Genomic DNA, 115,343 nt, shown 5'->3' with positions numbered 1-115,343 from the left:
GGAGATATCAAGTACAGGGATTTAAATAGTGATGGTGTGATTACGGAAGCTGATAAAGTACCGATTGGTTACCCAACAACAGCTCAGCTGATATATGGCTTCGGCATATCACTGGGCTATAAAGGATTTGATATCAATGCGCGTTTCCAGGGCTCCGGACGTTCCACCTTTTTTATAGACCCCTGGTCTACAAGTCCTTTCATGCCCGGTTCAGGAGGTTTAACACAAGTGCTCAGCGAATATGCGAACAGCCATTGGTCGGAAGAAAATCAGGACTTATATGCCGTATATCCCAGGCTGGGAACCAATACAGACGAGATTTCAAACAATTTGCAAAGCAGTACCTGGTGGATGCGACGTGGAGATTTTCTGAGGTTAAAGATGGCTGAAATAGGCTATACGCTACCACAGAAGACAGCGAACCGCTTGCGGCTTAATTCCTGCCGTTTTTTCGTGAACGGGATGAATTTGCTGAATTTCAGTCAGTTTAAAGCCTGGGATGTTGAGCAGGGTGGAAATGCTTTTAATTACCCGCTTCAGCGTGTGTTTAATATAGGTTTAAATATCAACTTTTTATAAGAAAGAGTTATGTGTAGAATAATGAAGAATCTTTTGAATAAACAGCGCTTACTGATGGTGTTTATTTTTTATATAATGAGCGCAGGAATGGTCTCCTGCAAGAAATATCTCGATGTTACGCCCGAAAATGTGGGGACTATCGATTATGCATTCCGAAATAGAAATGAGGCAGAAAACTATTTGTTCGCATGTTACAACACGTTGCAGAATCTGAATACCCAGGTAGACGATCCGGGATTTATAACTTCGGGAGAAGTTTACTACAACAGTTATTCAGAAAATTTGGCAACCACAAATTTTTTAATCATCAGTGGTACACAAAATGTGAATTCGCCTTTGCTTAATTATTGGGAAGGGAACAACGGCGGTATTAAAATGTTTGAAGGAATCCGCCGGTGCAACATTATGCTGGCAAATATTCATAAACCAATTGACCTGACAGCTGTCGAAAAGGAACGCTGGATTGCTGAATTAAATTTTCTTAAAGCATACTATCACTTCTTTTTATTGCGGATGTACGGTCCGATACCGATTATGGACAATTCCGATGATATTAGCGAGTCTGTAGATGTGTTTCGGAAAAAACGGGTCCCGACAGATAGTGTCTTTAATTATATCACGGGTTTGCTGGATAAATCTATTACGGGTTTGCCAGTGCAGATAACCAATATTTCTGAAGAACTGGGACGCATTACCAAAGGGATAGCTTTGGGAGTGAAGGCCGAGGTGTTAACCTTACAGGCAAGCCCTTTGTTTAATGGTAACCCAGATTATGCCACTTACAAGAATAAAGATGGACAATTACTGTTCCCAACAACGTTTGATAATTCAAAATGGCAGAGAGCAGCAACAGCAAACAAAGCAGCTATAGATTTTGCCGAAGGACTGGGACATAAGCTATACACCTATATTGTACCTGCCTCCGTTCCACTGGGCCTTAGTGATTCCTTAAAACAGGTTTTAACCTTACAAAATACCATCACCGAAAAATGGGACCTGAATAAGGAAACCATCTGGGCGTTGAATGGGAATGTGGGATTTCAGGATAACTATATCCCACGCTTGTCGGCGATGCGTGGCGGCAAACACAGCAACATCGGCGTGCCTTTGGCAATCACAGAAATGTTTTATTCCCAGAATGGGGTGCCAATTAACGAAGATCGAACCTGGGCTTATAACGAAAGGTTTGATCTGAAAGTGGCCGATAAGGCAGACCGTTATTATATAAAGGAAGGTTACTCGACGATAAAAGCAAATTTCAACCGTGAAAAAAGATATTATGCGGGAATAGGTTTTGATGGCGGGGCCTGGTATGGAGCAGGTATTTTTAACCCGGAGGCGATGTTGTATGTACAGGCGAGAAAGGGAGGAAACAGTGGGACAATAGAATATATGAGAGCTAATCTCACCGGATACTGGCCCAAAAAATTGGTTCATTACCTGAGTTCAATCAATCCAACAAATGGAAATCTGACGATAAGTCAATACCATATGCCGAGGTTGCGGTTGGCCGACCTTTATTTACTTTATGCAGAGTGCCTTAACGAGGCTAACGGACCTTCCGCAGAAGTCTACGAATACATTGACCGTGTGAGAAAGCGTGCAGGGCTCAAAGGGGTTCAGGAATCCTGGGAACAGTATTCGAAAACTCCCGGTAAGCCGTCTGGGAAAACTGGTTTGCGTGAAATTATTCATCATGAAAGACGGATTGAACTGATGTTCGAAGGGAAATCAGGATGGGATTTGAGACGATGGAAAGAATATGTTACCGAAGTTTCGAAACCTGTACAAGGATGGAACGTGAGGCAAGAGGATGCACAATCTTATTATACCATTCAAACATATATGTTGCCGGCCCTAACCAACAAAGATTATTTCTGGCCGGTATCTGTTGATGAAATTCTAAGAAATGAAAATATGGTCCAGTCCCCGATTTGGAAGTAATTATAGATTAATAAGCAATGAATATTAATATAAACATAACGATGAAAAAGATAGTAATCTTTTTGAGCTACATCGCTCTATTTATTGTCGGCTGCAGGAAGGGAGATGAATATAAGGAGCCTATTTCTACAGATCAGACAAAACCCGCTGCGCCAGGCAATATACGCGTTAAAAATTTTGAAGGGGGAGCATATATTATCTATGATCTGCCGACCACTAAAAATACATTATATGTATTGGCAGACTATGTTATTAACGAGGAAACAGGAATTAAAAGGCAAACAAAAACAAGTTATTACACAGATACGGTCAAAGTAGAAGGTTTTGCTTTGTCTAAGGAGTATAAAGTTAAGCTGACAACGGTTTCCAGGGCAAATGTATTGTCTGACCCCATAGAAGTGACCGTGCATCCTGAGCAGCCTGCATACCTGGCTGTAGCAGAAAACATAACGTTGAACCCTACATTTGGAGGCGTAAATGCACGTTCAAAAAATCCCTCCGGACAGGGAATTACACTGGTATACCTTTATGATGATCCTACTTTTGGTAAATATGTGATCCGGGAGCAGAAGTATGTTGATGCATTGGAGATTAACTATTCGCTCCGTGGTTTTGATACAACACCAAAGAAATTCGGGATGTATGTAACTGATAGATTTGGTAATAAATCTACAGTTAAGTATGCTACCATAGAGCCATGGTACGAAATATTGCTGGACAAGTCGAAATTTTCAGCGTACATACTTCCTTCCGATAACCCTATCTATTTAGGCGCTTTTCCATTAAAAAATATGTGGGATAATATAACCAGCGGAGTTAATTTCTGGCATACTGCAGAAACACTTGAGCCCTATCCGCATATAGGTACTTTTAGTTTGGGACAGGAAGCCCGGCTTAGTCGTTTTATCTTTCATCAGCGAAATAGCTGGGAAGGAGCTTACTGGGCCAATGGAACTGCAGAGAAATTTACGTTATGGGGATCTAATTCAGCCGCTCCGAGAGACCAGGTTTTACCGGTATCAGCACCGGAAGGGACAGTATTGGGCGACTGGGTTAATCTCGGGAATTTTGATTTCCCTTTGCCACCATCCGGAAATCCTATTATAGCACCTACCGCAGGAGATATCCAGTGGTGGACCGATGGGACAGAGTTTCATATGCCTGTAAATACCCCGCTTGTTAAGTTTTTGCGTATTGCCATTAATAAGAGCTGGGGCAACCATCCGGCAACTTATGTTTGTGAATTAACCTTTTATGGCGGTCAAAAATAATAGTCGAATTTTTATCTCATCAATATGAAAGAATTTAATAAATCAATCTATATATATTCCACGATTGCGGCCTTAAGTATTTTATCGGGCTGCGGAAAGCTGGATACAGAGTTCAAGAAGTATACACAGGAAAAAGAACTCATTTATCCGGGGACTCCTGCGGGTATGTCAGCATATTCCGGATATAAGCGGGTCCAATTTAACTGGAACCCAAGTTCCGACCCTACAGTTCATAAGTACGTTGTTTATTGGAATAATAATAACGATTCCACAGCATTTGTAATTCCGGAAGGACAAAGGGAAAGTTTTAAATCAGCTATTGTGAAGAATGTAAATGAAGGAACACATTTCTTTACGATCCATACCTATGATAAACAAAATAATAGATCTGTACCGATATATGTGAGTAATATACGTGTTTATGGAGATTACTATCTGAAAGCATTATCTAACCGTAGCATTAAAACGCTTGGCTATTCACTGGATGCGAGTAAGATCATTATAGATTGGAACGCGGCAATTGATGGCGAGAAAACGATAGAACTAAAATATACCGATGAAGCAGGAGCTACCCAGACCATCATTGTCCCTGGAGGGGCCTTAAAGACCGAGATATCAGGTTATAAAAAGGATACCAAGCTTACTTACAGGTCAATATATCTTCCGGAGCCTTCGGCAATAGATGAGTTTTCGGTAGATTATACTGAAGTAGTGCTCCCTAAGTTTGAGCGCCAACTCGACAAATCAAAATTCAATCAATATGTGCTGCCAACAGACGCAAGGGATGCCTGGGGATGGCTGATGTCTTACCTTTGGAACGACGATTACGGCACACCGGGTTTTGCCACCACCAATGGGATCCCGCAATGGTTTACTTTTGATATGGGAGAATCGGTTTCCATCAGCAAGTTTAAAACCTGGCAGGCTTCCGACAGAATTTACAGGGCAGAGAACGTGAAAAAATTCGAAATATGGGGCAGTAATAACCCTGCTTCCGACGGATCCTGGACGGGGTGGGAGAAACTCGGTGATTGTCAGTCTGTAAAACCTTCGGGTTTGCCCCTTGGTGAAACGACAGCAGGAGATATCAACTATGCAAAGGCTGGTGAAGAATTTAAATTTCCTGGAGGAACACCTAAGGTTAGATACATTCGGATAAAAGTGCTGGAAACCTGGGGCAATGGCTCATTTATCACCATGGGAGAGCTTAGCTTCTGGACAACTGATTAAATGGTTGAATAACATCAATTTTTAAGCATGTAAAAGCGATAATACAAACCAGAGCAAAATAAACTGTTTTGCTCTGGAAATTTACACAAATTTCAAACTAGTAGAGTTAAATCATATTACTACAGTTATCCGTTCATATTACTACAGTTCCCCGAAAAATACTTTCTTTTCCTTTCACCCTTTTTGAACTCCCGTTCGCCTTTATCTGAAAGAACCATAAAGTTTTATGAACAAAATTAATTATTCTTATTTCCTGAAGTATTTTGCTTACACAGCTGTTGTCTGTATAAGTCCGTTACAATCCCTAATGGCTCAATCGCAGCCGTCTGATACCGAGGGAATTCAGAAAGCAACCATACTGAATGTTATCCGGAATTTGGAGCAAAAACATGTGCGGCCAAAAACTATTGATGATAATTTTTCAAGAATCATCTGGAAAAAATATCTGGAAAGTCTTGATCCAAATAAAGATATATTGTTGAAAAGTGATTTTCAGCAGCTGAGCAAATACGAACTTAGTATAGATGATGAATTACACGAAGGTTCTGTCGATTTTTTTTCAGCCGCTTATAAGATTTACCAGAAAAGATTGACTGAGGCTGCGGCAGGTTATAAAATGATATTGTCTGCACCTTTGGACCTGAATAAAAAAGAATCCGTTCAGCTCAATGGAAGTTTACGTGAGTATGCTGTTAGTCAGACTGAACTTAAAGCATTGTGGAAGAAAAAAGCCAAATACCTTGTTTTGCAAAGGATGAAGGATTTGGCTAAAGATAAGACCGCTGGCATGTCTCTGGAAAAACAAGCCAGGGCTAAAGTAGACAAATGGTTGGCTGGTACATTTAAAAATTTAACAGGTCCATCGGCATTAAACGAAAGGTTTAGCCAATATTTGAATACGGTTACACTTGAAGTTGATCCGCATACGAATTATTTTGCGCCGGTTCAAACCAGAAATATAAATAATCAAATGGCAAAGCGTTTTTTTGGTGTTGGTGTGGAACTCCAGGAGAAAGAGGGCGATGTGTTTGTTAAACGGTTAAGGCCAGGAGGGATGGCTATTAAAAGTGGATTGGTGGATGTTGATGATCGTATCCTGAGCATTAGTGATCACAATGGGAAGATGATCGATATTGCCGGAAAAGCTATTGTTGAGGTGGCAGACCTGATTCGTGGTGATAAGGACACTGAAGTGGCATTAGGCTTATTGAAAGCTAATGGTCAGGAAAAAACAGTGTCTTTAAAAAGGGGAGAAATCAAAGACGAGGAAGGAAGAGCAAAGAGTGCAATTCTTGAAAAAGATGGTCAAAAGATTGGTTATCTTTTTTTACCTGAATTTTATGTGGATATGCAGAATCCTCAGGGGATCCGTTCGGCTGAGGATGTCATGCAGGAAATCCTTAAACTTAAAGCTGAAAATGTAAAAGGGATCATTTTCGATCTGAGAAACAATGGCGGCGGATCATTAGATGAAGTGGTTAAAATGACCGGTTATTTTTTAGGCGCAGGCCCCAAGGTTCAGATCAAGGATCCAAATGAACTGAAAATACATACGACCTATTCAGAAGCTTTATACCAGGGGCCACTTGTTGTAATGGTGAATGAACAAAGCGCTTCAGCCTCAGAGATATTTGCAGCTGCAATCCAGGACTATAAACGAGGGATTATTGTTGGGAGCCCGGCTACTTATGGAAAAGGAACAGCACAGGCAACGCTTCCAATGGGTAAAATGGGAGATAAGGTAAAAGGTTTAGCAAATGTGAGCTACGGTTCGCTGCGACTTACACAGCATCATTTCTATAGGGTAAATGGCGCTTCGACACAATTAAGGGGCGTAAATTCGGATGTGGTACTTCCCGGAAAACTTGCCTATCTTAAGATCAGGGAAAAAGACAATATTACTGCGTTGCAATGGGATAGTATTCCCGCGCTGCGTTATACAGAATTGAACAAAGTGGCCGCATGGAATAATACATTGAACTTAGCACGTGAAGTCGTGAAAAAAGATACTTCTTTTAAAATTATTGATGAAAATAGTAAATTGCTTGCTGAATCCCAGCTTAAACCGTTTAATTTGAATAATGCTGACTTTATGAAACAGCAGGAAAGATTGTTGCAGTACGCGCAAAAGATTGACCAGGCTGCCACGTTATCAGCATTGGAAAAAATAAAAGTTAATGCGGTTTCAGGTTATAATCCAGGAACAGATAATGAGTGGTACCAGAAATGGATAGAGGGGCTTTCTACAGATTTATATATTCTCAAAACACTGGATATAATAAATAGAACGATGATCGCAAAATAAAATATAGAGGCTATGGCAGAACTTTCCAGAATAGAAGCTTTGTTTAAAGCACATTATTCCTTCTTATGCGCTGTCGCGTACAGGATTGTCGATGACGAGGAAGTCGCCAAAGATATTGTTCAGAATTTTTTTCTGTATTGCCTGGATAAAATCTCAACTATATCCGTTCATGCCAATTTTAAGAGTTATGCCTTCATGGCAGTAAAAAATGCTTCGCTGAGTCATAAAAAGAGGGCTAGAAAAATTGATTATAATGATGAGCTGTTGCTGCAAACAGCAGCTCATCTAGTTAGTCAGTCTGAATTGGAAGATAAACTGAAATATGAGGCCCGTGATAAGTTACTATGGGATATCATCGCCCAATTACCCGAGAAGCGCAGACACGTGTTTTTATTGAGCAATAAGGAAGGATTAAAATATACAGAGATTGCTGCTCAGTTAGACATTTCTGTCAATACAGTAAAAACGCATATAAAATTATCTTATGAATTTTTGAGGCGTGAATGTCAGTCGCTCATCAGGATAATATTTGTTATAGGTATATGGATCGTGTTTTATTAACTGGATATGGATCAGGAAGAAAAATTAAACTGGGATAAGCTTTTAAAGCATATTGAAAACCAGGAGGACATACAAAATGAAGAGGAACTAAATCAGCAGGAGCTTGAAATGCTGCTGCTGGCAGAAGAAATAAATATGAGCTTACAAGAAATAGACCCAAAACTCAAATTTCCGGTTCAGGAAGGATGGGAAGAGCTGAAGCTGAAATACGAGGAAAAAACAATGCGCTCAAAGCGCTATAAGCTATATCGCATGTTGGCCATAGCAGCAGTATTGCTGTTGATAATCGGACAGGCAGCCTGGTTGTTTCTCCAGCAAAATGAGGTGACAGAAGCGGTTGCAGGTAATCAGATCCAGCTTACCCTGGGTAATGGTAAAACTATAGGGTTGGATGCAAGCCATTCTGAAATTTTAAAATCGGAAGGGGCTGTGTTAAATGGGAGCAACCTGATCTATAAGCCTGAGACTAATACCACTGATCCGGCAAAACAGATCAGCACAAATACTTTAAAGGTACCCTTCGGGAAATATACCCGTCTGGAACTGGGTGATGGCACGGTGGTGTGGTTAAACGGAGGATCGAAGCTCGGTTATCCTACTCCATTTGCCGCTGACAAAAGAGAAGTTACCCTGGAAGGTGAAGCTTATTTTGATGTAAGCCATGATGTTGAAAGACCGTTTGTAGTTCAGCTTAAGGAATTGAACCTGAAAGTACTGGGAACGGCTTTTGGAATCAATACATTGGGAAATGTTGTCCATACTGCACTTGAACGTGGAAAGGTCGTTTTACAGGCAGGTAGCGAGTCCTTATACCTTTTGCCAGGAGAATTGGGGACTTATGATGCCGAGCGGAAATCTTTAAATAAAGCAAAAGCTGACCTGAGGCTATACACGGCCTGGAAAGATCTGGATGTTTATTTTAACAATAACACTTTGCAGGAGATTACCGCTCGCCTGGAACGTGAGTATGACCTGGATTTCAGGTTTGAAAATGAGGCACTCAAAAATCTTCATTTTACAATTGACATGCCCAGGACCGCTGATTTTACTAAGATTCTGAATAATATTAAACTCAGCAGCAATGAGGTTGATTTTGTCGTTGAGGGAAGAAATATAAGGGTGAAAAACCGTTAGTTTTTATTGGTCTGCTCAAAAGGGTGAGGGTAATTGATGATTGCTTTCACCCTTTTTGCGATGTCCCACACCTATACTTTTGAACCAACCATATATTGTAATGGAATTAAAAGTGTTTATCCGGATCAGTTTGTCTGATCTGAACGTTGTTTCATTTTCTTATTTAAACAGGTTGGATATAATTTTATGGCACAGAAAACAGTCATCTGAAAAAAAATGAAATTGTTTTCACCCTTTTTGTAAAGTCGTTCGCCTTTACTTTTAAACCAACCTAAATAATTTAGAAACTAATCTTAAAAATGATGAAAAAATCTATAATGCCTTTTTTAGGCCTTAGCGTATTAACAATAAGTGCTTTTGCGCAGGATAAACTGGAATTAACAGCAAAAATGCCCGACCTGGTTAATGGTGAAGTTGTTTATCTTTGGAACCCTATAGATAAGGGAACGGATTCAACTTACGTTAAGGATAAAAGTTTCTCTTTTTCAAAGCCGATGAGGGGAGGTGGCTCCACATTTATTTTAGCATCTGGTAAGGATGTTGAAAAGACTGGATTAGGAATAGTAATGTACCTGGAAGCTGGAAAAATGAATATACAGGGAAATGGAACCGGATTTAAAGATGCAACGATGACCGGAGATGCTTTTGTTTCCGAATGGGTGGCTTTGGAGAAAGGCATGAAAGAAACTTATGATAATATCAGCAAAATTGATGAGCTGTCACTGGAATATGATGAAGCAAAGAAACTGGGTGATGAAGCTGCGACAAAATCAATTGGTGCCCAAATTTCCTTGTTGAGACAAAAGGTGATTACTACAGGGAAAAACTGGTTGGATAACCACCTCAGCTGGGGCTCTTCTGCCTACCTGGTTAATGCGGTGCTGTCTCAGATGCTGTCGGAAGAGGAGAAGCTGGACTACCTGAATAAATTTACCGGAAATGCAAAAAACCAGATCACTACAGCAATGCTTTCCAGTTTTACCGGTTCTACAGAACAATGGATGGATAAGCAGGCCCCGGGGTTTGTTCAGCCTGATGTAAATGGCAAGACGTTGAGCCTGGAAGATTTCAAAGGTAAATACGTATTGGTTGATTTCTGGGCGAGCTGGTGTACACCCTGCCGTGTGGAAATTCCGGAATTAAAGTCGGTGTATGAAAAGTATAAAGACAAAAATTTCACCATATTGAGTATTTCACTGGATAAAGATAAAGAGAAATGGATGAGTGCATTGACCCATGAGCAAATGACATGGCCGCAACTGTCAGATTTAAAGGGAGATCAGAACAGTGCCGCTAAAGCTTATAAAGTACTGGGCATTCCTGCTAACTTCCTGATCGATCCAAATGGAAAAATTATCGCGGTAGGTATAAGGGATTATATTCCAGGCAATAAAACCCTGGATAAATTTTTAAGTAAACTGATCAAATAACCAACGCTCTCCATAACTAAACCAAACATATGAATCATTTTTATCGGACAATTAGCCTTCTGATTTACGGCCTGTTGTTCATGACCTATCTGCAGCCTGCGGTAGCACAGCAGAAAAAGGAGGACAAGGTAACGATCAATATCCGTAATGGTACGCTCGAGGAGATCATACAGGCAGTAATGAAGCAAACTGCAGTTAAGATTGTATACAACCAGGAACTGGTCCAAAAAAGTCCGAGACAGAGTTTCTCGGCAAAAGCAGAACCACTTAAAGTGCTGATGAAGCGTTTGTTAAAAGGTTCACAGCTTACTTTTGTAGTCCTCGACAATGTGATGGTAATTGGCCCAAAAGAGGAATCGGACGAGGAACCTAAAATAAACAATATCATTAAGGGGATGGTTACCGATGAGAAAGGAAATCCCTTGTTCCTGGTTACTGTAAATGTAACAGGTACCCCAAGTAATACGATTAGTAATGAGGAAGGAAAATTCAGCATTGATTTGCCGGAAGGCAAAAGCCTCACTTTTTCTTCTGTAGGTTTTCAAAAGAAAATAATCAAGCCTGTTCCCGGAGAACCACTTATGGTTAAGCTCACTACCGAATTAAAGGAGATGGAGGAACTTGTGGTTACGGGATACCAACAGATAAACAAACGTTTATCGGCAAGTTCCACAGTTACCCTGCAGGGCAAAGACATCAAGGACCCTGGAGCAACCAATATAGTGAGTATGCTGCAGGGAAAAGTGGCGGGATTATCCGTTGTGAAAAATTCGGGAAGTCCGAACGCCATTCCTTCCATGCGGATGCGTGGAACTTCTACATTGCTTGGTAATGCAAACCCTATTATCGTTGTAGACGGGGTGATCCGGGAAAACCCAAATGAGATCAATCCGGATAACCTGCTAGGAATTGAACCCAGCCCGCGTGATGCGGTTATAATGAAAACTGGCATTCTGGCCAAAGGTAGCCTGACAGGAAATGCCATTACCGGTCTTAACGTTAATGATGTGGAAAGTATTACCTTTTTGAAAGATGCTTCCGCTACAGCCATATATGGTACCAGGGCTGCAAATGGCGTAATTGTAATTACTACCAAAAAGGGAAAAAACGGAGCAATGGCAATTAACTATAACAGTAATTTCGGGACTTCACGTAAACCAAACTATGGCCGGCTGCAATTGATGAATTCGCAGCAGCGGGTAAGATTTTCACGTGAAATGTATGAAGATGGTTATGTTTATAAGACTGTGCCAGTCAAAATGGGATATGAAGGAAGCCTGCTGGACCTGTTCAACCGAAAGATCTCCGAAACTGAGTTCCGCAAAGAGGTTGCAGCACTGGAAAGTATGAATACAGACTGGTTCGATCTATTGTTCAGAAATACTTTTAATGTAGGGCAGCACATCAGCTTTTCAGGAGGAAATGAAAAAACCAATTACTACTCATCTCTATCTTACAACGACAATAAAGGTACGGCCAAACTCGACGATCTGAAAGAAGGGAGTGCAGCTTTAGACCTCAGTACTGAACTGAGCAAAAGATTAAAGTTTGGGCTCAAATTAAATGGGAGCTATAGGGTTTCCAATGGATATTTTGGAATAAACCCGCTTGATTATGCACTTAAAACCAGCAGGGCTATTTCTCCATCGCTAACTTACCCTGTTGTAGAAGATCTTACACCTGAAATACCCGGAGCTTCGATTGACTATAATTTTCTGCACGAAGTGCAACAAACAGCTAGCCAGGTAAAGGATACCAAACTGAATGTAGCTTTAGATTTAAGTTACCAGTTGATGCAGGGCTTAAAGTTAAGTGCACTTGCCGCCGGATCAATTAATACTTTAAATGCTACCCAATCTGCTACAGAGTTCAGTTATTATGTAGGCTCCTTACGTGGGTATAATTATGGTACAGTGGCCCCCGGAGGCCCCGAAGAACAGTTCTCCGCCATTCCCTTCGGAGGAGTGTTATTTCCTTCAACATCTTCGGTATATACCTATAACATCCGGAATATGGCCGAATTTAACCGGAACATTTTTTCTACCGAAGATCAACTGAATGTAATTGCAGGTATGGAAATCAGGTCGGTACATAATGAGGGACTGGATAACTTAATACCGGGTTATTTCAGAGATCGGGGGGAAGGTTTTTATCTTTCCAGGAATAGTTTAGACTTGTTAAGTCCTAAAAGAACAAATACAATAGACAATGCGCTGTCCCTTTTCAGTACAGCGACTTACAGTTATGCTGGAAAATACATTCTGAACGGAAACATGAGAACTGACGCTTCCAATCGTTTTGGTCAGTATGCCAACCAGCGTTTTCTTCCGATCTGGAGTATTGCCGGACGTTGGAATGCCGGTTCCGAAAAATGGCTGCAAGGCAATAAAATCGTTAACGACCTCTACCTGAAAGCATCCTATGGTTTTCAGGGTAATGTGATTAGAACTGTAGGTCCTGATTTGATCCTGATGGCAAATGATGGAACTGCGGCAATGAACGATGTGGCCAAAGAATTTTATCTTAAGATCAAGTCCATGCCCTATCCCGACCTGAAATGGGAAAAGACAAAAAGTGTGAACCTGGAACTGGGGGGATCACTCTTCAATTCTTTCCTGAATTTTAACCTTGGGTATTATCGTAAACAGACTTCTGATGCCATTGTTTCCAGGTTTATCCCGGTTGAATATGGGGTAACAAAGATGCTGGTGAACGGCGGTAACATCATGAACCATGGTTACGAATTGCAACTGGGACTTAACCTGATCAACACTGAAAACCTGAGTTGGACAATGTCAGTTAACGGAGCAAAGAATTTCAATGTGTTGCAAAAAGGAACATTGGAAGCTACCCAAACCAGGGTGATGGATTACGTTAATGGAAATATATTTGTTGAAAACCAGCCGGTAGGCACCATTTATGCTTTTTCTTTTAAAGGCTTGAACCCCGAAAATGGTTTTCCAATGTTTCATGGTACAGATGATGAAGGAGATAAAAGAGACAGACCTTCATTTATTGATTACCTGAAACCGGTTGGTACCAGGAATGCAAAAATTAATGGAGGACTGAATACAAATATCAGCTACAAAGCTTTTTCAGTGGGGGCGTCTTTTGCCTTCCGTCTAGGCTCTGTAAAATTCAGAAACCCGGTTTACGATCCTACAAGTTTAACCATGCCGGGACCGGCAGAAAATTTACCGGTAATTTTAGCAGAACGCTGGCGTAAACCCGGCGATGAGCTTTATACAGATATTCCTGCTTTCCCAAGGGAGCAAAATAGATCTCTGGGAGGATATGTGTATTTGAAAAATTATACCAGTATGAGCCGTTATGAGATGTATACTTATTCTGATGTCAATGTGGTTTCTGGTAGTTTTCTTAGATGCAATACCGTCGATTTATCATATAGGTTCAATGAGGGGCTGCTAAAACGCATCAGATTGAAACAGGCATCCGTTTCCGGAGGCATTTCCAACCTGTTTACAATAGCAGATAAAAAGTTAAGGGGGCAGGACCCCGAAATTGATGGGGTAGGAACTACAGCTTTACCTATTCCCAAAATCTTTACCCTGGGTTTAAACGTCACATTTTAAATAAAGAAAAATGAAAAGAAACATACTCCTGTTGCTCCTTCTTTCAGCAATTTTACCGGTTTCCTCCTGTAAGAAATTTCTTGAGGAACAGTCACAAACCGATATCATTCCAAAATCGGCTTCTTCGTTAAACGAATTGCTGATCGGTGCCGCCTATACCAGCAATGGTGGGGTTGACGCTACTTTACGTCTTATAGACGACAATATTGCTGAGGATAAATTTTTCCTGACCAATGAAATGTTTCCGGCATATACCTGGCAGCCGCAAACTGTGGGTAAATCCGAGAGAGTTGCCGGATCAGTTATCTGGTTAAGTTTATATCCAATGATCCTGGGCTGTAATTCGGTACTGCAATATGCACCCAAGGTAACAGGAACAACTGCGGAAATAGAAAATGTGGAAGGACAGGCTTACCTTTTGCGTGCATATTACTATTTCCAGTTGGTTAATCTTTATGGAAAACCTTATAGTGACCGGCTTTCAAACCCTTCCGCTGATCTGGCTGTGCCGCTAATGCTTTCGGCAGACCTTTCTTTTGAAGGTAAAAGAAGAAATACAGTAGCCGAAGTATATCAGCAGATATTGCAGGACCTGGATAAAGGGATTGTATTGCTGGAACGTAACGGAAAAAACAACAATGTTTTCCGCATTAACCACATTGCCGGTTACCTGCTCGCCTCACGCGTCCATTTGCAGATGGGCAACTGGCAAAAAGCAATTGATGCCGCTAATGAAGTGTTGAACCGTAAATCGGAATTGATGGACCTGCCAAACTGGGGTACTCCCGACCAAAACAATAAACCTATTATTGACCGCGAGAACATAGAAAGTATCTGGATATATGGTCCACCGTATTCGGTGGCATTTCCGAGTAATTCAGAAAATCTGAATTATAGACTGTCTGAGAATCTGCTTTCCGGTTTTGAGAATGGGGATTTGAGAACCAGTGTCTACATTAAAGACCGGAGATCAATTAAACGTCCTGTCCTGGGTATTATCAAAGTGGCACAATCGTTCAGAGTAGCTGAGGCATTGCTGAACAGGGCAGAAGCTTATGCCCAGCTGAACAAACTTGGGCAGGCAGGAAATGGACAACTTGCATTGAACGATCTGAATACCTTAAGAAAAAAGAGGTTCAGGCCGGATGCTTACCATGATCTGGTAGCTACTGATGCCGAGGATCTGCTAAAGAAGTGTTTTGACGAAAAGCGCAGAGAGTTGTTTGATGAGGATTGCCACAGATGGTTCGACCTGCGCCGCACCGGTATGCCTGCAATTAATCATGTTTATTACGAGAACAATGTGCAGACTGCTGTTTACACACTTCAGGAACGGGACCCGGCTTATGTACTTCAAATTCCAAGGGTTGCAATGGAACGGAACCCAAATTTAACCCCTAATCCCGAGCCGGCCCCACGTACAGGGCATTAATCTGATCGATATGAAACCAAGAATATTATTATACCCACTTTTTATTTTACTGCTGTCTGTAGTTATGGGATGCAGTAAAGAGGCCGATATTAAGCCTGATGAACTGAAGCCGACATTCAGCTTACCGCAGGGAAATCATCCTTATGATAAACAGATCCTGGATTTTTACAATACTTATGGTTGTTACATGCTTTATAAATTCAGTGAGCAGGATTTTAACTGGAATGTCACCGGTACTATACCTTATGTAGCAGATCAGGGCGACGAAAATTATATTGGACAATCACTGGAAGCACTGGACAAACACTTATTCAGCTTTTATCCGGCAAACTTCCTGAAAGTTGCACTGCCATATGAAATTATCCTTTCCTCCCGGATCAGGGAGGTTGATCTCTTCCTGGATACATTGGACAATCCCATCAACAGTGTAGCTACCTTCAGACATTTTGCTTTTGGCAGGGCAGGGAGCAGTCTGGAAACCATGACAGCAGATGAACTGAAGGTCATGAAAAGTGATTTGCATAAGGCATTCTGGAGCCAGGCTGTTGGCTTTGATAGAATTCCCATGCCTCCGGCTTTCCTAAAGACTACCAATTATATTGATGTTTATTCCTGGAACAAAGAGCAATATGGTGTTTTCATGGGCGAATACGATGACTCTGCCTCTGCTTATTACGATTTTGTAAGTTTTATTGAAGTGATAGCATCTAAAACTTTGCAAGAGCTTGAGCAGAGTCTGTTTCTACCGCAGAATGACCCCAAAGGAAAGTACAGGCTGAAATACAATATCATTGTGAATTACTACAAACAGGCCTATAGTGTCGATCTGCAGGCCATCGTTAAATAGATCAGTATGAAAAAAGTAGTTTTATGTTTTTTGCTGGCATTACCCTTCACAGGGTTTTGTCAGCAACATAAATATCTGATTAAAGCCAGGTTTGATCATATCTCACCGAAGGCAAAAGCCTATCTGATTTATCAGGTTGATAATATGATGGTAATAGATTCCTGCCGGGTAAAGGGTGGGACATTTACATTTTCAGGTGTGATAAAAGAACCGCTACAGTGTACGCTCGTGCTTGGCCATGGGGGAAAACTCAATGAAGCAGGAGATGTAGATTCACAGTCTGTATATCTGGAGGCCGGGAGTATACAGGTTGAAGGGGAAAATGCCCTGGCTAAAGCCAAAGTATGGGGAACACCGCTAAATCTGGATAACCAGGAAAAGCAGAAGCTGATAAAAAGTATAAAAGGCTTGGGTACAGTTGAGGAACCAATACTCATGTCCGGATTTGTGCGCAGGCACCCTGCATCAAGGGTAAGTTTAGACTGGATGGTAGAAATAGGCGGAAGAGATAACCTGGTTATCGAGAGTTATCCTGAATTATCAGAAGCACTGAAACAAACAAAAGCAGGAAAGGAACTGGGGCATGCTATAAAAACTTCGCTGTCCATCCGCGCGGGCAAACCTGCACCCGATTTTGCGCTGCCCGATCAGAACGGGCGTTTAATACGGCTTTCCGATTTCAGAGGGAAATATGTATTACTTGATTTCTGGGCCAGCTGGTGTAAACCCTGCCGTGCCCTGCAACCTAAATTGAAGGCACTTTATGATGCTTTAAATGCTACAGGAAAATTTGTAATACTTGCAATTTCATTAGATAAGGACAAAGCAGCCTGGCTAAAAGCCATCCAAGAAGATAAGGTACCATGGCTGCAGGTTGCAGATTTAGGTAAGGCCCAAAACCAGGCCGCAGTATTATACGATGTAAATCTGATCCCCGCCAGTTTTTTGATTGGCCCCGATGGGGTGATACTAAACTCAGAGCACAAAGCTGCGTTAATGAGAGATAAAATATTGCCATCAAATGTGAAAAACGATGATGCAGGAGATATTGTGCCTTTGTCGGACCTCAATTATAGTTATACATTGAAGGCCCTGGAAAAAGAAAACCTGAGTGCTGCCGGTTTTAAAGAAGAATTTGAAAAATTAAACAGCATACTGGAAACAGACATAGGCGAACGGGCATTGGCAAATGACATTGGCAAACTGGACATCGAGAAAGACAGTATTGCATTACGTGAAATGTTATCAACCAGGGGTGTGTCGCTTCATAAACAAAAACTAAAAATGAAGCAAGCTTTCATTGCAGCCCATCCGGATTCTTTCATGAGCCTGTTTCAATTGAACCAGCTTGATTGTATGTACTCGGCAGATAGTTACGCTGTGGCTTACGAAGCCTTGTCTGGAAGGTTAAAGAACACCACTTTAGGTTCAGCTATACGAGAAAGAATTGTAAGGATGAAGGTAACGCCTACGGGAACGGAGGCGATTGATTTTATCCGCAAAGATCAATATGGTAAAACGGTAAAGCTGAGCGATTACCGGGGGAAATTGGTTTTGCTGGATTTCTGGGGAAGCTGGTGTGTGCCTTGCCGGCAAACCCACCCTCATTTAAAGGAATTATATGCGAAGTATAAATCCAAAGGTCTGGAAATCGTTGCCGTGGCGAACGAAAAGAACAGGGATCCGGAAAAAGCAAAACAAGCCTGGCTTGCCGCGATAAAAAAGGATGACATCAATTGGGTACATGTACGGAATGATGAAGGTACGGGGGAACCGGATATTGTAAGAGCATACGGAATCAATGGCTATCCCACAAAGTTGCTGCTCGACCAAAACGGAAAAATCCTGATGAGGGTATCAACAGGATTGAGCGATGAGATGGATGTATTGATTAAACAATTGTTAGATAAATAAATGATTAAAAGGGCTTCATAATTAAATTGATGTTATGTTGCCCTTTATATTTAACATTCAATGTCTTTGAAATTCCTGCAACGCTTCCTTTAAATTTTCCTTCAATGCTAACCAGGGTACTGTCCAGCTTCAAGCCGTGTGCGGAAAGGTATGCGAGATCTATCTTGAGATAGGTTGGAACTTTAAATTCTGAATGGGCAGGAACAAAAAATGAAGTGTCGATTTGTGCTTTGCCCAGCTTCAAGGTGTCAAGGTAAATAACAGCTTCGCCACCTTTAAAGGTGAAACCAAAATTGTTGTGGTTGTAACAGGTGGCCTTGGTCCGAATGGTTGGTTTGTTTCCATCCCATTTGAGCACCTCAACATCGAGGTTGCCAGGCATTCTGAATTCAGGAGTCTTAAATGGACTGCAACCTAGTAGTAGCACACAGCTTACCAGTGTCAGCTTAAGTTGATTGAACATGTTTTTTATAATTGATTATAAGATTATAAAGTATAGGCATAGCTAATCGCAAAAAGGGTGAAAAAAAATAAAAATAATTTCATTCACCCTTTTTTGATATCCGGTCGCCTTTTTATTAAACCAATACTTAATAAACCATGAGAAGAATTCTAATATCGTTGTGTATGCTCCCGCTGGTAGCTTTTACCCAGGAGAAATTTACATTGAAAGGCCAGCTTAGGCCTATTCCGGTTCCAGCTAAAGCTTTTCTGTATTATACCATAAATGGTGTCACCAAAATTGATTCTATAAATATACAGGCGGGTAGTTTTAGTTTTAAGGGTACCCTTACAGAAGTAGCCCAGGCATATCTTAAAATTAAACGCTATCCCGGACCAGGTTCTTCAGTTAAGCGGACGCCTTCTGACCTGCTGGATTTTTACCTGGAGCCTGGGACAACCAATCTAAGCTCAAAAAACGACTCTGTAAGTGGGGCAGTGATAAAAGGGTCTGTTGTTAACAATGATGTCGCAAATTGTAAAGCCCTGGCAGAGCAGATCAGGGGGCGAGGTAATGCAATTGTTGCAGCGTATAAATCCGGAACCCCAGAACAACAAAAAGATAGCACATATACCGCCGGCTTTAATGCCAGGCTGAAAATACTGGATGATGAGATCCAGAAGATCCATCCAAATTTCATGCACAATAACCGCGATGCTTATTATAGCCTTATTTTGTATAAAAACCTGGTGAAAATAGAAAAAGATCCTGCTTATGCCGCTAATGAATTTGACCGATTCTCTGCGCGCTTAAAAGCAAGCCCCTTGGGCAGGAGGATACAGGCTGACATTCATTCAGCAAAAATGCTCGCTCTCGGACAACCTGCTCCGGCTTTTACACAAAACGATGTAAATGGCAATCCGGTACAGTTGGCTAATTTTAGGGGTAAATATGTGCTGCTGGATTTCTGGGCCTCCTGGTGTGGGCCATGCAGAAAGGAAAATCCTAACGTGCTGAAAGTATATGAGAAATACAAAAATAAAAACTTTACGGTACTTGGCCTTTCTTTAGACAATGCAGGCCAGCGAGCAGCTTGGTTGCAGGCAATTAAAGAGGATGGTCTCTGTTGGACACAACTGTCAGATCTTAAAGGGGGAGAGAATGAAGTCGCGCAGCTATATCGGGTAAAAACCATCCCAAGCAATTTTCTCGTTGGCCCTGATGGCAGGATCCTGGCAAAGAATCTTCGTGGAGATGACCTGGAACGTGAAATTTCGAAATTACTGGACAATACAAATCCCAGTAAATAACTACTATTATTTATAAAGGAACACCAACTGTATGTGAATGGCTACCTATTCTAAAATACATGCATTATATGCTGAAAGAATGTACTTTCTTGTCGCAGCAGATTGGAGTATTGTACATTCGATCAGTTATAATGTCCATTCCTTAGTAAGTGGTTTATTGGTTATTTCGTTTTCAAAACCAATAAACTTTAGATTATAATGTAATGCGTGAAAAATTTAGAAAAAAAGATGGATTTGATGCTCAACGTGTAATCGTGCTACCCAAGAAAGTGTTAAAAGTGTGTGAAAGCCATGTTTTGTTGGAAAAATTGTATTTAACAGATATTGGTTTTTATCCAAAAGCGAAATTTCACTATCGGGAAAGAAGTAAAGGGATATCACAAAATATATTGATTTATTGTATAGACGGTAAAGGCTGGGTTTCCTTGCATGAAGGGAAAGTGGAAGTCACCAAAGGTCAGTTTCTAATCCTTCCACGTGATGAACCTCATGTTTATGGTGCGGATGAAGAGTCTCCCTGGTCTATTTTCTGGATACATTTTACAGGAACGCTATCCAGTCATTTGGTCCATAATCTAAAAGAAAACAATAATATTCTTTCACAAACGATATTTTATGACGAGAGAAGGATTGAGACATTTAATAACATCTATAAAACACTTGCCGCCGGGTACAGTCTGGATAAGCTGAATTATGCGACAATGCAATTATGGAGCTTTTTGTCAAGCTTTTGTTATCCAAAATTATTTGCAGGTGAGGAAATCAAAGGGGACGAAATTGACAGGGCCATACAGTATATGCAAGGTAATATATGTAAAAGTATTACACTTCGTGAAATGGCTACTGATCTGAATCGGTCCCCCTCTCATTTTTCGGCTCTTTTTAAGAAGAAAACCGGTTATCCGCCACTTGAGTATTTTAACCACATTAAGATGCAAAAGGCCTGCCAGCAGCTGGCATTTACAGATATCCAAATCAAGGAACTGAGTTGGCAACTTGGTTATAAGGACCAGTTCTATTTTTCCAGGGTATTTCACAAATTTATGGGACAGTCGCCTGTCGAATACCGGAAACGAAAGAAATTCTGATCTGTTCTTTTTTAGCTCATATTAAAAGAACACCAACCGTATGTGAACAGCCGTTTACTATTCTAAAATACATGGATTATATGCTGAAACCATGCACTTTCTTATTGTAGCAGATTGGAGTATTGTACATCCGATCAGTCATTATGTCCATTCTTTAGTAAGCGGTTTATTGGTTATTTAGTTTCCAAAACCAATAAACCAATAAACCAATATGCATGCTAAAAAATCAAACTTAAGAATCGTATTCAATTTGCCTCTTGCCAGGTGTTTGTCACTTCGCACAGATGCCTTGTATCATGGGGAACTCAGGCAAAATCTAATGATAGAAAAATAAAATATAGCGCCTGAATAAAGCGAAACAGAACTACGATAAAAGGGGATAAACCAAACTAAAACTAAATAAATTATGAATGAAAATATCTTTTGTTACTTAAGAGTGAAATACCTGTTTTGTGTTATTTTACTGGGTATCAGTATGCAAAATGCTTTTTCACAAGTGAAAAGTCTTGCTGTCAAAGGAAGGGTAAAAGATACCAATGGACTGGGATTGCCAGGTGTTAGTGTGAAGTTGAAAAACACCAATAGTGGGACAACTACTGACCTTGATGGTAATTATACCATCAAATCACCTGGTAGGGGTATTCTTGTTTTCTCTTTTTTAGGTTATGTGAAAAAGGAAGTAGAGATTAATGGACTCGAAAAGATTGATGTTGTGTTGTCTGAAGATAAGAGTGAACTGAATGAAGTCGTGGTCGTGGCCTATGGACAGCAGAAAAAAGAGAGCATGGTCAGTTCCATTACTGCCATTAATCCTAAAGAATTGAAAGGGCCGACAAGTAACCTGACAACAATGTTAGCTGGTAGGTTATCGGGAGTTGTTGCTTATCAGAGAAGCGGAGAGCCGGGGGCGGATAACGCACAGTTTTTTATCCGCGGAATCACCACATTCGGAAGTGGAAAAGTAGATCCATTGATCCTGATTGATGGTATGGAGTCTACTTCAAATGCCCTGGCCAGGTTGCAGCCAGATGATATCTCCGGGTTTTCTGTATTAAAGGATGCCGCGGCATCTTCACTTTATGGGGCAAGGGGTGCTAACGGTGTTGTGCTGGTGACCACCAAGTCTGGTGCCGACGGAAAAACCAAGTTTAACGTCCGTGCTGAGAATTCTCTATCGTCGAATACACAAAATTTCAAACTGGCCGATAATATTACTTACATGAAACTGGCAAACGAAGCGGTATTGACCAGGGACCGGCTTGGAGAATTGCCTTACCAGCAGAACCAGATCGATCGGACTATTGCTGGCGAGAATCCTCTACTTTATCCTAATAACGACTGGATTGGTTTATTAATTAAGGACTATACGCTTAATCAAAGATTTAATATGAATATGAGCGGTGGCGGGAAAAATGCACAATATTATATTTCAGGTACTTATAATCTGGATAACGGCGTATTAAAGTCTGAACATGGTAATAAATTTGACAACAATATTAAACTGAAAAGCTATGAAGTCCGTTCAAATGTAAATGTTAAACTGACTCCTACTACAGAGGGAATTGTACGGACCTCTGGAAGCTTTGATGATTTTCAGGGGCCGATAGGTGGAGGGGGAAATATATTTCAGGGTGCTATAGCAGCAAATCCGGTAAAGTTCCCTGCTGTTTTTTCCGCGTCGGACCTGCCATATGTGGAACATCCCTTATTTGGAAATGCAAAAATTAGTGAAAGAGGCGATGCAGTGTACTTTAATCCCTATGCCGAAATGGTTTCAGGATTCCAGCAATCAAATGCATCCACATTAAACGTACAGCTTGAAATTAAGCAGGATTTCAAATTCCTTACACCTGGCCTAACCGCAAGGGTAATGGCCTATACGCAACGATATTCTTTCTTCGATGTAAGCAGAAGATACAATCCTTTCTATTACCGGGCAAACGCAACCACTGCTGCAGGCGACAAATATAACCTGGAGTTGTTAAATGAGAAAAATGCAACGGAGTATTTAAATTATTCGGAAGGGGGAAAGACTTTAAATACAGTATCTTATCTGGAGGCAGCGGTTAACTATAACCGCACTTTTTCAGAAAAACACAGCGTTGGAGCACTTTTAGTTACCCAAATGCGAAATTATCTTACTGGCAATGCCGGTAATCTCCAGTCCTCACTTCCATTCCGGAACCAGGGCGTATCCGGAAGATTTACTTATGGTTATGATAACCGGTACCTGCTTGAAGCGAATTTTGGGTTGAACGGTTCTGAGCGGTTTGCTAAAAATAACCGTTACGGGTTTTTCCCTTCTATTGGGGTAGCATGGAATGCATCCAATGAAAAGTTTTTTGACCCGTTGAAAAATGTAGTCTCAAGATTAAAATTCAGGGCGACTTATGGATTGGTTGGTAATGACCAGATTGGTAATACCAACGATCGTTTCTTTTACTTATCGAATGTTAATCTGAAGGATGGAGGGCGTGGATCTTCTTTTGGAACAATTTATAGCTATAGCAAAGAAGGAGTGTCGATTTCCAGGTATTCCAATGACTTGATTACCTGGGAAGAAGCTAAAACGGTTAATCTTGGTATGGACTTGAGCCTGTTCAACAGCATGAATATTATTTTAGATGTTTATAAACAACGCCGGAATAATATTTTAATGAACAGGACATATGTTCCTACAACGATGGGACTTTCGGCAGGCATACAGGCAAATGTCGGCGAAGCCCAAGGTCAGGGCGTTGATCTTTCCGTAGATTACAATAAAAATTTTGGGAATATGTGGGTTCAGGCGAGAGGAACATTTACCTACGCAACCAGTAAATTAATTGTCAATGAAGAACCCAATTACCCTTCAAATTTAGCTTACCTATCCAGAGTAGGGAATTCTCTTAGCCAGAATTATGGATTAATTGCTGAAAGGCTATTTGTGGATGATGAAGAAGTGAAAAATTCTCCGGTTCAGAGCTTCGGTGAGGTAATGGGCGGGGACATTAAATACCGGGATATAAACGGAGACGGGATCATCTCTTCTCTGGATTATGTTCCGCTAGGTTTGCCTTCAACTCCAGAAATAATTTATGGATTTGGATTGTCCTTCGGTTATAAAAAGTTCGACATCAGTGGCTTTTTTCAGGGCTCTGCCAGGTCTTCCTTCTGGATTGATCCAGACAAAATCAGTCCATTTGTTTTAAACGGGGCCTATCAGCACGGTCTTTTAAAAGCGGTAGCTGAAGATCACTGGTCTGAAGAAAAAAGAGACCTTTATGCCTTTTGGCCGCGCTTAAGTCCAAATCTAAACAGGAATAACCTCCAGCCTTCCAGCTGGTGGATGCGTAATGGTTCCTTTTTGCGGTTAAAAACTGTTGAATTGGGTTATAATCTTTCGGGCAAGTCACTAAGTAAAATCGGATTAGGGGCAATCAGACTTTATTGTAATGCCAGTAACTTATTCGTTAAAAGTAGTTTCGACCTGTGGGACCCGGAGATGGGAGGCAATGGTCTGAAGTATCCTGTTCAAAAGGTTTTCAATTTCGGACTAAATGTACAATTCTAACTCAAATAAGAAATTCGATATGAAAAGATATACTATTCGTTTAACCTTTTCGGCAGTATTGCTGATGCTAATAATCAACTCCTGTAAGAAGGGATTTCTGGATGTGGTTCCAGACAATGTATCTACTATAGATCATGCTTTTTCCAATCGAAATGAAGCAGAAAAGTTTTTGTTCACTTGTTACGATGGCTTGCCAAGGGAAGGACATCCGGAAATGAACGCGGGTATGAATACTGGTGATGAGCTATGGATTTACTGGCCAATGCCTACCGGCGAGGACTATTCAAGCTTATCTCCTTATAACATTGCCAGAGGTCTTCAGAATAAAGATGAACCGGAACTGAATTACTGGGATGGCTATGATGGAAGGTCTATGTGGCACGGGATCCGGAACTGTAACATATTTCTTGAAAATATTGATAAGGTTAGAGATCTGGAGCCCTATATGAAGGACCGCTGGGTAGCTGAAGCCAAATTTTTGAAAGCCTATTTTCATTGGTATTTATTCAGAATGTACGGACCTATTCCTATTGTAGATAAGAATTTGCCAATTTCTGCTTCACCAGATGAAGTAAAAGTAAGTAGGCAACCTGTAGATTCTGTGGTAAATTATATCGTTAACCTGTTAGATCAGGCAGCAGCTGGAGAGGGAAGTGTCGGATTGCCGGAAAAGATCCTGAATTTAAGTACGGAACTGGGAAGAATTACCAAACCAACGGCGCTGGCCATAAAAGCGAGAGTACTGGTAACAGCTGCCAGTCCTTTGTTTAACGGGAATCCGGATTTTGGTAATTTGAGGAATCCTAATGGAAATACACTGTTCAATCCCACCTATGATCAGAAAAAATGGGAAAGGGCAGCCGAAGCATGTAAAAAAGCAATTCTTGCTGCAAAAAGTGCTGGCGCAGATCTGTACCGTTTTAATTCCTCTACCACTTCAGTGGATGAGGCTACGAAAATAGAAATGGGTATCCGGAATGCTGTATGTGAAAAGTGGAATACGGAATTGATCTGGGGCACAACTACCAAACCAAATGATACCTGGACTCTGCAATTGTACGCGAGCCCACAGTTAGAATCAAGTGTTGCCAATTCCGGCTTAAAGGGACAGCTTGCGCCGACTTTAAAAATGGCCGAGTTGTTTTATACTGAAAATGGCGTGCCCATCACGGAAGATAAAACCTGGGACTATGCGAATAGGTTCCAGCTTAGAACGAGTACTGCAGCTGATGTCGGTATACAAAATGGTTACCAGTCTGTAGGACTACATTTCGATAGAGAGCCCCGTTTTTATGCGGATATGGCATTTGATGGTTCTACATGGTTTATGAAAAATGGAAATTTTAACATTCAAAGTAAATCAGGACAATATTCAGGAAAGAAACAAAGCCGCATATATTCTGTAACAGGCTATTACACCAAGAAACTGGTAAACTGGGAAATGGTGGCAAGTGCAACAAACATAACCGTAGAGCGCTACCCCTGGCCGGTAATGCGATTGGGGGATCTTTATTTGCTTTATGCTGAGGCACTAAATGAAACAGATAACAAACCACTTGCATTGGAGTACATCAACCTGATCAGGGACCGCGCAGGGCTTAAATCTGTTGAAAGCTCATGGACGAACTTTTCAAAAAATCCTGGTAAATACGCAGATAAGAATGGTTTGCGAGATATTATACAGCAGGAACGTTTAATTGAAATGGCCTTTGAGGGCAGTCGTTTCTGGGATTTAAGACGCTGGAAAAAAGCGGGAGAATTATTAAATCAACCTATTTATGGCTGGGATGTGATCCGGTCTAACTATTCGGATTACAACCGAAGGGTGTTGTTGTTCAATCAAAGCTTTAACAGTCCCAGAGATTATTTCTGGCCTATAAAAGACAATAGTATAACCGTAAATCCTAACCTGGTTCAAAATAGCGGCTGGTAGTAATGACCACAGAAAATTTAATACTTAATCATCGAAAAAGAACGAAAATGAAACGATTAATATATGTGTTATGTGCGGGATTGTTATTCGTAGGAACGAGTGAATCCTGCAAGGAAACCGAAACAGGAACAATTGATAAAAACGATCATCAGGCTCCCGGTCAGCTTAGTAATGCACAGGTTGAAAACTTAAACGGGGCCGCAAAAATAACTTACAGTCTGCCAAATGATAAGGATTTATTGTATGTAAGGGCTGAATATACCAGCAAGCAAGGAGTAGTTCGTGAAACAAAAGTTACCAGGTACCTGGATAATGTGACCTTAGAAGGTTTCGGAGACACTGACGTTTACGAAGCAAAACTATATGCAGTGGATAAGAGTGAGAATGAATCTGCCCCCTTAATTGTAAAAGTACACCCAAAAACACCTCCTTTTGAACTTGTTCAGGATCAGCTTGTAGCTAATGCCGCTTTTGGTGGGCTGGACGTAGCCTATCAGAATGAAACAGAATCCGATTTAGCTATCGTGATCTTAACAAATGATAAACTGGGCAATTTCGTGCCAGTCAGGACGCTGAATACGAAGTCTAAAACAGGAAGTTTTGGCGCAAGGGATCTTCCTGCGGTAGAAACCAGGTTCGGACTGTTGGTGAGAGATCGTTGGGGAAATTTATCAGATACCACCTATGTAACCCTAACACCACTTTATGAAACGAGGCTGGACAGGACAAAAATGGTAGAATCGAACATTCACGGTACCGATGCGAAAAATTATCCTGGAAATGAAGTAAAATATCTTTTTGATGGTGATGTGAGTAACACTACTGCTTATCATACGATTGATCCCGTTACCATGCCACAGTGGTTTACTTTCGATATGGGGCAAACCGCAAAGTTGAGCCGTTTGGCCTGGTTCATGAGGCCAGGGTGGTTTTATGCACTTCATAATCCAAGAAAGGTTGAAATATGGGGTTCAAATAATCCAAGTCCGGATGGAAGTTTTACAAATTGGGTATTGTTAGCTACTCATGAACAGATTAAGCCGTCAGGCTTACCGGCCGGACAAAATTCCAATGCGGATAATGAGGCAGCCCTTCTTGGTGAAACCGTTACTTTTCCAATTGATGCACCTGCAGTCAGATATATCCGGTTCAAGACATTAAAAAACTGGTCTGATGGTGTTTATGTGAATTTTACAGAGTTGGCCATGTGGGGAAATCCACAGCAATAATCAGTGTAATTATAAGTAACAGAAGAAATTATGAAAACGATAAAATATTTGGCCTGCTTTTTTCTTGTAGTTACGGGCGCATGTATCAGCTCCTGTACAAAGGAAGATGATTATAAAGAAATTACCAAAGACGGAGAGATTTACTATCCCGGTAAGGCAGATAGTGTTGCTGCCAATGGCGGCAACAGCAGGATTCAGTTGCAGATTCATTTGGGAAATGATCCACTGGTAACTAAGGTTAAAGCTTTTTGGAATAACCATGCAGATTCGGTGGTAGGAAATGTAGTAAAAACAACCGGTAACGATGTTGTGGAGCTGTTGATCGATAACCTTAGTCAGGGTACCTATTCCTTTGATGTGTATACTTACACCAGCGATAACGCTAAATCGATCGTTAAAAAAGCAACCGGGATGGCATATGGTGATAATTACCTGAAGGCGCTGACTAACCGTACGATTAAAGCGATTAGTTATGCTCAGGATGGAAGTAAAGTTTTTATAGATTGGAACGAAGCAGCTGACGGGGAGAAGTCTATAGAATTAAAATACACGGATGAAGCAGGGGCCACGCAAACTATGATTGTTCCCGTTGGAACAATGAAAACTGAAGTAACAGGATATAGAAGCGATACTAAGCTTACCTACCGGTCAATATATCTTCCGGAACCTCATGCAATTGATGAATTCTCTATAGGATACACCGAAGTAGCACTCCCTTTATTTGAGCGGCAGCTCAGCAAATCAAAATTCAGTCAATATGTGCTGCCAACAGACGCAAGGGATGCCTGGGGCTGGCTGATGTCTTACCTTTGGAACGAAGATTACGGCACGCCGGGTTTTGCCACCACCAATGGGATACCGCAATGGTTTACTTTTGATATGGGAGAATCGGTTTCCATCAGCAGGTTTAAAACCTGGCAGGCTTCGGACAGAATTTACAGGGCCGAGAGTGTGAAAAAATTCGAAATATGGGGCAGCAATAATCCTGCTTCCGACGGATCCTGGACGGGTTGGGAGAAACTCGTTGATTGTCAGTCTGTAAAACCTTCAGGGTTGCCTCTTGGCGAAACGACAGCAGGAGATATCGACTATGCAAAGGCTGGAGAAGAATTTAAATTTCCTGCAGGAACACCCAAGGTTAGATACATTCGGATAAAAGTGCTGGAAACCTGGGGCAATGGCTCATTTATCACCATGGGAGAGCTTAGTTTCTGGACAAGTGATCGAATAACCGAATAATATCAATTTTTAAGCACGTACGACGATAATACAATCCAGAGCAAAAGAAACCAATTTTGCTCTGGAAATTTACACGAAATTCAAACTGGTAAAATATAATGAAATCAACTATGATTAAAAATACGATGACAACACTTTGCTTAGCTCTTGCGGTTCAAGCAACGTTTGGACAAAGTAATGTTACAACATCTAAAATGATTAAGATCGACGGAAATGGTACCGGACGACTTTTTGATGGGGTAGGTGCCGTTAGTGCAGGCTCTTCCTCGAGGTTACTGATTGATTACGCAGATAAATCGAGAAGCGATATATTAGATTACCTCTTCAAACCAAACTTTGGCGCTGGCTTTACTTACCTTAAGACCGAAATTGGTGGGGACGGCAATACTACCTGCGGCTCGGAACCAAGTTTTGCGAGAACAAGGGAAGAAATGCAAAAGCCTCATTACAATAGGGGATTCGAGTACTGGTTAATGCGTGAAGCCGCAAATAGAAATGCGAATATCGAACTCGATGCGCTGGAATGGAGCATGCCCGGATGGTTTAAAGGCATCTGGTCGCAAGACAATGCTGACTATCTGGTGAAGTTTATAGAAGGCGCAAAACATTGGGGGCTTAAGATGAAGTACATTTCTGGTTGCTGGAACGAACGTGATTATAACAGGGACTGGATTGTCAACGTTTTAAGACCAACACTTGATCGAAACGGTTTTAAAGATGTTAAAATAAACGCACCGGAAGGTGCAGGTAAAGCCTGGGAAATCAGTGATTTGCTGGTTAAGGATTCTGTATTTAGGAATACGATTTCATCGATCAGTTACCACTATCCTGATTCCTATATGTGGGGATATAGAGGAGAGGAACCAAATCCCAACTCTGTTTTAACAGAATTGCCATTATGGTCGGGTGAAGATTTTTCATTGCCTGGAGCATCATGGAGAAACACGACATATCTGGCAAAGAACATTTTAAAGTGTTATATCAAATGGAAAATTGTGAAAGTGAACATGTGGTGCCCGATAGCTTCCATGCCTGATATTTCCTGCTTTTCAAATGTTGGAATTATGAAGGGGACTACGCCATGGTCAGGGTATTATGAGGTGTGGCCAACCATTTGGGCAGTAGCACATTTTAACCAGTTTGCCAAACCCGGATGGAAATACTTAGACAGTGGCTGCGGTGAATTAAGTGGTGACGGCGCCTATTGTACCTATAAAAATATGGATGGTAGCAATGACTATAGCATTGTGGTGGTAAGTGGTTCCGAAGCTCAAAAATTAACATTCAATATTGCGGATCTTCCTAAGAACAAGCTCCATGTATGGAAGTCGGACAGCAAAAGCCAGTTTCAGCAACAGGAAGATATTGCTGTAGTCAACGGGGAAATTACGTTATCTGTTGATCCGGAGAGTATTTACACGATTACGACTACAACAGGACAGCAAAAGGGTACACACAGTATCCCTAAAGAGAAAGCTTTCCCAACAAAATACAGTGATAATTTTGATAATTACTCTTTAGAACGAGCACCCCTTTCTCCTAAATACTTTTACGACAATTCAGGTGCTTTTGAGCTTGCTCAATCTGAAGGAAATAATAAATACTTAAGACAGTTGCTCGTAAATGACATCACCCATTGGATTCCAGATGAGTGTGCCTATACTTTTGTTGCGCAAAACACAGAATGGGAGCAGGGGGAAATTTCTTCCGATGTTTTTGTTGAAAATGATGCATTTAATGGAGTTGGCTATGCCGGATTAATTTTGAGAGGCGCCTATGATAAAGTCAATCAATCAAATATTCCGTTCGGTTATCGTTTTAATATCTATAAAGACGGTACCTGGAAACTTCAGACAAAGAAAAATACACTTGCCAGTGGAAATGTAGATGCCAGTAAATGGCATAAACTTAAGCTGACTGGAAAAGGAAACAATATTAAAGGCTATATAGATGGACAGCTAGTTGTTGATGTACAGGACGATACCTATTCAATTGGTGCCGCAGGTTATGTTTCAGGCTTTAATTTTGCCGGGTTCGATAACCTCGTGCTAAACTATACACCGGCTTCAGGTCAATTGCTGTCGGCATGGATGCCTGCTACTTCTCCAATTGATCCGGTAGGCCATAGTCTGATCGGTGCATTTGATGGCAATAGCCTTTCCAAATGGAGCCCGAAAGCTGATGGTACAGAACAGAACCTGGTAGTGGATCTTGGTTCGGTAAAGAAAATCAAAAGATGTGAAACCTTTACGGATTTCGTAGATAAAGGCGTACAATACAAAATTGAGTATTCAACTGACAACGTAAAGTGGTCCGTTTTTGCAGACAAAACCAATAATACAAAAATATCAATTCCGTGTTTTGCAGATCAAGGGAATGCGAAAGCCAGGTGGGTGCGGCTCACACTTTTGCCTGCAAAGGATAAGACGATTGCGGCTATTTATGAATTTAAAGTTTACGGAGATTAATCTCAATCATAAGAATAACTAAAGATTCGAAACAACATATATAATGAAGAGACTGTTAACTGGATTTTGTTTTTGCTATTTCACTTTTTCGAGTGTATTTGCCCAGCAAAAGCCCTTAAAATTGTGGTATAATAAACCAGCGGAAATTTGGGAGGCCACATTGCCGCTGGGCAATGGCAGGTTGGGAATGACGCCAGATGGCGGTGTTTTAAAAGAGAGAATTGTGCTCAACGATATCACTTTGTGGTCTGGAAGTCCACAGGATGCTAACAATTATGAGGCCTATAAAAGCCTTCCTGCTATCAGAGAATTAATTTTGCAGGGTAAAAATGATGAAGCTCAGGCACTGGTAAACAGCAATTTTGTTTGTAAAGGAGAGGGGTCGGCAGGCGAGCGGTGGGGAAAATTTCAAACGATGGGCGCATTGGAAATTGATTTTACTTACAAAGGGGGGCAGCCAGGAAAGCAAGAGGATAGTCAATATCGTCGCGAACTGTTATTAGATCAGGCGACTGCAAACTGTACGTTTACCCGTAACGGTGTAAATTATAAAAGAGAGTACTTTACAAGTTTTGATGATGACGTTAATGTGATCAGGCTAACAGCAGATAAACCCGGGCGACTTAATTGCCAGATTTCTATGAACAGACCTGAACGCTATAGTGTTAAAACAGTGGGCAACGAACTGCAGATGTCCGGTCAGCTCAACAATGGTACTGATGGTAAGGGGATGCGCTATTTAGCAAGGGTGCAGGCAAAATTGAAAGATGGAACTATTCGTCCCGAAAATAATAACCTGGTAATTGAAGATGCGACAGAGGTGTTGATTTATATTTCTGCGGGAACTGATTTCAAGGGTTTTGCTTTCGAAGATAAGACAGGTCAATTTTTGGCTTCAGCAATGAAAAAAAGTTATGACCTACAAAAACGCAGGCATATAACGGCATTCGGCAAGCTCTTCAAACGAGTTTACCTCGATCTTGGCGAAGGCCCGGCAGCAGATTTGCCAACAGATCATCGGATAGCCAATTTTTACGGCAATTTTGATAAGGACCCGTCACTAGCTTCCTTGTTTTTTCAATATGGAAGATACTTGAGTATCAGTAGTACAAGGGTGGGATTGTTGCCACCAAACTTGCAGGGACTGTGGGCCCAGGAAATCAATACGCCATGGAATGGCGATTACCATCTGGATGTAAACGTGCAGATGAATCATTGGCCCCTTGAAGTGGTCAATCTTTCTGAACTGAACCTGCCACTTGCGGAGTTGGTAAAAAGCCTCGTTGAACCGGGAAAGAAAACTGCCAAAGCATATTATAATGCGGAGGGTTGGATTGCACATGTGATTACCAATGTATGGGGATTTACAGAGCCCGGTGAGAACGCTTCGTGGGGGGCATCAAATGCAGGATCAGGGTGGCTATGCAGCAATTTATGGGATCATTATGCTTTTACGAATGACCTGGGTTATCTCAAAAGTATTTATCCGGTATTGAAAGGCTCGGCAGAATTTTATAAAAGCGTATTGGTTAAAGATCCCAAAACAGGATGGATGGTGACTTCACCATCGGTTTCTCCGGAGAATTCTTTTTATATGGCTAATGGCAAGATTGCAAGTATCTGCATGGGGCCGACCATTGATAACCAAATTGTAAGGGAACTTTTTAGTAATGTGATTGCGGCATCAAAACAATTGAAAGTTGATGCAGTATTTAGAAAGGAACTGGAGAGCATGCTGAAGTTGGTGCCTCCGGCTGGAGTGATCAGTAAAGATGGGCGCATACAGGAATGGCTGGAAGATTATAGGGAGACCGAGCCGACCCACCGTCACATATCTCATTTGTATGGCGTTTATCCAGCTCCTTTAATTACGCCTTTATCGACACCGGAACTTGCTGAAGCAGCAAAAAAAACACTTAATATACGTGGTGATAAAAGCACAAGCTGGTCTATTGCTTACAAGATGCTGTTTTGGGCAAGACTACATGATGGCAACAGGGCATTCAAGTTAATCAGGGAAATGTTAAAGCCAGTCGCTGACCCGAATAATATGGGCGGTGGAGGAGGGGTTTATCCGAATTTATTTTCAGCACATCCACCATTTCAAATTGATGGTAATTTTGGTGCCACAGCGGGTATCGCGGAAATGCTCTTGCAAAGCCACGATGGCTGCGTTGATTTATTACCAGCTTTGCCTGATGCCTGGAAAAATGGTGAAGTGAGGGGACTCAAAGCGAGAGGTAATTATACCGTGGATATGAAGTGGAAAGATGGTAAAATTATCAAATATTCCATACGTTCTGCTAAGCCGGAAAAAATTAAGATAAGGCTTAACGGTGCGTACAGCTCATATACCACGCTTAAAAATCCATCGAAAAGCTAATTTTTGTTTCATGCTTCTCCATGGCCCGTTGACCCAGACTTTTTGTTCAAACAAAATAACAAGCGATAAACGTTTGTTCATTGAAATTAAATTATAAAAAATGTTATTAAAAAAGTGCTTTTCCAAATTAGGTTATTATCTATCACTTGTTTGCATTGGCGGTATTATTAGCTCTTCCCTGGCCTGTTTTGCTCAAAAGCAACCTGCTAAATTCTCACCAGTAGCATATGTAAATCCTTATATGGGGAATATTAGTCACCTGCTTGTTCCTACTTACCCTACGGTACATCTTCCCAATAGTTTGCTGCGGGTTTATCCGGAACGATCCGATTTCACGTCGGATAAGATTCACGGGTTGCCCATCGTCGTAACAAGCCATCGGGGTAGCTCTGCATTTAATCTTAGCCCAGTGCAGGGAGACCTCAAAATTGAGGCCCCGGTTGTGGATTATACTTATGATCGCGAAAAGGTTACGCCATTTTCTTATCGTGTTTATCTGGACGAAAATGATATATCGGTTGACTTCGGTGTATCACATCAATCTGCAATCTATGGTTTTAAGTTTAACGGCACTGCGTCGAAGTCACTCTTATTCAATTCAAGAAACGGACAGTTGCAATGGAATGGAAATGGACTGTCGGGAAGTCAGGAAATTGGCAATAATACCAAAGTATACATTTATGCCGAACCCAATGTGAAGCCCATCGCTATTCAAGGCTTTAAAGGTGGGAAGTTATCTTCTGTTAATAGCGTGAAAGGCGAAGATGCTTGTTTGCTATTGAGTTTCAACAAAAATCAGTCGGATATAAAAGTCAGGTACGGAATTTCATTTATTAGCGAAGAGCAGGCCAGGGCTAATCTTAGACGTGAAATAAAGAATTTTGATGTAGAAAGTGTGATCGGCCGGGGTAAAGAAATCTGGAATGATGCTTTAGGGAAAATCAAAGTTGAAGGCGGTACAGAAAATGAAAAACATATATTCTATACCTCACTTTACAGGACATTTGAACGGCCTGTTAATATTTCGGAAGATGGAAGGTACTTTAGTGCATTCGATGGTAATATTCATGATGATAATGGAAAGCCTTTTTTTACAGATGATTGGATTTGGGATTCCTATCGTGCACACCATCCGCTGAACGCTCTCATTGATCCGAAAAAGGAGTCGTACATATTGAATTCCTTTGTTAGCATGGCAGAACAAATGAAGGAGTACTGGCTTCCTACTTTTCCGGAGATAACCGGGGATAGCAGAAGAATGAATTCAAATCATGGGGTAGCTTCTATTCTGGATGCCTATGAAAAAGGAATACGTGGTTTTGACTTGGAAAAGGCATACAAAGCTGCGAAAGGCGCTTTAACGGAAAAAACATTAGCGCCGTGGTCTGCTAAACACGGGGGAAAATTGGAGGAGTTTTTTAATGAAAATGGTTATATTCCTGCATTACATCCAGGAGAAAAAGAAACCATTCCTGAAGTCCATTCCTTTGAAAAAAGGCAACCCGTGGCTGTAACCTTAGGAACCTCCTATGATCTGTGGTGTCTGTCGAAGATTGCAGGGATACTTGGTTACCATAAAGACTATGAGCTTTTTTCAAAACAAGCGTTAAATTACCGTAACCTGTTTAATGAAAAAACTAAATTTTTCCATCCTAAAGACGCCTCGGGTAAATTTATAGAACCCTTTGATTATATTTTTTCCGGCGGATTAGGGGCAAGGGAATACTATGGTGAGAATAATGCATGGATTTATCGTTGGGATGTTCAACATAATATTAAAGATTTGATACAACTGATGGGCGGTAGTAAACAATTTGTTGGTTATTTAGACGAGATGTTTAATGCCTCTCTGGGAACAGCAAAATTCGCATTCTATTCCCAGCTTCCAGATCATACAGGAAATGTCGGACAGTATTCAATGGCAAATGAGCCTTCTTTACATATCCCATATTTATACAATTTTGCCGGGCAACCCTGGAAAACTCAAAAAAGGGTTAGAAGCTTAATCGGTCAATGGTTTAGAAATGATCTTATGGGAATCCCTGGTGACGAAGATGGTGGAGGTCTTTCTTCATTTGTTGTATTATCTCAACTGGGATTCTATCCGGTTACTCCCGGGAATCCAACTTATACAATTGGAACACCTTTTTTTGAAAAAGCTGTAATCAAACTTAACGGTGGACAGGAATTTATTATAGTGGCAAAAGGAGCATCGGAAACCAATAAGTATATTCAATCAGCAAAAATTAATGGCATAGCACTTACTCAACCATGGTTCGACCATAAACAGATTGTTAATGGTGGGAAACTGGAGCTTGAAATGGGGGCAAAGGCGAATAAAAATTGGGGGATTAATCCATAAAGGTTAGACTAACAGCCGCTTTTTTTATCAAAAGCGGCTGTGTTTGGTCATGACTAAATGAGCCTTTAGAGGATATCAGGTCAAATACACACCAGCTCACCAAGGTAAGTGCTATTTCCCTGCAGCTTCCCGTCATTTGAAGCAAAGCTCATATAGCAATGAACAGTATCGCCGGCAAAATTAGGGGGGATGTTAAGCACATAACCTTGCGCATAACGATCGGTTGCTTCAGACATAGAGATAAAGTCTCCTTTACCCGGATTGTAAACCATCACCGTAGCCATATCCGTATACTGGCAATATTTGGATTGTCGTTGCGGAAGCCAGTTAAATTCGATCTGATTGGGTAAAGCCATTATACCCGGACTCTCTGGTTCCAGAATATAGCCCCTGCTGTACATCAGTTTAGGATAATTCAGTTTCAGTCCTGTTTCATCGCTCACAAAAGCATGATCGTAATTATAGGAACAAGCTACATTTACAGGATCTTTTCCTTTCGAATATTTCTTAAAACCCGGTTTAATCAGATGGTCAATATGGCTTAAAAAATTACTAAGCATACCCAGCTTGTCCTGCACTTCCAATTGCGCGGTTGTAGCGGGTTTATTCTTTTTTTTGCGGGGAATTGCAGAAATTACGTTGATATTTCTGTGCATCCGGCCAACGGCAGTTCCGGTTTTGTTGAGCATGGGACCAAGGATCCCTGATTTTAAAATCCCCATATTACAAAGTAGTTAATTCATCGTTCGTTACCACAGGCTTATTAAAAGCCCCCGTATATACGCTGTCAGATACCCGTTTCCTGTCGGCAGAGATAAAGGAGAAATAGGTTTCCATATATGTACCTTTTAAGCTGGGTGGTATTTCCAGATCCGCCATTCCGGAAATTCTGGTGTTTCCGAATATTTCATATTCAGTCCGATTTTCATCAGGAAAATAAGCGAGTAGCATCACCTGATCGGCCGCATCAGGCCAGGCCATCTTTGGATCAGTTTTCCAGGTAAATTGTAATCCCATCGGGGTTTCGCTAACTGCCAGATTTTCTGCTGGTTTTAAATCTCCTTTGCTTAACAAGATCTGCCCGAAGTTGAATTCCAGATTCGGAAAATCCCCTTTAAGTAGACTTTTTTTGTTATGCTTTACTGCCTGATTGTATGCATTGTCTTCAGCAGCTCTGGCTTCAATGCTGAAACCGGTGTCTATAAAATCCCTTACGTCACAAAAAAACGAACTACATGCTTTGGTCAGCAATTGGTTTCGGAGTTGTTTTTCTGAACGAGGTTTTGTGCTTACACCAACTTGTCTGGATACATTTTTCGTGCCCAGCATGTAATAAACAGTATTGCCTACTCGCCCTATAAATGGGCCGTGCAGGCCGTTTGATAAAATTCCCATTAATTAATATTTGGTTAGATAATTAGCTTCATTGCTAATCTATTATCTAAAATAAAGTTTAAGTATTTTAAAATCAATGGTTTGCATTTATGATGACTTTGGTGTGACTAAAGGATAAATAAAGAATAAAGAGACTTTTTCTTTACCCTTGCTTTACCCTTTCTTTAGGGTTCTTTTACCTTAGGGGTAAAGAAAGGGTAAAGCAAGGGTAAAGGAGGGGTAAAGGAAGGGTAAAGCAACCCTTTATTTATTCTTAATTTATTACTTAGTTATTACTTAACTATTACGAAGGAAATCCGATCTACCAAGGTTAGTTTACAGATGAGATAAAATCCTATTTAAAGAAATTAATAGTTATTTATTTTATATTTAAGGAAACATGTTTAAATAATGAATAAGATATATTACTGTCTGGTAGGTTTGGTTAGGTAATATTGGGTTCATACAAAAATAAACACCCGACAAGCTCTTTGGAGTTGTGATAAGACAAGAAAAAGTAAGTTTCAGCCCTTAAACCAATAACATTATTTCTATATTCTATAAAATATTTTTTTAATATTTTTAATTTATTTAGATTTGTATTAACCATTCCCTAGAGGCCTCTGAATATGCACACTTCTAGGGACTTTTTTTTATATGGATTTTTCTAAACCGGCACTCACCGCCGAGCAACATTTGGATCTTGTTATTAATAGAGGATTAAATGTTCAAGACAAAATAAAGGCACTACATTATATTTCGAATATCGGCTACTATAGGCTGTCAGGATACATGTTCCTCTTCAAGTTGCCGATGGATCACATAAATTTAAAAAGGATGTTCCCTTTGAACTCATTATCGACTACTATAATTTCGATCGGAAACTTCGTTTCTTAATCCTTGATTTTATCGAACGAATTGAAGTTGGTTTGAGGGCAATTTTGTGTGACATATATGCATTAAAGTATGGTGCACATTGGTATCTGGATGCAAATCTATTCAAGAATACTGCAGTTCATTCAGATTTTGTAGCCAGAGTAAAATCTTTTTGTGATGAATGTGAATTCCAATTCATTAAGAGTTACAGAATGAAGTATGACACTCCACCGGAACCGCCATGCTGGATGATTATGGAAACGCTAACATTCGGACAACTGAGTGTGCTTTTTGAGAATCTTAAAGGTGGAGTGCAAAAAAGCAATGTCGCTGGTCATTTTAAGGCTGCATCACCAGTACTGGAGTCATGGCTCCAAAGTATCAACTCTCTTCGGAATTTCTGTGTCCATCATTCCAGAATCTGGAACAGGAAATTTGCAATTAAGCCTATTATTCCTGTGAAAGAAGGATGGCGATTTTTGGATAAAATTGAAGATAATACCAATTGGAGGCTTTATGGTATACTAAGCTGCATGATTAAGATGATGGAAAATGTCAATCCTTCCTCGGATTTCAAGCCGAAGTCGAAAGAGCTTTTTAAGGATTACAATCACATTAATATTAATTATGTGGGGTTTCAAGATGATTGGGAAAAGGAACCCATTTGGAGGTAAACTATTTCATTATACCCGATTCACTTTTGATCATGCTGACTACACATAGAAAGAGTGGCCTGCTGTAGGCTTTGTAAGGGCATTAAAAACATGTACTTTACATTCGTACGATACTTTTGAACCGGTAAAGGATTATAATAAGATTAGTTTACAGATGAGATAAAATCCTATTTAAAGAAATTAATAGTTATTTATTTTATATTTAAGGAAATATGTTTAAATAATGAATAAGATATATTACTGTCTGGTAGGTTTTGTTTGTTTGAGTTGCTGGACTGCAGATGCTCAGCTAAAATCTGATCGTAAAAATAATACGTTGTATACAGCCGGCCACGCCAGCGCTTTTATCGGGGGATTGTATGATGCATTTGCCCCTTACAACAAATTAATGAAACATGGTGATTTTGGCTTGGGTGCCCCTGATAAGCTAGATGGAGAGTTGCTCATTCTCCATGGGAAAATATACCAGACACAATCCAATGGTAAAACTTTCGAGATACCTGATACTGGTAGCACACCGTTTTCGGTAGTTAATTTTTTTCATGCAGACAAGGTTCTAAAAACTTCTGTTCCTATGGATAAGATGCAGTTTTATGCTTATTTGGATAGTGTAATGCCTAACCAAAATGGCATTTATGCCATTCGCATTAAAGGCATATTTAATAGTATAAAAACCAGGGCCTTTCCTCCGGTTACGAATAAACCATACGCTCCTTTAGCGCAGCTGTTATCACTACAACAGTTTTTTAACTTTAGTAATGTTAGTGGAGATTTAGTTGGATATCGGATTCCCGCCTACATGGAAGGAGCCAATATTACCGGGTATCATTTTCACTTTTTATCAGCTGATAAAAAAGGGGGAGGTCATATTATCGATCTCCTGACAGGAAATGTTACTGTTGAAATTGATGAGTTGGATAGCTTTACAGTGGACGTTCCTCAAACCAAAGAATTCAATAGTTTTGATTTTAAAAAAGACCGTCGTGAAGAAGTTCGACAGGTTGAAAACGGAAAGTCTAATTGATGGTTTTTTGAGCATGATGGATTCCCATTATAATGTGAACTTCTTTGTCCAATGACTAAATACCAGGTTCACTCCGATATTCTTTATCTGTAACTGCTTCTAACCATATCGTTTCGCCTTTTTCCCTTCCGGTTATCGCTACCTGAACGAATTTGGTATCTGTACTGGCACCATGCCAGTGGGGGATATCTGCCGGACATTTTATGGCATCACCTTTACGAAATATTTTTTTGGGTTGTCCTTTTTCCTGGTAGTAACCAACTCCATCAATAGCCAATAATATTTGACCTGCCGGATGCGTATGCCATTTGCTTCTGGCACCGGGTTCAAAGGTTACACTACCTACAGAATTCTGGTTTACACTGTCGGCCTGGATTAAGTTTTCCAACCATACATTTCCGGTAAAGTTATTATTCGTTATTTGTTTACCTATTGCAAAAACTGTTGGCTCTTGTGTTTCCGAAGGAGATGTATGTGCCGATTTATTTTGCTGCTTGCAGGAAAATGAAACCACAGTGATAATAGATAGTATGGCTATTTTTTTTATGTTCATCATTTCTGGTTTTTAAAGGTTTGTTTGATAAAAATTAACCAATTTATTTACAGCTTGTGATACATACCCGGGTTTCCAATAAGTCTGTATGTGAGTGGCTCCATCAATCAGAAAAAGTTCCTTGCTTTTTGCATTGATAACTTTAGGGAATGCTTCATCGGTCATATATTTTGTATCAGCTTTGCTTCCAGCAATCATCAACAAGGGTTGATTGATTAGGTCCATATTAGTGGTGGCATCCCAGGTCATTAAATCCAACAAGCTGCTCATGGTGTACAAAAAAGTTGAATTAGGATGTGCATGGGTTCTATAGTAGTACTCGAATCCTTCGCGATATAGATCCGTTGATGTTTTAGCGATTTCAGCATCTGTAATGTTCGCCACACCCGCATAGATCATCTTACCACCTGCGGCTTCCTGAGCGCGGGCATCCGAAGCTTGTTTTAAACGTTCCTGGATAGTATTTAATTGGGAATTCTGAAAACCATTGCGCCTTACTTCACCTGAATTGAACATACTTAAGGTTGCTACAGCTTTAAAACGTTTATCGGATTGGGCTGTTTTTAAGGTGTAGCCACCTCCACCACAAATACCTAAAACCCCTAAACGGTTTGCGTCAACCCCTGCGTACTGGGTAATAAAGTCGGCCATACCACGAATATCTTCAATGCGGTTTGCAGGTTTGTCGGTATGGCGTGGCGTTCCGCCACTTGCCCCTTGATACGCTGCATCGGCAGCAATAGTGATGTATCCTGCTTCTGCCAAACGTTGTGCGTACAACCCAGCTGTCTGCTCTTTGATACCACCGTTAGGGTGTGCTACTGCTATTGCCGGATATTTCTTCGAAGCATCATAATTTGCCGGTGTGTAAACATTCGCAGCAATATCAATCCCGTTCAGTTTATATTTCACAGGATGGATGTTTACTTTTCCTTTTTCATTTTTGGTAATGGCTCCTTCATATACAAGGGTATAGGGATTTTGTTGTTTTCCTTTTGGGGTAGATTGTGCATTCACTACATCTGTAGCTGCTATTGACATAGCTAATGCGATTATTGATGTCAGCTTTTTCATTTTTCTTTTATATTTTACTACTTGCTTTTTAGCAAATCGTCCAAAACTTTTTGTGTTGCTTTCGCTTCCTTTTTACCAATAGTTGATCCAATAGTGCCAATAAATTGTTGTAATTGGCCTGGAGATAGACCAACATTTAGGCAGATGTTCAAATGTGAACGCAGCATCGGTTCCACACCACCGATACCTGCAAGTACAGATACCGTTGCAAGTTCTCTTTCAATGTAGGTTAATACATCACGTTCAAAAATATCGGCGAAAAGATGTTCTTTAAGAAAGACCTCTATTTCAGGGGCAAATGCTGCATATCCTGTTTTCGATCCTGTTTCCGCTACACCGGTTAATTTTTCCAATATCGCCTTGCCTCTTTCATATTTACTACGTTGATCATTGATAGGGGAGGTTTCAGCACCTTTTTCATCATTAATGCCTTTAGCTTTGCGTTCATCCAATACAGTCATAAGTGTCTGTAATCCCCGAATGCTACGCGGAAATCCGGCGTAGGCATAAACATGGACAAGGGTTTCTTTAATCTGATTGACAGTCAGTCCAGCTTCAAGACCTACATTTAATTCTGTTTTGAGTTTTCCCAGATCACCTTTGCCAGTAAGTGCCGCAATACGAACAATAGCTTGTTGTTTTGCGGTTAAATTTTGATCGGTCGAGGTCGTATCGATCAGCGTTTGCCAGGCGTATAAATTAAAACTGGACGCAATTAAAAGTGCGCTGAAAATCAATTGTTTCATTACGTTGATCATTTATAGATTTTAAATTATATGCCAGAATACCAGTGGAAGTTTAAGCTTATGGTGCTAATAATTTCGTAAAGGACATAGACGCCAGTTTCCAGTTTTTATCTTCTTTTTTATATACTTCGGTCACCATAAAAGGATTGGTTACTTCTTTGCCGCCAACAACAGCTAATAGGGTAATCCTGTTAAGCAGAACAGCCGTATTTCCAATAACATTTACAGAAACATCATGGATATCGGCTTTCTTGTACCAGATGCCACCACTTTTGATCACATCGATTTCGCGTTGCTTACCCCATGATCCCCCCATATGAACAAACACAGACTTTTCATGAAATAGTTCGCCAAGTTCATCTGTGTTTTTATCAGCCATCCATGTCCATTTTTGTTTAGAAAGATCAATAATTTCCTTTTCAACATTTGTGGAACTTTCGGCTGGGGCTTTAATGTTCAGGTATTCCGCTTCGGTTACCGGATGCAACCAGGTTGTTTTACTTTTTGGAGATACCGCTACATAGGTTACACCAGTTTGAGGCGTTGAACCGTGCCAGTGCTCCACATCAGGTAAACATTTTACAACATCTCCTTTGTGTACAACCTGTACCGGTTTCCCTTTTTCCTGATAATATCCGACACCATCGGTGATCAGCAGGATCTGGCCACCGGAGTGGGTATGCCAGTTGAGTTTGGCATTGGGCGCAAATACTGCAAGAGATATTTGAGAATTAATAGTCTCGTCAGGTTTGTTTAACTCACTGAGCCATACATCCCCGGTATGATTTATGTTTTTTGCTTTTTCTCCTAATGGAAAAATGCTGTGATCTTGTGCGCTTACCTGAGTTGTAAAAACACCAAGTAATAAAATTATCCGATAGATTGCTGTTTTCATTTTACTTGATTTATTAATTAGAACCAGTTTTTAATCATTTTATTTGTTTCTTTTTGGAAGAACATAACGCTAAAATCGGGAATCCAATTCGTGTTTTTTTCAACTGATGAGTTAAAGCGAAAATCAGGAGCGTGAAAACGAAACCGTGATCCTATATTTTTTCTTAATCTGTGGTTCTACGTTCTGAACCTCAAGTGGAAGTTTCGGCAAAACTGGCCCCTGCATTCCGCAATTAAATCAGGAAATCTACATACAGATTTTCGCAGTTCAGTTTGCGCATAAACAATTCATCAGCACTGCTAAATGTTCCTTCTTCTACCGGCATAAATAGGTTTGATTTTTTATACTATGCGACTTATAGAATTCTTATGAGTAAAATATCATTGTCTAAATCTGAATTTTATATGGATATTTTGCAACTTATATCAATTGTTAAAGTGATTTAAATCATATCAGATACGGAATGCAATTGTTAGCTTTATGGTTTTCATTACCAGTTTGTTGTAAATAAATCAAGCATGGAAACTATAATTGTCACCACTGACCAATCAGCTAACTCAAAGTCTGCTATACGTTTTGCGATTAATATGGCAAGGACGAAAAAAGCTAAACTAGTTGTCTTACATGTTTATCATGTCTTGCGACCTTCCATATGGTCTGAAAATGCTTATCAGGTTTACAAGCATTCTTTTGTAAATCAAATCCAGAAAGAAATAATTGTGTTCATCAAAAAGATCATCAGATCTTTAAATTTGTCGGACATGAGTTTCGAACTGATTACGATTGACCATACTGATGCGACCGAGGGGATTTTAAAATTTACAGCACAGCATCCTTGTGATTACATCTGTATTAGCACAAGGGGGGGGACTATTAAGAAAATATTTGGTACACACAGCTCCAAACTGATTACTCATTCAACAGTACCTGTAATTTGCATCCCTTCTGGGTACCGGAACCGGCCATGCAAACGTGTGCTTTATGCGACAGATATGAATGACTATGAAACTGAGCGTATTAGCTGAGGAAAGAATTCAGGAGAAGTTAAGTTATAAAGTTGAAGTGATTAATCGTGAATGGAATATATCACATCCTATTTTAAAAGATATTGATGCGGAAGTGAAAAGTTATAAGCCATCATTAATTGCTTTTTTTACGCATCAAAAGCGGTCATTTTTAGCGCAGTTGGTACTTCCTTCAAATGCTGCCGAATATAGTTTTTATGGTCGCGTACCTATGATTTCTTTTAAAAAAGCATGATTCATCTTGTGTATTTGAGCATAGTGTTACTCTTTCTTGGGTATTAAGGAGTTACTAAACAAATTATGTTGTTTTAACGCCAAAAAGATAGCCGACAGCAGCAGTCATTAGCATAGCCGCTGTTCCCCAGAAGCAAATCCGGATAACAGCCTTGACAATATTTGAACCACCTGCTTTTGCTGCAATAATTGCCGAAAGTGCTAGAAAAATGATGGAGAAGCCATACTGGTAAACAACCATTAGTTTTATTGGCGCAAATATGGAGACCAGTAAGGGGAGTAGGCCACCGATAATGAAAGAAGCTGCGGAGGCTAAAGCAGCTTGCATTGGTTTTGCCTGGGTGATTTCATTAATACCTAGTTCATCCTTAGCGTGGGCTCCTAAAGCATCATGAGCAGTGAGTTGTATGGCAACTTGCATAGCTAAATTTTCATCCAGGCCTCTGTGCTGATAAATATTGGCCAGTTCCTTTAACTCCAGGTCTGGTGTGTTTTCTACTTCCATTTTTTCTCTGGTCAAATCAGAAATTTCTATATCTGATTGTGAACTCACAGAAACATATTCTCCGGCTGCCATTGATAGCGCTCCGGCAACCAGTCCAGCAACCGCGGCGAGTACAATTGGTTCGCGTGTGGTGCTTGCCGCTGCAATACCAATGGCTAAACTGGTTGTAGAAAGGATCCCGTCATTTGCGCCTAAAACTGCTGCTCTCAGCCAGCCGCTTCTATTGGTATAATGTTCTTCTGATTCCATATCATAGTTTATTTTATAAATGATATTAATTAATGTTTTTTTTAAGTTCTTTTGCCCAGGTGATGAGTTTATCTTTATCTTTTGGTGAAAGTATTGCTCCTCTGTGTATCAATGTATAGGAAGTAAGTGGCATTTCATCTTTTTCAATCGTTTTAATTACTTCATCCAGCTTGTGTTTTTTCTTTTTAACATCATAGTTGTTGAATTCATCAAAGTTTAGTTCATGTTTACCTTCGTTTACATGGCTTTGCAGCCACCAGGCAAAGGGTTGGATATTGCTGTACCAGGGATAAGCTGTGGTATTGGAATGGCAATCATAACAGCTCCTTCGTAAAATCACTCCAATCTCATTTGAAACTGGATAGTGAGCTTCAATTGCGTTAGCTGAAGTTGAAGCAGAGCTATTTTTATCTGGCCTGAAGAACTGTATCACGAGTATCAATATAGCCATAATTATTATTGCTTTTTTGATCATGATTTTATAGGTTTATGTTAGAACAAATTAAGATACTGAAAATTATTTGCTGTGGTTAAATTTTGGTGTCGTTTTAATTTATTTATCCATTGCATTCGCAGGAAAGAAATCATATCTAATTCTGAATTTTTGACAGCTTAAATCTGAAGATTTTTCAGCAATCTTGTAATTTTTTCAGCTTCTTTAACAAAAAAGACATTTGGCATTTAGCTTGTAATATTGCTATCGAACGCAAGTTCAAAAGAGTTTAATTAATTATAAGTTTTAATCATTAAATCAAATTAAGGAGGAAAAACCCATGACGTTGGTTAAATTTAATCCAGAAAGCAAGAGAAATTCATTAATGCCAGGCTTTAATGATGTTTTTGATTCCATTTTCAATGATACTTTTTTTGCAGACCGTATGGTGCCCCGTGTGCCTGCTGCTAACATCAGTGAAAGTGCTGATTACTATTATCTGGAGTTAGCTGCGCCCGGACTTAAAAAAGAAGATTTTAAACTTAATCTGGAAAGGAATGTATTGAGTGTTTTTGTAGAGCAACGCGCGGAAGGCAAGCAAGAGGACAGAAATTACGCAAAACGTGAATACAGCTATAGTTCTTTTGTTCGCTCTTTTACTTTACCGGAAAGTGCAGACGAAAATGGTATTCAGGCTACTTATAAGGACGGTGTTTTAGCAATTGACATCCCAAAAAGAGAAGAGGTGAAAGCAGTAAGCCGTCAAATAGAGATTAAATAATTTAAAAAACACATCTCTGAGAGCTACCATTAGGTAGCTCTTTTTAATTTGTTATTATGGAAACTACTTTTGAAATTTCGCTTAATATGAAAACCCTTAAAGGTTTGGAAACGTATGCAAGTTTTTATTTGGGTTCTGATCAGAAATTCGCAAAAACTATCTTCGATATGATGAAAGGCGAGCGGGAAATAAAGGAAAATTCAGTGATTAGTATGGATTTAACCAAAAGGCAGCGTGGTATTCCTTATCCAGTGTCTATTTTGTATTGTAATTGGGCGCATCTGGCTTACAATACACAGATCATTACCAAAGAGATTTTTAAAGAACTTAATCTGGAACAAAAGAGATTACTATGAAATATGGTGTAAAACCTAGCTGATTTCAGTAAAATTAAAGAATAGCATAGCTAAAGTTTTTCATTTTTCGCTAAAAATTTGTTTTTTATCGGTGATGAAGCTATCATGAGTTTTTATTCATTGCGTTTTGCGAGTGTAAACTCATGATGGTTTCATCATTATCTACGGGTTTTTGAAACATTCTAAATAAATAGATATTGAGTAAAAACTGCGTATAACCATATACAGCATCTTCTATTGGAATAGTAAGGATCCGAATATTTAAGAAACTCTTCGGATTGTAATTCACAATTGGAGAGTCCAAGCCAGTACCCGTCAAAACCCCATTAACAGGGAAAAATCCAAGCATCAGAATAGCAAATACAAAGGATGCCTGACCGATCCAGGCCGCTCTAACTACAAAATGTAGATAAATTAGCGTTGCTGCTGTTACTATAGCGGTTACAAAAGTGTAGGTCTTGTCGTAATGCAACAATGCTATAACTGTGCATATGATGACACTTAAAAAAACAATGATGTTATTAAAGGCACTTAGCCAGCTAAGATTGAAGAATTTGTCCAGGCAGAAATAGGTAAACACACACGAAAATGGAATACAGATAAAAAAAAGCCACTCTTCAACAGGTAGTCCCAAAAGAATTATCCCTGTAGTATAAGCTGTATTGAACCACCATACCTGATGAGCGGTAAACCATACATCCCAGGCAATAAAAGGAATAGCGACTAAAATGCTCGCTTTTAGAAAGGCCGGAAAATGCTTGTTGAACTGAATTCTCTTGTCGAAAGAGAAAATAAAACAAATGCTGATGGTCAGTAAATTAATTAACAAGTAAGTGTAGGGTTTCATTACTTATTTTTTTTATAATACATTTTGAAATATTTCATTGGGACATACAAGAAACCAAAGCATTCGCCTTCTTCTTTGCCCAGATGTTTATGATGTTGTTTGTGCGCCCTGCGAATCGCCAGTAAGTAAGGGTTTTGTGTATTTGCAAGATATTTAATGCGTTGGTGAATAAAAATGTCATGCACAAAGAAATAAGCCATTCCATAAAGCGTAATAGCCAGTCCTATGTAGAACAAGTAATTGAAATGATTTAGGGAACCGAAATAGATCAAAGCAATAGCTGGTAAAGCAAAAATTACAAAGAAGTAGTCATTTTTCTCAAAAGGCCCCTCAGTACTGTGGTCGTGATGGTCATGATGTAATGTCCATAAAAGACCATGCATGATATACTTATGGATAAACCAGGTGGCTCCTTCCATCAATATAAATGTAATCAGTAGGATAATGAAATTCATGCTTAATGTTTTATCAGTTTAAATAATGCTTCCAAAACCTGATAACGGTGGTCGAAAATATGTTTCAATTTTTTCTTTACCATCAAACTGTGCACCATCTTGCCAATGATACCAAATGGCAATTCATAGTCCACAGTATCTACCATCAAAACACCATTTTGGTTTGGGATAAATTCATGATGATGTCTCCATAACTTGTACGGACCTTTTTTCTGAAAGTCGGTAAAGCTTTTTTGGTAGTTAACTGCTGTAATTTGAGTCCGCCACTTCAATGGAATACCCAACACAGGCGAAACTGTATAATCGATAATCATTCCTTTATATATATCTTCCTCCGGTAGATCGCTTAATACAACAAAATCCATTTCTTTGGGCGTGATACGAGAAAGATTGTGTGGCGAAGAAAAGAAATCCCAGGCAGTTTGAATATCACAATATAGTTGTTGCTCTCTTTTAAGTTGATAAATCATTTTTTTGCTTTTAGATGAGGTCTTTCAGCATATTTCTCAAATGCATAGATGTAATACTTTTGTTGTTGGCCTGAATAAATTTTTGGTCTTCCTCAATGTTTTTATTGTATCCCAGAAAAGCAGGGCCGTTTTTCTGGATCGATAACCGCAGGATTCTGATTTCTAAATTGTTCGGCGCTACCATTACAGCATGCTCAATCTTCTTTTTACCCGTATTGAATGTTTTGAGTTTTGATATGGGATTGATAATGTGTTTTGCCCAGATCATTTGAAATGCACCCAGGTAGCTGAGGTGTACTGAACTTTCGGTACCTGTACCAAGTCCTTTAATCATTGTCAGGCAGAGTTTTTTGTCCGAAACAGCATTTTTGTAATTGGCCCTAATGTTTTCTAAATCCATGCTTTGGCCATAACAAGCGATGCCAACCAGTGAAAAGATAGCTAAAATGATTGCTTTTTTTAAGATCATAGGCTGGCCATTTTATATTGTACATAGCTACTCATTGCCAGAGAGAATTTTTGACTGTTCGGAATACGTATCCTTTGGTTCATAATTTTATCTGCAGGCATACTCTTTATTTTTTTAAACAATGATAAGTAATATTTATACGCCAGGTACACACCCAATTTGGAAGAAACCGGCAATTTTTTTATCCCAATTAATGCTTCTTTAAATTCTGCTTCAATCTCATTTTCAATTTCCAATTTGATTTTATTGTCGAAGCTTTTCATATCAATATTAGGGAAATAACTGCGGCCCAAAACATAATAATCGTCCTTCAGATCGCGTAGGAAGTTTATTTTTTGAAAGGCTGAGCCTAATTTCATGGCATAAGGTTTTAGGTTATCAAATGATTCTTTATTACCTTCCACGAATACCTGAAGACACATCAAACCTACGACTTCAGCTGAACCCAATATGTATTCATTATACAAATCTGAATTGTAATCTATTTGCTGTAAATCCATTTGCATGCTATGCAGAAACTGTTCAATCAAGGTTTTGTCAATGGAAAAATGATTTACGGTGTCCTGAAAGGATTGTAAAATAGGATTGAGGGAGATACCCTCATCCAGGGCAGTCCAGGTTTCTATTTTAAAACGTTCCAGCAGACATGCCTTGTCATAATCGTGAAAGCTGTCTACAATTTCATCGGCCAGACGTACATAACCATAGATCGCATAAATGGCATGACGAATGGAGGGTTTTAATGCCAGAATTCCCAATGAAAAACTGGTGCTATATTTTTCCGTGACGGCTTTGCTCACTTTGTAAGCCAATTCATCAAATAATTTTTTCATGCCTTTTTTGTTTAAGCTTATTTACTTCTTTTGCTACTATTTTACCCGAGATAATTGATGGGGGGACACCGGGGCCAGGCACGGTCAGTTGTCCGGTATAATATAAATTCGACAAATGCTTGTTTTTAATGCTAGGTTTCAATACCGCGGTTTGTGATAATGTATTTGCCAGGCCATAGGCATTGCCTCCATAAGCATTGTAATCGCTGATAAAATCCCCCACACAATAGCTTCGTTTGTAATTTAATTTTGATAATAAATCCTTTGCTCCTGTGTGTTTTTCTAAACGTTTAATCATATCCTGGAAATAGTGCTCGCGGGTACTTTCATCATCACTGAGTCCGGTTGCCAGTGGCATAAGCAGGAACACATTTTCATGTCCCTGGGGCGCTACCTCAGGATCTGTTTGGGATGGGCAGCAAGCATAGAATAATGGTTTTTCAGGCCATTTTTTTTCTTCATAAATGCTCTTTATGTGTTCATTCAGATCATTTTCAAAAAATAAAGTATGATGTTTCAGATTAGGAAGCTTTTCTTTAAAACCTAAATAGTAAATCAGGCAGGAGGGAGCAAATGTTCGGCTTTTCCAATACTTTTGATCATAGTTGCGCAATTCGCTGTTGAGCAGTGTTTCGGTATGGTGATAATCTGAAGAGGCAATAATGGCATCAAACTCTTTAAATTCCCCATTTACGACTATCCCGCTGGCAGCACTTTCTTCAGTAACGATCTTTTCTACGTTTTGGTTAAAATGGAAAACGGCACCTTGATTTTCTGCCACTTCTTTCATCCCCAATACCAACTGGTAAAATCCGCCCATGGGATACCACGTACCCAAAGCATATCCGCCATAGTTCATTAAGCTGTAAAGGGCCGGAATATTTTTCGGAGAAGCACCCAGAAAAATAACCGGAAACTCCATTAAGGTTTTTAGTTTGGGGTGGGCAAAATATTTGCTCACATAGCTTCTGAAATTTGATAACAGATCCAATTTCAAAGCGCTGCCGGCGATCTTAGGCGAAACAAACTCCAGCCAGCTGTAGCATGGTTTGTTCACAAAATCCTGCATTCCAACTTCGTATTTGTATTTTGCGGCGCTCATAAAGTCATCCAATTTTTTGCCTGCACCAGTTTCCAGCCGCTCAAACATTTTTTTTAAATCCGCATAAGATTCCGGAACTGTAAGTAGTCCGTCTTCAAAAACCATTTCAAACTGAGGGTTAAGGGAAATAAGCTGATAAAAGTCACTTGCTTTATAACCAAAATCGAGGAAGAAATTATCTATAATATCGGGCATCCAATACCAACTCGGACCCATATCAAATACATAACCATTTTCTGTTCTGAACTGTCTGGCTCTTCCTCCAGGTTGGGGATGCTTTTCATAAACATGCACTTCATTACCAGCTTGAGCTGCATAAGCCGCAGCCGAAAGACCGGAAATTCCAGCACCAATTATAGCTATCTTTTTTTTAGAATCAGGCGCTTTCATGGAGGAGTTTTATTTATGGAATACGTTTAATTGTTTTTTAATAAAAAATCATTGTAAGCGATAGGGATAAGCTGATCGGGCTCTATGTTTTTAGCATATATAGCTTGATGAAAGTGATTCAACTTCTGGAGTATTTTAATCAATTGCATTTTTTCAGCATCGCTAAGGTTTCCAGTCACAATTTGACTGGCTTGCCTTATTTTACCCATAATTTCTTCCAGTGCATCAATTCCTTTAGTGGTAATCGAAATGATCTTACTTCTTTTATCTGCTATAGAATCGCTTTGGTCTATCCAGCCTTGTCCAATCAGTCGATTGATAATTTGCATTCCTACAGGTTTTTCCTGGAGGTTCCTTCTAATCAATTCCATTTTAGTCATCGATCCAAAGGCTTTTAGATTAATTAAGTAAATAAAATCTTCCTGGGTGCTGAATGCCGAATCGTGTATGGCCGACCTCGAGTAGGTTTTTGCATACCTATTCATATGAACAATTAAGGTATTGATCTCGCTATCCGGACTTCGGCCATTTTCTTTTCCTTCCCAATTAATATCATTGGAGGGATGGTGCGCTTCTTTTTCAGTATCATAAATCCAGCGTTTGAAGCCGCTCAAATCTTTTGTATAAGATTTGAAATCTGCGCTAAGCTCAAATTTTTCCATGAGGTCAATAACTTCCTTGGTCAGTTGATAGTTCATAATGAAATTGACTTAATTTTAGTTTACAAATATACTATATTATTAAAATATAGTATTATTTAAAACTAAATAATACTTTTGTATACCAGGTTTTAGTATATAATTGTATTAATATTTATTGCATTAAAATTTGCATATCAAGTTGCAACAGATTTCAATATCATACATTAAACTATGATTTTCAATGAATAATAATAACAATATCCAAATAACAGCTGACCTTGAAGTGGCTGTAAATGCGTTTTTCTGCGATACCCCAATGCGGGTTGAGTCATTTGAATTAGATGACGATGATAAAATCGAGCTGATTCAAAAGCCCTTTACAGCTATTATGGCTACACTCGGTCTTGATCTGAGCGATGATAGGCGGAACAAGTAAAGCCGCTAAACTTATATGTATGAAAATTATTTTAATAACTCTTAAAAACTTTGAAATTGACACTTAGATATCTCTTAATCATAGCGGCTTTGTTTGCTTTTAATCCTGTTTTTTCTCAGCAAAAGGGCTTAATAACAGGTACTGTACAGGATTTAAATACGGGGAAAGTACTTTCTGGTGCTACAATTAGTGTTGATGGCTTTTCCATAAGCTCCTTGAGCGATTCTACGGGGCAGTTCCGCATGAGTGTTCCAGTGGGTACATATAAAGTTTCTGCCAGTAACATTGGTTATATAACCCAGCTAAAATATAATATTGTGGTGGGAAGTGGTAGTCCGCAATTGGTTAATTTTGAACTTCAGCCTCAATTAACTAGTTTAAAAGAGGTTACTATCAGTTTAAGTAAAGGAAAGTCTGCGGTGGCTACTGACATGGTGACTCCTTTATCTGTGCAGCAATTGACAACAGAAGAAATAAAAAGTAGTCCGGGTGGTAATTTTGATGTATCTAAAGTGGTGCAGACGCTTCCCGGCGTTGGGATTAGCAATGGCGTTGGTGAACGTAACGATATCATTATTCGCGGGGGTGCTCCAAATGAAAATGTATATTACCTGGATGGGATAGAGATACCTGTATTGAATCATTTTCAAACTCAGGGTAGTTCCGGAGGTGCTCAGGGCATCCTCAATGTTTCTTTTATTGAGAGCTTAAAACTGAGTTCCTCGGCTTTTGATTCCAGATACGACAATCCGCTGGCTTCGACTTTTGTGATCAAACAAAGAGAAGGTAATGCGGAAAGACTGGCTGGTAATGCCAGGGTTAGCTTTACGGAAACGGCCCTTACTTTAGAAGGCCCTTTGTCAAATAATACGACGTTTCTGGCCTCGGCCCGGAAATCTTATCTCAGCTTTTTATTTAAATTAATTGATTTACCCATCCGCCCTGATTTTGATGATTTTCAATATAAGATAACGCATAAATTTAATGCTAAAACCAGGCTTACAGCTATAGGTCTGGGGGCTATTGACCGTTTCAGTTTTGCCCCAACAAAAAAATCGACTTTAGAAAATACCTATGTGCTGCGTTCTACCCCTTATATCAATCAGTGGAATTATACCGTAGGTTTTAACCTGAACCATCAGATTGAAAATGGTTATTTGAACTTTACGCTCAGTCGAAATGTATTTGACAATAGTTTGGATAAATTTGAAGATGAATTGAAAGAGGAAAGCAAAAGAAGTCTGGGAGTTCAATCTCAGGAAAGCGAAAATAAGTTCCGTTTTGATATCAATAAATTTGTGAATGGCTGGAAGTTGTCTGCCGGATTAATGGCTCAACTGGTTGCTTATAAAACAGTGTTGTTTAATAAGATTTCCAATGAAATTACCAATGCGCAGGGGGATGTGGTTGTGCCTGAAAAAGTGATCAGGTTTAATAATGATATTGATTTTTGGAAATATGGTGTATTTTTTCAGGCTTCAAAGAATCTGTTTAGTGAAAAGTTATTGGTTTCAGCCGGCATCCGTTCTGATCTGAATAGCTTCACTGAGGAGGGTAATGATCCGTTAAAAACGCTTTCTCCCCGTTTGTCTTTGGCCTATCACCTGAGCTCGAAATGGGACATTAGCGCTTCGGTGGGAACGTATTTCAAAATGCCAACCTATACCATGCTAGGCTATCTGGACAATAGTGGGCTAGCCCTGAATAAAAATTTGGATTATATCCAATCTACGCACTATGTCCTTGGTACCCAGTTTTTACCTAGAAGTGATTTGAGGTTTACCTTGGAGACTTTTTATAAGCGGTACAGCAATTATCCGGTTTCTGTAGCCAATGGAACTTCCCTTGCTAACCAGGGTGCAGAATATGCTTCGGTGGGCAGTGAGCAGGTACTGAGTGTTGGGGATGGCGAAACCTATGGTGTAGAACTGTTTGTGCAGCAAAAGCTGGTTCGTAACTTTTTTTATGTGGCTAGTTACTCTTATGTGGTCAGTAAATTTTCTGGTTTGAATCAAAAACTGATCTCCTCGTCATGGGATAACAGGCATTTATTGTCGCTCACTTTAGGCTATAAGTTGAAACGTAACTGGGATTTGGGTTTGAAGTACCGCTATGCGGGAGGATCGCCCTATACGCCATTCGATTTACAGGCTTCCCAGCAAAACTATTTAACGTTGGGAACAGGAATAGCAGATTACAGCCGGTTAAATACGGAAAGGCTATCACCATTCAGTCAGTTGGATTTTCGTGTGGATAAGCGCCTGAATTTTAGAAAAACAGCTTTAAATTTATATATAGATATACAAAATATCCTGAAAAATGAAAATGATAGTTTTCCAAAATATACTTTTAAAAGAACAGAAGACAATAGCAGTTTTTTAACGACTGACGGGCAGCCTTTACAAACCAATGGTTCAAATGGGATTCCATTTATCTTAAATACTAAATCAAGAAACCTGATTCCTTCATTTGGCTGTATATTTGAGTTTTAAAGCAGTAGTTTTTTAGGCTATTTGTTGTCATTATAAAAAAAGAATTTGAACCGTCTTCATTTTTATGGAAGGCGATTGTTATTTCCAGTTTTTAACGTAGATTTAAATATGAGGGTATTGTTAACGGGTTCTACTGGTTACATCGCTCAGCGGTTGCTTCCTATTTTGCTTGAAAATGGGCACCAGGTGATTTGTTGTGTTCGGGATAAAAGCCGATTTGATAAAAGTAAATATGCCGGGTTTGATTTAGACGTTGTTGAGGTTGATTTCCTGAATAAAGAAAGTCTTGACCATATACCTACAGCTATTGATGTAGCCTATTACCTCATGCATTCTATGTCGGCAGTAAAGGGTAATTTTTCAGAAGCTGAGCTGTCGACTGCAAATAATTTTAAAAGCATCATAGAATGCACTTCTACAAAACAAGTTATTTTTTTAAGTGGAATTGTGAATAGTGCACATTTGTCGAAACATTTGAATTCGCGTCTGAGTGTTGAGGAAGCCTTGCAATCAAATAAGTATGCCTTAACTACTTTACGGGCGGGGATTATTGTAGGTTCGGGAAGTGCGAGCTTTGAAATTATCAGAGATCTTGTAGAGAAACTCCCTGTAATGATTGCGCCTAAGTGGATCAATACGCGTTGTCAGCCCATTGGTATTCGAGATGTACTTCACTTTCTTGAAGGTGTGCTGATGCAGGATTATGCTTTCAATAAAGCATATGATATCGGTGGGGCCGAGGTGATTACTTACAAGGGGATGCTTTTGCGTTTTGCTAAAGTGAGGGGACTTAAACGATGGATTTTTACTGTACCCGTAATGACACCAAAGCTTTCTTCCTATTGGTTATATTTTGTGACCTCAGTTTCCTATCCTTTAGCTGGCAGTTTGGTAGAGAGTATGAAGGTTGATGTGGTGGCAAAGCCAAACGATCTGCGGGAAAGATTAAACGTTAAGCCTATTAATTATGAGCAGTCTATTGAATTGGCTTTTGATAAAATAGAACAAAATCAAGTTATATCAAGTTGGCGGGATGCGATGAGTGGATGGATCTACCCTGATCGGTTTAAAAAATTAATTGAAGTTCCGTATGAAGGCTGTTTTAGAGATGTACGATCAATTAGGGTAGATGATCGGGAGCGCGTATTGAAAAATGTTTGGGCCATAGGTGGTGAAAGAGGGTGGTATTATGCAAATTGGCTTTGGGGTATACGGGGCTTCCTGGATAAATTATTTGGCGGAGTAGGATTACAAAGGGGAAGAACAAATTCCAATACACTATCGGCTGGAAGTGTAATTGATTTCTGGAGAGTAATTCTCGCGGATAAAAAGGATGGGCGATTATTGTTGTATGCAGAAATGAAGTTACCTGGTGAAGCCTGGCTTGAATTTAAAATAGATAAGGAAAATAGGTTTATACAAACGGCTACTTTTCGACCTTTAGGTCTCACGGGTAGATTATATTGGTATGCAGTTTTGCCTTTTCATGCTTTTATTTTTAAAGGAATGATGAAAAATATTGTTAGTTATCATGTGTCCTATATTGGTTATTAAGAGCAGTTGTTGATGCTTAGAGCCTAATTAGGCAGTTTTAAGAACAATTATTATGCAGATACAAATATTAGCAGAAGAATGGATACAGGATTATAACTACTGCAGACCACAGAAGCACTAAATGGTAAAACTCCAATGGAATATAAAGCCTTGCTGCCGGAGTGTCCAAATTAATTCAACTTTTTTCAAGTTGGATTAATTTGGACAGATATTATAAATTTGGATTTTCGTCAGCAGAGCTGTTCGAAATCCGGGAGGGTTACAATTTTCTTAAAATCATCATAAAAATTTTTTGAGTTCAGTCCATATTCGAGTACATCAACGGAGTGAATATTTTTAGAAATTTTCACTCCTTTTTTTATGTATTAACCTTCTGTTAATGTGGTAGATATGTGGTGTTGCTTCATTTGCTTCAGGGGGTCGATGAGTATCCCCGTCAAAAAAAAATTTTTCAGGATAAATCGAGCCGACAATTGCCCTTTTTATATCGGAATCTGCATTAGCATAAAAATCTGAAAGCTTTTTGAGGTTTTCCACTGCTAAAGCAGCTAGACGATTAAAAGATATGCACTAATCCTTCCAACTTAAGCCACTATCCTGTAGTACGAAATTGTCGGTTTGGTAAAAATTAACAGAAAGTACAAAATTGCCATTTATATTGCGCTAGGCATTATCTTTTGCCATCTTATTGTTTTTAGATTGGATCATTGATGCTTTTAAACATGCTGATTGTCATTTGTTTGAGTGATCTTGATCACGATGTTTCTTGAATGTTTTCTGAATCTTTGGGTTAGAGTTACAGATCATTTATAATCTTGACATGAAAGCAATAGCAAATAAAGTTGTGCTCATTACGGGAGCAGGTTCAGGAATAGGTAAGTCAATTGCTGAACTTTTCGCCAAACAAGGAGCACACCTTATGTTATCCGATATCAGGTATAACAACATTGAAGAAGTGGCTAAAGAAATCAAAAACAAAGGAGGGCTTGTATCTTGTTATCCGGCAGATATATCTAAGTTACAAGATGTAGAATCTCTAATTGACTATACGCTTAGTAAATATAAATCCATAGATGTTTTAGTAAATAACGCGGGAATTATGGATGATTTTGCTCCAGTTGAAGATGTTAGTGATGAATCGTGGGAGAAAATTATAGGGGTAAATCTTAATGGTCCATTTTTCACTTGCCGAGCTATAGTAAAGATATTTAAGGAGCAGAAATCTGGTGTCATAATTAATATTGCATCTATTGCTGGGTTGACTGGAGGCCGTGCTGGATTGGCTTATACAGTTTCTAAACATGGTTTAATTGGACTTACCAAAAGTATCGCGTATCAATATGCTGGAACAGGGCTGAAGTGTAATGCAATTGCACCTGGGGGAGTTGAAACCAATATCATGCATGATGTAGAACCTAATCCTTTTGGGTACAGTAGAATGAATGCGGGGGCAGGGAATATGCCTGAGGCTGGAACTCCCGATGATATTGCTGAATTGGCCTTGTTTCTTGCTTCAGCTAAGTCAGGATTTATAAATGGGGCGGTCATGGTTGCAGATGGCGGTTGGACTGCATATTAAATTTAATGAACTACTAGGATGAGGAAAAAAGAGTATTTCAACGAGCGTGAGTCTGCTGCACAATATTGGTGGTTAATGTTTTGTGCTGGTATTTTATTCTTGGGCTTGGGTGTCTGGATACTGGCATCTCCTGTATCTTCATATTTGTCTTTAAGTTTATTATTTGCGTTCGGAATGATTTTTTCGGGCTTATTTGAACTGGTATTTGCGATTGGTAATCGCAAAAGGCTTCATGGCTGGGGATGGACTATGACTGGAGGTCTTATTGATGTTGTTTTAGGTAGCTATCTTTTAAATTACCCTTTGTTGACGATGGTGGTGATGCCGGTAATCATTGGCTTGTGGATGTTATTCAGAGGTTTTATGGCTATTGGTAATTCAATTGAATTGCGTGCCTATGGTGTTTTGGATTGGGTTTGGTTGCTGTTAACTGGTATACTAATCGTTGTTTTATCATTACTCATAATTGGACATCCTCTATTTGCAGCTATAAATATTGTAATGTGGACAGCTTTTGCATTTATTTTATCTGGAATCTTTAGAATCTTTTTGTCCCTACAACTCAAAAAGTTTAAGAAGTCTAATTGATACTTAATGTTTTATTGTTGCAATGAATAAATCAGAAATCGTTTTCTTAGACGGGCCCCAGTCGCGATGGAAAGAATTACTATTTACCTTAAAAACAATGAGGGAATTTATTCGTGGTTTTAGGAAATTACACTTTCTGGGGCCTTGTATAACTATTTTTGGCTCGGCCCGATTTACTGAGGGACATCAGTATTATGATTTAACCAGGAAAGCAGCCGCAGAATTCGCGAAATTAGGATTTACAATTATGACCGGAGGTGGGCCAGGTTTAATGGAAGCCGCCAATAGAGGAGCTAAAGATGTCAATGGGAGATCAGTTGGCTGTAACATACAGCTTCCCAAGGAACAGAAACCCAATCCTTATCTTGACAAGTGGGTATATATTCATCATTTTTTTATACGAAAGGTTTTACTTGTTAAGTATTCTTTTGCCTTTGTTGTAATGCCCGGAGGATATGGGACATTGGATGAGTTTTTTGAGGCACTTACTTTAATACAGACCCATAAGATCAACAATTTTCCAATCGTGATTTTTGGAAAAGCCTATCATAATGAGCTTATGGAGCATATTTCACAAATGCAGAATGCTGCTACTATAACACCTGATGATACTCAGTTATTCTTGGTCACTGACAGCATAGAAGAGGCAGTGGAGTTGATCAAAGAAAAAAGTATAAAACAATATGGACTATTGCCGGAAAGAAAAATAAAGCCATTTAGCTGGCTTTTTGAAAATCGCTAATTATGTCATGTCTAAGGTCATGTCTAAAGATGATTGCTGTCATTGTTTAAGCGTTTGACAGATAGGAACTTTAATTAATTAAATGATTGGATCATGATATTACTTACTAACATTTCTTTTATTGCTAAAATGAAAGTGCGTTTAACATTGTCATTGCTTGTAATGCTGTATTTTATGGTTCCATCAGTGGCAATGGCTTTAAGTCCTGAACACAAGGGCGCTGCTATGGATAATGATACTTCAGTAATAGCTGTGATAAGAAATTTAATAACCACAAATGCTGGAAAAAAGGTGTTTTATTATCCTAAGTCGTTGGAACGGTTTTATAACAAATCTCAATTTCAACCCAAATGGATTAAGCCAGATAATGACAATAAGAAAACCTGGGAGGCTTTATTAATGTTGGATTGTGTATTGCAATTTGGATTGAACCATACTGATTATCATCCTAAGGAACTTTTATTCACTACGATGCACGATATTTTGGAGAACTCCTTAACAGTAAGTGCTAGTCAGAAGGCCTGGTTTGATATGTTGTTGAGTGATGCGTTGATCACTTTTATGAATCATTTGCATTTTGGAAAACTCAATCCAGTTTTTACGCCCGCTTTTGTAGATAAAGGGGAGGTAGCAGGCTTTTGTGCGGAAGATATTTTGGCAGATGCGATGATACAAAATGATTTTATAAGTGCGGTGCTCAACGTACAGCCAAAAATCAAAGAATATGTACTCATGCAAGATTATATGAAGCTCTTGAAAGGCCAATATGTAGGCGATTGTTATGAAGCTCCGGAAGGGATTGTGAGAAAATTAGCGATTAACATGGAACGATTGCGTTGGGCAGCCATTAATGAAGATTCGTTTATTCAGATTAATATACCATCGTATACTTTGAAATTACATGTGCCGGATTCCACTTACAAGTTTAAAGTTGTGGTGGGGAAGCCGATTAGTCCGACTCCGGTATTGAATAGCTCTATTTCCTATTTCTCTACTGCTCCGGATTGGAAAGTGCCTGCAAAAATATTTGTGAAAGAAATGTTGCCTAGAGCATTAAAGGATCCACAGTATCTGGAGAACAATCATCTTGCAATTTATGACGGTAAGGGAAACTTTGTTGTTGCAACTAAAGACAGTTTAATGTTGGTCAGAAAGAATCCTGGTAAGTATTTTATGAGGCAGTCGGCAGGATGCGATAATGCGCTTGGACTGGTTGTTTTCAGATTTCAGAACCCCTTTAGTATTTATTTACACGATACACCGGAGCAGCAGTTTTTTGATCGTGAAGTAAGGGCTTTAAGTCATGGTTGTATCAGGGTTCAATATGCAGAAAAACTTGCTTCTATTTTACTCACTTTGGATGGGCAAAAGAATAAAATAAAGCTGCTACACCAGGCAATGGGTAATTATCAGCCTCAAAATTTTAACTTAAGAAAGTCTGTTCCTTTAATAATTACTTATCTGACTTGTGAGGTGGGGGAGATAGGTGTTGTTGAATATGATGATATCTATAAAAAGGACAAAGCATTGGAGCTTGCTTTTTATGGAGGAGAAACCTCTTCTCCTGCAAAGGAATTGGATATAAAAAGTATTAACCGCTAAATACGATCTGATGAAAACAATTTTATTACCAACGGATTTCTCTTTAGCTGCTAAAAATGCAGCACGATATGCGATGCATCTTGCTAAGGAGATGAGGGCAAACCTTAAATTGTGCAATGCTGTTATGCTGCCAGTTGAAATCCCGCTGGCTGGACATGTTTCTGTTCCTATAGTTGCTATTGAAACTTTAGAGCATGATACAGAAGAGAAATTAAAACATTTGGCAGAAAAGATGAGTGAACTGGATCAGTTGGAAACAGCTAATGATACCTATCATCCGCTAGTGGCATATGGCGCTGAAACGGGTTCGGTAACTGGTGTGGTTAAAAGTTTTATGACGGATCACAATATCAGTTTAGTGGTTATGGGAACGAAAGGGGCTGGAGGATTAAGTCAATTTTTATTGGGTAGTAGTAGCCGTGCGATGGTTGAAGCGGCAACCTTTCCGGTTTTATTTGTTCCACCTGAGGCAAGTTATAATAAAATAATCAAGATTGCGTTTGCCACGGATTTGAGCAAACAAGATATAGCAGTTATTCATGTCCTTGCGAGTTTTGCCAGAACATTTAATGCGGAGATTTTGCTTGTGCATATCAGTAATCAGTTGCCAGACAGTCAGATGAGTTCGAAGAAAAAAATTGATGAATTTTTAAACGAAATCACCAATAATGTGAATTATCATAAAATTTATTACCAGCATGTCCTTGATGAGATTGTAGATGAGGGCCTGGACTGGCTGAGCAAATATGGACAGATTCAAATGCTGGCTATGGTTCACCGTAAACATGATCTACTTTATAGATTGTTTAATGGAAGTCGTACGCAAAAGCTTAGAAGAAAAATAGACATCCCCTTACTGGTGTTTCCTCCCGATTGTTTAAATAAGGTTTTATAAAATAATTATTTTATCTAATGAAAAAGATCTTAGTACCAACAGACTTCTCTGTGCCAGCAGAAAATGCTGCCCGTTATGCTTTGGCATTAGCAAAAGAATTGAAAGCAGATGTTTTGATTTGTAATGCTTTTAAGGTGCCAGCAGAGGCGCCCATGGCATCGCAGGTGGCCTGGCCGTTGATGAATTATGCTGAGCTAAAGCAAGAAGTAACTAGTGAACTGGATTCACTAGTGAATTCGCTTTCTAATTCCTTTTGTTTTCAGGAGGGTGAATATTGTCCTAGTTTGACTTATGAAAGTAGTTTAGGTAGTGTTTGGGAAGTGGTTTCTATGCTTGTTGAAAAGGAGAAAATAGATTTAGTAGTCATGGGAATGGCAGGAGCCGGTGGACTTACCCAGTTGCTTTTGGGAAGTAATAGCAGGGAAATGATTGAAAGAGCGAATTTTCCACTTTTACTAATACCTTTTGAAGCTGGGTTTAAAAAGGTCGCAAAGATTGTGTTTGCTAGCGATCTGAGCAAAGATGAACTAGATCCATTAAAGGTTTTAAGTAGTTTTGCCTCTCAGTTAGGTGCAAGAATGGTAATTGCGCATATTACCAATAAAGAGGTTGATCCTGATGGCAAGAAGCAGGATGAAATAAATGTTTTTTTTCAGGATGTTATTGCAAAAATCAATATTCCAGATATCGCATATGAGTATATATGGAATATTGACATTGATAATGGACTGGATTGGCTAGCAGAAGAGAATGATGTCGATATGATAGTACTCACACACCATCGACATCATTCTCTATATAAGATATTTGTGGGTAGTCATACGCAAAAACTATCCAGACATTCTAAAATTCCGTTGTTGATGTTTCCGATACATTCTAAATCTAAGTAAAGAAATTATGAAAAAGATTCTCGCTGTTTTTGATGGTTATAAATTAAGTGAAAGTACGCTTAGTTATGCCATAGAAATTACTAAGCAAAATAACAGTCATTTAACGGGTATATTTCTGGACGCTTTTTTTTACCATAGTTATAATCTTAGTAAGATTCTGCGAACCTCATCTAACCCCGATATGACCATTCAGGAGTTGGATAAACTGGATGAGCAACAAAGAGGTAAATCGGCCTTTGAGTTTGAAAAAGCTTGCCAAAATGCAGGTATTAGTTTTTCCATTCATCGTGACCATAGTGTTCCATTGTTGGAACTTCAGTATGAAAGTATGTTTGCCGATTTGATTATTATTAATGAACGTGAAAAATTCACGCGGTTAGATCTTCATGAACCTACTGATTTTATTAAAGATTTGTTGAGTAGTCTGCATTGTCCTGTAATTGTCGTTCCAGAAAATTATAAAAAAATCAATAAAATCGTATTTCTTTACGATGGTGAACCTTCTTCGCTTTATGCAATAAAGATGTTTAGTTATCTCTTTGGTAACTGGCATGATGTACCGATTGAGGTTGTTACTATAATTGAAAAAGATATAATAGACCCACAGCTTCCCGGGACGATCCTAATTACGGATTTTTTAAGGCTAAGATTTTCAGATTTCAGTTCTACACTATTGAAAGGAAATGCTGAAGAAAAGATAATGTCGCATTTATTAGCATCAGGTGAAAATCAATTGGTGGTTTTAGGAGCCTATAAAAGGAGCGGGTTTTCACGTTGGTTGAGGCGTAGTATGGCTGATACTTTAATGATTGGTTTAGATCTGCCTCTTTTTATAGCACACCATTAAATTATTAAATAGCAAAAATTAATTCTTCATTTTTGAGAGCTTTTCAGTATTCAAAAATGTAATTATGTCGCCATTTTTTTGAAGAATACCTTCGCACTTAAAATCAGTTAAGGTTCTGCTGACTGTTTCAACGGCGATACCAGCAATTTCTGCAAGTTCTTCCCTTGATATTATAATTTCATCTAAGGCTAACGACTTTTTTCTTAAACGTAGTAGGACTTTGGCTACACGTTTTCTAACAGAGTGATATGCCAATTCAAGCATCTGTTCTTCTTTTTCGTGAATATGGTTGGATAGTAATTTTATAAAATCAGTACTGATTTCCGGATATTTGTGTAATAAGCTAATTAATTGATCTTTAGGTAGTAAGTAGATCAATGTGTCTTCAATAGCTTCTGCCATTTCTGCATAGTCTTCATTAAGTAGAAGTGTATTCAAACCAATATATTCATCGGCATGATAGATTCCGGTAATCAGTTGTCGCCCGTCCTCGGCAATCTTTATTGTTTTTATACTGCCTTCTCGAATAAGATATAAGCCTAAAGGAGTGTCACCTTCATAATATAAGATTTGTTTTTTTTTAATTTGTTTCGTTTTATGACCTGAAATAAGTTCTTTTAATTCTATGCTGCCTTTTTTATTAGCTGAGGCAAGTTTTTCCAGGTTTTGGAGTGCAGGGCTATTGAGTAGTATGCGTCTCTGATGCTTGTTAATCCTTGTTTCGATAGCGTGCAGCAAATCCATATCATCAAATGGCTTAGTTAGGTAATCGTCAGCGCCCATTTCCATCCCTTTTCGGAAATCTACTTTGTCGGTTTTTGCTGTGAGAAAAATAAAAGGAATATCTGAAGTGTTGTCGTTTTTATTCAAAAAATATAAGACACCATATCCATCTATTTCGGGTATCATAATATCACATAAGATAAGGTCTGGTAGATGCTTCAATGCCAGGTCAATACCAGATTTTCCATTGTCAGCTTGAAGGACTTTATAGCCGGAAAGCTCAAGTATTTCTGTACAACTTTCCCTGATATCAATATTATCTTCAATAATAAGAATCGTTTTCATATCAATTGTATTGGTTTTAATACCTATTACAACTAGTTGGGGATGACAACGTGTTGACTTTCAATATAGAAAATATCATGAAGATACGTAATAATTTAAAAATAAACTTGTATTAAATACAACTGCAATATAAAGAAATTACTACTGTGACGAATGTCATGATGCATGCTGATTGTGGTCACTCCAAAAACACGCTTTAGTGTCGAAATTAGAGTTAAATAAATTCAATTGTTTAACCTTTAAGATTTAAATCATGAAGAGTGATTTGGAAATTCAAAAAAATGTAATGGATGAAATTGGGTGGGAGCCATCTTTAAATCCATCTGAAATTGGAGTAGCTGTTAAGAACGGGATTGTAACACTTTCCGGTCAGGTTGACTCTTTCTTTAAAAAACAAACAGCAGAAAGAGCTGCAAAAAGAGTAAAAGGTGTTAAAGCAATAGCTGAAGATATACAGATTGGAGTTTCTCCATCCTACCAGCGTTCTGATGCAGATATCGCTACTGCTGTAGTTAACGCATTGAAATGGCATGCTGCTGTACAGGAGGATAAAATTAAAATAAAAGTTGAAAATGGAATTGTTAAACTGGAAGGAGAAGTGGAGTGGGAATATCAAAGAAAAAATGCTAAAACGGCTATCGAGAATTTAAATGGTGTAACAGCTGTCAATAATTTGATTAATGTTAAACCGAAGCTTATTGCAAGTAATATTGAACATAAAATAAGTGAAGCTTTTCACAGAAATGCATCTATTGACGCTAATAAAATAGTTGTAAATGTTGAGGATAATAAAGTGACATTAACTGGAACTGTACGTTCTTTTACCGAAAAAGATGATGCTGAAAATGCTGCTTGGGCTGCTCCTGGAGTTTTGCATGTCGATAGCAAATTGAGAATAGATGCACCTGAATATGCATTTTATGAGTAAAAAAAGTGAATATACCAGTGGATTTACCTTTAATAGATGTGGAATAATATTTAACTAAAATATAATAATTATGACAACTTTAGTAAAATCAAATGCCTTTCCATCACTGCGGTCAGCGATGGAAGATTTTTTCAATACCGATTTCTTCAATAGGCCGTTTATGAACACAAATTCTCTTCCTGCCGTTAATATTAGAGATGAAGAGAATAGTTACGAACTCGAAATGGCTGCACCGGGTTTTAACAAAGAAGATTTTAAAATTACTTCGGAGGATGGCCTGCTTACCATAAGTGCAGAAACAAGCAGTGAACATAAAGAGGAAAAGAAAAACTATACCAGAAAAGAATTTACAAGTTCTTCTTTTTCTCGAAGTTTTAGCCTTCCAGATAATATCGAGGAAGATAATGTAAAAGCTAGTTACAAGGATGGTTTACTTACGCTTAGCCTAAAGAAATCGTTTAAAGCTTTACACAATAAAAAGGAAATAAGTATTGATTGAATTAGCGGCTGCTCAAAAATCAAAATACTTTGAGCAGCTCTAAACAATTAGTTTACTACCGATCGACTATCCTTGGAATTTCAACACATGGAAACATTATCTAAACTTCCTGCAAGAGCGCTTGAATATTATATCAATGTCCGGCGCTGGAAAACTCACCTGGAATTTTTTAATCTGGAAGTTGTCTTTTTAAACCGTCTGATAAAAGAACATTTCTTGCAATCATCAGGCGAGGACCGGATTAATAGATTAACCGAACTCGGCAGTAAATTATCCATTTTAGTTAACGAAAAACATCATATTATCGGATTATTGGATCAGCAATTAAGAAATCTGGAGTTGCTCGCAGAAGATTTACTTAGTGAAGGGTTGGATGAATTGTCGGAAAAACAAGCTGATTTAGAGTGTCGCATGACCGACCTAATTCATCAGTATCGAGAAGTAAAAAAGGAATTATATAATATAATTGAAGGGATATTGGATGATCGTAAGTTGTCAGTCAATTAAAGTCCATACGTATCTAGAAGAAATCTGTTATGAAAAGATCAAATCAATGTATTTGTCTTCTTTTAGTCCTATGTTGCTGCACTGAAAAATCTGAACATACCTCGCCGGTTGTTAAATCGATTACAGAATCAGTGTATGCTTCAGGGGTTATAAAAAGTACCGGACAATATCAGGTTTTTTCGACGGTCAGCGGCTTGGTTCAGGAGGTATATGTTGAGGAAGGTGATACCGTATTTAAAACATCCCCAATTTTAAAGCTCTTAAGTCAAACAGCCTTACTTAATCAGCAAAGCGCAGTTCTTGACAGACGGTATAATGAAGAAAGAGCCCTGGGTGAATCTTTAAAAGATCTGGAGAATCAAATTGGTATGGCGAAAAGTAAGATGGAAAACGATGTCCTTTTACTGGAAAGGCAAAAAAATATCTGGCAGAATGGTGGAGGATCATTAAATGACCTTGAGCAACGCGAACTAAACAGAAAGAATTCCAACACAGTTTTCAATTCGCTATTGCTAAGATATAAAGATTTAAAGAAACAGCTTAAATATAATCTGGACCGTAGTACAAAGAATTTGGAAATTACCAATGCTGTGGCAAATGAGTACGTAATTAAAAGTGAAATGAAGGGCAGAGTGTATGGGGTGCTCAAAGAAAAGGGAGAATTGGTTACCCCACAAAGTCCTGTAGCGATTATAGGAGACGCACATTCTTTTTTGATGGAGCTGCAGGTAGATGAAAATGACATCACCAGGATCAGATTGGGACAACAGGTACTGATTACTATGGACAGTTATAAGGGGAAGGTATTTAAGGCTACTGTTTCGAAAATTAATCCGCTAATGAATGAGGCTTCACGTTCTTTTACGGTAGAGGCAAGATTTATGGTAAAGCCAGTGGTACTTTATCCCAATTTAACGGTTGAAGCAAACATTATGACGAATATGAAGAAACGTGCTTTGACGATTCCAAGGAATTACCTGATCGATGACCAGTATGTGATGATGGAAGATCATAAAAAGAAAGTAATTGTATGTGGATTGAAAGACTATCAGGAAGTTGAGGTATTGAGTGGACTCACAGTAAATGATGTGATTTTAAAACCATCAGAATGAACTTGAGATTGATCTTTGATATTGCAAAATTATTGCTGCTGGCTCGCTGGCGACAAACTCTGGTAGCCGCCATCGGTGTAACCTTTGGGATTACCATGTTCATCGCTTTGTTAGGTTTTATGAATGGTCTAAACGATCTGCTGGATGGACTTGTATTAAACAGAGTCTCTCACGTGAGACTATATAATGAAATCAAGGCAAACCCTAATCAACCTGTAAATATCGCTTTTAAAGATAAAAAACTACATAATTTCATTTCATCAGTAAAAGCAGGTCAGATCAGGGAAGATATTTATAACAATGCTGCGATTATAAAGAAGGTGGAAAGCGACCAACGCGTACTTGGCGTTGCGCCAAGGATAACCACGCAGGTTTTTTTTAATTCAGGAACAATTAATATTTCGGGTGTTATCAACGGAATTGATGCGGCTACAGAGATTCGATTGTTTCATTTCAGCGATTATGTAATCAATGGAGATCCGATGAATCTTATGCACAGTACTAATACGATTGTTTTAGGAAAAGGACTTGCAGACCAGTTACTTGTTGAGATAGGGGATATAGTACAGGTGACCACACCGGCAGGCAACCGTTTTCCTTTGAAAGTCATCGGTTTTTTTCAATCAGGTTTGAATGACGTTGATAAAATTCAGAGTTATGCTGCTATAGCTACGGTTCAGAAACTAATGGCTAAAGCAGGCAATTATATCACAGATATTCAAATTAAATTAAAGGATATTGATCAGGCTCCCCAGGTTGCGAAAGAATATGCAGGCATTTTTCATGTTGACGGAGAAGATATCCAGACGGCAAATTCCCAATATGAAACCGGAAGTTTTATACGTAGTTTAATTTCGTATGCAGTGGGCGTTACTTTATTAATTGTAGCTGGATTTGGTATCTACAATATTTTGAATATGATGATTTATGAAAAAATGGATACCATTGCGATCCTTAAGGCAGTGGGTTTTTCTGGTAAAGATGTGAACAGGATTTTTTTGATCATTGCACTTACCATTGGTATTAGCGGAGGCTTTGCTGGCCTGTTGTTTGGATTTTTATTGTCTTTGATTATTGACCAGATTCCATTTCGCACAAGTGCCCTGCCTACTATTACCACCTATCCGGTTAACTATAGTTTGGTATTTTATGTTATAGGCGCTTGCTTTTCTCTGGTCACTACTTATTTCGCAGGTTGGTTTCCTGCCAGAAAAGCCAGTAAAGTTGATCCTGTTGTCATCATTAGGGGGAAATGATCATGGAAAACTTGATTCTGGAATGCAGGGATATCAATAAGAGCTTTTACGACCCCGTAGAGATTAATGTGCTTAAGCATATTTCTTTTAAGGTTAATCAGGGGGAATTTATTTCCATTGTAGGCAAATCAGGATGCGGAAAATCAACCTTGCTGTACATCATTTCCACAATGGACACGGATTATCAGGGTGATTTATTGATCAATAATCAATTGCTTACCCATCAAGATGAAACTACCCTTGCAAATATTAGGAATCAGAAAATTGGTTTTGTGTTTCAATTTCATTACCTGATCAATGAGTTTTCGGTATTGAGGAATGTAATGTTGCCGGCATTGAAATTAGCAAAATTCAGTAAACAGGAAATTGAATTCAGGGCTATGGAAAAGCTTAAGCTTGTTGGGGTCGATCATCTTGCGAGCAAAAAAGCCAACTTATTATCTGGTGGCGAAAAACAACGTGTTGCCATTGCAAGAGCTTTGATTAATGATCCTGCAATAATTATGGGCGATGAACCTACAGGAAACCTGGATAGCAAGAACGCTCAGCTCGTATTTGAGATTTTTAAAGAACTTGCCGAATCATTTCATCAAACATTATTGATTGTAACCCACAATCAAACCTTTGCGGATAACTCTGGGAGAATCATCGAAATAGATGATGGGCGTATCGTGAATTAGATAAATCTGTAATGTATTTGTACTGCATTTTCTGATAGTATTTATCTAGGTAAATTATGAAATAGGTTTATTACATTGGTTGTTGTATCCATAACCAGCAAACTATAATGAAATTAAATGGAATAGAAGGCTTGAATCAACAACAGGTTGATGAATCCAGATTGAAATACGGTGCAAATACATTTGAATATAAGGTCGAAAATAGTGTGCTGAAAATCATTAAATCACTGTTTGCTGAACCTATGATTATACTATTGTTTGTAGCCTCTTCCATATATTTTATCAATGGTAGCTATGGTGATGGAATCTTTATGGCCGCGGCTATTGGTTTAATTTCTGCCATTTCATTGTATCAGGACTCCAGGAGTAAGAATGCTTTGGCTCAATTAAAAACACTGACGGCACCTAACTGTAAAGTGATTAGAGACGGAGAAACAGTATTAATTGAAAGTAGGCAGCTTGTTATTGGGGACATTTTAGTAGTAGATGAAGGAACATATATTGCTGCGGATGGATTGATTGTTCAGTCTAATGATTTTTCAGTAAATGAGTCAATATTAACGGGTGAATCTTTAGCCGTCTATAAAGACCGAAGTCAGGCAGATAATAAAGTCTACTCTGGTACTACTGTCGCCAGTGGTTTAGCCATTGTGACAGTTACTGCTATTGGAAATGAAACGAAGTTGGGGAAGATCGGGAAAAGTCTTGATAATATCAGTGAAGAGAAAACGCCGCTGGAATTGCAGATAAATAACTTCGTTAAAAAAATGGTCTTGGTAGGTAGTAGCATTTTTTTGATTGTCTGGGCAATAAATTACTATCGTTCTGGTGGTGTATTGAATAGTTTAATGAAAGCGCTTACCATTGCAATGAGTATTTTACCTGAAGAGATACCTGTTGCTTTTACTACATTTATGGCACTTGGTGCATGGAGATTAACGAAAATGGGGGTCGTGGTTAAACAGATGAAAACGGTTGAAACGCTAGGTAGTGCTACCGTAATCTGTACAGACAAGACAGGAACCATTACCCAGAACAAAATGACACTTGTTAAATTGTTTGACATAGAACAGCATCGTATAGCTAATCCGGAGGATGAGCTTGTAGAATCGGAAAAAATGCTAATCAGAACGGCAATGTGGGCAAGTGAGCCTATCCCATTTGATCCAATGGAATTGTCCCTCCATGATGCATATAAGGAAATATTTACTAAGGATGAAAGGTCTGGGTATAAAATGAGACATGAGTATCCGTTAGAAGGTAAGCCACCAATGATGACTCATATCTTTCAAAATGATGTTGGGGAACGCATTATTGCAGCAAAAGGGGCACCTGAAGCATTATTAAATGTATCCAATTTAAGTGCTGAGGAAAGAAACACAGTGGAAGAGGCTGTTAAATCACTTGCAAATAATGGGTATCGTATATTGGGAGTGGGGGAGAGTTCATTTGCCGGAGATAATTTTCCGACAAAGCAACAGGATTTCAATTTTACTTTTAAAGGATTAATCGCTTTTTACGATCCGCCGAAGCATAATATTAGTTCCGTTTTTAATAATTTTTATGCCGCGGGAATTGATGTAAAGATTATAACAGGGGATAATTCAGCTACTACTTGTGCTATTGCACGACAAGTGGGGTTTCGTAAAGCTGAGAGTAGTATTGATGGAGAAGAATTGATGAAATTTTCCGATGCTGAATTAAGGCAAAAGGTAACTGATACTTCTATTTTTACCCGGATGTTTCCTGAAGCCAAACTTAAAATCATTAATGCATTAAAGGCAAACAAAGAAATCGTCGCCATGACGGGCGATGGTGTGAATGACGGCCCAGCGTTAAAAGCGGCGCACATAGGTATTGCAATGGGGAAAAAAGGAACCGAAATTGCTAAGCAGGCAGCGTCATTGATACTTGTAGATGATGATCTGGAAAAAATGGTCACTGCGGTGGCGATGGGAAGAAGAATCTATGCAAATCTTAAAAAGGCTATTCAATATATTATATCTATCCACATACCTATTATTCTTATCGTATTTATTCCTTTAGTTTTAGGCTGGACATATCCGAATATATTTTTTCCTGTACATGTGATATTTTTGGAATTGATTATGGGGCCTACTTGTTCTATCATTTATGAGAATGAACCAATTGAGAAAAATACAATGCAGCAAAAACCCAGGCCATTCAGCAACACTTTCTTCCAATGGAGAGAACTAATTACAAGTGTTTTACAAGGAATAGTAATTGCTATTGCATGTCTAGCGGTTTACAGATATGCAGTACACTTAAATTACAATGAGAATACCACCAGAACCATGGTGTTTACCGTATTGATCACTGCAAATATATTTTTAACTCTGGTAAACCGGTCATTTTTTTATAGCATCGTTACTACATTAAATTATAAAAATAATTTAGTGTTGGGCATTATTGCTCTAACGATTGTGATTTCAACCTCATTAATTTATAACAGATGGTTATCTGTTTTTTTTGATTTTGAGACGCTTAACTTATTTCAGTTAGGGGTTGGGATAGCCGCTGGGTTTTTAAGTGTAATGTGGTACGAATTGGTTAAATGGAGAAAGAGGAATAAATATCATGACGGTCATCACGTTAACTGCTGATAATCATCATGATGTATGTTATCTTGATAGCTTAAATTTGATTAAATATAAGCTGTCATGGAAAAGTATATTAAAAGTTTCAATGAAATTGGTATAAATGACCTGGCCTCAGTGGGGGGTAAAAATGCATCCCTTGGCGAAATGTTTACCAAATTAACACCTTTAGGTGTGCTAATTCCTAAAGGCTTTGCAATCACAGTTGATGCATTCAAGGACTTTATTGCATGCAATGACCTGGAAGACAAAATTGGTGTTTTGATGAAAAGTCTTGATAAGATCAATTACCATAATCTCCAGACAATTGGTAAACATGTTAGAACGCTGATTATGGCGGGGCGTTTACCTGCTGATCTTTGCCTTGAGATTTCTACCGCATATGAATTGATGTTTGATGATGGAATGCAAGAAGTGGCTGTACGCAGTAGTGCAACCGCTGAGGATTTGCCCGATGCAAGTTTTGCGGGGCAGCATGATTCCTTTTTAAATGTTAAAGGAAGCTTCAATTTGCTTTTCGCAGTTAGAAAGTGTTTCGCCTCCCTTTATACAGATCGTGCAATTAAGTACAGAGAAGACAAAGGTTTTAAGCATGACAAAGTTTTCCTTTCAATAGGTGTACAGGAAATGATCCGTTCTGACATAGGATGTTCAGGGGTGGGTTTTACACTTGAACCAGAATCTGGATTTACTAATTTGGTCCATATTGCCGGGGTTTGGGGACTTGGTGAGAACATTGTCAAGGGATCGGTAACTCCAGATGAATTCTTGGTATTTAAACCTACACTAGAAAAAGGATTCAAATCCGTTATACAAAAGAATCTGGGTGCCAAAAATAAAATGATGGTATATGCAGAACTGGATGATTTCGTAAATGAAGTGGTTAACAAAGATACGCCTATCGAAATGTGTAATCGTTACGTATTGGAGGATAATGAAATTGAAAAACTTGCACGGTGGGCCCTGATTATAGAGCGTCATTACGGCAGACCAATGGACTTTGAGTGGGCAAAGGATGGTGTAGGCAATCAGATTTATATTATTCAGGCGCGACCGGAAACTATCCATAACAGAACAGGAATACCTCAGCTGATCAGCTATCAGTTGAAAGAGAAAGGTATTGAACTAAGTAAAGGAGAGGCAATTGGTAGTAAGATTATTAGTGGTTGTGCAAGGCTTCTTAGGTCTCCTTCTGAATCAGGTAAGTTAAAACCAAGTGATATTCTTGTAACTGATACTACTAGTCCCGATTGGGATCCGATATTAAAAAGTGTAATGGGCGTAATAACTAATAGAGGAGGACGAACAAGCCATGCCGCAATTATTGCAAGAGAACTAGGCGCAGCGGCAATAGTTGGAACCGAGAAAGCAACCGAGCAGATTTTAGATGGAGAAATGGTGACCATAGACTGTTCGCAAGGCAAAACCGGATATGTATTAAAAGGAGAATTGAAATGGAGTAAAACAGTTACGGATCTTGTAGGTTTCGAACTACCGGATATGCCTAAAGCCCAACTCATACTGGCAGATCCGGATAAGAGTTTTGCACTTTCATTTTATCCGAATCATGGAGTTGGCCTGCTCAGAATGGAATTTTTAATAAGTAACTGGATTCAGGTACATCCTATGGCACTTTTGAAATATGAACAAGTAAGCAGAGATGAGGATAAAGTTAAAATTGAAAAATTAACTCAAAATTATCCGGATAAATCTATGTTTTTTATTGATAAGCTTTCACAGGGGGTTGCCATGATTGCTGCGGCTTTTTACCCAAAAGAAGTTATTGTACGGATGAGTGACTTTAAATCGAATGAATATGCAGGGCTAATCGCGGGGCATGATTTTGAACTAAAAGAGGAGAATCCAATGATTGGATTCAGAGGAGCATCCAGGTATAATCATGATCGATATAGAGCAGGGTTTCAATTGGAATGCGAGGCTATGAAAGTTGTCAGAAACGAAATGGGGTTTACAAATGTGAAGCTTATGATCCCTTTTTGCCGGACTGTTAAAGAGGGTGAAAAAGTGATTGAGCTCATGAAAGAATTTGGGCTGAAACAGGGTGAAAATGGTCTTGAAATTTTTGTAATGGCAGAAATACCGAGTAATGTTCTCTTGGCAGAAGATTTTGCTGGATTATTTGATGGTTTTTCTATTGGTTCAAATGACCTTACCCAATTAACGCTGGGTGTGGATCGTGATTCTGCCCTTGTAGCAGACTTGTTTGATGAAGAAAATTCGGCCAGTAAATTATTGATTGTTGAAATGATTCGAAAAGCTAAATCACTGAATAAGAAAGTAGGGCTTTGTGGTCAAGCACCAAGTGATTCTGAATCCTTTACAAGATTGCTGGTTGAAAACGGTATTGATAGTATTGCCTTTAACGCTGATTCGATAATCAAAGGGATTACAACAATTAATAGTGTTTTAAAAGTAAATTCTTGATTTTATCAGTACTGATTTTAAATGTACTACAGGTCATATATGTAATAAATTAATAGGGAGATCGCTGCTGAAGCCATAATTAAAAATGTTGCCCATAATAATATTTTGGATAACAATTTACTTTTGTATTCTCCCATGATGCGATCACTTGTAGCAATCTTTATGATTAAATAAAGCAGAGGAACTGCCGCAATTCCATTCATTACAGCTGTATAGATCAGCGCCTTTACTGGATCAACCCCAATGAAGTTTAAAATTAGACCAATGAGTGTGGAAATAATAATAATGGTATAGAATCCCCAGGCCTTATTTAATTTAAGATTAAGGCTTGCTTTCCAATTGAAAGCCTCTGCCACTGCGTATGCAGCAGAACCCGATAATACAGGCACAGCCAGTAAACCGAGTCCAATTATTCCAATAGAAAATATCAGTTTGGCGAGGTAGCCGGAATGTGGAAAGGAATGAACAAGCGGTTCTAACGCTTTTGCAGCATCGGCAGCATTTTTAATGTCGTGAACGCCATTTTGATGTAAAACTGTGGCTGCTACCAAAAGAATGCACCAGGTTGTAAATTCTGAAATAATCATGCCAGCCGTATTGTCTTTTCGCATCGCGTGAATCTCAGGCCAGCCGACAGAGAGCTTACCATTTTTTATAAAACCATTTTCGCGATCTTCTTCGACTTCCTGGGAAGCTTCCCAAAAAAACATGTAAGGTGTTATGGTCGTACCAAATACCCCAGTGATGATAAATAGAAACGCAAAGTTGAATTCTATGTGAGGGGTAATTGTAGCTTTAATTACAGTAACCCATGGCTGATCTATCATGAAAACAGTAACAGGATAAGCCATTAATGCTAAAGCAAGCCATTTTAGTAAATGCGAATAGACCCGATAGCTGGTAAAAATTTCCAGCAAAAGAATGGTTGTAGTAAATAGAAGTGTAAGGGCAATAAAGGGGAGTGGTATAATGAGTTGAGCGGCTGCGGCCATAGCACCAATGTCTGCACCAATATTTAAAGTATTAGCGACCACTACTAGTCCGACGACAAAATACAGTACCGGACGGCTATAATTTTCTTTTACAACAGCAGTAATTCCTTTACCTGTAACCAAGCCAATGCGTGCACAAGACTCCTGGACAGCTGTCATAAAAGGAAGCATGTACAGTGCCGTCCATAACTGTCCGTAGCCAAATTGGGCTCCGGTTTGAGCATAAGTAGCTATTCCAGAAGGATCATCATCTGCTGCACCAGTTGTTAATCCCGGACCAAGTAAACTTAGCCATTTCCATTTTTTCTTGTTTTTGATGTTATGTTTTTTTTGGGGCATACAATCAATTCAAACTGGTGTGTTATCTATTTTAGATAGGAATAGGTTGAAATCTACGACGAGTTCATAATTTCAAAAATTCAAATAGCTTATAAATCAATATAGATGGCCAGAATACAGCCTTAAATATACCGAGTACTCCTAACCAAAAACTTGTGGCGTGTTGTATAAAATAAATGAGTGCTCCTAGAAATGCGAGACCATAAATAGCTGAGGATTGCGCAGGTATTTTTCCTGAGATGTTACTTTTCATGTCTTTTTGTTATTTGTAAGATCTTGGAGTTTTAAGACCAATGATCCAAAATGTTTATTGTTAGTTTTGCTATTTCTTCTAATGCTTCATTTGTTAAAAATGCCTGATGGGGACTAATAAGTACATTTGAATAGCTCATAAGTTCAGAAAGGAAGGCGTCTCTAATCCCGTCGGCTTCATGATCTTCGAAAAACAAGCCCTTTTCATATTCATAAACATCAAGGCCTAAATAACCAATTTTTCCATTTTTTAAAGAATTTAATGCAGCAGTAGTTTTGATAATATCTCCACGGGCTGTGTTGATGATCATTACACCATCTTTCATTTTCAACAGACTTTCCTCATTGATGAGGTGTTTTGTTTCTGGGGTAAGGGGGGTATGGATTGAGATAATATCTGATTTTTGATAAATTGTATCCAGATCAACAAATTCAACATCCTTTATATTTTTTTGTTGAATATCGTAGCCTAATATTTTACACCCTAACCCCTGAAATATTAACGCCGTAGCTTTTCCAATATGTCCAAGTCCAATCAATCCAACTGTTTTTCCGTAGAAATTAAAACCGGTTAAGTGATCAAGGGAAAAGTTAAACTCGCGGCATTGTCGGTCTGCAAGGATTAAATGACGACTTAATGCAAGGGCTAATGCTACTGTATGTTCAGCAATGGCTTGTGGAGAATAAACGGGTATATTGGCTACTTGAATTTTGTTTTTTCTTGCTGTTTCCTGATCAATATGGTCTGTACCGACAGATCGGGTAACAATATATTTTACACCTAGAGCCGATAGTTTGACGATAACTGATGCAGTGACTTCATCACTGGTAAAGACAGCGACAGCATCCATTTCTTTTGCATCAGTTACAGTCTGTATATTTAATGCCTTGGAAACGAAAGTTAGGTCATGTTTTCTTTCATTTGCTTTTATTAACAGATTCTTCTCTGCCAATTTTGTGCTGTAAAAAATTACTTTCATGTCTTTGTAATTTTAGGCTGTTAAACTATGATTTCATGAGCGTTTAATTGATTAAAATTAGTTTATTCATTTCATCCTGATCGTGATGACGATCACGATTATGGCTGATTTGTTACATTTTCTAAAGCTATAATATCATATAAATGTTCTACATCATTTAAATGACAAAGTTCGGTTCCTTGATTCATCGTTGCTGCGGTGCCGCAAGCTACACCATATCGCGTGGATTCCGTTATAGTTTTACCGTTGGAAAGACTATGAATAATGCCAGCAAGCATACTGTCACCGGCACCAACAGTACTTTGGACATTAACTTTAGGGGGAGTAATTCGCAAAGTAATGTCTTTTGTTGTAAGCATAGCACCGGCTGCTCCAAGAGAAGTAATGACTATCTCACAATGATATTTGCTTATGATTTCTTGTGAGATTTTTTCGACCTGATTGGGGCTGATTATATCTTTTCCAACCAGGGACGCCAATTCTTTTAGATTTGGTTTAATTAGGTAGGTTCCAGCTTCAATGGCGAATTTTAAAGCATCTCCGGAAGTATCAACTATAAGCTTTGCATTTTTCAGGTGAGCAATAGCGGCAATTTTTATAAATATGTCTTTAGGTATTCCCGGAGATAGACTGCCACTAATAACTATATACTTTACATCGTGTATTTTCATTAATGCAGAAACACAATTTATACATTCTTTTTCACTGACTTGATGTCCGGGCATTCCAAAACGGAATTGCTTATTTGTTGAAAGTTCTTTTACGACCAGGTTTTCCCGGGTTAATCCGATCGTATGTATGGGAATATTGGTTATTTTTTCATTTGTCAAAAGGTCGGTAAAGAATTTTCCGCTATAGCCTCCTTCCAGATAAATGGCAATTGCGTTTCCACCAAGTTTTTTTATAGCTCTGGCAACGTTAATGCCACCACCACCTGGTTCGTATGTAGGTGTGCTGCAGTGTAACTTCTTTTCCGGAATTAATAATGGGATTGTTGTACTTTTATCAATGGCCGGATTAAATGTTATGGTAACTATATTTGTCATCTGTTAAAATTTTATACCATTTTTCTTCAGTTCATTTTGTAGCTGCAGGGGTATAGGCCGGCATTCACAATGTTTTGAATGTGCTAAATGCCATGCGACTCTTTGTTGTAAAGTTGCGTTTTTAGGCATGGGATTTTTATGATGCCATTCTTTATTGATTTTCATTGGAATACAATTACTATTGAGCTTTGGTATGGGTAAATTTCAGCCTTATTCCGCATAACTGGTATGATGTACAGCATGCGGATTTGTGTTTTTGGTCACTCCGTATTGTGTTGTATATCATTTGTTTGCCGGATAAATAATTGCAATTTTAAATAGTTTAATTGAAATTGAAATGAATGAGGTAATCCTACAATCTCTTGGCGCTGCAGAGACAGTGACAGGTTCGAAACACTTGTTAAAAACCCCGGAACTCAACATCCTAATCGATTGTGGCTTGTTTCAGGGAATTAAATCTTTACGTGAACAGAATTGGCAGTCTTTAGGCATTTCCCCTAATGAAATTGATCTGATCATTTTAACGCATGCCCATCTTGATCATTGTGGTTATATTCCATTACTGGTGAAAAAGGGATTTAAGGGGTCGATTTATATGACACGTCCAACTAGTGAATTAGCGGAACTTATATTGCTGGACAGTGCCAAACTTCAAGAGGAGGATGCAGAGAATGCCAATAAGCACAAATATACCAAGCACCATCCGGCTAAGCCCCTTTACACTTCTGAAGATGCAATAGCTTCTTTTAAGTACTTTAAGCCGCAGGAATGCAATGTGCTTATTCGTTTAAGTGATCACATTCATTTTCGTTTCAAAACCTGTGGTCATATATTAGGAGCCTGTTCCGTTGAATTGACCTGCTTTGAAAAAATAATTATCTTTTCCGGTGACATTGGTAGGCCACATAGTGTTATTCTCCCTGCTCCTGATTATTTTACAGCGGCGGATTATGTAATTATGGAATCCACTTATGGTGATAGGTTGCATGGTGATCATAATTATTACGATGAACTGGCTGAAATGATCAATAAAACTATAGCGCAAAGAGGAAATGTGCTGATTCCCAGTTTTGCAGTAGGTAGGGCCCAGGAATTAATTTATGTGTTGAACTTTTTAAAAGAACAAAGAATGATCCCTTTTGATCTTCCAATTATTATGGATAGTCCAATGGCTGCTAGTGCTACTCGAATTTCTTTACGTTATGCCGATGAATACATGAGTATAAGTAACGAGAAGTTTATGGAAATGAATCGTCATGTTACTATTAATCAGGATTACAACAATACGCTTGGCTTTATCAAAGATAAACACAGTAAGATTGTAATCGCGGCCAGTGGTATGCTTTCCGGAGGGCGCGTTTTGGAATATTTGAAACATTATGTTGGGGACAGCAGAAATACAGTACTTATTATTGGCTTTCAGGCAGAAGGTACCAGGGGCAGGGCGTTGATTAATAAGTCACATGAGGTTAAAATTCATGGCAAATATTATGCGGTTAATGCGAAGGTATCAGAAATAGAGGGCTTATCTGCTCATGCCGACCAGCGGGAATTGATGAACTGGATCAGGAAATTCGAAAAACCTCCAAAACAAATACTCCTTGTGCATGGAGAACCTTGTGCTCAGGAAGCCTTGCGTGTTAAAATTCAGACTGAATTAGCCCTTCCAGTCAAAATTATGAAACAGAATCAGGACGTCCTGTTATTCACTTGTGACAATTATGTTGTAACTCCTGTTTAATTAAGTTGATTGGGAAAGGATCAGTAATTGTTAATTTCAGGCAATATCAATTTTTTGTTCCAGATATACATCCTGTATGGCATGCAGGAGCATTATCCCTTCATGAAATGGTTTTTGGAAAGCTTTTCTTCCGGCTATAAGCCCCATGCCACCTGCGCGTTTATTAATAATAGCCGTTCGTACTGATTCCTTTAGATCGTTTTTGCCTTGGGACGGGCCTCCAGAGTTGATGAGGCCTGCTCTACCCATATAGCAGTTCATTACCTGATATCGGCACAAATCTATTGGATGCGCTGTAGCAAGTTTAGTGTACATTTCTTCTGTATATTTCCCATAGTTGGTGCCGTACCTGCACAGTTCTTTGTAGCCCCCATTGATTTCTGGTAATTTTTGTTTAATGATATCTGCCTGGATGGTAACACCTAGATAATTGGCTTGTCCTGTCAGGTCTGCAGCGGTATGGTAGTCTACCTCATCCTGAACAAAATTTTCGTTTCTCAGGTAGCACCAAAGTACTGTAGCCATACCCAATTCATGTGCCTGTTCGAAAGCTTGGGCGACAGCTATAATTTGCTGATTTGAGGCCAAGGATCCGAAAAAAATAGTAGCGCCTACGGCTGCCGCACCAGTATTCCAGGCATTTTTTACAGATGTAAACATAATCTGATCGTATTTATTGGGATAGGTAAGCAGCTCGTTGTGGTTCAATTTAACAATGAAAGGGATTTTATGTGCATATCTTCTCGCAACTGTTGCAAGTCCGCCTACTGTGCTGACAACGGCGTTACAGCCACCCTCAATGGCCAGTCGAACAATATTTTCGGGGTCGAAGTAAATAGGGTTGGAGCTGAAAGAGGCGCCTGCGCTATGTTCAACTCCCTGATCAACTGGTAAAATGGAAAGATAGCCACTGCCAGAAAGCCTTCCTGATCGATATATGCTTTCCAGGCTGCGCAATGTTTGAATATTGCGTGAGGAATTCAAATGAACACGATCTATAAAGTCGGCTCCTGGCAAATAAAGATTTTCTTTTGTGATGGTTTGACAACGGTGTGAAAAAAGGTGCTCTTGTTCTCCGATTAGCGTTGTTATTTCACTGTAATTCATAATAGAAGGATTAGTGGTCGGTCCTCATTATTCTTTTGAAATGCTTGTAATGGCAAGTAAAGTTCTCAGATTAAATCCATGTGGAAAATGATGGATGTCATTGAAGCTGGTGATTTCAGACATCAATTTATATTTTGGTTCAGTGCATCTTTGATACTGTGTATGATGATTTTATAACTGTCATTATATTCCTGTTGTAAAAGAAAGTAAATATGGAAACAATAATTGTCACCACGGATCTATCTGTAAATTCAAAGGCTGCTATACGCTTCGCTATAAACTTGGCCAGAGCAAGAAAGGCACAACTAATTGTATTACATATTTATCACGTTTTGCGGCCAACCATATGGTCTGAAAATGCTTATCAGGTATACAAACAATCTATTATAAATCAAACTGAGAAAGACATAACTGTATTTGTAAAGAAGATCATTAATTCGATGAATTTGTCTGATGTGAACTTTAGGTTGATCATGAAAGACCATGTTGATGCCACGGAAGGGATTCTAGAATTTATAGCAGCGCATACTTGTAACTATATTTGTATTGGCACCAGGGGAGCAGGGGCCATAAAAAAGATAATTGGTACGCATACCTCCAGGTTGATTATTCACTCAAGCGTACCTGTTATTTGCATCCCTAGTGGTTATCGGAATAGACCATTCAAACGTTTGCTTTATGCTACAGATATGAATAACTATGAAGCTGAGCTGATCAGATTGGTTGACTTTGTTAGACCACTCCAGGCTGAGCTCAGGATGTTGCATATGGCTGCCGAAAATGAATTTATTTTAGACACTGCGTCTGCTGAAGAAAGTCTCGAAAAAAAGATGAATTATAAGGTTGAAGTGGTTAATCACCAAAGGAATGTTTTGTATAGTGTTCTTCAGGAAATTAACATAGAGACAAAGCAGTATAAGCCCTCTATGATTGCCTTTTTTACGCATCAAAACCGTTCTCTGTTGGATAAATTGATTCTACCTTCAAATGCTGCTGAATTTAGTTTTTATAGCCAAATTCCCATGATTTCGTTTAAAAAAGGATAAGGTGTTGCGTTGATGTATTAAACATTATTAACAAAATCTAAGTGGTTTAAGGCCGAAAAGGTGTCCTACTGCAGTAGTCATTTCCATTGAGGTTGTCCCTTTCAGGGCTCGTAGCATTGATGAAAACATTTTCAGTGTCCCATTGAATAGCATGGGTTCTAGGGCTGCGATGCAAATAATCCGATACACTTTCGACTTAAAGATCAGATTGATGTAGCAGTACTTTACACTTAGGCCATCAAAAAAACATCACTAATAGTCAATATTTGAATGGCTTATTAAAAGTCCTGTAACTACTTTCATCAATTGAAAAGATGCTAACTGCTGGGTTGTTTGCTCAAACAAAAATAGGCGGATTGCAGTGTTTAAAATAGTTGAAAATGGGATTAAAAACTTACTTAAAGCGGCATAAGTTTCTATGTTGTCATTTGATTATTTTGTCGTGTTTAACCTTTTGTCAGGATTTAATGGGGCAAAATCCGCCAAAATCTCCTATTACTATTCCTAAACGACCTGGAAATTTACTGTCTGGGAAAACTTCGCCAGGAGTAACGGATATATGGGTGGTCTTTAAAACACACTGTGATTTGGGGTACACCATGTCGGCGAAAGCGGTGCTTAAACAGTATCGTGAGGATATGATGGACAATGCAATTAAGTTAATTGAACAGGAAAGGAGTAAAGAGGAGGCAGAACGGTTTAAATGGAGTATTGCCGGCTGGCCAATGTGGGGGAATATTTTAGGTGAATTGCAGATACCGGAGCGAAAACAGAAAGTAGAACAAGCCTTGAAAGAAGGGTATATCAATGTCCATGCCTTTCCTGTCACTATGCATACCGACGTTTTTGAACCTGAAGATTATGTGCGTGCCTTAGGGTTTTCGTCTAAAGTAGCCCGTAAGTATGGCTTAAGATTACCCATCGCAGCAAAGATGACCGATGTACCTGCCCATAGTTGGTTTTTACCTACATTGTTATACCATGCCGGAATTAAGTTTTTGCAAATAGGATGCAATTATTCAAATCGTGGACCGATGTTGCCGGAACTGTTTTGGTGGGAAGGTCCGGACGGTTCAAGAATACTCTGTAATTACACCACAGAATACGGATCTGGCATAGAACCTCCACGCGACTGGCCTTCAAAAAATTATTTAGCTGTTTCCATGACGCATGATAATGAAGGCCCACCTTCACCCGAACAGGTTGAAAAGGTAAGAAAAGAAGCCGGGAAAATAAAAGGGGCTAAACTTCATATTGGAACGCTTGACGATTTTGCAAATGCTTTGCTGGCTGAAAAACCAGATATTCCTGTGATAAAAGGTGATATGGTAGACCCATGGATTCACGGGGTTATGGCCATGCCCCAGGAAACCAAAATTGCCCGTAATGTCAGGCCTCTTCAATCAGCTTTGGAGGTTTTAAATACCCAGTTAAATTTATGGAAGATGGAAACTAGTCCAATCGCGGAAAAGTTAGCGATATCCTATGAAAACAGCATGCTTTATGGAGAGCATACCTGGGGGGCAATGACACCTGGTTGGGGTTTTTTCTCAATGGATGGCAAAAACAGGGGAATTGAAAGATACCTGTATGGTGATGATTTTGTTCGGGCACGAAAGGAAGGGTTTTATAAGAAGTTTGAAAGTAGCTTTCAGGAGCATAGACGCTACATAAAAAATACAGATAGCATTGTTTCAACGGAATTAAATAGCCGGTTGAAAACTCTGTCAGAAAATGTTAAAGCGAAGGCCGGAGAAATAATTGTTTACAATACGTTGCCATGGGTAAGAAGTGGAGCAGTTAACGTTGCCGGGGAAACCATCTGGGTTAATAATATACCTGCCAAGGGTTATAAGGTGGTAAAAAATGATTTGAAAGCCCCTGTTTCCCTAAAAGACCATTCAGCTGTTTTAAATACGAAATATTTTACTGTTCGCTTTGATCAAAACAAAGGAGGTATAGCTTCTTTGATAGAAAAATCTACGGGAAAAGAGCTCGTTTTACAAAATGACGAGTTTATACTCGGACAGTATTTACATGAGAAATTTAGTTATGCGCAAACATTGGATTATTACAATAAGTATTGTACGATGTCAAATTCATTTAACGCATCCGTAAAGCCAAATATGCCTAAAGACATTCCCTATGCCGCAGTTAGTCTGAAGAACTGGGAAATGAAAGTTGAAAAGTCTTCTTTTGCTGATGAAGTGACGTTAATTGCCAATAATACTGATGGAATAGCGCAATCTATAGCTATAAAATTCACTTTCCCAAATGAAGGTGCATTTGTAGATGTAAATTGGAAGATTGATGGTAAAGTGCCCGGCACGCTTCCAGAAGGAGGCTGGCTATGTTTCCCTTTTAATGTTAAAAATCCTGTTATTCAGGTTGGGAGAATTGGTGGGGTAATGGATCTGGAAAAGGATCAGGTTGTGGGTGGAAACCGATATATCTATGGCGTAAACACAGGTGCAGTATTAAAGGAAAAAGGTGGGTTGGGAATGGGTATTTGTGCCATAGACGCACCGTTAATGAGTTTCGGAGAACCAGGACTCTGGAAATATGATTATGATTATTTACCAAAAAAGGCGGCTGTTTTTGTAAACCTTTATAATAATATGTGGAATACGAATTTCCCTTACTGGACGGAAGGATCATGGAGCGAAAGGGTAAGGGTATGGGGGATAAAGGAAAATGAAAATACAGCTGAAAACCTTGCTGTTAAGTCCTGGGAGGCTAGAGTGCCTTTATTAGCGATCGCGGCAACAGGTAAAAACGGAAAACTCCCCGCTGAAAAATCGGGGATAGCGGTATCCCGTAAGGGGGTACTTGTGACAGCGTTTGGTGCAGATTCCGACGGTAATCCGGGTACGCTTTTACGCATCTGGGAGCAAACAGGAATTAAAGGGGAAGTTAAAATTGAACTCCCTAAAGAAATGAATGTGAAAACTGTAACACCTGTTAATTTAAGAGGAGAGGTGAGCGGAGAGAAACTGGTCATAAGAAAAAATTCAATCAGTACTTATTTAAAACCATTTGAACCCGCCAGCTTCATTTTAAATTAAAAGCCTGTTTCTACTGATATTTATGCTATTTAAACAAATAAACAAACACACAAAATGAACTTTCCTGAAATTCAAGTACTTAAGCTTTTTTATAAACACCTCTGTTGTGTTGTGGCTGTGATGCTTCTTTTTGCCCATGCCCATGCTCAGCAACTAGTTGAAGCCCATTATAACATGGGACGCTCTGGTTCGGTATCTTATGCAACCTCGCCGGATTTACTCAAAGATTTAACCAGTCACGGCCATGATTTAAAGAAAAATGGGACCCCTGTGTTTTTTGCAGATGCCCCGGCAGATAAAAAAATGAACGGCGAAGGATCAATCCTGTTTAAAGATAAAGGCATTTATCAGATCGCTGATAATTTTGGTAAAACCAGTCAGCCCTTTGTATTGGAAGGTTGGTTTCAAACCAATAGTCGCCAGGGCTCAAAGGATCCGGGGAGAAACAAAGGGGTTGTTTTGGCCTATGGAGATGATAAAAGTGGCTATGTTTTATGGCAAAAAGAAAACCAGTGGGTATTGATGATAGATGGCAGGGAAAGCCCTAAAGCTGTTGCAAAGGCTATTCCCGGCGAATGGGTTCATATTGCCCTGGTAAATGATGGTAAGACTGTATCAACGCTCGTTAATGGATTAAGAACTTTGACTGGATTGGCTGCTGCTAAAACCCTGGCTGCCAATTTCTCTATTGCTGCGTTAGGTAAAGACAATTTTTTTAATGGATTGATATACGAAGTAAGGCTTTCTACGCTAAATAAAGTCAAATTTGATGCAGGCAAACATTTGTTGTTTAATGCCAGACAGGTGGCGCAAAAACAAAAACAGGCGACAGATGAGCAACGTGCACTATTTGCAGCGCTTGAAGCAAATAAGTCGATTGTTAAGGTTCAGTCTTTTCCTGCTGCTGAAAATTCAAAAGACTGGATGGTTAGCCAGGTTAAAACACCTGTACAATTGTTGTTGCAAAAAGAGCCTGGTCAGCTGTCAGCAAAACTGTTATTAACTAATGGTTTGCTTAGTCGTGAGTTCTTTATTGCTGAAAACCTGGCTTGCGTAGGTTTTAAAAATGAATATACTGATGCCCAGTACCTGAGAGCTGTAAAGCCTGAAGCAAGGGTGATGATTGATAGTACCTGGTATAATGTAGGTGGATTTAGCGGACAACCTGAAAAATCCTACCTGATGGAAAGCTGGTATAAGAACCTGATCGCAGAGCCTTCGGCATTTCGCTTTGCAGGTCTTGAGGTCACACAACCCACAGCACGCTATCCATGGCAGCAAAAGTACAATGCTGTGCATACCGAATGGCCTCCTAAGGGTTTGCATGTGATGATGCACTATAATGCACCATTAAACAAGGGTGAGTGGCAAAAGACAGTGAAGGTAACCGTTCATTACGAGCTGTATGAAGGGATGCCGGTTATTGCTAAATGGATCACTGTTGAGAACAATACCAATTCCTCTTTTGTTGTTCGTGAAGCAGAATGTGAAGTTTTAGCCGTAAATCAAGATCAGGTAAAACGCATTCATGTGGAAAGTGATTACTCTTTTGCTTTGGCCAATGCCGATACGGAAGGATCTGCCTTGATGCATTACAATGGAACACCTCCGGCATATCAGGTAGGAAGAAGTACAACAACATGGCAAACCGATCGTGAATACAATACCTGGGCATCTCACAATCAGGCCGAAGATAAGTTTCTTGGATTCCCACATCATAACCTGTTGCTGAGCAGGGTGCCAATGGGACCTTCTGAAACACTGAAACCCAAACAAAAATTCACTTCTTTCACAACTTTTGAACTGTTACATGACAATGACGACAGAGAGCGTCAGAGCCTGGCACATCGCAAGTTCTACAGAAAGCTGGCCCCCCAAGTTACAGAGTCCCTATTGGCTGCTGGTATTACCTCTCACGACAAAACAAAGCTTAAAGGATTTATTGATCAAATGGGCGAACTGGGCTTTGAACGGTTGGATATCATGGCCTGGCCAGGTATTTCTCATGATAAACTGGACGCTGATTATGTCGGTTTATGGAAAGAAATCGCTTCTTATGCAAAAACTAAAGGAGTGGTAATGGGCGGATATGAATTGCAGGTCGCATCAAGAGGAAGAGGTGCACAGTATGATTGTATTGATCCGGAAACTAAAAAGCCGGGCAGCTTGTTTGGGCAAAGTGTTTGTATTGCCAGCGACTGGCAGGATAAATATTATACCGACATGTGGAAGTTTTTTGATCAGACTGGCTTGATGACCTATAACATGGATGGGCCTTATCATGGCGATGTATGTGCATCTACAACACATAAACATCATACCGATTTGTACGATTCACAATGGGAACAATGGAAACAACAGGTAAGGGTACTCCATGAACTCCAGCGCCGCAATATGTATGTGCCAATTCCAGATTGGTATTTTCTGAACGGACAATCTTCTACAGGTATGGGATACCGTGAGGCCAGTGCGAATTTAACACCTCAGCAACAATTGTTGTTGGGCCGTCAGTACATTTACGATGGTACCTGGCATAAAACACCTACAATGGGCTGGATGACTTTACAGTTGGTAGGTTTTTATACCAATGATCCAAGGGTAGGTTTAGAGCCATTAGCAGATAATCTGGACAGATACGAGGTAGGCTTGTTTCAGCACCTGGCTAGTGGCTGCCAGTTTACAGTAAGGGGAAATAGACTTTATGATACCCCTGAAACAAAAGCAATGGTAGCCAAGTGGGTAAACTGGTTTAAAAAACACCGCGAAATATTAACCTCTGATATTATTCACGTTTCCCGTCCTACCGGCAGGGATCTGGATGCCATGCTACACGTGAATGCTCAAATTGAAGAAAAGGGGATGTTTGTAGTGTTTAATCCGACTGAAAAAGCAATCACCAAAACAATGAAAGTTCCACTTTATTACGCTGGATTAAAAGGCAGGGCGACGATAACAGATCAGGATGGAAAAAGCAGCGTGTCGACGCTAAATGATCAGCAGGAAGCACAATTTACAGTTAGTATACCAGCAGGAGGATTTGGCTGGTTTCTGATTAAAGAATAATTAATACGCTGCTCTATAAGTTAAAACCCCCAACTCGATTTGAGAAGGGGGTTTTCTTTTTATATTGGTTTTTAGTTCATTTATTATTTAGCAGCATCCAGTTCCTTTTTTGTCCATGGGGTTTCTCTGCCACTGGTTTCCTGTCTTACTTTTTTTACATCTGCAGGTTTGATCATGGAGGCTTTATTGCCAATATCATTCCGGATATAACTCAATACGGATGCAATGTATTCGTCATCATTTGCACCAAGGGCCGGCATAACATCAGGATAGGTTTTTCCATTAATAGGCCCGGATAAACCATGAAGGAGCGTTTTAATTAGTTTTACCGGGTCTCCGGCAATGCTGGCCGAGCTGGCCAGGGGAGGGGCAACCATGTTAGCACCACCAATAGAAACACCTTTTCCGTCGGCACCATGGCAGGTTGCACACAACTGGTTAAATATCAATGCGCCTTGTTTTATCAACTTCTGATCGGCTTCTTTTAGTCGTTGTGCATTCATTCTGGATAATTCTCTGGCATCCAGTATGTTTTGGTATTTCTTTAATGATGCAGTAATTACCTCGTTGTTCTTATTTCCATCCATTATTTCTTTAGTCATGGCTTTTGCCTGTTCTGAAGTGCTGAAGCGTAAGGTTAAGGCAAGTTGAAAACGTACATCTGCACTTGGGTCATTAATCAAAGGCCTGAATGCGTTGATCAGCTGTTCATCTCCTTTTAAAATTCGGTCTTCACTTGCCCAAATGGCGGTTTTTCTCAGTTCCGCATCTTTATCTTTCAGTACACTAAGGATAGTCTCATTGTCTAGTGATTTTAGACCATTTAATGTCCATAGGGCGTGAATACGGCCAAGCTGGGATGAACTGGTGTTTAATACGATTGCTTTAAGTTCGGGAACGACCGACTTGTCGCCACGAACAACAATCAGCTTTTGTGCATTTTCGCGCCACCAGCCATTGGCATGACTTAAGTATTGAACAAGTTGGTTCGCCGACATATCCAGCATTTTTGGTGCTTTTTTGTCTGGTTTTATTCCATCATGTACCAACCGGTAAATTCTACCCCGCTGGATATTCTTATCCAGATGTCTTTCTAATATCTTATTACGCAGGAAGGAACCTTTTCTTGTCCAGTTCCCTTCCTGGATGATCCCTCTATACATATCCAGGATATATAAACAACCATCAGGGCCTGTAGCTGTATTTACCGGTCTGAAATTCATATCAGTTGATGCGATAAATTCTTCTTTCTCAAAGACATTTTTTAAAGTGATTTTTCCTTCTGTATTGGTCACCTTAGCTCTTCTGATTAACCGTCCTACAGGCTCACAAATAAATAAATCACCCAGTACGTCTGCAGGTAATGAATTTCCTCTGAATATAGATTGACCTGCTGATGCCGTAAAATGATTTAAGGTGCTGTCTGCTCTAAGCCTGCCATTTCCTCCCTGTACATCCGGAGTAGAAATAATAGGCCATACGGCTTGAAAATCCTCATTAAACTGATCTTTCAAATCAAGTCTGCCATATTTAGGGTTCTGTTGAAAGGTAACTGCAGGTACTTCACCACCGGCCGATGAATAGAATAAACGGCCATAATTGTCGCTGGTTAAACCCCACTGTCCACCCGGGCCTTCAGGAAGGTCTTCTGATTTGATCATTCCATCTTCATAATAATAGCGTTTGCTATCATAGGTAACATACAGCTTGTTATCAAGGTTCCAGATCAGCCCGCTTTTCTGGTGCTCCAGGTTAGCGGTATTAATCTCATCGTTTTTAAACACAAGTTTCTTTTCGTCGGCTATGCCATCGCCATTTGTGTCGCGGTAACTGTGGAGGTGATTGGAATTGGTTTCATTCACGATCAGGCGGTCATCTAGTGTAAGGAGCATCCTGGGCAATACGAGTTTGTCTATAAATACAACAGATTTATCCATCTTTCCGTCGCCATTGGTGTCTTCCAGTCGCTTTACGGTACAAATTGGTCTCATTTGTCCCTCGCCATCTATATCCTGCATATAGGTATTCATTTCGGCAACATATAGTATTCCATTGCCATCCCATGCCATGGCTACAGGCTCATGGATCATAGGTTCGGCAGCCACCAGTTCAAGACGATAACCCTTGGGAACATGGATGGTTTTAAGGCTTTCTTCCGGAGAAAGGAAGGCGGGGGAAGGTGCTGTATTTACGATGATTTTACCTTCAGCATCTCTTTTTACTATATTTTGGGAAACGCGGCAGGTATAGGTAAGCAGGCCTAAGCCGATAATGCCGAGTATCCATTGTTTATTCTTGTTCATCAGTATATTTTCTATCGGTTATGATTTATTTTTTTTGACCCATTGCATATTTGATCCCACCCAGTAAGTGGTTCAGAAATAGAGGCTCGGCATAAGATTCTTCTGTATGACCAAGCGCGGTATAAAAAGATCGGCCTCCATCGTATTTACGGTACCAGGCCATAGGATGATCACCCATTTTTCCTGATCCGGCATCATAGCTTTTTTCATCAATAGACATCAGGATATTTAATCCTTTAGCTACCCATTTGAAATTGTACCATTCATCTTTTCTTTTGTATTTTTCGGGAAGGTGTTTGGTGGAAATGTGTGTTCTGTCGGTAACATCTAATACTGCTACCTGTTGATGTGGGTGGGTAAGAAAATAGGCACCTACAAGATCTCCATACCATGGCCAGTTGTATTCGCAATCGGTTGCACTGTGAACTCCGACAAAGCCACCTCCGGTTCTGATGTATTTTTCAAATGCACTTTGCTGCTCATCATTCAATACATCACCCGTGGTGTTTAAAAAAATAACAGCGTTGTATTGTTTAAGATTTGCTTCGGTAAACTTTGCCGAATTTATGGTGCTGTCAACGTCAAATTTGTTTTCTTTTCCCAATTTCTGGATGGCTGCTATCCCTTGTTTGATAGAATTGTGGTGGAAGCCAGCTGTCTTACAAAAGACGAGTACCTTTTTTTTCTTTGCATGGGCCATATGCGTAGTGGAAACAATGGCCATCATAACAAGCAAGGCAAGGAGTTTTAGGTGGAAAGGTTTCATGTTTTTTTTCATCGAGTTTTGTGTTTGTGTGTATACTCAAATAACTTAAATTTTGAACTTAAATATGTATGTTAATTTGACTAAAATTGACGCTTTTTTTGCTTTTATAGATAGTGACTGCAAAAAAAACATTACTATTTGTCAAATTAACATGGGTTATAAAGCGCTCAATTCCGGTTATTTGGATAATAGTAGATTAATCTGAATATACCATTATAGATGAAAAAAAGGAAATCAATTCATCTGTTTAATGGCGGAGCTGTGGAGAATAATTATTATGAACATAAGTTTTAATGTTTTAACTTTTGGTTTTTAAAAAATATTAATATGCTCAGTTCGTCCATTTTGAAGTATTCAGATGTTATTTCTCAATTTGTACGGAAAAATAGCACTTTGTACAAAGTAGAAAACATAACTAATGATGAAATTAATGAATAATCTAAAGTACTTATTTTTCTTTTTTTTAACGATTGCCGTGACCGGCACAAAGGGGGATGTTGGAAATGCCGGTAAACTATGGTATTCAAAGCCAGCAGAAAAGTGGGATGCCGAAGCATTGCCCATTGGTAATGGACGCCAGGGAGCAATGTTCTTTGCTGGTGTTAAATCAGAACGCATACAGTTTAACGAACAGAGCCTGTGGTCGGGCGACAACAATTGGGATGGCGACTACCAAACCGGAGATCGTGGTTTCGGATCTTACAGGAACTTTGGTGAGTTCAACATTAATTTTGATGGAACAGGCGAAGCAAGTAAATACCGCAGGGAATTGAATATACGGACGGGTGTGCATACGACTACTTTTGAGTTAAACGGCGTTATTTATACGCGTGAGGCTTTTGCCAGTTATCCGGATCAGGTAATGGTTTTCAGATATACAGCGAGTAAAAAAGGAGCCTTAACTGGCAAAGTTTCCATGCTGTCCGGGCAAGGTGCTGTAAGTGTATCGGGTGCAGAAGGATTAAGTTTTGAAGGTCAAATGCCAAATCAATTGAAATATGCGGCAAAGCTAAAACTGGTAAAGGAAGGGGGATCGACTTATGTCGAGGGAAACACGCTTGGTTTTAAGGGCTGTAATTCAATTACCTTTTATCTGGATGCAAGAACCAATTATAAACCTGACTATAAGTCGGGATGGCGTGGTGATGATCCGATGCCGAAGATAGATAAAGAGCTGGGTGCTGCACAGAAGCTTGGTTATACGAAACTAAAAAGCCGCCATATTAAGGATGTTACAAAGCTGACGAATGCTGCGACTATTGATGTAGGAAAAACAGCCCAGGCAGTGCTCGATCTTCCAATAGATGTAAGGCTTAAAAATTATGCAGGAGGCACTAAAGACCCGGACCTGGAAGAATTGCTTTTTCAATATGGCCGTTATTTGCTGGTAGGCTCGTCAAGACCAGGTGGATTGCCTGCTAACTTGCAAGGTTTATGGAACAATAGTAATTCGCCGGCCTGGGCAAGTGATTACCATAATAATATCAATATTCAGATGAATTACTGGCTTGCAGAATCAACTAATTTATCGGCATGTCATGAACCATTGATCGATTTTATTGTAGCTGCGCAGGAACCTTGCCGGATTGCAACACGTAAAGAATTTGGCCAAAATACGCGGGGCTGGACTGCAAGAACCAGTCAGAGTATTTTTGGAGGAAATGGCTGGGAATGGAATATACCCGCCAGCGCATGGTATACACAACATGTATTTGAACACTGGGATTTTACCAGGGACAGATCGTATTTACAAAATACAGCTTATCCTATTTTAAAAGAAATCTGTCAGTTTTGGGAAGACCGCTTAAAAGTGTCGGAAGATGGGACCTTAGTGGTTCCTAATGGCTGGTCACCTGAACATGGGCCGAGAGAAGATGGTGTAATGCACGACCAGCAATTGGTTTGGGATTTATTTCAAAACTATCTTCTGGCAGCAAAAGAGCTGGGTATAGATGCTGATTATCAAACTAAAGTAGCTACTATGCAGCAAAAGCTCGCCCCAAATAAAATAGGTAAATGGGGACAGTTGCAGGAGTGGCAGGCAGACCGGGATAACCCCGATGACCAGCATCGCCATACCTCACATTTATTTGGCGTGTTTCCCGGACGTCAGATCAGCATGAAGAATACACCAGATTTAGCAAATGCAGCTATCATTTCCTTGAGAAGCAGAAGTGGTAACTATGGTAAAAACATCAATACCCCCTTTACTGTAGAATCTACTGTAGGGGACAGCCGACGTTCCTGGACCTGGCCATGGAGATGTGCGCTGTGGGCCAGGTTAGGTGATGGAGAAAAAGCAGGGATCATGATTAAAGGACTGATTTCTTATAACATTCTACCTAATTTATTTACCAATCATCCGCCTTTTCAGTTGGATGGAAATTTTGGTATCAGCGGGGCAATGGCCGAGATGCTTTTACAAAGTCATGCCGGAGAAATTCACTTGCTACCTTCAATTCCTGCAAGCTGGGCATCGGAAGGGTCATTTAACGGACTTAAGGCAAGAGGTGGGTTTACTATAAACTGTAAATGGGAAAATGGTAAGGTGATTAGCTATCAGGTTTATTCTAAACAAGCTGAAAAAGTAAAAATCCGCGTTAACGGAGAACTAAAAGATGTGGTTTCAACAGCTATGAAACAATCGTAATATTTAAACCGATTCCCCGGCGAACTAAAAGGGAAAAAGACCAAATCAAACACAACAAAACAAACAAATGAAAATTCAACGAAATTTATTAATTGCTGCGCTGGTAATTGTGGGGGTAGGCCCGCTTTCGGCACAATCGACTGTCGGTGACTGGCTGGTCAATCCTGTTAAGGAAAAAGCCCAGGTGGTAAAGAGTGCTGATGGAAAGAACATTACTTTACAGAATGGTTTATTGAAAAGGGTATTTAGAATTTCACCAAACCTGGCTTGTATTGACTATACTAATTTAAGTACAGGAAGACAGTTGTTACGCGCTGTGAGAGAGGAAGCAAGGTTGGTTATCAATGGAAAGGCTTATCATATTGGTGGTCTGTATGGACAGAAAGAAAAAGCTTACTTGTTACCAGAGTGGGTGGATGGATTTACTGCGGGAGCAGGCGACTTTCAGTACGTTTCCTATGATGTTAAGCCGTTGACACCCCGATTGAAATGGAATAACAGTAAGTATTGGTATTTACCTGCTAAACCGGCGACTGGTAAAACGGTTTCCTTTTTATATAAATCCAAATTGGCTGATCTGGCAGGTCTGGAGGTTCAGGTCGTATATGAACTATATGATGGCATTCCTTTAATTGTAAAGTCTTTGAATGTACAGAACAAAGGAGCTAAGACCTATAAAATTGATCAGGTAGTGAATGAGGTCTTAGGTCTGGTTGAAGAAGAGAGTTCAGTAGAAGGAAGCTTTGAAATCATGAGAAAACCTGCTGGAATATATTTTGAAACCAATTATGCGTTCAACAATTCCATGAATTACGCAAATAGTGATCAGACTACACATTGGAAGCCGGATTCAACTTATACCTCTCAGGTACACTATAGATATCAGACTCCGGTACTCCTGGAAATCTATCCTGAAAAAGCCAAAGGTATCGAATTGAAAACCGGGGAAACACTGAATTCTGTGCGTACGCATGAATTATTGATGAATAAGGATGATCGGGAAAACCGTGGACTTGCCATTAGAAAAATGTACCGTGCAGTAGCACCATGGGTAACTGCCAATCCAATATTTATGCACCTGGTAGCCAGAAATTCTGAGCAGGTTAGAACGGCTATAGACCAGTGCGCAGCAACTGGTTACGAAGCACTGATCGTTAGTTTTGGAAGTAATTTGAATATGGAAGATACTTCTGATGAGAACATTAGTAAATGGAAGCAGCTTGCTGATTATGCACATAGTAAAAACATAATGATCGGTGGATATTCTTTATTTAGCTCAAGAAAAATAGGTCCTGAAACTGATGTGATCAGTCCTGAAACAGGAAAACCGGGTGGGGCTTTTTTTGGTAACGCACCTTGTTTTGGCAGTGAGTGGGGACTTCAGTATAGAGATAAAATCAAAAACTTTTATATAAAGACAGGCTTTGATATCTGGGAAAATGATGGTCCATACCCTGGGGATGTCTGTGCTTCAACTTCACATCCTGGACATAAGGGTTTGGAAGATTCGCAATGGAAACAAATGGAGATCCAGAAAGAATTGTATACCTGGCTAAATGAAAGAGGTGTTTACATCAATGCTCCTGACTGGTATTTCTTAGATGGTACCCATAAAATTGCTTTGGGTTATAGGGAAGTGAATTTCTCTTTGCCCCGTGCACAACAAAAGATCTTAAACCGTCAGAATATTTATGATGCCACCTGGGAGAAAACACCTTCTATGGGCTGGGGTTTTGTGCCATTAACTCAATATCAGGGTGGTGGTGCTGCCGCTACATTGGAGCCATTATCAGAACATTTGGACGATTATGAGCAGTTAATGATGCAATATTATGGTGCTGGGGTACAGGCTTGTTACCGCGGTCCAAGATTGTACGATACCGAAAAGACGAAACAGACGGTAATCAAAGTTGTTAACTGGTATAAAAAATACAGGAATATATTAAACTCCGATGTGATTCATCTGCGCAGGGCAGACGGTAGGGATTGGGATGGAATACTGCATGTTAACCCTGAGCTGAAAGAGAAAGGTCTGATGATGTTGTATAACCCTACAAAAGAAAAAATGGTCAGAACAATCAAGGTTCCTTTGTATTATACGGGCTTGAAAGATCTGGTAAAGATCAGTGAAAAGGGAGGAGCAGTTAAAACTTACAAATTAAACAGAGATTATACCGTAGACCTCACTTTTACAATTAACCCTGGAGGTTACACCTGGTTTGTTGTAGAGGGATAAATTAAATTTTATGATGAAAAGAATCCAGATCCTGCTTATCGTCATGTTGTGCTCAACAGGCGTATTTGCAGCCGTTAAAGATAATGTGTTAATTACCAACGATTATCTGGTTGTAAAGTATAATTTTAAAGCCAGAGATTTAGAAGTAACCTATAAAAATGGGAATAAGAGCTTTTTGAAAAAGGTTATCCCTAACGGGATCGATGGAACGGTAACTAAGACGAACGCCTCCAGCGTTATCTTCGGTAAGGGCAATGCCTTGATTTTTACCACTGCTGATGGGGGATCTATATCTTTTACCTTGTATGCTGCCCAGCCTTTTCTGTTTGTAAATCAAACTATAAAAAATGCAGGAAATGGTACGGTTGATATTGAGAAACTTAATCCTGTTTCATTTTCAGTTGACCTTAATCAACCCACATCGAGATTAAAAACACTGGGAACAGGGGGATTACTTGCTGCGGATAAAAATCCTGGTAGTTATGTGTTCCTGACCACTGTAGATCCGGTTACACGTAATGGTGTTGTTGCGGGCTGGCTAACGAATGAAAAGGGAAGTGGGGTGTTATTTTCAGGTGTTAAGAACAACCTGGTTGAAATAAAAACACAAATCGATTATGGGCGTTTTCGTTTGGCTGCCGGTGCAAAAGAAGCAACTGAAACTTTGGTTATCGGTTATTTCGCCGATGCACGTATAGGTGAAGAGAAATTTGCCGATGCGATTGCAAAGCAGCAAAGGATTAAATTAATGCCACGGTCGGCTGTTTATTGTACCTGGTATTCCGAAATAAATGGTGGTGCCGGTACGGAGTCTGAAACAATTAAATTAGCCGGTTTTATTAAGGATCAATTGAAGCCTTTTGGACTTGGGGTGCTTCAGATAGATGATGAATGGCAGGCGGGAGGTAAATATGCCGGTCCGCGCAGAGGTTTTGACCGTGTAGATCCAAAGGGAGGTTATCCTGATGGTATGACAAAAACTGCCGAAGCAATAAAGGAGAATGGTTTAACTGCTGGAATATGGTGGATGCCGTTTAGTCGTAACCACCAGGATCCTGAATACAAAGATCGTCAGCACTGGTTTGCGAAGCGGTTAAACGGGAAACCTTATGAGACTTCATGGGGTGGAACATCTTTGGACCTAACTAATCCTGAAGTTCAAAATCACGTCTCTTATGTGGCAAAAAAAATGCAGAGCTGGGGTTATGATTATTTCAAGATGGATGGGCTATGGACAGGAACTGTTACAGAACAGGTTTACATTAATGATGGGTACAAAAATGACAGCATTGGTAATTGTCAACCGCTATTTAACCCATTTAAAACCCAGATAGAAGCATATAGAGATGGTTTAAAGCTTATCAGGAATGCTACTGGTAAAGATATGTTTCTTTCGGGATGTTGCGTTAGCCAGAACATGAGGTCCTTTGGCCCTTCAATGGGACTCGTTAATTCCATGCGTATCGGACCGGATTTTAATCATGATGGAGAAAGCATCCGTACAGGTGTAATACGTGCTTCCAGGTTGTACTTTTTAAACGGAAGAGTTTGGTGGAACGATCCGGATCCTTCCATGATCAGGGAAAGTGGTAAATCTACCGCCGATGGTGCGGCAGGTGGGATTGGGAGTTTGACAAGAGCCCGGTTGTTACCTTCTTTCGTTGCAGTTTCTGCACAATTTTTTCTCAGCAGCGATTGGCTTCCGAACCTGCCTTCAGACAGGCTGGAAATTATGAAGCGGTGTATGGCTTCGCATACCGGAACCGCACGCCCTGTTGATGCTTTTGATAAATCACTCCCTTCAATTTGGTTGGCAACAGATAAAAAGACGGGTACAAGTCGTAATGTTGTTGGCTTGTATAATTGGGAAACCAGCACTCAGAAAATCGGGACTACTTTAAGCCGGGCTGGGTTAATGGATAAAACGACTTATTATGCTTTTGATTTCTGGGCAAATAAACCACTTAGAAATATGATTGGTTCCATTGAAGGAGAGCTTCCTGCTGAATCATGCCAGATTATAGCCCTTCGTGCCAAATCAAATCATCCGGTGGTTGTTTCTACGTCTCAGCATGTAAGCCAGGGTATGATCGATCTCCTTAAGGAAGATTGGAAGAACAATACGCTTTCAGGAACAAGTAAGTTAATTGCCGGAGATAGTTATGAAATGCGTATTGCAGGATTGAACGATGGCGGAAACTGGAAGTTAAACAAAGCTGCTATTGTTGGAAGTACAGAAGGAATAAGTATTGATATCTTGCCTCAGTCAGAAAAAGGATGGGCCAGGGTAGTCATTAAAAGTAAGGAAAGTAAGCAGGTGAGCTGGACTTTGAAATTTATAAAATAGAAAGCATTTTAACGATTAAATATGATATCTTTTGTTATATCAAAAAAAACAACGATAGCTGTTTTGTGCTCACTGTTCATCGCAACAGGAGTTTCTGCGCAGGAAGAAAAGCTAAATGGAGCAGATTCAGTAGCTTTTAAGACTTTGGTTTCCGGGTTGTCTTTCCCTGATAAATTAGAACAGGGTACTAAGCGGGTGGGCCTCCCAAAGGTTGCTGCGGGATATGAGCTCTCGCTGTATGGTTCGAGTAGAAAACCGGTAATTGGCCTCGACGGAAAAGTTTATCAGCCCTTAACCGATTGTGAGGTACAATTGGTATTTAAGGTAAAGAACAAGGGAAACAACCGTTCTTATGAATTTCCACATACTGTAAAAGTAATGGGCCGGTACCGTCCGCAATCTGGTGCCAATAAACAGCCTTTTGTGATACCTTCCTTACAGGAATGGAATGGTGGAAACGGTAGTTTTAAATTATTGGCTAACAGCCGGATCATCTTAAGTGCTGAAGCCCGAAAAGTATTAGCTCCTGCAGCTGATATTTTTTTGAATGACCTTAAAGAGTTAACCGGAAATTCTGCCTTAAGTATTGCAACCGGTAAAGCCAAACCTGGCGATATCGTGTTTAGTATTGATCCTGCCCTTAAACACTTAGGTGAGGAAGGTTATGTCATGAATATTGACCAGACGGTACAGATCAGCGCAGCTTATTATAAAGGTGCATTCTGGGCCACAAGGACGGTACTGCAAATATTGGAACAAGATCCGGAGCATAGTCTGATTGCTAAAGGTAAGACCCATGATTATCCTAAATTTGAAGTGAGGGGATTGGTACTGGATGTAGCGCGTAAGTTTTTTACCCTGGACTTTCTGAAACATTATGTAAAAATGATGGCTTATTACAAAATGGGTGATTTTCATATCCATTTGAATGATAATGGTTTTAAGCAGTTTTTTGAAGGGAATTGGGATAAAACCTATGCCGCATTTAGACTGGAAAGTAGTACCTATCCTAAGCTGACGTCTAAAGATGGTTTCTACACAAAAGCTGAATTTAAGGAACTACAGAAAACAGCACAACTATATGGTATGCGTGTCATTCCTGAAATTGATGTACCAGCACATTCACTTGCCTTTACCAGGGTGTTCCCGGAAATAGGTAGTAAAGAATATGGAATGGATCATCTGGATATTAATAATCCTAAAACATATGAGGTTATAGATAATGTTTTTAAAGAGTATATAGAAGGAAAGGATCCTGTTTTTGTTGATCCTGAGGTACATATAGGTACCGATGAATATGCAAAAAAGGAGGCAGAGAGTTTTAGGGCATTTACAGATCATTATATCCGTTTTGTACAAGGGTATGGTAAGAAAGTGCGTTTATGGGGTGCGTTAACCCATGCACAGGGTAATACGCCTGTAACCTCTTCTGGCGTGACGATGAATGCCTGGTATAACGGTTACGCGGATCCGAAAGAAATGGTACGTTTAGGTTACGATCAGATCAGTACGCCCGATGGCTTGTTGTATATTGTTCCTGCTGCAGGCTACTATTACGATTTTTTAAATGTTAAACGTTTATACGAAAGCTGGGAACCCAACCAGATTGGTAAAGAAGTCTTTTTGATGGGACATCCTAAAATCAGAGGTGGAATGTTTGCAGTATGGAACGACCATGTGGGAAATGGAATAACGATGAAAGATGTGCACCAAAGGGTTTTCCCGGCAATGCAGGTGCTTTCGGAAAAAATGTGGACAGGAAAAACAGATCAGTCAGACTGGAATACATTTGCTAAAAATAAAGTGAATGTTGGTGAAGGCCCCGGATTAAACATGCGCGGAGCTGTTGGCTCTGCTACTGCGGACGGCCTGGTTTTAAAAGATAATCTGACTGCTAAGGGTGGTAACCTCAATGGAAACGAATCGATTGAATTACCTCTCAAAGAAATTGGGTATCCATATTCTGTTTCCTTTACATTGAAGGCTGCACATGGAAATAAAGGGGATGTCATTCTCTTTAAATCTGAAAATGCAGAAGTATTTATGAAAGAAAATGATGGATTGAGACTTGGCTTTAGCCGTGAGAATTATACAGATCTTTTTGAATTTGTATTTGTCCCGGACAAAAGCTATAAGGTCATGCTTACTGGAAATGAAAAAGGCACCTGGTTATATGTAGACGGTGCATTGGTTCAGCGAATGGAGGGTAAAAAGTTAAGTTTTGAAACGACAGATACTAAAATTAGCAGGATGCAAACATTGGTGTTCCCTCTACATCAGATTGGAGATACTAAAAAAGGTTTCCAGGGCATGATTTCAGACCTTCGGGTTTATAACAAGCGATTGAACGAATCCTATCTTTCGGAGCAGTATGGAAAGTAAAAACGAACAGCTCTGAAAGCAAAAAAATCTCAATAACAGTCAAAATAGCATCGATTAGTCGATGCTATTTTTGTTAGTTTTGAGTTCGTTAAGACTACCAACTACACAACAATGAAATTAATTAACACCAGGAACCGCATAGATGCTAAAATGGCGCTATGTATGTTATTATTGCTATTCAGTTTTTCTGCCCGGGCCCAGTGGGACTTTAGTACGAATTATTTTAAAATTCATCTGAACAATAAGGGGTATATCACGAGTATGAAAAATATTACGGTTAAACCTAATGCCGAGTTTAGCGCTGCTGATAAACCTTCTCCATTAATGAGTTTGTATGACAGTAAGAAAAAGGTTTATTATAAACCAACCAAGGCGGTTTATAATAAGGCGAATCAATCTGTCACACTAAATTATCCGAACGGTTCCCGTGCTAAAATTTCGTTGCTTGCGAAAGAAAAGTATTTTAAACTGACCCTGCAGTCGCTGAGCCCGCGTAATGGGGTTGACGGTGTGCAATGGGGGGATATTCATACTAATATTACCAATCTGTTTGGTGAAATTATTGGTGTGGCGCGCGACACCAGCGAAGTTCATAATTACGCTATTGGTATGCTTGCTTTAGACGATAATACCCTTGGTGGTACATCTGAAACAATAGCTGATGCTGCTCCTTTTCAGTATATCATTCACAGCCCCGACACTAAACGGTTTCCTCTACCAGCTAATTTGCATGAAGGACAAATTTTTACACTTGGTGGGGATGGAATCAGTGACGTAGCGTTTTATGCACATAAGGAACCGTATTACAGAATATTATACGGAAATGCGGCTATGATTGACAGTAAGGGAAGGATCTCTCTCAACTATCATTCGAGGGACAGAACTACTAAAAGAGAGGTATACTATTCGCTCATACCAAATATGGCTGCCAATACGCCAAACCATATTGAGGTAGAACCACTGCCAGGTGTGGATTATATCGGATCGTCTGTTGCTTTATGGGGGAGTCCAGACAGTACAGCATTGATGGATGTTATTCAGACAGTTGTGAAGGCTGAAGGGTTACCATATCCCACAGTTAATGGGAAATGGATAAAAGACCCAGCCGCATTTGTACCTGATGCACTTACAGCTGGAGGCTTGTATGATAATGTTATTTCTTATACATCTAAAATGGGATTTAAGGCGATCAGTTTGTATGACAGAGGTTTTTTAAAACCTGATAGGGGCAATAAGGGCTATCTTGATGGAGAGAACTTTGAAAAGAAATCTCTGAAGTTGACGGCTGGAAATAAATCGCATAAGGAATTTTCAGAAATGGCCGCAAAATATGGAATCGTTATAGGAAGAACACCAATTACCAATTCTTTGGCCCCTGGTACAAAAGATGCAAGTCCGGTTCCAAGTGATAGTTTATGTTATCAGCAAAAGCGTGTGCTGATGAATAACCTTTCGCCTACCGATACCATTATTATTGTGGATGATCCTAAACACCTTCAGGAAATTGCCAGCTGGGAAGGACACGCCAAAAATTTGAATATGGTTAAAATAGGAAAGGAACTGATCCATTATTTAGGCGTTTCGGATAAAAAGCCTTACAGGCTTTTAAATGTTAAACGGGGGTATTGGAATACGGTACCTGCAAGTCATAAAGCGAAGGATGATATTTACAAGCTTCAGGTGACTTTAAATTATGGATACGACGGATTGATTCCAAATATGGGCCTGCAGGATAAGATTGCTGAATACTATGCTGATGTTTGTTATATCAATGGCTTAGGATATTATGATTTTGACGGACAGGAGTTTCTGTTTAACAATGGACATGGCTATTATTCAGCAAAGCGTTTTTTTCGGAAAATGTTTGAAAGGGCTGCAAAACTGGGTATTCCAGATATCCGCTTTACGGGTGCTACCTTGTCTGAAGGTTCCTGGCATTACCAGAGTATCTGGAATGTTGGAGGAGGAAAGAACTTGTATGATGTGGATACCAGGGAATGGGGAAGCAGTACCAGTCAGGGTAAAGACCTGCGCGATGTGACTTATGCGAACTTTTTCCCTGTGGGTATGGGTGGGAATTTCCCGATTAAAGCCAATTCAACTGTGGAACAGTATGAACATATACAAGCCATTTCTGTTGGGGTAGGCACAACGTATAGTATGACCCTAAACCAAAAGGATGTTGAAAGCTGCCCTCAAAAGGATGCAATTTTCAATGTGATCAGAACATGGGAAGATGCCCGTGCTGCAAATGCTTTTCCGCGTTTGTTGAAGAAGCAATTGGCCGATCCGAAGAAAAGCTGGACTTTAGAAACAATCAATAGTAACAGCTGGAAATTGTATGAGAAAGTTAATGGTGAAAAAACAAATGCGGTTGTTTTAAAAAGAGCTGCAGGTTATTAAATCTTAAATACTATACTTTTAAAATGAGAAAAATTAGAACTTCGCTGCTTTTTGTTTTATTGGTAATAACTGCTGCGAGTGCCCAAAAGAAGTCGGGCAATGTGCATACACCAAAAGTAACTGATGTATGGGTTGTATTTAAAACTCATTTTGACTTAGGTTTTACGGATTTGCCGGAAAATGTTTTTACACGTTATAGGGGAGAGATGATGGATAAAGCCTTAAGCGTGATTGAGAAAAATGCGGCGCTACCTAAAGATAAGCATTTTGCATGGACGGTACCCGGCTGGCCGCTTTATGCACAGATTTTAGGCCCTGAGCAAGATCCTGAGCGTAAAAAAAGAATAGAAAAGGCGGTTAGGGAAGGTTCAATTGTTGCACATGGTTTAGCATTTACTACCCATACTGAATCTCTTGATTATGAGGATTTGGTTCGTGGGCTAGGATATTCCTCAAAAGTTGCCCGTAACTATAATCAACCTTTGCCAATAAGTGCTAAAATGACTGATGTCCCCAGTCATTCGTGGGTTATGCCAACTTTACTGAACAATGCCGGTATCAGGTTTTTACAGTTAGGATGTAATCCGGCTAGCCAGAGTCCACGTTTTCCACAGATATTTTGGTGGGAAGGAGCCGACGGTTCTAAAATTTTATGTCAGTATACAGCCGACTATGGCTCTGGAATAAAAGCACCGGCAGATTGGCCATCTAAGAATTATCTTGCGATGATTATGACAGGCGATAATCATGGTCCGCCAAATCAACAGGACGTAGAAAGTATAATTGCAAAAATTGATAAAGAAATGCCAGGTGTGAAGATACATCTTGGAACACTGGATGATTTTGCAAAAGCGATTCTTGAAGAAAAACCAGATCTGCCAACTGTTAAGGGAGATACACCAGATTCCTGGATCCATGGATTACTTTCAAATCCTGTGGAAGCAAAGATCGGAAGAAATATCCGTCCCCTTGAATCTGCCCTTGATGGATTGAATACACAGATGGGCGCCTGGGGAATACCTGTAAAAAATATTTCGGCGAAACTGGACAAAGCTTATGAACAAAGTCTTTTGTATGCAGAGCATACCTGGGGCATGAATGCGGAATATGGCCCACGTTATAGTTATGGTGAGGTTTGGAAAAAATGGTTGGCAGAGGCCGCTGCAGAGCCTGAACCTGAAAATGGGGATTATTCGAAACTTAAAAACAGCAATGCGCATAACACAAGTACTGGAAGCAAAAAGAAATGGCTGCATTCTTATGATGTAAAGCGAAAGTACATTCATAATACGAACGAGATCATCAGTACTGAGCTGAAAACACATCTTGATCTGTTGGCCAAATCGGTAAATGTGGAAGGGAAGCGTATGGTTGTTTATAACCCGTTGCCCTGGAAGCGGTCGGGAATTGTTGAGAATCCATGGAACAAGGGGAGCTACTTTTATGTGAAAGACATTGCTCCTTCGGGTTATATGACCTACAGTCAAAAGGATTTAAAAGCGTCAGATGTTACAAATGATGAGCAAACGGAACTCAATACTCCTTATTTTAAGGTCGTTTTTGATCTAAAAAGAGGAGGGATAGCATCGTTGCTGGACAAGAAATCGAATCGTGAATTGGTAGATCAATCGGCTAAATATGTTGTTGGACAATTTTTGCATGAACGGTTCAGTACTAATGAAGTAGATCAATGGTTTAACGTTTACAGTAGGATAAAAACAGGATGGGGATTAAACGACCTGGGGAAACCAGGGATGATTAGTGCCGATAAAGCGCCGTATATGACCTTTACACCCAATGATTGGAAAATCTCTGTGACGCATTCAAGTGTCGCTGATATTGCAACGTTGAAGGCCGTTGATACGAGAGGCCTTGCCGGAAAATATACTATGGTATTTACATTTCCCAGAAATGCTGTTTATGTAGATGTAGAATGGTTTGTGGATGGAAAAACACCGGACAAGCAACCGGAAGGTGGGTGGTTGTGTTTTCCTTTTGCGGCTAAAGACGCTAAATTTACTGTGGGCCGTTTGGGAGGACCGGTCAATCCGGCTACTGACCTGATTGCTGGAAGTAATAAATACCTGATGGCTGTAAATACAGGCGTTTCAATCACCCAGAAAGACAAATCTGGAATGGGTTTAGTTTCAAAAGATTCCCCGCTGATTGCCTTAGGTGAACCAGGGTTATGGAAGTTCTCTTTAGATTATATTCCTCAAACGCCTTCTTTGTTTGTTAATCTTTATAACAATATGTGGAATACCAATTTCCCTTTATGGCAGGAGGGATCATGGAGTGAAAAGGTACGGATATGGCCAATTGATAGAAACACAGAAACATTAGCCAATTTGTCGGAAAAGTCCTGGGAAGACCGTTTGCCTTTGTTAACCGGGGAATCTGATGGTGAAGCTGGGCAATTACCTGTAAAAAGCGAAGGGATTTCTATTTCGAGAAAAGGAATACTGGTTACTGCTTTTGGCGAAAACCCAGATGGCAAAGGAACTGTTTTACGTTTATGGGAGCAGGATGGTATTGATGCTCAGATTGGTGTTAAGTTGCCTAAGGGATTAAATTATACACAAGCTGTCCCTGTTGATCTTCGTGGTGAAATTATTGGTAAGCCGGTTAATATTGTTGGGGGAAAACTCAGCTTCCATCTAAAAGCATATGCGCCTGCCAGTTTTATTTTAAGGAATGATGTGATAGGAAAGTAATTGCAAAAAAAGCATTTATAATTGTCAAATTAACGGTTGTAATTTTGTTTTTATATGTGGATACTTGGTTAATAACAAAATGATAATATGGGATTTGACTTCTTGGACAGAATTGTATTAGGAACTGCAGGACTGGGAGGAGTATGGGGTAAAGTAGATCAAGAAGAGTCAATTAAGACGGTTATTGAAGCATTGGAACATGGTGTGAGCTGTATTGATACAGCTCCGGCTTATGGTGATGCAGAAGAACTGCTTGGCGTAGCACTTAAACAATGGAAAGGCGCAGCCCCCTTCATTAGTACAAAGGTAGGTCGGCTCAAATCTTTTGAGGTAAAAGGCGAGCATTATGATTTTTCATTTGAGGGGATGAAAAGTAGTATTGAGTCAAGCCTTAAAATGCTTGGACGGCAACAGGTTGATTTACTTTTATTACATGATCCGCTGGTTATACAGCCTGCAGACGCTGAATCTGCAGTGAATAACCTGGTGGAATTGAAGCGCCTTGGCTATACCAAACATATCGGTCTCGGTGGAAATGCCCCGGCTTGGTTTTTACCTTATACAAGAGCTGGTTTTTTTGAAGTTGTGATGGAATTTAACAGGTTGAATGCTTGTAATACAGAAAGCCTGGAAACAATGCTCCCTTTTTGTAATCAGCGTAAATTGACCTATTACGCGGCGAGTCCTTTAAATATGGGATTGTTAGGGGCCAGTTATTCTGTTTTTACCACCAGTCCTCCCGAATGGCTGGCCAAAGAACAAGTTGACAACGCAGTCCGGGCGAATGCAATTGCTTTAAAATATGGTATCTCACTTGCTGAGCTTTCCTATAGATTTTTGATGAGCATTCCTTATGATTTTAAAATTGTTACGGGGCCAGGTAATAGAACGGAGCTACATGACATATTTAGTCATCTCAATACCGGATCTCTACCCGAAGCCATATATAATGACATTGTTCAAACCACAAAAAAGTATTTAGATGAATCAGATCGACGAGGAAATCTTTAACATCAAAAAAATCAGGATCCGTGTGCTTGAACAAGTACCAGCGGTTACACCTTTTCAGGACGCGACAATGGGGCCGTTCCCATATTTTGGCATTTCTATTATAACGCTTGAAGATGAATATGGGAACATTGGGGAAGCGCCCGTTTATAATAGTTATCTGAATATCCTTGAAACCTGTTTGTTTCCAATACTATTTCATAGTCAGCATACACCTTATAAACAATTTTTTCCATTCCTTTACTGGTCAATTAGAAATGAGGGGTTTAAAGGTGCTGCTGCTGCGCTATTGGGACAGGTTGATATGGCTTTGTATGATCTTGCAGCAAGAAGGAAGGAGGTTCCATTGCATCAATACTTGGGGGCAGTGGAGAATGAGGTAAAGATGTATGGAAGTGGTGGTGGAACGAATTATTCGCTTGCCGAACTGGAAAAGGAGGTGACTTTTTTCCTCGAAGCAGGAGTTGATTGTTACAAAATGAAAGTGGGAAAGGATTTTGGTAAAAGTATCAGTGACGATGTTGCAAGAGTAAAATTTGTAAAAGGTCTAATTGGAAGCAAGGTTAGGCTAGCCGTTGATGCTAACCAGATATGGAGCTGTGCAGATGTGTTTAACTTTATAGATGCGATAGGTGAGGATAACCTTTGCTGGATTGAAGAACCTGTGCATTCAGCGTCGTACGATCTTATTGAAACAGTATGTAAGGCGACAAAAGTGGCGGTCGCATACGGAGAGTCAGAACGTACCTCAAAGATCTTTCCTACACTGGTAAATTGTGGTGTCAGACACCTGCAACCAGTTCCTACTCAAATTGGCGGAATAAAGGAATGGATGGAAGTGAGGGATCTTTCGATCAATAGAAAATTAGATTTTTCATCTGGCGGATATTCTCTATATTCGACGTTCCTAATGGCAACAGCTAGTGGGACAGGAATGATAGAGTACCTATATTCCATTATGCAGGGACTGGAGAAATATTTTCTCGTACGTCCCTCATGGCGGAATGGAAAATTCATATTTTCTGATATTGCAGGTATACCCGTCAGAATAGATTGGGATAAGTGTTATAAGGAAGATAAGATAATCAGGGAACTCAACTGGGAGCAGGCAGATGTCCCCAGGTACAAGCCTGTAGTATCTATGTAAAAATAAAACGCTTTGGGCTTATCTTTTAATTATCTCGATTATACAATATTAGCGATATACCTCCTCGCACTTTTTCTTATAGGTTTTTATATGAATAAAAAAGGTGAGGTGGGTGAAGATATATTTCTCGGAGGAAGAAGCCTGAAGTGGTGGCAAATTGGATTTTCGATATTTAGTGCCAATGCCGGCCCAATGATGTTGATTGGTTTTGCTGGTTTAGGCTTTACCCATAAAATGGCTGGAGCGAATTTTGAATGGCTGGCCTGGATATTTTTATTGTTACTTTCCGTCATTTTCCTTCCATATTATCTGAAAGCGGGAATAAGCACAATCCCTCAATTTTTGTTGATCCGTTTTGGAAAAAGATCGTATTCCTTTCTTATTGCCTATAGTCTGGTTTCTATATTGGTAGTTTGGCTTGGAAGTGCGCTTTATGCCGGAGGATTACTGATATCCTTGATTTTTGAATGTTCAATTTACTTGCCCATAATGATCATTGCTGCAATTGCAACAAGTTTTACAGCCGTGGGTGGTTTAAAAGCTGTAGTGCGTACGGGAATATTTCAGTCAGTTATTATTATCGTATCTTCAGTTTGTCTGGTTTTTCTGGGGCTTCAGAAAATTGGCGGTGTAGATGTATTAATTGCAAAAACGCCGTCCGACTATTGGAAGCTTTTTTTGCCTTCAGATAATCCTGAATATAGCTGGGTTGCTATCCTTCTGGGCTATCCGGTAGTTGCCATTTACTATTGGTGTGCTGATCAGACAATTGTGCAAAAGGTACTGGCAGCGAAAGATTTGAAACAAGCACAATATGGGACGGTGTTTATTGCTGCACTTAAGATCATTATGCCATTTATTTTCCTTCTTCCCGGAATTATGTGTTATGTGCTATATCAGGACAGTGCACATGCGGACAATGCCTATATGGTTATGGTTGCACAACTGATGCCACATGGTTTTCTTGGACTTAGTGTTGCTGCTTTGGTTGCAGCTTTGATTGATACGGTTTCTTCCAGTCTCAATTCGTTTTGTACCGTTTTTACGCTGGACCTGGTCCCTTTGTTCAGTAAACAGAATAAAAAGCAGCAGATGCGTATGGGGAAATGGATTACGGTTGTTGCAGCCGTATTTGGTGTCGCTATCGCAATGATCTATGCAAATTCAGGTAATAGTTTTTTTGACCTGACACAGGGCCTGGTTTCTATTCTGGCTCCTCCGCTTTCAGTAGTGTTTTTAGCCGGAATTTGCTGGAAAAGAATAAATGCAAGGGCTGTGGAAACAGTGCTGTACGGCGGTGGATTACTTTGTGTTGCAATTGGTGCCTGCAATGTCCTTAATTTTCCATATCCGGGATTTTGGCCACATTTTTTAATGCTGTCATTTTATCTTTTCCTTTTTTTAGCAATTGTTGTTGTTGTTGTTACACTGCTTACTGGTAAACAACAGTTTAAGACTGTTGATATGGCAGTTTTACCTGGCGAACTGAAGCTTCATGCCAATAGGAAATTGCAGCTATTATGGGCTTCGCTTGCCGGTATTATGATATTTTTATACTTGTTTTTTAATTAACAAAAAGATGATGAATTATTTAAAATTACTTTTATTATGTGTTTGCCTTTCTTCTTGTGCAGGAACTGATAAACCGCTTGCAGGGCCTCAATATCAGGAGCATGTTTTTGTGGTTAACATTGCAGCAGGGGAGGAGAAATTAAATGCTTACCTGGATTACCACAAAAAGATTTGGCCCGAAGTTGAAGCTGGCTTTAAAAAGGCAGGTTACAGACAAATTTCACTTTATCGTTTCGACCACCTTGTTGTCATGCGAATTCTGGTCGATAAAGGTGCTGATCTTGACCAATTGGGTAAATTAGCAGAGTCCTATAGTCCAAAATGTAAAGCATGGAACAACTTAATGGGTGAATTTCAAGTAGGCGTTACCGGGACGGCCCCAGGGCAAAAATGGGTGGAAACCGAGCTGTTTTACGAATACCCGAACCGTCCTTAAGCCAACACCCTGTATTGTTTCGTGAAGTCACGGGGGGATAAGCCTTTGACTTCCTTAAAATGTTTATTAAAATTGGAGATGTTATTATAGCCACTCATGTAACAGGTTTCAGTTACATTGTATTTGCCTTCCATTAACAATTTTGCGGCATGACCTATTCTGATCTCTTTGATAAACTCAACAAGTGTCCGGTTGGTTTTTAATTTGAAAAATCTGCAGAATGCTGCGGTAGACATAGGTACAGTCTCTGCAACATCATTTAGGGAAATGTCTTCTTTGAAATTTTTGAAAATATAGTCAAATACCCGGTTGATTTTTTGAGCTTCAGTTGAGCTTTCAGAAATATTGTAGGACAATGAGGAGAGTTTTCTTGACGATTCAGAGTGTGCAAGTAAATCGAGCAACTGAAGCATAAGTGTTGCACGATAAAGGCCGGTCTTTTCCAGCATTTCTTTTAGTATTTCTCTCGCTTGTACGATGGTTTGTCCGGAAAATATAACGCCCATAGAGGCATCGGCAAACAGCTGTTTTATAGCAACGGCCTCCGGTTTTTCCAGCAGTTCTTTGCCGAGGAAATCGGGAAAGAAATGAACGATAATGGCCTCAGGGTCTAAATGACTTTTAACCTTGCCATGGTACTGCCAGCAGTGTGGGACGTAACTTCCTAAAAGGACCAGCTCAGTCCCCTCGAAGTCTTCAATGTTGTCGCCTACGAAACGTTTGCCAACGCAATTTTCTAATAGCGCGATTTCAAAATTGAAATGTGATTTTAACGAGGTATATTTCTTGATTTCAAGGATTTCCGACCTCACGGTAAACGACTCTTCCGGAGGAAAAGTGAAGTTTTCGTATATGAATTGCATCTTATAGGAACAGGTTGTTTTATTTGGTTGTGTACACTAATGTAAAAAAAAAAATCAAGCTTTTAGCTTTACTGTCCATATTTTATTATAAACAAGGGGTGGAAAGGAATCAAAAATCGCTAATAGTCAGGATAAAAAAATATGATTTTAATGCAAAAAAAACATCGATTTTAATCAAATTACAGGAACTTAAATACAACTGGATTTTGTTATTTTGAATACGGTGAATTCGCATATACACACACAACATATATATGGATTATTGTTACAGACAACTCATAAGGCGCATCATGATCCTTATGAGTTGTCTTAATTGGAATGTTTAGCTGAGTGACAGTAAATCTAGCTTAAAACACGATTTCTTTAACATCAGTGTTAATGAAGAAGATTTTATTAATTAAAAAATAGTTTCTTTCAATGAAATACTTAAAATGCCGATTAATTCTGTTGATTACTTTAACAGCGGTACAGTTGAATGCCCAAACCCCTGCTCCCGGGCTTGCCGACAAGCTTATTGCTCAACTTAATGGTCATCTCTATGCAAGCGTAACCAGATTTGATGGGACATCACCAATAAAAATACAGACTTTTACCAATGGTGTAGCGAAAACAGAAGAAGGATTATGGCAGTTGAATGTTAGTCAGAAACCGGTTTTAAATAGCTCACAGGAGCTTGATATTCAAGCAAGTTTTGAGTTGAAACAAGGAGTAGCCACGACAACAGGAGTTGCTTTTTCGTTTGATTTTTCCAGCTGGACGCCTGAGAACTATGTCATGGTTCCAGCAATAGTTTACAATGGTAACAGATATCGGTCTATAGGTAATGGTTATAATCCTACCTATCCGGATGATATGTATTACAATCCTAAGGTGCCACTTACGATTTCTAACAATCCCAGATTGTCTATTGAAAAGGAGAAGTCTTCATTAATTGAACTTCAAACCACCAATACTGCAACCCCATCAATGTGTTTTTTCTCAGCCCGGGAAAAGAAAGGTTTTATAGTATTGACTGAACAGCAGACTGAGCTTGGGAATACCGGCCTTACGATTACAGAAAACAAAACCCAGGATAATTGTATTTTTACGCTGAATGTGCCATCGGTAAGGAAATTGGCAACAGGCTTTGGCGATTTTCATAAAAGTGGTGATGTTGCCCCAAACTGGAAAGTGGGGGATAAGGTTGTTTTGAAAATGCGCCTGCTTGTTTTTGATGCCAACAATATACCTGATCTGTTGTCAAAGTTTTTTAAAGTTCGTAAGTCATTGACTGGTGAAAACCACCCTCGTAATCAATTACCGATGAGTCATTATTTAAAACTCACTACAACAATTTGCAGCAATAATTTTATTACTGTTCCTATAGGAAGTTATTATATGCCTGAAAATAACAGGGACTTTCAATTGGGCTGGGTTAGCGGAATGATGAACACATATCCTATGCTGGCCCTGAATGATTCGAAAGAACGAGAACGGGTTGCCCGGGAGCTGGATTTTGTAGTTGCTAAACTTCAGGGCAAAAGTGGCTATTTCTTTGGAGGAATAACAGAAACGGGTAAAATAATGGCTGAAAAGGCCAACCCTAAATTTCCAGCGGTCCAGGCTATGGTACGGAAAAATGGTGATGTACTGTTGATGCTGATCAAACATCTGATGTTGTTCAAAGCCCAGGGATATGCCGGAGATATACATGCGGAATGGGAAATGGCAGCCCGAAAATTAGCCGGTGCTTTTACAAGAACCTGGAAAAAGCATGGGGAGTTTGGCCAGTACATTGTTCCGGAAACGGGGGAGATTGCTGTTTTCAATTCTACTGCTGGTGCTGTAGCACCTGCCGGGCTGGCGCTTGCAGCAGATTATTTTAAAAACCAGGAATGGCTAAAGGTTGCAGAAGAGGCAGCTGATTACTATTATCAGCGAGATGTATTTACACAGGGATTAACAGCTGGCCATTGTGGTGACATTTCGCAGGATGCAGATTCAGAATCAGCTTTTGGTTTTTTAGAATCACTGATGGGCTTATATCATTATACACAGGATAGAAAATGGCTTGAAAAGGCAGAAGTTCAGGCTGCTTTATGTGCTACCTGGACCATGTCCTACGATCCTGTTTTTCCTCAAAACAGCCAGATTGCAAAACTTGGGGGGAAAATGGCAGGGGCAGTGTGGGCAAGTATTCAGAATAAGCATGCAGCTCCCGGTTCCTGTACCAGCTCTGCAGATTATCTTTTTAAACTCTACAGGGCTACCGGAAATAAACTATATGCTGATTTGATTGCTGATATCCAACATGCACATGCCGAGGCGGTTAATATTCCTCCTTTTCACATTACCACGGGTAACCTGCCAGGTTCAAGTATGGAAAGGATTCAGCCAAGTGATGCTGAAGGCAAGGGGGCTATGGGTAATTTTATAAATACCAGAAACTCATGGACAGAAACAAATGGTATGTTGATGGCGCTTGAACTTCCTGGGATTTATCTGCAAACCGATCATAAGAAACTTGTTGTTTTTGATCACGTAACGGCAAAAATTATAAAGTCGGATAAAAAAGGTACTTTAGTACAAATCAAGAATGCTACCCCGTTTGATGCTGATGTTACTGTTTTTGCAGAAAGTAAAGCAGGGTCAAAAATACCTCTTTCTTATACGGCTTTTCTGAAATGGCCAAAAGTAAAGGTTAAGGCGTCGGAAGAAATTAATGTACTTGTTTCGAACACCGGTAAAGTAAGTAGGATTTAACAAGCTTGACACTATGATTAAGGCAAATCAACAAGTTAATACGGTCGATAAATATTCAGGTTTAAGTTACCTGTTTCTTACTTTTCTTAAAATCGGATGTGTTTCTTTTGGTGGACACATGGCCTTAATAGCTGTTGTAGAAAAGGAAATGATTGAGAAGGATGGACGTATTACTTCTGAAGAGCTCCTTAATGCCGTTAGCATAGGTAGTTTGTTACCCGGACCTTTAGCTGTCAACGTGGTGGCTTATATAGGTTATCACCTCGAAAAAAAGGCGGGATTGGTGGTTAGCATGCTGGGTGTGCTGCTGCCGGCATGTGTCCTGATGTATATTCTTTCCTGGTGTTATTTTAATTATATTCATGTCAAAGGCCTGTCGGACATTATGGTTTATACCGTTGCGGCAGTTAGCGCGATTATATTAAGCACCGGATTAAATATATTTTTAAAAGAAGTGAAAGGACATAATGGGAAACTGGCACTATGCTGTTTTTCTATCCTGCTGCTTTACTTTGTTAAAGGTTATTTTATTATTGTTTTGTTGATGGTATTCGGGGGGCTTACTGGAATCGTATTCAGACTGGGAAATCTTACTACTAATCAAAAACAGAGTTTTAAATGGGGGAAAACAAGTTTTAGCGCAGGGGCCGGCTTGTCTGCATTAGCCCTTTTGTATGTCTCTTTTATTTCCGGCTTGTACAAATACAGCAATCAGATACTGTTAAAAATTGTTTCAGTATTCTCTGGTATCAGCCTATCACTTTTTGGAGGTGGTTATGTGATGATACCCATCATGCAATCGCTTTTTGTGACTGAATTAAAATGGCTGACCAATCAGGAGTTTATAGATAGTATCGCTTTTAGCCAGCTTACACCGGGACCAATTCTGGTAAGTGCTTTTTTTACAGGATATAAGCTGGCAGGAATTCCTGGGGCATTAACGGCTATCCTGGCCATCTTTTTACCTTCGGCAATGCTGATGATCATCGTCGCTAAAATATTTAAACAGAATGCAAATTCTGCGCTGATGAAAAATGCACTGGCCGGTATTAAACCCGTTGTGGTAGGGATGATCCTTGCTTCCGCAATTAAACTGTTTTTTTCTGCAGTGTATACTCCTGTTAGTATTGCCTTGTTTTTTACTGCTTTTGT

General features: G+C 39.5%; 85 protein-coding genes (2 of these 85 only partly in view). 61 read left to right on the top strand and 24 right to left on the bottom strand.

Going from position 1 to position 115,343, the window contains the following annotated elements; translation table 11 throughout:
* From R2Q84_RS19665 to R2Q84_RS19610, 12 genes are all read left to right on the top strand, one after another.
* Positions 1-579, top strand: partial view of a TonB-dependent receptor gene (locus tag R2Q84_RS19665; protein ID WP_316818306.1) — the final stretch only. Its footprint begins 2,922 nt before the window's first position; 579 of the gene's 3,501 nt are visible here — the last part of the coding sequence; the start codon falls outside the window, past its left edge; its stop codon occupies positions 577-579.
* A gap of 21 nt (positions 580-600) precedes the next feature.
* A complete protein-coding gene (locus tag R2Q84_RS19660; RefSeq protein WP_316818305.1) occupies positions 601-2,523 on the top strand; it encodes a RagB/SusD family nutrient uptake outer membrane protein in 1,923 nt (640 codons plus the stop codon).
* Between the two features lie 41 nt (positions 2,524-2,564).
* The gene (locus R2Q84_RS19655) at positions 2,565-3,794 is read left to right on the top strand and encodes a DUF4959 domain-containing protein (protein ID WP_316818304.1); all 1,230 of its coding nucleotides are present in this window, start codon (positions 2,565-2,567) and stop codon (positions 3,792-3,794) included.
* A gap of 24 nt (positions 3,795-3,818) precedes the next feature.
* The gene (locus tag R2Q84_RS19650) at positions 3,819-5,024 is read left to right on the top strand and encodes a DUF4998 domain-containing protein (RefSeq protein ID WP_316818303.1); all 1,206 of its coding nucleotides are present in this window, start codon (positions 3,819-3,821) and stop codon (positions 5,022-5,024) included.
* A gap of 226 nt (positions 5,025-5,250) precedes the next feature.
* Positions 5,251-7,329: a carboxy terminal-processing peptidase gene (locus tag R2Q84_RS19645; protein ID WP_316818302.1), complete on the top strand. Its 2,079-nt coding sequence runs from the start codon at positions 5,251-5,253 to the stop codon at positions 7,327-7,329.
* A gap of 12 nt (positions 7,330-7,341) precedes the next feature.
* The gene (locus tag R2Q84_RS19640; protein WP_316818301.1) at positions 7,342-7,890 is read left to right on the top strand and encodes a sigma-70 family RNA polymerase sigma factor; all 549 of its coding nucleotides are present in this window, start codon (positions 7,342-7,344) and stop codon (positions 7,888-7,890) included.
* A 6-nt stretch (positions 7,891-7,896) separates the two neighbouring features.
* Positions 7,897-9,024 carry a FecR family protein gene (locus R2Q84_RS19635; protein ID WP_316818300.1) on the top strand — a complete coding sequence of 376 codons (1,128 nt, stop codon included), beginning with the start codon at positions 7,897-7,899 and terminating at the stop codon, positions 9,022-9,024.
* Positions 9,025-9,323: 299 nt separating this feature from the next.
* On the top strand, positions 9,324-10,454 hold the full coding sequence (locus R2Q84_RS19630) for a TlpA disulfide reductase family protein (RefSeq protein ID WP_316818299.1): 1,131 nt from the start codon (positions 9,324-9,326) through the stop codon (positions 10,452-10,454).
* Positions 10,455-10,483: 29 nt separating this feature from the next.
* Positions 10,484-14,047 (top strand): SusC/RagA family TonB-linked outer membrane protein, encoded by a 3,564-nt coding sequence (locus R2Q84_RS19625; protein WP_316818298.1) that lies wholly within the window; start codon positions 10,484-10,486, stop codon positions 14,045-14,047.
* A gap of 10 nt (positions 14,048-14,057) precedes the next feature.
* Positions 14,058-15,479, top strand: a complete 1,422-nt coding sequence (locus R2Q84_RS19620; RefSeq protein WP_316818297.1) for a RagB/SusD family nutrient uptake outer membrane protein — start codon at positions 14,058-14,060, stop codon at positions 15,477-15,479.
* 10 nt (positions 15,480-15,489) lie between these two features.
* Positions 15,490-16,326, top strand: coding sequence for a hypothetical protein (locus R2Q84_RS19615; RefSeq protein ID WP_316818296.1), 837 nt, complete (start codon positions 15,490-15,492; stop codon positions 16,324-16,326).
* Positions 16,327-16,332: 6 nt separating this feature from the next.
* On the top strand, positions 16,333-18,240 hold the full coding sequence (locus R2Q84_RS19610) for a TlpA disulfide reductase family protein (RefSeq protein ID WP_316818295.1): 1,908 nt from the start codon (positions 16,333-16,335) through the stop codon (positions 18,238-18,240).
* 4 nt (positions 18,241-18,244) lie between these two features.
* On the opposite strand, the gene R2Q84_RS19605 is transcribed toward R2Q84_RS19610, so the two are convergent.
* Positions 18,245-18,703: an LEA type 2 family protein gene (locus R2Q84_RS19605; RefSeq protein WP_316818294.1), complete on the bottom strand. Its 459-nt coding sequence runs from the start codon at positions 18,701-18,703 to the stop codon at positions 18,245-18,247.
* Positions 18,704-18,840: 137 nt separating this feature from the next.
* Here R2Q84_RS19605 and R2Q84_RS19600 point away from each other — a divergent pair, with 137 nt between their 5' ends.
* The 9 genes from R2Q84_RS19600 (at position 18,841) to R2Q84_RS19560 (ending at position 36,247) form a co-directional block, all read left to right on the top strand.
* Positions 18,841-19,992 carry a TlpA disulfide reductase family protein gene (locus R2Q84_RS19600; RefSeq protein ID WP_316818293.1) on the top strand — a complete coding sequence of 384 codons (1,152 nt, stop codon included), beginning with the start codon at positions 18,841-18,843 and terminating at the stop codon, positions 19,990-19,992.
* Between the two features lie 203 nt (positions 19,993-20,195).
* On the top strand, positions 20,196-21,080 hold the full coding sequence (locus R2Q84_RS19595) for an AraC family transcriptional regulator (protein WP_316818292.1): 885 nt from the start codon (positions 20,196-20,198) through the stop codon (positions 21,078-21,080).
* 406 nt (positions 21,081-21,486) lie between these two features.
* Positions 21,487-24,633 carry a TonB-dependent receptor gene (locus R2Q84_RS19590; RefSeq protein ID WP_316818291.1) on the top strand — a complete coding sequence of 1,049 codons (3,147 nt, stop codon included), beginning with the start codon at positions 21,487-21,489 and terminating at the stop codon, positions 24,631-24,633.
* Between the two features lie 19 nt (positions 24,634-24,652).
* On the top strand, positions 24,653-26,566 hold the full coding sequence (locus R2Q84_RS19585) for a RagB/SusD family nutrient uptake outer membrane protein (protein WP_316818290.1): 1,914 nt from the start codon (positions 24,653-24,655) through the stop codon (positions 26,564-26,566).
* Between the two features lie 47 nt (positions 26,567-26,613).
* Positions 26,614-27,795: a DUF5000 domain-containing lipoprotein gene (locus R2Q84_RS19580; protein WP_316818289.1), complete on the top strand. Its 1,182-nt coding sequence runs from the start codon at positions 26,614-26,616 to the stop codon at positions 27,793-27,795.
* Positions 27,796-27,825: 30 nt separating this feature from the next.
* On the top strand, positions 27,826-29,034 hold the full coding sequence (locus R2Q84_RS19575; RefSeq protein ID WP_316818288.1) for a DUF4998 domain-containing protein: 1,209 nt from the start codon (positions 27,826-27,828) through the stop codon (positions 29,032-29,034).
* 98 nt (positions 29,035-29,132) lie between these two features.
* Entirely contained in the window at positions 29,133-31,502 is a 2,370-nt protein-coding gene (locus R2Q84_RS19570; RefSeq protein ID WP_316818287.1) for a discoidin domain-containing protein, read from the top strand.
* Between the two features lie 43 nt (positions 31,503-31,545).
* The gene (locus R2Q84_RS19565; RefSeq protein ID WP_316818286.1) at positions 31,546-33,885 is read left to right on the top strand and encodes a glycoside hydrolase family 95 protein; all 2,340 of its coding nucleotides are present in this window, start codon (positions 31,546-31,548) and stop codon (positions 33,883-33,885) included.
* A 100-nt stretch (positions 33,886-33,985) separates the two neighbouring features.
* Positions 33,986-36,247, top strand: a complete 2,262-nt coding sequence (locus R2Q84_RS19560) for a GH92 family glycosyl hydrolase (protein WP_316818285.1) — start codon at positions 33,986-33,988, stop codon at positions 36,245-36,247.
* Positions 36,248-36,327: 80 nt separating this feature from the next.
* Here the strand turns inward: R2Q84_RS19560 and R2Q84_RS19555 are convergent, their stop codons facing one another.
* Positions 36,328-36,969, bottom strand: coding sequence for a DUF6266 family protein (locus tag R2Q84_RS19555; protein ID WP_316818284.1), 642 nt, complete (start codon positions 36,967-36,969; stop codon positions 36,328-36,330).
* A 1-nt stretch (position 36,970) separates the two neighbouring features.
* Positions 36,971-37,642, bottom strand: coding sequence for a DUF6266 family protein (locus R2Q84_RS19550; protein WP_316818283.1), 672 nt, complete (start codon positions 37,640-37,642; stop codon positions 36,971-36,973).
* 767 nt (positions 37,643-38,409) lie between these two features.
* Between R2Q84_RS19550 and R2Q84_RS19545 the strand changes: the two genes are divergently transcribed.
* A complete protein-coding gene (locus R2Q84_RS19545; RefSeq protein ID WP_316818334.1) occupies positions 38,410-39,171 on the top strand; it encodes an Abi family protein in 762 nt (253 codons plus the stop codon).
* A 223-nt stretch (positions 39,172-39,394) separates the two neighbouring features.
* A complete protein-coding gene (gene budA, locus R2Q84_RS19540; protein ID WP_316818282.1) occupies positions 39,395-40,195 on the top strand; it encodes an acetolactate decarboxylase in 801 nt (266 codons plus the stop codon).
* A gap of 55 nt (positions 40,196-40,250) precedes the next feature.
* On the opposite strand, the gene R2Q84_RS19535 is transcribed toward budA, so the two are convergent.
* From R2Q84_RS19535 to R2Q84_RS19520, 4 genes are read right to left on the bottom strand one after another with little or no spacing between them, the layout of a single operon-like run.
* Positions 40,251-40,751 carry a cupin domain-containing protein gene (locus tag R2Q84_RS19535; RefSeq protein ID WP_316818281.1) on the bottom strand — a complete coding sequence of 167 codons (501 nt, stop codon included), beginning with the start codon at positions 40,749-40,751 and terminating at the stop codon, positions 40,251-40,253.
* A 9-nt stretch (positions 40,752-40,760) separates the two neighbouring features.
* Positions 40,761-41,822, bottom strand: a complete 1,062-nt coding sequence (locus R2Q84_RS19530) for an alpha/beta hydrolase (RefSeq protein ID WP_316818280.1) — start codon at positions 41,820-41,822, stop codon at positions 40,761-40,763.
* A 17-nt stretch (positions 41,823-41,839) separates the two neighbouring features.
* Positions 41,840-42,568 carry a carboxymuconolactone decarboxylase family protein gene (locus tag R2Q84_RS19525; protein WP_316818279.1) on the bottom strand — a complete coding sequence of 243 codons (729 nt, stop codon included), beginning with the start codon at positions 42,566-42,568 and terminating at the stop codon, positions 41,840-41,842.
* A 58-nt stretch (positions 42,569-42,626) separates the two neighbouring features.
* Complete coding sequence (locus R2Q84_RS19520) at positions 42,627-43,463, bottom strand: DUF4440 domain-containing protein (protein WP_316818278.1); 837 nt, start codon at positions 43,461-43,463, stop codon at positions 42,627-42,629.
* A gap of 518 nt (positions 43,464-43,981) precedes the next feature.
* Here R2Q84_RS19520 and R2Q84_RS19515 point away from each other — a divergent pair.
* Together R2Q84_RS19515 and R2Q84_RS19510 are read left to right on the top strand one after the other, a co-directional pair.
* Positions 43,982-44,488 (top strand): universal stress protein, encoded by a 507-nt coding sequence (locus R2Q84_RS19515; RefSeq protein WP_316818277.1) that lies wholly within the window; start codon positions 43,982-43,984, stop codon positions 44,486-44,488.
* A complete protein-coding gene (locus R2Q84_RS19510; RefSeq protein WP_316818276.1) occupies positions 44,466-44,723 on the top strand; it encodes a hypothetical protein in 258 nt (85 codons plus the stop codon). The genes R2Q84_RS19515 and R2Q84_RS19510 overlap by 23 nt, the downstream gene beginning before the upstream one ends.
* A 63-nt stretch (positions 44,724-44,786) precedes the next feature.
* On the opposite strand, the gene R2Q84_RS19505 is transcribed toward R2Q84_RS19510, so the two are convergent.
* Both R2Q84_RS19505 and R2Q84_RS19500 read right to left on the bottom strand, forming a co-directional pair.
* Positions 44,787-45,476, bottom strand: a complete 690-nt coding sequence (locus tag R2Q84_RS19505; protein WP_316818275.1) for a VIT family protein — start codon at positions 45,474-45,476, stop codon at positions 44,787-44,789.
* 25 nt (positions 45,477-45,501) lie between these two features.
* Positions 45,502-45,951, bottom strand: a complete 450-nt coding sequence (locus R2Q84_RS19500; protein ID WP_316818274.1) for a heme-binding domain-containing protein — start codon at positions 45,949-45,951, stop codon at positions 45,502-45,504.
* A gap of 298 nt (positions 45,952-46,249) precedes the next feature.
* On the opposite strand from R2Q84_RS19500, the gene R2Q84_RS19495 reads away from it, so the two are divergent.
* The gene (locus R2Q84_RS19495; RefSeq protein ID WP_316818273.1) at positions 46,250-46,690 is read left to right on the top strand and encodes an Hsp20/alpha crystallin family protein; all 441 of its coding nucleotides are present in this window, start codon (positions 46,250-46,252) and stop codon (positions 46,688-46,690) included.
* Between the two features lie 56 nt (positions 46,691-46,746).
* The gene (locus tag R2Q84_RS19490; protein ID WP_316818272.1) at positions 46,747-47,046 is read left to right on the top strand and encodes a hypothetical protein; all 300 of its coding nucleotides are present in this window, start codon (positions 46,747-46,749) and stop codon (positions 47,044-47,046) included.
* A 103-nt stretch (positions 47,047-47,149) separates the two neighbouring features.
* On the opposite strand, the gene R2Q84_RS19485 is transcribed toward R2Q84_RS19490, so the two are convergent.
* From R2Q84_RS19485 to R2Q84_RS19455, 7 genes are read right to left on the bottom strand one after another with little or no spacing between them, the layout of a single operon-like run.
* Positions 47,150-47,893: a lycopene cyclase domain-containing protein gene (locus R2Q84_RS19485; protein ID WP_316818271.1), complete on the bottom strand. Its 744-nt coding sequence runs from the start codon at positions 47,891-47,893 to the stop codon at positions 47,150-47,152.
* Entirely contained in the window at positions 47,893-48,348 is a 456-nt protein-coding gene (locus R2Q84_RS19480; RefSeq protein WP_316818270.1) for a sterol desaturase family protein, read from the bottom strand. The genes R2Q84_RS19485 and R2Q84_RS19480 overlap by 1 nt, the downstream gene beginning before the upstream one ends.
* Positions 48,349-48,350: 2 nt before the next feature.
* Positions 48,351-48,818, bottom strand: coding sequence for an SRPBCC family protein (locus tag R2Q84_RS19475; protein WP_316818269.1), 468 nt, complete (start codon positions 48,816-48,818; stop codon positions 48,351-48,353).
* A gap of 10 nt (positions 48,819-48,828) precedes the next feature.
* Positions 48,829-49,287, bottom strand: a complete 459-nt coding sequence (locus R2Q84_RS19470) for a hypothetical protein (RefSeq protein WP_316818268.1) — start codon at positions 49,285-49,287, stop codon at positions 48,829-48,831.
* Complete coding sequence (locus tag R2Q84_RS19465) at positions 49,284-50,120, bottom strand: phytoene/squalene synthase family protein (protein ID WP_316818267.1); 837 nt, start codon at positions 50,118-50,120, stop codon at positions 49,284-49,286. Before R2Q84_RS19465 ends, R2Q84_RS19470 begins: the two co-directional genes overlap by 4 nt.
* A complete protein-coding gene (locus R2Q84_RS19460; RefSeq protein WP_316818266.1) occupies positions 50,104-51,612 on the bottom strand; it encodes a phytoene desaturase family protein in 1,509 nt (502 codons plus the stop codon). Before R2Q84_RS19460 ends, R2Q84_RS19465 begins: the two co-directional genes overlap by 17 nt.
* Before the next feature lie 26 nt (positions 51,613-51,638).
* Positions 51,639-52,310 carry a MarR family winged helix-turn-helix transcriptional regulator gene (locus R2Q84_RS19455; RefSeq protein WP_316818265.1) on the bottom strand — a complete coding sequence of 224 codons (672 nt, stop codon included), beginning with the start codon at positions 52,308-52,310 and terminating at the stop codon, positions 51,639-51,641.
* Between the two features lie 184 nt (positions 52,311-52,494).
* Here R2Q84_RS19455 and R2Q84_RS19450 point away from each other — a divergent pair, with 184 nt between their 5' ends.
* The 10 genes from R2Q84_RS19450 (at position 52,495) to R2Q84_RS19405 (ending at position 63,878) form a co-directional block, all read left to right on the top strand.
* Positions 52,495-52,689 (top strand): hypothetical protein, encoded by a 195-nt coding sequence (locus tag R2Q84_RS19450; protein ID WP_316818264.1) that lies wholly within the window; start codon positions 52,495-52,497, stop codon positions 52,687-52,689.
* A 56-nt stretch (positions 52,690-52,745) separates the two neighbouring features.
* Positions 52,746-55,181 (top strand): TonB-dependent receptor, encoded by a 2,436-nt coding sequence (locus R2Q84_RS19445; RefSeq protein WP_316818263.1) that lies wholly within the window; start codon positions 52,746-52,748, stop codon positions 55,179-55,181.
* Between the two features lie 108 nt (positions 55,182-55,289).
* Positions 55,290-56,735, top strand: coding sequence for an SDR family oxidoreductase (locus R2Q84_RS19440; protein WP_316818262.1), 1,446 nt, complete (start codon positions 55,290-55,292; stop codon positions 56,733-56,735).
* Positions 56,736-57,555: 820 nt separating this feature from the next.
* Positions 57,556-58,314, top strand: coding sequence for an SDR family oxidoreductase (locus tag R2Q84_RS19435; protein WP_316818261.1), 759 nt, complete (start codon positions 57,556-57,558; stop codon positions 58,312-58,314).
* Between the two features lie 18 nt (positions 58,315-58,332).
* Positions 58,333-58,902: an HdeD family acid-resistance protein gene (locus R2Q84_RS19430; protein WP_316818260.1), complete on the top strand. Its 570-nt coding sequence runs from the start codon at positions 58,333-58,335 to the stop codon at positions 58,900-58,902.
* Positions 58,903-58,924: 22 nt separating this feature from the next.
* On the top strand, positions 58,925-59,644 hold the full coding sequence (locus tag R2Q84_RS19425) for a TIGR00730 family Rossman fold protein (protein ID WP_316818259.1): 720 nt from the start codon (positions 58,925-58,927) through the stop codon (positions 59,642-59,644).
* Positions 59,645-59,737: 93 nt separating this feature from the next.
* On the top strand, positions 59,738-61,246 hold the full coding sequence (locus R2Q84_RS19420; RefSeq protein ID WP_316818258.1) for a L,D-transpeptidase family protein: 1,509 nt from the start codon (positions 59,738-59,740) through the stop codon (positions 61,244-61,246).
* Between the two features lie 10 nt (positions 61,247-61,256).
* A complete protein-coding gene (locus tag R2Q84_RS19415; RefSeq protein WP_316818257.1) occupies positions 61,257-62,141 on the top strand; it encodes a universal stress protein in 885 nt (294 codons plus the stop codon).
* Positions 62,142-62,158: 17 nt separating this feature from the next.
* Positions 62,159-63,031, top strand: coding sequence for a universal stress protein (locus R2Q84_RS19410; protein ID WP_316818256.1), 873 nt, complete (start codon positions 62,159-62,161; stop codon positions 63,029-63,031).
* Between the two features lie 7 nt (positions 63,032-63,038).
* Positions 63,039-63,878 carry a universal stress protein gene (locus tag R2Q84_RS19405; protein WP_316818255.1) on the top strand — a complete coding sequence of 280 codons (840 nt, stop codon included), beginning with the start codon at positions 63,039-63,041 and terminating at the stop codon, positions 63,876-63,878.
* Between the two features lie 18 nt (positions 63,879-63,896).
* Here R2Q84_RS19405 and R2Q84_RS19400 read toward each other — a convergent pair whose 3' ends face one another.
* Positions 63,897-64,946, bottom strand: coding sequence for a response regulator (locus R2Q84_RS19400; protein ID WP_316818254.1), 1,050 nt, complete (start codon positions 64,944-64,946; stop codon positions 63,897-63,899).
* A 253-nt stretch (positions 64,947-65,199) separates the two neighbouring features.
* On the opposite strand from R2Q84_RS19400, the gene R2Q84_RS19395 reads away from it, so the two are divergent.
* The 8 genes from R2Q84_RS19395 to ppsA all read left to right on the top strand — a co-directional run bounded on the left by R2Q84_RS19395 (position 65,200) and on the right by ppsA (position 74,991).
* Positions 65,200-65,874: a BON domain-containing protein gene (locus R2Q84_RS19395; RefSeq protein ID WP_316818253.1), complete on the top strand. Its 675-nt coding sequence runs from the start codon at positions 65,200-65,202 to the stop codon at positions 65,872-65,874.
* Positions 65,875-65,944: 70 nt separating this feature from the next.
* Entirely contained in the window at positions 65,945-66,373 is a 429-nt protein-coding gene (locus tag R2Q84_RS19390) for an Hsp20/alpha crystallin family protein (protein ID WP_316818252.1), read from the top strand.
* Positions 66,374-66,460: 87 nt separating this feature from the next.
* The gene (locus tag R2Q84_RS19385) at positions 66,461-66,880 is read left to right on the top strand and encodes a hypothetical protein (protein ID WP_316818251.1); all 420 of its coding nucleotides are present in this window, start codon (positions 66,461-66,463) and stop codon (positions 66,878-66,880) included.
* Between the two features lie 29 nt (positions 66,881-66,909).
* The gene (locus R2Q84_RS19380; protein ID WP_316818250.1) at positions 66,910-67,992 is read left to right on the top strand and encodes an efflux RND transporter periplasmic adaptor subunit; all 1,083 of its coding nucleotides are present in this window, start codon (positions 66,910-66,912) and stop codon (positions 67,990-67,992) included.
* On the top strand, positions 67,989-69,248 hold the full coding sequence (locus tag R2Q84_RS19375; protein WP_316818249.1) for an ABC transporter permease: 1,260 nt from the start codon (positions 67,989-67,991) through the stop codon (positions 69,246-69,248). Before R2Q84_RS19380 ends, R2Q84_RS19375 begins: the two co-directional genes overlap by 4 nt.
* Positions 69,249-69,250: 2 nt before the next feature.
* The gene (locus R2Q84_RS19370) at positions 69,251-69,928 is read left to right on the top strand and encodes an ABC transporter ATP-binding protein (RefSeq protein ID WP_316818248.1); all 678 of its coding nucleotides are present in this window, start codon (positions 69,251-69,253) and stop codon (positions 69,926-69,928) included.
* Between the two features lie 107 nt (positions 69,929-70,035).
* Positions 70,036-72,552 carry a cation-translocating P-type ATPase gene (locus tag R2Q84_RS19365; protein ID WP_316818247.1) on the top strand — a complete coding sequence of 839 codons (2,517 nt, stop codon included), beginning with the start codon at positions 70,036-70,038 and terminating at the stop codon, positions 72,550-72,552.
* A gap of 57 nt (positions 72,553-72,609) precedes the next feature.
* A complete protein-coding gene (ppsA, locus tag R2Q84_RS19360; RefSeq protein ID WP_316818246.1) occupies positions 72,610-74,991 on the top strand; it encodes a phosphoenolpyruvate synthase in 2,382 nt (793 codons plus the stop codon).
* A 26-nt stretch (positions 74,992-75,017) separates the two neighbouring features.
* On the opposite strand, the gene R2Q84_RS19355 is transcribed toward ppsA, so the two are convergent.
* The 3 genes from R2Q84_RS19355 to R2Q84_RS19345 all read right to left on the bottom strand — a co-directional run bounded on the left by R2Q84_RS19355 (position 75,018) and on the right by R2Q84_RS19345 (position 78,600).
* Complete coding sequence (locus R2Q84_RS19355; protein WP_316818245.1) at positions 75,018-76,322, bottom strand: divalent metal cation transporter; 1,305 nt, start codon at positions 76,320-76,322, stop codon at positions 75,018-75,020.
* Positions 76,323-76,606: 284 nt separating this feature from the next.
* The gene (locus tag R2Q84_RS19350; protein ID WP_316818244.1) at positions 76,607-77,554 is read right to left on the bottom strand and encodes a 2-hydroxyacid dehydrogenase; all 948 of its coding nucleotides are present in this window, start codon (positions 77,552-77,554) and stop codon (positions 76,607-76,609) included.
* 98 nt (positions 77,555-77,652) lie between these two features.
* Complete coding sequence (locus R2Q84_RS19345; protein WP_316818243.1) at positions 77,653-78,600, bottom strand: 1-phosphofructokinase family hexose kinase; 948 nt, start codon at positions 78,598-78,600, stop codon at positions 77,653-77,655.
* Between the two features lie 337 nt (positions 78,601-78,937).
* On the opposite strand from R2Q84_RS19345, the gene R2Q84_RS19340 reads away from it, so the two are divergent.
* Entirely contained in the window at positions 78,938-80,341 is a 1,404-nt protein-coding gene (locus R2Q84_RS19340; RefSeq protein WP_316818242.1) for an MBL fold metallo-hydrolase, read from the top strand.
* 36 nt (positions 80,342-80,377) lie between these two features.
* Here R2Q84_RS19340 and R2Q84_RS19335 read toward each other — a convergent pair whose 3' ends face one another.
* Positions 80,378-81,448, bottom strand: coding sequence for a class I fructose-bisphosphate aldolase (locus R2Q84_RS19335; RefSeq protein WP_316818241.1), 1,071 nt, complete (start codon positions 81,446-81,448; stop codon positions 80,378-80,380).
* A gap of 212 nt (positions 81,449-81,660) precedes the next feature.
* On the opposite strand from R2Q84_RS19335, the gene R2Q84_RS19330 reads away from it, so the two are divergent.
* From R2Q84_RS19330 to R2Q84_RS19320, 3 genes are all read left to right on the top strand, one after another.
* Positions 81,661-82,494, top strand: a complete 834-nt coding sequence (locus R2Q84_RS19330; protein ID WP_316818240.1) for a universal stress protein — start codon at positions 81,661-81,663, stop codon at positions 82,492-82,494.
* A gap of 380 nt (positions 82,495-82,874) precedes the next feature.
* A complete protein-coding gene (locus R2Q84_RS19325; protein WP_316818239.1) occupies positions 82,875-85,559 on the top strand; it encodes a hypothetical protein in 2,685 nt (894 codons plus the stop codon).
* A 54-nt stretch (positions 85,560-85,613) separates the two neighbouring features.
* Complete coding sequence (locus R2Q84_RS19320; protein ID WP_316818238.1) at positions 85,614-88,622, top strand: LamG-like jellyroll fold domain-containing protein; 3,009 nt, start codon at positions 85,614-85,616, stop codon at positions 88,620-88,622.
* Positions 88,623-88,705: 83 nt separating this feature from the next.
* On the opposite strand, the gene R2Q84_RS19315 is transcribed toward R2Q84_RS19320, so the two are convergent.
* The gene (locus R2Q84_RS19315) at positions 88,706-90,925 is read right to left on the bottom strand and encodes a c-type cytochrome (protein WP_316818237.1); all 2,220 of its coding nucleotides are present in this window, start codon (positions 90,923-90,925) and stop codon (positions 88,706-88,708) included.
* 25 nt (positions 90,926-90,950) lie between these two features.
* Positions 90,951-91,703: a ThuA domain-containing protein gene (locus tag R2Q84_RS19310; protein WP_316818236.1), complete on the bottom strand. Its 753-nt coding sequence runs from the start codon at positions 91,701-91,703 to the stop codon at positions 90,951-90,953.
* A gap of 406 nt (positions 91,704-92,109) precedes the next feature.
* Here R2Q84_RS19310 and R2Q84_RS19305 point away from each other — a divergent pair, with 406 nt between their 5' ends.
* The 10 genes from R2Q84_RS19305 (at position 92,110) to R2Q84_RS19260 (ending at position 110,586) form a co-directional block, all read left to right on the top strand.
* Positions 92,110-94,341: a glycosyl hydrolase family 95 catalytic domain-containing protein gene (locus R2Q84_RS19305; RefSeq protein WP_316818235.1), complete on the top strand. Its 2,232-nt coding sequence runs from the start codon at positions 92,110-92,112 to the stop codon at positions 94,339-94,341.
* Between the two features lie 67 nt (positions 94,342-94,408).
* Positions 94,409-96,577: an alpha-galactosidase gene (locus R2Q84_RS19300; protein WP_316818234.1), complete on the top strand. Its 2,169-nt coding sequence runs from the start codon at positions 94,409-94,411 to the stop codon at positions 96,575-96,577.
* A 10-nt stretch (positions 96,578-96,587) separates the two neighbouring features.
* Positions 96,588-98,924, top strand: coding sequence for an alpha-galactosidase (locus tag R2Q84_RS19295; protein WP_316818233.1), 2,337 nt, complete (start codon positions 96,588-96,590; stop codon positions 98,922-98,924).
* A gap of 21 nt (positions 98,925-98,945) precedes the next feature.
* Positions 98,946-101,306: a family 20 glycosylhydrolase gene (locus R2Q84_RS19290; protein WP_316818232.1), complete on the top strand. Its 2,361-nt coding sequence runs from the start codon at positions 98,946-98,948 to the stop codon at positions 101,304-101,306.
* 111 nt (positions 101,307-101,417) lie between these two features.
* A complete protein-coding gene (locus R2Q84_RS19285; protein WP_316818231.1) occupies positions 101,418-103,709 on the top strand; it encodes a hypothetical protein in 2,292 nt (763 codons plus the stop codon).
* A gap of 23 nt (positions 103,710-103,732) precedes the next feature.
* A complete protein-coding gene (locus tag R2Q84_RS19280; protein ID WP_316818230.1) occupies positions 103,733-106,423 on the top strand; it encodes a hypothetical protein in 2,691 nt (896 codons plus the stop codon).
* Positions 106,424-106,510: 87 nt separating this feature from the next.
* Positions 106,511-107,434, top strand: a complete 924-nt coding sequence (locus R2Q84_RS19275) for an aldo/keto reductase (protein ID WP_316818229.1) — start codon at positions 106,511-106,513, stop codon at positions 107,432-107,434.
* Positions 107,406-108,578, top strand: a complete 1,173-nt coding sequence (locus R2Q84_RS19270; protein WP_316818228.1) for an enolase C-terminal domain-like protein — start codon at positions 107,406-107,408, stop codon at positions 108,576-108,578. Before R2Q84_RS19275 ends, R2Q84_RS19270 begins: the two co-directional genes overlap by 29 nt.
* Before the next feature lie 90 nt (positions 108,579-108,668).
* Positions 108,669-110,150, top strand: a complete 1,482-nt coding sequence (locus R2Q84_RS19265; protein ID WP_316818227.1) for a sodium:solute symporter family transporter — start codon at positions 108,669-108,671, stop codon at positions 110,148-110,150.
* Positions 110,151-110,157: 7 nt separating this feature from the next.
* Positions 110,158-110,586 (top strand): L-rhamnose mutarotase, encoded by a 429-nt coding sequence (locus tag R2Q84_RS19260; protein WP_316818226.1) that lies wholly within the window; start codon positions 110,158-110,160, stop codon positions 110,584-110,586.
* Here the strand turns inward: R2Q84_RS19260 and R2Q84_RS19255 are convergent.
* A complete protein-coding gene (locus R2Q84_RS19255) occupies positions 110,583-111,449 on the bottom strand; it encodes an AraC family transcriptional regulator (protein ID WP_316818225.1) in 867 nt (288 codons plus the stop codon). The two genes, R2Q84_RS19260 and R2Q84_RS19255, sit on opposite strands and share 4 nt — an antisense overlap.
* 417 nt (positions 111,450-111,866) lie before the next feature.
* On the opposite strand from R2Q84_RS19255, the gene R2Q84_RS19250 reads away from it, so the two are divergent.
* Positions 111,867-114,191 carry a hypothetical protein gene (locus R2Q84_RS19250; protein WP_316818224.1) on the top strand — a complete coding sequence of 775 codons (2,325 nt, stop codon included), beginning with the start codon at positions 111,867-111,869 and terminating at the stop codon, positions 114,189-114,191.
* A gap of 13 nt (positions 114,192-114,204) precedes the next feature.
* Positions 114,205-115,343 carry the 5' portion of a chromate efflux transporter gene (gene chrA, locus R2Q84_RS19245; RefSeq protein WP_316818223.1) on the top strand. Its footprint extends 85 nt past the window's final position, so 1,139 of the gene's 1,224 nt are visible here — the first part of the coding sequence; the start codon lies at positions 114,205-114,207; its stop codon lies off the right edge, out of view.

Source organism: Pedobacter nyackensis, assembly GCF_032678475.1.
GTDB lineage: Bacteria > Bacteroidota > Bacteroidia > Sphingobacteriales > Sphingobacteriaceae > Pedobacter > Pedobacter nyackensis_A.
The sequence above is the reverse complement of the archived record's forward strand: the minus strand, read 5'-3'. Positions and strand labels throughout refer to the sequence as shown.

Coding starts and splice junctions, on each gene's coding strand:
- R2Q84_RS19660 (WP_316818305.1), top strand. CDS start 601: ATGAAGAATCTTTTGAATAAACAGCGCTTACTGATGGTGTTTATTTTT.
- R2Q84_RS19655 (WP_316818304.1), top strand. CDS start 2,565: ATGAAAAAGATAGTAATCTTTTTGAGCTACATCGCTCTATTTATTGTC.
- R2Q84_RS19650 (WP_316818303.1), top strand. CDS start 3,819: ATGAAAGAATTTAATAAATCAATCTATATATATTCCACGATTGCGGCC.
- R2Q84_RS19645 (WP_316818302.1), top strand. CDS start 5,251: ATGAACAAAATTAATTATTCTTATTTCCTGAAGTATTTTGCTTACACA.
- R2Q84_RS19640 (WP_316818301.1), top strand. CDS start 7,342: ATGGCAGAACTTTCCAGAATAGAAGCTTTGTTTAAAGCACATTATTCC.
- R2Q84_RS19635 (WP_316818300.1), top strand. CDS start 7,897: ATGGATCAGGAAGAAAAATTAAACTGGGATAAGCTTTTAAAGCATATT.
- R2Q84_RS19630 (WP_316818299.1), top strand. CDS start 9,324: ATGATGAAAAAATCTATAATGCCTTTTTTAGGCCTTAGCGTATTAACA.
- R2Q84_RS19625 (WP_316818298.1), top strand. CDS start 10,484: ATGAATCATTTTTATCGGACAATTAGCCTTCTGATTTACGGCCTGTTG.
- R2Q84_RS19620 (WP_316818297.1), top strand. CDS start 14,058: ATGAAAAGAAACATACTCCTGTTGCTCCTTCTTTCAGCAATTTTACCG.
- R2Q84_RS19615 (WP_316818296.1), top strand. CDS start 15,490: ATGAAACCAAGAATATTATTATACCCACTTTTTATTTTACTGCTGTCT.
- R2Q84_RS19610 (WP_316818295.1), top strand. CDS start 16,333: ATGAAAAAAGTAGTTTTATGTTTTTTGCTGGCATTACCCTTCACAGGG.
- R2Q84_RS19605 (WP_316818294.1), bottom strand. CDS start 18,703: ATGTTCAATCAACTTAAGCTGACACTGGTAAGCTGTGTGCTACTACTA.
- R2Q84_RS19600 (WP_316818293.1), top strand. CDS start 18,841: ATGAGAAGAATTCTAATATCGTTGTGTATGCTCCCGCTGGTAGCTTTT.
- R2Q84_RS19595 (WP_316818292.1), top strand. CDS start 20,196: ATGCGTGAAAAATTTAGAAAAAAAGATGGATTTGATGCTCAACGTGTA.
- R2Q84_RS19590 (WP_316818291.1), top strand. CDS start 21,487: ATGAATGAAAATATCTTTTGTTACTTAAGAGTGAAATACCTGTTTTGT.
- R2Q84_RS19585 (WP_316818290.1), top strand. CDS start 24,653: ATGAAAAGATATACTATTCGTTTAACCTTTTCGGCAGTATTGCTGATG.
- R2Q84_RS19580 (WP_316818289.1), top strand. CDS start 26,614: ATGAAACGATTAATATATGTGTTATGTGCGGGATTGTTATTCGTAGGA.
- R2Q84_RS19575 (WP_316818288.1), top strand. CDS start 27,826: ATGAAAACGATAAAATATTTGGCCTGCTTTTTTCTTGTAGTTACGGGC.
- R2Q84_RS19570 (WP_316818287.1), top strand. CDS start 29,133: ATGAAATCAACTATGATTAAAAATACGATGACAACACTTTGCTTAGCT.
- R2Q84_RS19565 (WP_316818286.1), top strand. CDS start 31,546: ATGAAGAGACTGTTAACTGGATTTTGTTTTTGCTATTTCACTTTTTCG.
- R2Q84_RS19560 (WP_316818285.1), top strand. CDS start 33,986: ATGTTATTAAAAAAGTGCTTTTCCAAATTAGGTTATTATCTATCACTT.
- R2Q84_RS19555 (WP_316818284.1), bottom strand. CDS start 36,969: ATGGGGATTTTAAAATCAGGGATCCTTGGTCCCATGCTCAACAAAACC.
- R2Q84_RS19550 (WP_316818283.1), bottom strand. CDS start 37,642: ATGGGAATTTTATCAAACGGCCTGCACGGCCCATTTATAGGGCGAGTA.
- budA (WP_316818282.1), top strand. CDS start 39,395: ATGAATAAGATATATTACTGTCTGGTAGGTTTTGTTTGTTTGAGTTGC.
- R2Q84_RS19535 (WP_316818281.1), bottom strand. CDS start 40,751: ATGATGAACATAAAAAAAATAGCCATACTATCTATTATCACTGTGGTT.
- R2Q84_RS19530 (WP_316818280.1), bottom strand. CDS start 41,822: ATGAAAAAGCTGACATCAATAATCGCATTAGCTATGTCAATAGCAGCT.
- R2Q84_RS19525 (WP_316818279.1), bottom strand. CDS start 42,568: ATGAAACAATTGATTTTCAGCGCACTTTTAATTGCGTCCAGTTTTAAT.
- R2Q84_RS19520 (WP_316818278.1), bottom strand. CDS start 43,463: ATGAAAACAGCAATCTATCGGATAATTTTATTACTTGGTGTTTTTACA.
- R2Q84_RS19515 (WP_316818277.1), top strand. CDS start 43,982: ATGGAAACTATAATTGTCACCACTGACCAATCAGCTAACTCAAAGTCT.
- R2Q84_RS19510 (WP_316818276.1), top strand. CDS start 44,466: ATGAAACTGAGCGTATTAGCTGAGGAAAGAATTCAGGAGAAGTTAAGT.
- R2Q84_RS19505 (WP_316818275.1), bottom strand. CDS start 45,476: ATGGAATCAGAAGAACATTATACCAATAGAAGCGGCTGGCTGAGAGCA.
- R2Q84_RS19500 (WP_316818274.1), bottom strand. CDS start 45,951: ATGATCAAAAAAGCAATAATAATTATGGCTATATTGATACTCGTGATA.
- R2Q84_RS19495 (WP_316818273.1), top strand. CDS start 46,250: ATGACGTTGGTTAAATTTAATCCAGAAAGCAAGAGAAATTCATTAATG.
- R2Q84_RS19490 (WP_316818272.1), top strand. CDS start 46,747: ATGGAAACTACTTTTGAAATTTCGCTTAATATGAAAACCCTTAAAGGT.
- R2Q84_RS19485 (WP_316818271.1), bottom strand. CDS start 47,893: ATGAAACCCTACACTTACTTGTTAATTAATTTACTGACCATCAGCATT.
- R2Q84_RS19480 (WP_316818270.1), bottom strand. CDS start 48,348: ATGAATTTCATTATCCTACTGATTACATTTATATTGATGGAAGGAGCC.
- R2Q84_RS19475 (WP_316818269.1), bottom strand. CDS start 48,818: ATGATTTATCAACTTAAAAGAGAGCAACAACTATATTGTGATATTCAA.
- R2Q84_RS19470 (WP_316818268.1), bottom strand. CDS start 49,287: ATGATCTTAAAAAAAGCAATCATTTTAGCTATCTTTTCACTGGTTGGC.
- R2Q84_RS19465 (WP_316818267.1), bottom strand. CDS start 50,120: ATGAAAAAATTATTTGATGAATTGGCTTACAAAGTGAGCAAAGCCGTC.
- R2Q84_RS19460 (WP_316818266.1), bottom strand. CDS start 51,612: ATGAAAGCGCCTGATTCTAAAAAAAAGATAGCTATAATTGGTGCTGGA.
- R2Q84_RS19455 (WP_316818265.1), bottom strand. CDS start 52,310: ATGAACTATCAACTGACCAAGGAAGTTATTGACCTCATGGAAAAATTT.
- R2Q84_RS19450 (WP_316818264.1), top strand. CDS start 52,495: ATGAATAATAATAACAATATCCAAATAACAGCTGACCTTGAAGTGGCT.
- R2Q84_RS19440 (WP_316818262.1), top strand. CDS start 55,290: ATGAGGGTATTGTTAACGGGTTCTACTGGTTACATCGCTCAGCGGTTG.
- R2Q84_RS19435 (WP_316818261.1), top strand. CDS start 57,556: ATGAAAGCAATAGCAAATAAAGTTGTGCTCATTACGGGAGCAGGTTCA.
- R2Q84_RS19430 (WP_316818260.1), top strand. CDS start 58,333: ATGAGGAAAAAAGAGTATTTCAACGAGCGTGAGTCTGCTGCACAATAT.
- R2Q84_RS19425 (WP_316818259.1), top strand. CDS start 58,925: ATGAATAAATCAGAAATCGTTTTCTTAGACGGGCCCCAGTCGCGATGG.
- R2Q84_RS19420 (WP_316818258.1), top strand. CDS start 59,738: ATGATATTACTTACTAACATTTCTTTTATTGCTAAAATGAAAGTGCGT.
- R2Q84_RS19415 (WP_316818257.1), top strand. CDS start 61,257: ATGAAAACAATTTTATTACCAACGGATTTCTCTTTAGCTGCTAAAAAT.
- R2Q84_RS19410 (WP_316818256.1), top strand. CDS start 62,159: ATGAAAAAGATCTTAGTACCAACAGACTTCTCTGTGCCAGCAGAAAAT.
- R2Q84_RS19405 (WP_316818255.1), top strand. CDS start 63,039: ATGAAAAAGATTCTCGCTGTTTTTGATGGTTATAAATTAAGTGAAAGT.
- R2Q84_RS19400 (WP_316818254.1), bottom strand. CDS start 64,946: ATGAAAACGATTCTTATTATTGAAGATAATATTGATATCAGGGAAAGT.
- R2Q84_RS19395 (WP_316818253.1), top strand. CDS start 65,200: ATGAAGAGTGATTTGGAAATTCAAAAAAATGTAATGGATGAAATTGGG.
- R2Q84_RS19390 (WP_316818252.1), top strand. CDS start 65,945: ATGACAACTTTAGTAAAATCAAATGCCTTTCCATCACTGCGGTCAGCG.
- R2Q84_RS19385 (WP_316818251.1), top strand. CDS start 66,461: ATGGAAACATTATCTAAACTTCCTGCAAGAGCGCTTGAATATTATATC.
- R2Q84_RS19380 (WP_316818250.1), top strand. CDS start 66,910: ATGAAAAGATCAAATCAATGTATTTGTCTTCTTTTAGTCCTATGTTGC.
- R2Q84_RS19375 (WP_316818249.1), top strand. CDS start 67,989: ATGAACTTGAGATTGATCTTTGATATTGCAAAATTATTGCTGCTGGCT.
- R2Q84_RS19370 (WP_316818248.1), top strand. CDS start 69,251: ATGGAAAACTTGATTCTGGAATGCAGGGATATCAATAAGAGCTTTTAC.
- R2Q84_RS19365 (WP_316818247.1), top strand. CDS start 70,036: ATGAAATTAAATGGAATAGAAGGCTTGAATCAACAACAGGTTGATGAA.
- ppsA (WP_316818246.1), top strand. CDS start 72,610: ATGGAAAAGTATATTAAAAGTTTCAATGAAATTGGTATAAATGACCTG.
- R2Q84_RS19355 (WP_316818245.1), bottom strand. CDS start 76,322: ATGCCCCAAAAAAAACATAACATCAAAAACAAGAAAAAATGGAAATGG.
- R2Q84_RS19350 (WP_316818244.1), bottom strand. CDS start 77,554: ATGAAAGTAATTTTTTACAGCACAAAATTGGCAGAGAAGAATCTGTTA.
- R2Q84_RS19345 (WP_316818243.1), bottom strand. CDS start 78,600: ATGACAAATATAGTTACCATAACATTTAATCCGGCCATTGATAAAAGT.
- R2Q84_RS19340 (WP_316818242.1), top strand. CDS start 78,938: ATGAATGAGGTAATCCTACAATCTCTTGGCGCTGCAGAGACAGTGACA.
- R2Q84_RS19335 (WP_316818241.1), bottom strand. CDS start 81,448: ATGAATTACAGTGAAATAACAACGCTAATCGGAGAACAAGAGCACCTT.
- R2Q84_RS19330 (WP_316818240.1), top strand. CDS start 81,661: ATGGAAACAATAATTGTCACCACGGATCTATCTGTAAATTCAAAGGCT.
- R2Q84_RS19325 (WP_316818239.1), top strand. CDS start 82,875: ATGGGATTAAAAACTTACTTAAAGCGGCATAAGTTTCTATGTTGTCAT.
- R2Q84_RS19320 (WP_316818238.1), top strand. CDS start 85,614: ATGAACTTTCCTGAAATTCAAGTACTTAAGCTTTTTTATAAACACCTC.
- R2Q84_RS19315 (WP_316818237.1), bottom strand. CDS start 90,925: ATGAACAAGAATAAACAATGGATACTCGGCATTATCGGCTTAGGCCTG.
- R2Q84_RS19310 (WP_316818236.1), bottom strand. CDS start 91,703: ATGAAAAAAAACATGAAACCTTTCCACCTAAAACTCCTTGCCTTGCTT.
- R2Q84_RS19305 (WP_316818235.1), top strand. CDS start 92,110: ATGATGAAATTAATGAATAATCTAAAGTACTTATTTTTCTTTTTTTTA.
- R2Q84_RS19300 (WP_316818234.1), top strand. CDS start 94,409: ATGAAAATTCAACGAAATTTATTAATTGCTGCGCTGGTAATTGTGGGG.
- R2Q84_RS19295 (WP_316818233.1), top strand. CDS start 96,588: ATGATGAAAAGAATCCAGATCCTGCTTATCGTCATGTTGTGCTCAACA.
- R2Q84_RS19290 (WP_316818232.1), top strand. CDS start 98,946: ATGATATCTTTTGTTATATCAAAAAAAACAACGATAGCTGTTTTGTGC.
- R2Q84_RS19285 (WP_316818231.1), top strand. CDS start 101,418: ATGAAATTAATTAACACCAGGAACCGCATAGATGCTAAAATGGCGCTA.
- R2Q84_RS19280 (WP_316818230.1), top strand. CDS start 103,733: ATGAGAAAAATTAGAACTTCGCTGCTTTTTGTTTTATTGGTAATAACT.
- R2Q84_RS19275 (WP_316818229.1), top strand. CDS start 106,511: ATGGGATTTGACTTCTTGGACAGAATTGTATTAGGAACTGCAGGACTG.
- R2Q84_RS19270 (WP_316818228.1), top strand. CDS start 107,406: ATGAATCAGATCGACGAGGAAATCTTTAACATCAAAAAAATCAGGATC.
- R2Q84_RS19265 (WP_316818227.1), top strand. CDS start 108,669: ATGAATAAAAAAGGTGAGGTGGGTGAAGATATATTTCTCGGAGGAAGA.
- R2Q84_RS19260 (WP_316818226.1), top strand. CDS start 110,158: ATGATGAATTATTTAAAATTACTTTTATTATGTGTTTGCCTTTCTTCT.
- R2Q84_RS19255 (WP_316818225.1), bottom strand. CDS start 111,449: ATGCAATTCATATACGAAAACTTCACTTTTCCTCCGGAAGAGTCGTTT.
- R2Q84_RS19250 (WP_316818224.1), top strand. CDS start 111,867: ATGAAATACTTAAAATGCCGATTAATTCTGTTGATTACTTTAACAGCG.